At 73.3% G+C, this 108,503-nt stretch carries 95 protein-coding genes, 1 rRNA gene, 1 pseudogene and 1 riboswitch; of the genes and pseudogenes, 36 read left to right on the forward strand and 61 right to left on the reverse strand.

Translation table 11 applies throughout. The annotated features are described in order from the left end of the window. Positions 1-93, reverse strand: a 16S ribosomal RNA gene (locus tag ACIRRH_RS12075); the annotation flags it as partial. 626 nt (positions 94-719) lie between these two features. Next, positions 720-1,988, reverse strand: a complete 1,269-nt coding sequence (tyrS, locus tag ACIRRH_RS12080; protein ID WP_403066253.1) for a tyrosine--tRNA ligase — start codon at positions 1,986-1,988, stop codon at positions 720-722. Between the two features lie 293 nt (positions 1,989-2,281). Here tyrS and ACIRRH_RS12085 point away from each other — a divergent pair, with 293 nt between their 5' ends. Then, entirely contained in the window at positions 2,282-2,812 is a 531-nt protein-coding gene (locus ACIRRH_RS12085; protein WP_224274729.1) for an HNH endonuclease, read from the forward strand. Positions 2,813-2,913: 101 nt separating this feature from the next. On the opposite strand, the gene ACIRRH_RS12090 is transcribed toward ACIRRH_RS12085, so the two are convergent. From ACIRRH_RS12090 to ACIRRH_RS12120, 7 genes are all read right to left on the reverse strand, one after another. Further along, positions 2,914-4,914: a PQQ-binding-like beta-propeller repeat protein gene (locus ACIRRH_RS12090; protein ID WP_403065558.1), complete on the reverse strand. Its 2,001-nt coding sequence runs from the start codon at positions 4,912-4,914 to the stop codon at positions 2,914-2,916. A 118-nt stretch (positions 4,915-5,032) separates the two neighbouring features. Beyond that, complete coding sequence (locus ACIRRH_RS12095; protein WP_403065561.1) at positions 5,033-5,338, reverse strand: 4a-hydroxytetrahydrobiopterin dehydratase; 306 nt, start codon at positions 5,336-5,338, stop codon at positions 5,033-5,035. A 58-nt stretch (positions 5,339-5,396) separates the two neighbouring features. Then, positions 5,397-5,576, reverse strand: a complete 180-nt coding sequence (locus tag ACIRRH_RS12100) for a DUF1272 domain-containing protein (RefSeq protein ID WP_403065564.1) — start codon at positions 5,574-5,576, stop codon at positions 5,397-5,399. Positions 5,577-5,614: 38 nt separating this feature from the next. Then, complete coding sequence (locus tag ACIRRH_RS12105) at positions 5,615-6,373, reverse strand: sulfite exporter TauE/SafE family protein (RefSeq protein ID WP_403065567.1); 759 nt, start codon at positions 6,371-6,373, stop codon at positions 5,615-5,617. Between the two features lie 183 nt (positions 6,374-6,556). Continuing rightward, positions 6,557-7,606 (reverse strand): SPFH domain-containing protein, encoded by a 1,050-nt coding sequence (locus tag ACIRRH_RS12110; protein WP_316526943.1) that lies wholly within the window; start codon positions 7,604-7,606, stop codon positions 6,557-6,559. A 10-nt stretch (positions 7,607-7,616) separates the two neighbouring features. Next, positions 7,617-8,039: an NfeD family protein gene (locus ACIRRH_RS12115; RefSeq protein WP_224274714.1), complete on the reverse strand. Its 423-nt coding sequence runs from the start codon at positions 8,037-8,039 to the stop codon at positions 7,617-7,619. Between the two features lie 120 nt (positions 8,040-8,159). Then, positions 8,160-8,951, reverse strand: coding sequence for an ABC transporter ATP-binding protein (locus ACIRRH_RS12120; protein ID WP_188300480.1), 792 nt, complete (start codon positions 8,949-8,951; stop codon positions 8,160-8,162). 149 nt (positions 8,952-9,100) lie between these two features. On the opposite strand from ACIRRH_RS12120, the gene ACIRRH_RS12125 reads away from it, so the two are divergent. Continuing rightward, a complete protein-coding gene (locus tag ACIRRH_RS12125) occupies positions 9,101-9,904 on the forward strand; it encodes a hypothetical protein (RefSeq protein WP_403065571.1) in 804 nt (267 codons plus the stop codon). Positions 9,905-10,925: 1,021 nt separating this feature from the next. Here the strand turns inward: ACIRRH_RS12125 and ACIRRH_RS12130 are convergent. The 3 genes from ACIRRH_RS12130 to ACIRRH_RS12140 form a co-directional block, all read right to left on the reverse strand. Continuing rightward, on the reverse strand, positions 10,926-11,582 hold the full coding sequence (locus tag ACIRRH_RS12130) for a response regulator (protein WP_403065574.1): 657 nt from the start codon (positions 11,580-11,582) through the stop codon (positions 10,926-10,928). Continuing rightward, a complete protein-coding gene (locus tag ACIRRH_RS12135) occupies positions 11,575-12,672 on the reverse strand; it encodes a GAF domain-containing sensor histidine kinase (protein WP_403066255.1) in 1,098 nt (365 codons plus the stop codon). Before ACIRRH_RS12135 ends, ACIRRH_RS12130 begins: the two co-directional genes overlap by 8 nt. 278 nt (positions 12,673-12,950) lie before the next feature. Next, a complete protein-coding gene (locus tag ACIRRH_RS12140) occupies positions 12,951-15,554 on the reverse strand; it encodes an FHA domain-containing protein (RefSeq protein ID WP_403065577.1) in 2,604 nt (867 codons plus the stop codon). Between the two features lie 222 nt (positions 15,555-15,776). On the opposite strand from ACIRRH_RS12140, the gene serB reads away from it, so the two are divergent. Next, positions 15,777-17,033: a phosphoserine phosphatase SerB gene (serB, locus tag ACIRRH_RS12145; protein ID WP_403065580.1), complete on the forward strand. Its 1,257-nt coding sequence runs from the start codon at positions 15,777-15,779 to the stop codon at positions 17,031-17,033. Between the two features lie 110 nt (positions 17,034-17,143). Here the strand turns inward: serB and ACIRRH_RS12150 are convergent, their stop codons facing one another. The 3 genes from ACIRRH_RS12150 to ACIRRH_RS12160 all read right to left on the reverse strand — a co-directional run bounded on the left by ACIRRH_RS12150 (position 17,144) and on the right by ACIRRH_RS12160 (position 19,350). After that, on the reverse strand, positions 17,144-17,671 hold the full coding sequence (locus ACIRRH_RS12150) for a histidine phosphatase family protein (protein WP_224274702.1): 528 nt from the start codon (positions 17,669-17,671) through the stop codon (positions 17,144-17,146). A gap of 122 nt (positions 17,672-17,793) precedes the next feature. Beyond that, on the reverse strand, positions 17,794-17,916 hold the full coding sequence (locus ACIRRH_RS12155; RefSeq protein WP_263454436.1) for an SGM_5486 family transporter-associated protein: 123 nt from the start codon (positions 17,914-17,916) through the stop codon (positions 17,794-17,796). Between the two features lie 135 nt (positions 17,917-18,051). After that, entirely contained in the window at positions 18,052-19,350 is a 1,299-nt protein-coding gene (locus ACIRRH_RS12160; protein ID WP_403065585.1) for a CynX/NimT family MFS transporter, read from the reverse strand. Between the two features lie 116 nt (positions 19,351-19,466). On the opposite strand from ACIRRH_RS12160, the gene ACIRRH_RS12165 reads away from it, so the two are divergent. Then, positions 19,467-20,141, forward strand: coding sequence for a FadR/GntR family transcriptional regulator (locus ACIRRH_RS12165; RefSeq protein ID WP_363393667.1), 675 nt, complete (start codon positions 19,467-19,469; stop codon positions 20,139-20,141). A gap of 208 nt (positions 20,142-20,349) precedes the next feature. On the opposite strand, the gene fabI is transcribed toward ACIRRH_RS12165, so the two are convergent. Together fabI and fabG are read right to left on the reverse strand one after the other, a co-directional pair. After that, positions 20,350-21,117, reverse strand: a complete 768-nt coding sequence (fabI, locus tag ACIRRH_RS12170; protein WP_224274697.1) for an enoyl-ACP reductase FabI — start codon at positions 21,115-21,117, stop codon at positions 20,350-20,352. A gap of 2 nt (positions 21,118-21,119) precedes the next feature. Then, positions 21,120-21,839, reverse strand: a complete 720-nt coding sequence (gene fabG / locus ACIRRH_RS12175) for a 3-oxoacyl-[acyl-carrier-protein] reductase (RefSeq protein ID WP_403065590.1) — start codon at positions 21,837-21,839, stop codon at positions 21,120-21,122. A gap of 312 nt (positions 21,840-22,151) precedes the next feature. Between fabG and ACIRRH_RS12180 the strand changes: the two genes are divergently transcribed. From ACIRRH_RS12180 to ACIRRH_RS12205, 6 genes are all read left to right on the forward strand, one after another. After that, complete coding sequence (locus ACIRRH_RS12180) at positions 22,152-23,297, forward strand: MBL fold metallo-hydrolase (RefSeq protein WP_403065593.1); 1,146 nt, start codon at positions 22,152-22,154, stop codon at positions 23,295-23,297. A gap of 192 nt (positions 23,298-23,489) precedes the next feature. After that, positions 23,490-25,043: a TldD/PmbA family protein gene (locus tag ACIRRH_RS12185; protein ID WP_403066257.1), complete on the forward strand. Its 1,554-nt coding sequence runs from the start codon at positions 23,490-23,492 to the stop codon at positions 25,041-25,043. Beyond that, positions 25,043-26,440: a metallopeptidase TldD-related protein gene (locus ACIRRH_RS12190; protein ID WP_403065595.1), complete on the forward strand. Its 1,398-nt coding sequence runs from the start codon at positions 25,043-25,045 to the stop codon at positions 26,438-26,440. The genes ACIRRH_RS12185 and ACIRRH_RS12190 overlap by 1 nt, the downstream gene beginning before the upstream one ends. A gap of 31 nt (positions 26,441-26,471) precedes the next feature. Continuing rightward, a complete protein-coding gene (locus ACIRRH_RS12195) occupies positions 26,472-27,020 on the forward strand; it encodes an RNA 2'-phosphotransferase (protein WP_403065598.1) in 549 nt (182 codons plus the stop codon). Between the two features lie 187 nt (positions 27,021-27,207). Continuing rightward, on the forward strand, positions 27,208-27,591 hold the full coding sequence (locus tag ACIRRH_RS12200) for a DUF3099 domain-containing protein (RefSeq protein ID WP_403065601.1): 384 nt from the start codon (positions 27,208-27,210) through the stop codon (positions 27,589-27,591). A gap of 264 nt (positions 27,592-27,855) precedes the next feature. Beyond that, positions 27,856-28,095: a hypothetical protein gene (locus ACIRRH_RS12205; protein WP_403065604.1), complete on the forward strand. Its 240-nt coding sequence runs from the start codon at positions 27,856-27,858 to the stop codon at positions 28,093-28,095. 28 nt (positions 28,096-28,123) lie between these two features. Here the strand turns inward: ACIRRH_RS12205 and moaA are convergent, their stop codons facing one another. From moaA to ACIRRH_RS12225, 4 genes are all read right to left on the reverse strand, one after another. Then, positions 28,124-29,113 carry a GTP 3',8-cyclase MoaA gene (gene moaA, locus ACIRRH_RS12210; RefSeq protein WP_403066259.1) on the reverse strand — a complete coding sequence of 330 codons (990 nt, stop codon included), beginning with the start codon at positions 29,111-29,113 and terminating at the stop codon, positions 28,124-28,126. Positions 29,114-29,189: 76 nt separating this feature from the next. After that, the gene (locus ACIRRH_RS12215) at positions 29,190-30,797 is read right to left on the reverse strand and encodes a cation acetate symporter (RefSeq protein WP_224274686.1); all 1,608 of its coding nucleotides are present in this window, start codon (positions 30,795-30,797) and stop codon (positions 29,190-29,192) included. After that, positions 30,794-31,150: a DUF485 domain-containing protein gene (locus tag ACIRRH_RS12220; protein ID WP_224274684.1), complete on the reverse strand. Its 357-nt coding sequence runs from the start codon at positions 31,148-31,150 to the stop codon at positions 30,794-30,796. The genes ACIRRH_RS12215 and ACIRRH_RS12220 overlap by 4 nt, the downstream gene beginning before the upstream one ends. Before the next feature lie 311 nt (positions 31,151-31,461). Beyond that, positions 31,462-32,505: a zinc-dependent alcohol dehydrogenase family protein gene (locus ACIRRH_RS12225; RefSeq protein ID WP_403065609.1), complete on the reverse strand. Its 1,044-nt coding sequence runs from the start codon at positions 32,503-32,505 to the stop codon at positions 31,462-31,464. A gap of 125 nt (positions 32,506-32,630) precedes the next feature. Between ACIRRH_RS12225 and ACIRRH_RS12230 the strand changes: the two genes are divergently transcribed. Together ACIRRH_RS12230 and ACIRRH_RS12235 are read left to right on the forward strand one after the other, a co-directional pair. Continuing rightward, positions 32,631-33,626 (forward strand): DEDDh family exonuclease, encoded by a 996-nt coding sequence (locus ACIRRH_RS12230; RefSeq protein ID WP_403065612.1) that lies wholly within the window; start codon positions 32,631-32,633, stop codon positions 33,624-33,626. Positions 33,627-33,657: 31 nt separating this feature from the next. Then, positions 33,658-34,455, forward strand: a complete 798-nt coding sequence (locus tag ACIRRH_RS12235; RefSeq protein WP_403065615.1) for an SURF1 family protein — start codon at positions 33,658-33,660, stop codon at positions 34,453-34,455. Here the strand turns inward: ACIRRH_RS12235 and trxA are convergent. Then, positions 34,452-34,784 (reverse strand): thioredoxin, encoded by a 333-nt coding sequence (trxA, locus tag ACIRRH_RS12240; protein WP_403065618.1) that lies wholly within the window; start codon positions 34,782-34,784, stop codon positions 34,452-34,454. The genes ACIRRH_RS12235 and trxA overlap by 4 nt on opposite strands. 3 nt (positions 34,785-34,787) lie before the next feature. Further along, positions 34,788-35,195 carry a MerR family transcriptional regulator gene (locus ACIRRH_RS12245; RefSeq protein WP_224274731.1) on the reverse strand — a complete coding sequence of 136 codons (408 nt, stop codon included), beginning with the start codon at positions 35,193-35,195 and terminating at the stop codon, positions 34,788-34,790. A gap of 204 nt (positions 35,196-35,399) precedes the next feature. Here ACIRRH_RS12245 and ACIRRH_RS12250 point away from each other — a divergent pair, with 204 nt between their 5' ends. Continuing rightward, complete coding sequence (locus ACIRRH_RS12250) at positions 35,400-36,161, forward strand: SDR family oxidoreductase (protein WP_403065621.1); 762 nt, start codon at positions 35,400-35,402, stop codon at positions 36,159-36,161. 70 nt (positions 36,162-36,231) lie between these two features. Here ACIRRH_RS12250 and ACIRRH_RS12255 read toward each other — a convergent pair whose 3' ends face one another. From ACIRRH_RS12255 to ACIRRH_RS12295, 9 genes are all read right to left on the reverse strand, one after another. Further along, positions 36,232-36,885 carry an alkaline shock response membrane anchor protein AmaP gene (locus ACIRRH_RS12255; protein ID WP_403065624.1) on the reverse strand — a complete coding sequence of 218 codons (654 nt, stop codon included), beginning with the start codon at positions 36,883-36,885 and terminating at the stop codon, positions 36,232-36,234. Further along, complete coding sequence (locus ACIRRH_RS12260) at positions 36,882-37,436, reverse strand: DUF6286 domain-containing protein (RefSeq protein ID WP_403065627.1); 555 nt, start codon at positions 37,434-37,436, stop codon at positions 36,882-36,884. The genes ACIRRH_RS12255 and ACIRRH_RS12260 overlap by 4 nt, the downstream gene beginning before the upstream one ends. Before the next feature lie 119 nt (positions 37,437-37,555). After that, the gene (locus ACIRRH_RS12265; protein ID WP_403065630.1) at positions 37,556-37,873 is read right to left on the reverse strand and encodes a hypothetical protein; all 318 of its coding nucleotides are present in this window, start codon (positions 37,871-37,873) and stop codon (positions 37,556-37,558) included. 47 nt (positions 37,874-37,920) lie between these two features. Next, positions 37,921-38,112, reverse strand: a complete 192-nt coding sequence (locus ACIRRH_RS12270) for a hypothetical protein (protein ID WP_403065633.1) — start codon at positions 38,110-38,112, stop codon at positions 37,921-37,923. Positions 38,113-38,216: 104 nt separating this feature from the next. After that, positions 38,217-38,726 carry an Asp23/Gls24 family envelope stress response protein gene (locus tag ACIRRH_RS12275; protein WP_403065636.1) on the reverse strand — a complete coding sequence of 170 codons (510 nt, stop codon included), beginning with the start codon at positions 38,724-38,726 and terminating at the stop codon, positions 38,217-38,219. A gap of 177 nt (positions 38,727-38,903) precedes the next feature. Beyond that, positions 38,904-39,710, reverse strand: coding sequence for an enoyl-CoA hydratase/isomerase family protein (locus ACIRRH_RS12280; protein WP_403065639.1), 807 nt, complete (start codon positions 39,708-39,710; stop codon positions 38,904-38,906). A gap of 309 nt (positions 39,711-40,019) precedes the next feature. Continuing rightward, on the reverse strand, positions 40,020-40,253 hold the full coding sequence (locus tag ACIRRH_RS12285; protein ID WP_030059940.1) for a helix-turn-helix domain-containing protein: 234 nt from the start codon (positions 40,251-40,253) through the stop codon (positions 40,020-40,022). 328 nt (positions 40,254-40,581) lie between these two features. Then, on the reverse strand, positions 40,582-42,180 hold the full coding sequence (gene abc-f, locus ACIRRH_RS12290) for a ribosomal protection-like ABC-F family protein (protein ID WP_403065642.1): 1,599 nt from the start codon (positions 42,178-42,180) through the stop codon (positions 40,582-40,584). Between the two features lie 291 nt (positions 42,181-42,471). Continuing rightward, positions 42,472-43,500: a hypothetical protein gene (locus tag ACIRRH_RS12295; protein WP_403065645.1), complete on the reverse strand. Its 1,029-nt coding sequence runs from the start codon at positions 43,498-43,500 to the stop codon at positions 42,472-42,474. 379 nt (positions 43,501-43,879) lie between these two features. Between ACIRRH_RS12295 and ACIRRH_RS12300 the strand changes: the two genes are divergently transcribed. Further along, positions 43,880-45,139 carry a glycoside hydrolase family 26 protein gene (locus tag ACIRRH_RS12300; RefSeq protein ID WP_403065648.1) on the forward strand — a complete coding sequence of 420 codons (1,260 nt, stop codon included), beginning with the start codon at positions 43,880-43,882 and terminating at the stop codon, positions 45,137-45,139. A 4-nt stretch (positions 45,140-45,143) separates the two neighbouring features. On the opposite strand, the gene ACIRRH_RS12305 is transcribed toward ACIRRH_RS12300, so the two are convergent. The 9 genes from ACIRRH_RS12305 to ACIRRH_RS12345 all read right to left on the reverse strand — a co-directional run bounded on the left by ACIRRH_RS12305 (position 45,144) and on the right by ACIRRH_RS12345 (position 55,883). Beyond that, entirely contained in the window at positions 45,144-46,304 is a 1,161-nt protein-coding gene (locus ACIRRH_RS12305) for a GNAT family N-acetyltransferase (RefSeq protein ID WP_403065651.1), read from the reverse strand. Next, complete coding sequence (locus tag ACIRRH_RS12310; RefSeq protein ID WP_403065654.1) at positions 46,301-47,368, reverse strand: Wzz/FepE/Etk N-terminal domain-containing protein; 1,068 nt, start codon at positions 47,366-47,368, stop codon at positions 46,301-46,303. The genes ACIRRH_RS12305 and ACIRRH_RS12310 overlap by 4 nt, the downstream gene beginning before the upstream one ends. Positions 47,369-47,417: 49 nt before the next feature. After that, the gene (locus tag ACIRRH_RS12315) at positions 47,418-48,533 is read right to left on the reverse strand and encodes a glycosyltransferase (protein WP_403065657.1); all 1,116 of its coding nucleotides are present in this window, start codon (positions 48,531-48,533) and stop codon (positions 47,418-47,420) included. Continuing rightward, complete coding sequence (locus ACIRRH_RS12320) at positions 48,530-48,955, reverse strand: hypothetical protein (protein ID WP_403065660.1); 426 nt, start codon at positions 48,953-48,955, stop codon at positions 48,530-48,532. The genes ACIRRH_RS12315 and ACIRRH_RS12320 overlap by 4 nt, the downstream gene beginning before the upstream one ends. Next, positions 48,945-50,684, reverse strand: a complete 1,740-nt coding sequence (locus tag ACIRRH_RS12325) for a lipid II flippase MurJ (protein WP_403065663.1) — start codon at positions 50,682-50,684, stop codon at positions 48,945-48,947. Before ACIRRH_RS12325 ends, ACIRRH_RS12320 begins: the two co-directional genes overlap by 11 nt. Beyond that, positions 50,681-52,042 (reverse strand): O-antigen ligase family protein, encoded by a 1,362-nt coding sequence (locus tag ACIRRH_RS12330; protein WP_403065665.1) that lies wholly within the window; start codon positions 52,040-52,042, stop codon positions 50,681-50,683. The genes ACIRRH_RS12325 and ACIRRH_RS12330 overlap by 4 nt, the downstream gene beginning before the upstream one ends. A gap of 6 nt (positions 52,043-52,048) precedes the next feature. After that, entirely contained in the window at positions 52,049-53,572 is a 1,524-nt protein-coding gene (locus tag ACIRRH_RS12335; protein ID WP_403065668.1) for a sugar transferase, read from the reverse strand. A gap of 395 nt (positions 53,573-53,967) precedes the next feature. Then, a complete protein-coding gene (locus ACIRRH_RS12340; protein ID WP_403065671.1) occupies positions 53,968-55,122 on the reverse strand; it encodes a glycosyltransferase in 1,155 nt (384 codons plus the stop codon). Between the two features lie 320 nt (positions 55,123-55,442). After that, positions 55,443-55,883, reverse strand: coding sequence for an SRPBCC family protein (locus ACIRRH_RS12345; RefSeq protein WP_224284557.1), 441 nt, complete (start codon positions 55,881-55,883; stop codon positions 55,443-55,445). A 91-nt stretch (positions 55,884-55,974) separates the two neighbouring features. Here ACIRRH_RS12345 and ACIRRH_RS12350 point away from each other — a divergent pair, with 91 nt between their 5' ends. Further along, positions 55,975-56,874 (forward strand): HipA family kinase, encoded by a 900-nt coding sequence (locus ACIRRH_RS12350; protein WP_403065674.1) that lies wholly within the window; start codon positions 55,975-55,977, stop codon positions 56,872-56,874. Between the two features lie 141 nt (positions 56,875-57,015). Here ACIRRH_RS12350 and ACIRRH_RS12355 read toward each other — a convergent pair whose 3' ends face one another. The 4 genes from ACIRRH_RS12355 to ACIRRH_RS12370 form a co-directional block, all read right to left on the reverse strand. Beyond that, a complete protein-coding gene (locus tag ACIRRH_RS12355; protein WP_403065677.1) occupies positions 57,016-58,500 on the reverse strand; it encodes a S8 family peptidase in 1,485 nt (494 codons plus the stop codon). A 252-nt stretch (positions 58,501-58,752) separates the two neighbouring features. Further along, on the reverse strand, positions 58,753-59,877 hold the full coding sequence (locus ACIRRH_RS12360) for an amidohydrolase family protein (protein ID WP_403066261.1): 1,125 nt from the start codon (positions 59,875-59,877) through the stop codon (positions 58,753-58,755). Beyond that, positions 59,874-61,337, reverse strand: a complete 1,464-nt coding sequence (locus ACIRRH_RS12365; RefSeq protein WP_403065680.1) for a glutamine synthetase — start codon at positions 61,335-61,337, stop codon at positions 59,874-59,876. Before ACIRRH_RS12365 ends, ACIRRH_RS12360 begins: the two co-directional genes overlap by 4 nt. A gap of 77 nt (positions 61,338-61,414) precedes the next feature. Then, positions 61,415-64,126, reverse strand: coding sequence for an MXAN_6230/SCO0854 family RING domain-containing protein (locus ACIRRH_RS12370; RefSeq protein ID WP_403065683.1), 2,712 nt, complete (start codon positions 64,124-64,126; stop codon positions 61,415-61,417). Between the two features lie 692 nt (positions 64,127-64,818). Between ACIRRH_RS12370 and ACIRRH_RS12375 the strand changes: the two genes are divergently transcribed. From ACIRRH_RS12375 to ACIRRH_RS12415, 9 genes are all read left to right on the forward strand, one after another. Next, on the forward strand, positions 64,819-66,594 hold the full coding sequence (locus ACIRRH_RS12375; RefSeq protein WP_403065686.1) for a 3-hydroxyacyl-CoA dehydrogenase family protein: 1,776 nt from the start codon (positions 64,819-64,821) through the stop codon (positions 66,592-66,594). A gap of 299 nt (positions 66,595-66,893) precedes the next feature. Beyond that, positions 66,894-67,817 (forward strand): TetR family transcriptional regulator, encoded by a 924-nt coding sequence (locus tag ACIRRH_RS12380; protein ID WP_403065689.1) that lies wholly within the window; start codon positions 66,894-66,896, stop codon positions 67,815-67,817. 369 nt (positions 67,818-68,186) lie between these two features. Next, positions 68,187-69,524: a crotonyl-CoA carboxylase/reductase gene (gene ccrA, locus ACIRRH_RS12385; RefSeq protein ID WP_403065692.1), complete on the forward strand. Its 1,338-nt coding sequence runs from the start codon at positions 68,187-68,189 to the stop codon at positions 69,522-69,524. 10 nt (positions 69,525-69,534) lie between these two features. Beyond that, complete coding sequence (locus tag ACIRRH_RS12390) at positions 69,535-71,571, forward strand: protein meaA (protein WP_403065695.1); 2,037 nt, start codon at positions 69,535-69,537, stop codon at positions 71,569-71,571. A 42-nt stretch (positions 71,572-71,613) separates the two neighbouring features. Beyond that, the gene (locus ACIRRH_RS12395; RefSeq protein ID WP_224280702.1) at positions 71,614-72,576 is read left to right on the forward strand and encodes a CoA ester lyase; all 963 of its coding nucleotides are present in this window, start codon (positions 71,614-71,616) and stop codon (positions 72,574-72,576) included. 11 nt (positions 72,577-72,587) lie between these two features. Beyond that, positions 72,588-73,091, forward strand: a complete 504-nt coding sequence (locus ACIRRH_RS12400) for a MaoC family dehydratase (protein ID WP_045704019.1) — start codon at positions 72,588-72,590, stop codon at positions 73,089-73,091. Between the two features lie 216 nt (positions 73,092-73,307). Further along, on the forward strand, positions 73,308-74,510 hold the full coding sequence (locus ACIRRH_RS12405; RefSeq protein ID WP_403065699.1) for an acyl-CoA dehydrogenase family protein: 1,203 nt from the start codon (positions 73,308-73,310) through the stop codon (positions 74,508-74,510). 487 nt (positions 74,511-74,997) lie between these two features. Further along, positions 74,998-75,690, forward strand: a complete 693-nt coding sequence (locus ACIRRH_RS12410; RefSeq protein ID WP_224280704.1) for a phosphatidylserine decarboxylase — start codon at positions 74,998-75,000, stop codon at positions 75,688-75,690. Beyond that, entirely contained in the window at positions 75,677-76,555 is an 879-nt protein-coding gene (locus ACIRRH_RS12415) for a phosphatidylcholine/phosphatidylserine synthase (protein ID WP_374119977.1), read from the forward strand. Before ACIRRH_RS12410 ends, ACIRRH_RS12415 begins: the two co-directional genes overlap by 14 nt. A 179-nt stretch (positions 76,556-76,734) precedes the next feature. On the opposite strand, the gene ACIRRH_RS12420 is transcribed toward ACIRRH_RS12415, so the two are convergent. Then, a complete protein-coding gene (locus ACIRRH_RS12420) occupies positions 76,735-78,060 on the reverse strand; it encodes a hypothetical protein (protein WP_403065702.1) in 1,326 nt (441 codons plus the stop codon). Between the two features lie 655 nt (positions 78,061-78,715). Further along, positions 78,716-79,822 (reverse strand): alpha/beta hydrolase family protein, encoded by a 1,107-nt coding sequence (locus ACIRRH_RS12425; protein ID WP_403065705.1) that lies wholly within the window; start codon positions 79,820-79,822, stop codon positions 78,716-78,718. Positions 79,823-80,352: 530 nt separating this feature from the next. Further along, a riboswitch (cobalamin riboswitch) is annotated at positions 80,353-80,486 on the forward strand. 107 nt (positions 80,487-80,593) lie between these two features. On the opposite strand from ACIRRH_RS12425, the gene ACIRRH_RS12430 reads away from it, so the two are divergent. The 6 genes and pseudogenes from ACIRRH_RS12430 to cpt form a co-directional block, all read left to right on the forward strand. After that, complete coding sequence (locus tag ACIRRH_RS12430; RefSeq protein ID WP_403065708.1) at positions 80,594-81,586, forward strand: cobalamin biosynthesis protein; 993 nt, start codon at positions 80,594-80,596, stop codon at positions 81,584-81,586. Beyond that, positions 81,583-83,121 carry a cobyric acid synthase gene (locus tag ACIRRH_RS12435; protein WP_403065711.1) on the forward strand — a complete coding sequence of 513 codons (1,539 nt, stop codon included), beginning with the start codon at positions 81,583-81,585 and terminating at the stop codon, positions 83,119-83,121. The genes ACIRRH_RS12430 and ACIRRH_RS12435 overlap by 4 nt, the downstream gene beginning before the upstream one ends. Positions 83,122-83,203: 82 nt before the next feature. Next, the gene (locus ACIRRH_RS12440) at positions 83,204-85,312 is read left to right on the forward strand and encodes a putative cobaltochelatase (RefSeq protein ID WP_403065714.1); all 2,109 of its coding nucleotides are present in this window, start codon (positions 83,204-83,206) and stop codon (positions 85,310-85,312) included. A 3-nt stretch (positions 85,313-85,315) separates the two neighbouring features. After that, complete coding sequence (gene cobO / locus ACIRRH_RS12445; protein ID WP_403065717.1) at positions 85,316-85,921, forward strand: cob(I)yrinic acid a,c-diamide adenosyltransferase; 606 nt, start codon at positions 85,316-85,318, stop codon at positions 85,919-85,921. Positions 85,922-85,931: 10 nt separating this feature from the next. After that, entirely contained in the window at positions 85,932-87,320 is a 1,389-nt protein-coding gene (locus tag ACIRRH_RS12450; protein ID WP_403065720.1) for a cobyrinate a,c-diamide synthase, read from the forward strand. A 141-nt stretch (positions 87,321-87,461) separates the two neighbouring features. Then, a pseudogene (cpt, locus tag ACIRRH_RS12455) lies at positions 87,462-87,989 on the forward strand (chloramphenicol phosphotransferase CPT); the annotation flags it as partial. Between the two features lie 102 nt (positions 87,990-88,091). Here the strand turns inward: cpt and ACIRRH_RS12460 are convergent. Continuing rightward, complete coding sequence (locus tag ACIRRH_RS12460) at positions 88,092-88,691, reverse strand: TetR/AcrR family transcriptional regulator (protein ID WP_403065722.1); 600 nt, start codon at positions 88,689-88,691, stop codon at positions 88,092-88,094. A 131-nt stretch (positions 88,692-88,822) separates the two neighbouring features. Here ACIRRH_RS12460 and ACIRRH_RS12465 point away from each other — a divergent pair, with 131 nt between their 5' ends. Beyond that, the gene (locus tag ACIRRH_RS12465) at positions 88,823-90,016 is read left to right on the forward strand and encodes an FAD-dependent monooxygenase (RefSeq protein WP_403065725.1); all 1,194 of its coding nucleotides are present in this window, start codon (positions 88,823-88,825) and stop codon (positions 90,014-90,016) included. 357 nt (positions 90,017-90,373) lie between these two features. Beyond that, the gene (locus ACIRRH_RS12470) at positions 90,374-91,036 is read left to right on the forward strand and encodes a class I SAM-dependent methyltransferase (protein WP_403065727.1); all 663 of its coding nucleotides are present in this window, start codon (positions 90,374-90,376) and stop codon (positions 91,034-91,036) included. Positions 91,037-91,341: 305 nt separating this feature from the next. On the opposite strand, the gene ACIRRH_RS12475 is transcribed toward ACIRRH_RS12470, so the two are convergent. Both ACIRRH_RS12475 and ACIRRH_RS12480 read right to left on the reverse strand, forming a co-directional pair. Further along, a complete protein-coding gene (locus tag ACIRRH_RS12475; protein ID WP_403065730.1) occupies positions 91,342-93,048 on the reverse strand; it encodes an SMI1/KNR4 family protein in 1,707 nt (568 codons plus the stop codon). A 123-nt stretch (positions 93,049-93,171) separates the two neighbouring features. Beyond that, positions 93,172-93,681 carry a MarR family winged helix-turn-helix transcriptional regulator gene (locus ACIRRH_RS12480; RefSeq protein WP_403065733.1) on the reverse strand — a complete coding sequence of 170 codons (510 nt, stop codon included), beginning with the start codon at positions 93,679-93,681 and terminating at the stop codon, positions 93,172-93,174. A gap of 141 nt (positions 93,682-93,822) precedes the next feature. On the opposite strand from ACIRRH_RS12480, the gene ACIRRH_RS12485 reads away from it, so the two are divergent. Further along, positions 93,823-94,761, forward strand: a complete 939-nt coding sequence (locus ACIRRH_RS12485) for an EamA family transporter (RefSeq protein WP_403065736.1) — start codon at positions 93,823-93,825, stop codon at positions 94,759-94,761. A gap of 189 nt (positions 94,762-94,950) precedes the next feature. Here the strand turns inward: ACIRRH_RS12485 and ACIRRH_RS12490 are convergent, their stop codons facing one another. The 4 genes from ACIRRH_RS12490 to ACIRRH_RS12505 form a co-directional block, all read right to left on the reverse strand. Further along, complete coding sequence (locus ACIRRH_RS12490; protein ID WP_403065739.1) at positions 94,951-95,766, reverse strand: hypothetical protein; 816 nt, start codon at positions 95,764-95,766, stop codon at positions 94,951-94,953. A gap of 122 nt (positions 95,767-95,888) precedes the next feature. Continuing rightward, positions 95,889-96,920, reverse strand: a complete 1,032-nt coding sequence (locus ACIRRH_RS12495; protein ID WP_403065742.1) for a TolB family protein — start codon at positions 96,918-96,920, stop codon at positions 95,889-95,891. Beyond that, the gene (locus ACIRRH_RS12500; protein WP_403065745.1) at positions 96,917-98,275 is read right to left on the reverse strand and encodes an MFS transporter; all 1,359 of its coding nucleotides are present in this window, start codon (positions 98,273-98,275) and stop codon (positions 96,917-96,919) included. The genes ACIRRH_RS12495 and ACIRRH_RS12500 overlap by 4 nt, the downstream gene beginning before the upstream one ends. 5 nt (positions 98,276-98,280) lie before the next feature. Further along, positions 98,281-98,448, reverse strand: coding sequence for a hypothetical protein (locus ACIRRH_RS12505; protein WP_403065748.1), 168 nt, complete (start codon positions 98,446-98,448; stop codon positions 98,281-98,283). A gap of 238 nt (positions 98,449-98,686) precedes the next feature. On the opposite strand from ACIRRH_RS12505, the gene ACIRRH_RS12510 reads away from it, so the two are divergent. After that, positions 98,687-99,424: a cobalamin biosynthesis protein gene (locus ACIRRH_RS12510; protein ID WP_403065751.1), complete on the forward strand. Its 738-nt coding sequence runs from the start codon at positions 98,687-98,689 to the stop codon at positions 99,422-99,424. 30 nt (positions 99,425-99,454) lie between these two features. Further along, positions 99,455-100,501, forward strand: coding sequence for an Rv2231c family pyridoxal phosphate-dependent protein CobC (cobC, locus tag ACIRRH_RS12515; protein WP_403065754.1), 1,047 nt, complete (start codon positions 99,455-99,457; stop codon positions 100,499-100,501). A gap of 31 nt (positions 100,502-100,532) precedes the next feature. Here the strand turns inward: cobC and ACIRRH_RS12520 are convergent, their stop codons facing one another. From ACIRRH_RS12520 to ACIRRH_RS12550, 7 genes are all read right to left on the reverse strand, one after another. Next, positions 100,533-101,324: an MOSC domain-containing protein gene (locus ACIRRH_RS12520; protein WP_403065757.1), complete on the reverse strand. Its 792-nt coding sequence runs from the start codon at positions 101,322-101,324 to the stop codon at positions 100,533-100,535. Between the two features lie 113 nt (positions 101,325-101,437). Next, complete coding sequence (locus ACIRRH_RS12525) at positions 101,438-101,971, reverse strand: hypothetical protein (protein ID WP_403065760.1); 534 nt, start codon at positions 101,969-101,971, stop codon at positions 101,438-101,440. Beyond that, positions 101,968-102,546 (reverse strand): hypothetical protein, encoded by a 579-nt coding sequence (locus ACIRRH_RS12530; protein WP_403065763.1) that lies wholly within the window; start codon positions 102,544-102,546, stop codon positions 101,968-101,970. Before ACIRRH_RS12530 ends, ACIRRH_RS12525 begins: the two co-directional genes overlap by 4 nt. Positions 102,547-102,887: 341 nt before the next feature. Further along, the gene (gene glnII / locus ACIRRH_RS12535) at positions 102,888-103,910 is read right to left on the reverse strand and encodes a glutamine synthetase (RefSeq protein WP_403065766.1); all 1,023 of its coding nucleotides are present in this window, start codon (positions 103,908-103,910) and stop codon (positions 102,888-102,890) included. A gap of 206 nt (positions 103,911-104,116) precedes the next feature. Beyond that, positions 104,117-105,109 (reverse strand): SCO1860 family LAETG-anchored protein, encoded by a 993-nt coding sequence (locus tag ACIRRH_RS12540; protein ID WP_403065769.1) that lies wholly within the window; start codon positions 105,107-105,109, stop codon positions 104,117-104,119. A gap of 126 nt (positions 105,110-105,235) precedes the next feature. After that, entirely contained in the window at positions 105,236-105,913 is a 678-nt protein-coding gene (locus tag ACIRRH_RS12545; protein ID WP_403065772.1) for a uracil-DNA glycosylase, read from the reverse strand. A gap of 196 nt (positions 105,914-106,109) precedes the next feature. Beyond that, positions 106,110-107,201 carry an amidohydrolase family protein gene (locus ACIRRH_RS12550; protein WP_403065775.1) on the reverse strand — a complete coding sequence of 364 codons (1,092 nt, stop codon included), beginning with the start codon at positions 107,199-107,201 and terminating at the stop codon, positions 106,110-106,112. A 93-nt stretch (positions 107,202-107,294) separates the two neighbouring features. On the opposite strand from ACIRRH_RS12550, the gene ACIRRH_RS12555 reads away from it, so the two are divergent. Further along, a complete protein-coding gene (locus ACIRRH_RS12555) occupies positions 107,295-108,380 on the forward strand; it encodes a pyridoxal-phosphate-dependent aminotransferase family protein (protein WP_403065778.1) in 1,086 nt (361 codons plus the stop codon). The last annotated feature ends 123 nt before the right edge of the window (positions 108,381-108,503 follow it).

Genomic DNA, 108,503 nt, shown 5'->3' on the forward strand with positions numbered 1-108,503 from the left:
ACTGATCCACCCCGAAGGGCTTCACCGTTCGACTTGCATGTGTTAAGCACGCCGCCAGCGTTCGTCCTGAGCCAGGATCAAACTCTCCGTGAATGCTTACCCGGCAATGCTCAATTAAAAGCGCCGGTCCACACCCGCGTTGAGCGGCACGGCAACCACCGGAATAAGGCGGCCCCGCGCACTGCGTCCTCGCTAGTGTTATTTCAAAAGGAATCTCCAACCCCGATCAAACGACCGAGGCCGGGGATGTCAACATATCTGGCGTTGACTTTTGGCACGCTGTTGAGTTCTCAAGGAACGGACGCTTCCTTCGGACCGCCTTCCAGCGGACCCTCCGGGCTTCGTTCTTTCGTGTTTCCAGCTTATCAGATGTTTTCCGCTCCGTTTTCCGGAGTTTCATTCATCCAAATTTCCCGAACTGGCCGGGTCCGCTTTTCGCGACATCCACCACGTTAGCGCATTTCGAGTGTTACTCGAAATTCACACTCACCTGATTGGCGGGAACGCCGAAGTGCCCAATTTTCATGGGGATCAGAGTGAGAGTGGATCGCGCTGAGTGAGGTGGCCGCTCCAGCGACTCGTTCAACACTAGGCCACCTGGCCGACATCGTCAAACGTCGAGGGCCGGATCTGTCCAGATCCGGCCCTCGTGGCTCAAAGCCGCAGCTCAGAGCGGGTGCATTTTCAGCCTGGCCTCAGGCCGGCCGGTCCGTAGACCGTCAGCCGACGGCAACCAGCTCCGCCGCCGCCAGGTTCCGCTTGCCGCGCCGCAGCACGAGCCAGCGGCCGTGCAGCAGGTCGGCCTCGGTCGGCACCGCCTCCTCGTCCGTCACCTTGACGTTGTTGAGGTAGGCACCGCCCTCCTTGATCGTCCGGCGGGCGGCCGATCGGCTCGGCGACAGGCCGACGGCGACCAGCAGGTCGACCACCGTCTGGAGTTCGGGCACCTCGGCCTTCGGGACCTCGGCCAGGGCGGCGGCCAGGGTCGCGGCCTCCAGGTCGGCGAGGTCGCCCTGACCGAACAGCGCCTTGGACGCGGCGACCGCGCGCTCGTACTGCTCCACGCCGTGCACCAGAGTGGTGAGCTCCTCGGCGAGGGCACGCTGGGCGAGGCGGGCGGCGGGGCGCTCGGTGGTCTCGCGCTCCAGCTCCTCGATCTCCTCCTTCGAGCGGAAGCTGAAGATCCGCAGGAAGTTGGGGATGTCCCGGTCGTCCGCGTTCAGCCAGAACTGGTAGAAGGCGTACGGGGTGGTCAGCTCGGGGTCGAGCCAGACCGTGCCGGACTCGGTCTTGCCGAACTTGGTGCCGTCGGCCTTGACGATCAGCGGCGTGGCCAGCGCGTGGACGGACTTGCCGTCGGCCTTGCGGATCAGGTCCGTGCCAGCGGTCAGATTGCCCCACTGGTCACTGCCACCGGTCTGCAGGGCGCAGCCGTAGCGGCGGTTCAGCTCCAGGTAGTCCATGCCCTGGAGGATCTGGTAGCTGAACTCGGTGTAGCTGATGCCCGCGTCGGAGTTGAGCCGTCGGGCGACGGCCTCCTTGGCGATCATGTTGTTGACCCGGAAGTACTTGCCCACGTCACGCAGCAGGCTGATCGCCGACATCCCGGACGTCCAGTCCAGGTTGTTGACCATCCGCGCCGCGTACGGCCCCTCGAAGTCGAGGAAGCGCGAGATCTGGCCGCGCAGGCGCTCGACCCAGCCGGCCACCGTCTCGGGATCGTTGAGCACCCGCTCGGCGGTGGGCTTCGGGTCGCCGATCAGGCCTGTGGCACCGCCGACCAGGCCGAGCGGGAGGTTCCCCGCCTGCTGGATGCGGCGCATGGTGAGGATCTGCACCAGGTTGCCCAGGTGCAGGCTGGGGGCCGTCGGGTCGAAGCCGCAATAGAACGTGACCGGGCCATCCGCGAACGCCTTGCGCAGTGCGTCCTCGTCAGTGGACAGGGCGATCAACCCTCGCCACCGCAGCTCGTCGACGATGTCCGTCACGGTCACGCTTCTCCTTCGATCGGGCGTCCGCCCGGTGCCGGCCCGATTCGGTCGGGCCCCGGGTCGGTACGACTCCAGCCTGTTAGAGCCTACGCGGTTCCGGCCAGCGAGTTTTCCCCGAGGCACCCCACCGGGTCGGGCGGCCCGCCCTCCCGGGCCCCTCCCCGATACCGGAAATTCCGTTGTTCGACGGCTGCGGGCCCATTCAGAGTGGTTCCACCGCCGTGCGGCGGCAGTGACGTGTGTGGAGACGGTCGTGCCGCCGTGGCACGCCCGCGGGAAGGGTGTGCCGAGTGCGCAACACGCTGGTTCTGAACGCGAGCTACGAGCCCCTGACGACGGTGTCGCTCCAGCGCGCCGTCGTCCTGGTGCTCCAGGACAAGGCGGTGGTGGAGCAGGCGCATCCGCTGCGCTCGATACGGGGGACGGGCGTGGCCGTCCCGGTGCCGCGGGTGATCAGACTGCAACGGTACGTACGGGTGCCATTCCGACAACAGGCTCCGTGGTCGCGGCGGGGCGTCCTGGCCCGGGACCAGCACCTGTGCGCGTACTGCGGCCGGCGGGCCACCACGGTGGACCACCTCCAGCCCAAGTCGCGCGGTGGTGCCGACAGCTGGATGAACACCGTGGCCGCCTGCCCGGAGGACAACCAGCGCAAGGCGGACCGCACGCCGGAGCAGGCCGGGATGAAGCTACTGCGCCGCCCGTTCGTGCCGACGCCGCAGGCCAGCCTGATGCTGGCGCTCGGTCTGCGCAGCTCGGAGGTCCGGGACCTCGCCGACTGGCTGCCGACCGTACCGGGCCGGCCCGTCTCCGCCGCGTGAGGCGGCTCCCCGGAGCGACGACGCTCTCAACCTGAGGAAACTCTCGGCGTCAGGATGGCGGCGGGTGGGGGCGGCATGAGCGCGGACCGGGGCGGAAGGCCTCAGTCCTTCGCCTTGTACCCCGCCGCCGTGCCGTAGTTGGTCGAGTGCTCGGGTACCACGACCACCTGCCCGCCGCCGATCAGCACCCGTCCGGAGATCAGCAACGAGCCGGTGCCGGGCGGGAAGTTGCCGCCGGTCGCCTCCTGGCCGCCCGCCAGCGGGAACCGGCTGAGGCGGGCGGGCTGGTCTCGGCGTTCGTCGGCGGCGAGCACCAGCGACCCGCCGTCGATGCCGACCGCCCGGACAGCGCCCTTGGCGGCGGTCGGCACCTTCCAGCGCTGCTTGCCAGTGTCCAGGTCGTAGCCGACCGCGGCCACCGGCCCGCCGCCGTTCGGCGGGGCCAGGGTGGTGACCATCGTGCGGCCCTCGAAGTACACGCCGGGAGTGGCCGAAAACGCACCGTGGCCGACGTCCAGCCGGCCGCCGTCGACGGCCACCGGGATCTCGGCGGCCGGGTCGCCGCCCGTGCCCCAGGCGAACACCCGGTCGGCCTCGGGCTTCTCCCCGGTGGTGAGGACCACGGACGGCTCGGCGGACAGCACGGTCACCGTCTTCGGCTGGTTGTTCAGGCCCCGCCACCAGCCGACCTTGCCGTCCGCGATGTTCAGCGCAACGGCCTGGTCGGCGGGAGTCGAGTCGGCGCAGGAGGAGGCGACGAGCACGGTCTTGCCGCTGACGCCGCCGGACAGGGTGCAGAACTTGCCCTGCCCGGTGTACTGCCAGACGTCCTTCCCGTCGGCCGACTCCCAGGCCAGCACCCGGTCGTCGCCGACGGCGACCACCTTGTCCTCGGTGACGCCGACGCGGGCAAAGTAGCCGCCCTTGGTGTCCGAGAGGGTCTTGGTCCACGCGGTCTTGCCGGTCTTGCTGTCCACTGCGGCCACCAGCGTGCAGGGGCTCTTCGGATCGGGCTGCGGACGGAACAGCGCCGCGCCCAGGCCCGCCTGGTTCACCCCCGCCGACAGCCCGCACGGGACGGCCCCGGCGGCCGGCGGCTCCACCGACCAGGTCGGCTTGCCACCCGCCCGGTCGTACGCATGCACCCCGGAGCCATCGGCCCGGACCACCACGTCGGCCAGCAGCCAGCTGCCGATCAGCGTGTCGTCGCCCGCGGAGGAACCGGCCGCGGCGGGCTGCGCGGCCCACGCCCGGGTGTGCGCCACCGCGAAGCCCGGCTCACCGCCGCTGCTCGCCGCCGCGCTGCCACCGCCCTCGGTTCCGACCATCAGCCCGGCCGCCACCAGCACTCCCAGCGCAGCCACCCCGGCGCCGGTCCGCACCAGCAGGGTCTTGCGGCTGGGCACGTGTTCCCCTGTCAGCACCGCGTCGGCGGCCTTCCGGGCCTTGGCGGAGAGCGAGGAATCGGAGCCCGCCCCAGCACCGGAACCGGCACCGCCGCCGGCACCTCGACGGGCGGCGGCCCGCGACGGCGCGGCGGTCCCGGCCCGCGGCCCGGGAGCCTGCTCCGGAGAAGTCTCCGCGGGCTTCTCGGGGACGAGCGCGGGCGCCGGCTCGGCCTCCTCGACGTGCACGTAGCCGTCCGCCGAGTACTCCGCCCCCGCCGGGACGTACAGCCCCTCCTCGGCGGGCTGCTGCGTGGTGGCGTACGTCGCGTACGCCTGGTACTGCTGTGCCTGGTCCGGGTACTGCGGATACGGCTGGTACTGCTCCTGTCCGCCGTACTGGCCCTGGACGTAGCCGCCCTCGCCATAGCCGGCCGGGCCGTACCCGCCCTGGTGGTACCCACTCTGGTCGTAGCCGGTCTGGTCGTAGCCGGTCTGGTCGTAGCCGGTGTGCCCGTGGACGCCCTGGCCGAACTGCGGCTGCTGCTGCCCGTACTCGGCCGAGGCATAGCCCGGCTGCGGCTGCCACTGCGACGGCTGCTGCGGTGTCTGCTGCTGCTCGGTGTACCCGCCGTACCCGTCGTTCTGCCAGTCCGAGTGGCCTGAGGGCGGCCACGGCTGCGGGGAGTGGGCGTCTCCGAAAGGCTCCTGCGCCATCCGTTCCGTCCCTCCCGAGCCGCCTGCCTGCCAATGCGGCAGTCAGCATCTCACGCCCGCCCGGTGACGCGGCCCGGGCCCTCGGTCGTACGGTCCCGGGCTTCTCGGTGGCGTCGCGTCAGGCTGCCGACTCGGCGCGCAAGGCCCCGTCGATCCGGGCGGCGAGGGTGAAGTCCAGCCCGGTGAGGCCGCCGGCGCTGTGGGTGGACAGGACGAAGCGCAGAGTGCGCCAGCGGATGTCGATGTCGGGGTGGTGGTCGAGCGCCTCGGCCTGCTCGGCGACGGCGACGACCACCCGGATCGCCGCCGGGAAGTCCGGGGCGTCGGCGCTGCGGGCGATGCTGTCGCCCTCCCGCGTCCACTGGGGCAGCGCCGCCAAGGCCACCGTGATCTCGTCGTCGTTCAGCCGCGCCCTGCTGGTCATCGCCGCGCTCCTGGTGGGTCGGGGGTGCCGGGCTTCCGGGACGTCCGGGGCTCCGGTGTCAGGCGGCCTTCCGACGCGGACGGGCCACGAGCTCGCCGCCGCAGTTGGGGCAGACGGCGGCCATGGCCTCGGTGCAGTCCGGGCAGAAGGTGCACTCGTAGGAACATATCGAGGCACGGCCGTCCGCGCTCAGCGACACCGCGCAGCGCTCGCAGCTCTCACGCATCTTCAGGGCCATGGCGTACTCCTCCGACCTGCGTACGGTCTGACGTTCGTTCAACTCAGCAACAGCCTGGTGACGGCCACGAGGCCGACCACCACGATGACACCGCGCAGCGCGGTCGGCGGGAGACGGCGGCCGACCTTGGCGCCGAGCAGGCCTCCCACCAGCGAGCCCGCCGCGATCAGGCCGGCGGCGGTCCAGTTCACGGTCGAGGTGAAGAGGAAGAAGAGCGCGGCGACTGCGTTGACGATCATCGCCAGGGCGTTCTTCACCGCGTTGATCCGCTGGAGGTCGTCCTGGAGCAGCATGCCCATCAGCGCCATCAGCAGCACGCCCTGCGCGGCGCCGAAGTAGCCGCCGTAGATGCCTGTCAGGAACACCCCGACCAGCAGCACCAGGTTGCCGTCCGGATCGCCGCCGGGGCGGCGACGGGCGGCGACGGCCTTGGCCACCCGGGGCTGGATCACCACCAGGACGAGCGCGAGCAGGATCAGCGCCGGGACGATCGCGTCGAAGGCCCCGCTCGGCAGCTTGATCAACAGCAGCGCGCCAACCAGCCCGCCGAGCAGCGACGCGATGCCCATGCGCAGCACGCGGCGGCCCTGGCCGACCAGTTCGCGGCGGTACCCGATCACGCCGCTGAGCGAGCCGGGGACCAGACCGAAGGAGTTGGAGACGTTGGCGGTGACCGGAGGGATACCCACGGCGAGCAGAACCGGGAAGGTGATCAGGGTGCCGGAGCCGACGATCACATTGATCATCCCGGCGCCGACGCCGGCCACCAGGACGGCGATCGACTCCCAGAGTGTCATGGGTCACCTCTCCTCTCGGTCCTGTCCGAGGGGATCATGCCGGACGGCCTTGCGGGCCGACCAGACCCGCCCACGATTCGGGACGCACGCCACAGCGCCCGGTACGCACGATTCGGCACCGCGAAAGGCCGAGGGCCCGCCACCTCTTGGCAGCGGGCCCACGGCGAAGCGCGGTTCGACCGATCACTCCGGGTCGATCTTCGGGTACTCCCGCGCCGGGTCCACGCGGGGACGGGCGGCGCCCTTCTCGGTGTCCACCGGCCGCGGGCCGGATGCCGGGTCCAGCGGCACCTGGGTGGCCGCGGGGGCCGCCTGCGGGACACTGGGCGCCGCGACCGCGCCGCCGTTCACCCCGCCGTTGCCGGTCAGGCCGGTGAAGGCGCCGCCAAGGCCCTTGAGCGCGTCGCCTACCTCGCTGGGGATGATCCAGAGCTTGTTGGAGTCGCCCTTGGCCAGCTCGGGCAGGGTCTGGAGGTACTGGTAGGCGAGCAGCTTCTGGTCGGCGTCGCCGTCGTGGATGGCCTCGAAGACCGTCCGGATCGCGGCCGCCTCACCGTCCGCGCGCAGGACCGCGGCCTGCGCCTCACCCTCGGCCTTGAGCACCTCGGCCTGCTTCTCACCCTCGGCCTTGAGGATCTGGGCCTGGCGCTGGCCTTCGGCGGTGAGGATCGCGGCGCGCTTGTCACGGTCGGCGCGCATCTGCTTCTCCATCGAGTCCTGGATGGAGGTCGGCGGCTCGATCGCCTTCAGCTCGACGCGGTTGACCCGGATGCCCCACTTGCCGGTGGCCTCGTCCAGGACGCCGCGCAGGCCGGCGTTGATGACCTCGCGCGAGGTCAGGGTGGACTCCAGGTCCATCGAGCCGATGATGTTGCGCAGCGTGGTGACGGTCAGCTGCTCGATCGCCTGGATGTAGCTGGCGACCTCGTACGTCGCGGCGCGGGGGTCGGTCACCTGGTAGTAGATGACGGTGTCGATGTTGACGACCAGGTTGTCCTGGGTGATCACCGGCTGCGGGGGGAACGGCACGACCTGCTCACGCAGGTCGATCCGGTTGCGGACCCGGTCGATGAACGGGACGACGATGTTCAGCCCTGCGTTGAGCGTCCGGGTGTAGCGGCCGAAGCGCTCCACGATCGCGGCGCTGGCCTGCGGGATGACCTGGATCGTCTTGATCAGCGCGATGAAGGCCACCACGACCAGGACGACCAAAACGATAAGGACGGGTTCCACGGACTCTCCCCTAGACGACCAGGGCGGTCGCGCCCTGGATTTCGACGACGTCGACCTGCTGCCCGGGCTGGTACACCTGGCCCGGGTGGAGCGCACGGGCCGACCAGATCTCGCCGTTCAGCTTGATCCGCCCGCCCTCCCCGTCGACGGTTTCCGCGACGACCGCGGTGGCGCCCTGGAGCGCCTCGATGCCCATCTTGACCTGCGGGCCCTTCTGAAGCTGCCGGTAGGCGATCGGGCGGACGAAGACCACCAGTGCGACCGAGACGACGACGAAGGTCACGGTCTCCAGGACCACTCCCCCGCCCAGCGCGGCCACGCCGGCGGCGGCCAGCGCCCCGACCGCGAACATGGCGAACTCCGGCATCGCGGTGAGCACCAGCGGTATGCCGAGCCCTGCGGCGGCCAGAAGCCACCAGATCCAGCTGTCCACACATCCATCCTAGGGAGCGAAGGCCTTCGAAGCGGACAGTTCCCGCAGGTCGAGGGGCGGAAACCGGTCGCGTGTGCGACCGGTTCCGACGGCCTTCCGGATGAACCAGTGGACGGGGCCTCAGCCCAGCGGCAGACCCTGGGCCGACCAGCGGTCTCCGTGCCGCTCCAGGGTGAGCGGCAGGCCGAAGCACTTGGAGAGGTTACGGGCAGTCAGCTCGGTGTCGATCGGGCCGGCGGTGAGCACCTTCCCCTGGCGGATCATCAGGACATGGGTGAAGCCCGGCGCGATCTCCTCGACGTGGTGGGTGACCATCGCCATTGCCGGAGCGAACTCGTCCTGGGCGAGCGCGCCGAGTCGGCGGACCAGGTCCTCACGGCCACCGAGGTCCAGGCCGGCGGCGGGCTCGTCAAGCAGCAGCAGCTCGGGGTCGGTCATCAGGGCGCGGGCGATCAGGGTGCGCTTGCGTTCGCCCTCGGAGAGGGTGCCGAACTTGCGGTCGGTGAGGTTGGCCATGCCGAGGCGGTCGAGCAGGGCGAGGGCGCGGGCCTCGTCCGACTGCTCGTAGGTCTCCTGCCAGCTGACAGTCATGCCGTACGCGGCGGTGAGCACGGTCTGGAGCACGGTCTGCTCGGCCGGCAGTTTGTCGAACATGGCGGCGCCGGCCAGGCCGATCCGGGAACGCAGCTCGAAGACGTCGATCTCGCCGAGCTTCTCACCCAGCACTGTGACCTTGCCCGAGGTCGGGAACAGGTACGAGGAGGCGATCTGCAACAGCGTGGTCTTGCCGGCGCCGTTCGGGCCCAGGATGACCCAACGCTCGCCCTCGGAGATGGACCACGAGACCTGGTCGACCAGCGCGCGCCCCTCCCGGACCACGGATACGTCCACCAGCTCCAGCACGTCGCTCATGCCTATGCCTTCCCCAAAAACAAGATTCTCGGCCGTCGGTGCGGGCGGCGGGCCTACTCCGGCAGCCGGTGGGCACGGGATGGGTGCGCCGCACACGCATGGGCAAACCTACGCCACGCGGATGACCGCCGATTCCGTAGGCTGGCCGGATGCTCGCGACTCCTGCCGACAATCCGTACGAAGAGCCCCGTTCGGGGCGGCTCACCGCATGGGGCAACGCCCTGCTGGCGGGCCTGGTGCCGCCGGACGACGCCGCTGCGGCTGTCCTGGGTGCGGACGAGATCCACCGGGTTACCGGGCTACCCGGTGACGAACCTGGCGAGCAGCACGGACTGACCTGGGCGCTGGGGCGGCTGCGGATGCTCGGCGTGAAGGGCCTTCGTCTCGCTCTGCCCTCAGCCGGGCACCCGCTCGGATTGACCGGCCCGAAGGCTTTCAACGAGCAGGCCATGAGTGCGGGTGAGGCCGTCCTTGCCGTGGGCGCACCGCTCGGCCTGGTGCCGGAGGTGGAGGTGTACGGCCCGATCGGCGACCGCTCGGCAACCGTGCTGTGGCGCTGTTCCGAGGTCAACGACACACCGCCGGCGGACGTACCCTCGCTGCACGAGGCGGAACGTGAACTGGCGGACGGGCTGCGTGAGGCGACCGTCATGCTCACCCGCCTCGACGTGGCCGGCGCCGGGCCCGAGGCTCTGCGCGCCCTCGATGCCTACCGCCGTCGAGGGCACAGCGAGCTGCTCGCCCCCGGCTACCCACCCCGGGCCGTCCGTGTGCTGGAGTCGGCCCGCCAGGTGTCCGCCTTGCTCACCATCGCCTCCGACAGCCACGGCGCTGCCGTCAGCGCCTCCGAGATGGCGGCCCGCCAGTCCGTCCTGGCCCCGCTGCGGCGCACGACCCGACGTGCCCAGGTGGCCGCCTACAACGCCCTCGTCGACGAGCGAGACGGCCGCTGAAAGGTGCCGACTCCTGGGGTCGACGGCGAGCGCGATTACCTCGGCGCGCTCGTACCTGCCGTCGGGCCCGGCGGCCAGGCCTCCCCGCGCCGTAGCGGCTGCCAGCCGACACCGGGACCACCCCAGGACTTCGGCTGCCTCCTCCACCGAGTAGCTCTCCGCAAGCCGTCGCTCCAGCGCCTCGGCCGCGGCCCGCGCCGTGGCCGCAGCCTTGTGCATACGTTTCCTGACGACCTGCTCCACCGCGGCACGCGGGACGGCGGCCAAGGCCTCCCGGCTGTATGTCGGCCAGCCTCGATATCCGCCGCAGGGGCGCAGCTCCCCTGCGGCGGCAAGCCGCCTGATGTCTTCGGCGATCACCAACAGACCGGTGGTGTGGCCCAGAACCGTGGCCGCTTTGGCCGCCCCCACCGGCGGCACAGCGCCCAGCGCGAGGATGATCTCCTCGGCACGGGCCTTCAGCTGCGCCTCGATGAGGGCCGACCAGGTGCCGTTGTCGAGGTCCGGCTCTGGGATCAGTTCACGTTCCCGTGCCAGGTTGAACTGCCAACGCCGCATCCGAAGCCGGCGCCTCAGCAGCTCCGGCCCGTAGGCCTCCCGCTCTCGGACTGCCTCCCGAACCAAGCTCGCTCCACGCTCGATGGCCTCGGCTGCGCGGACATCCACTCTCGCCGCCCGGCACCCGGACAAGCGTCCACCTGGTTCCCGTCCTCGATTTCCGCCCTCGGCAATCGGTTGCGACCCAGGCCCGGACATCGACGGCTCATCGAACATGCGGCACGTCAACTCAAGTTCATGGGCCAGTACGACAGGCCCGCACTCACTGCGCATCGCGTTCATCCGGCCCTCCCTCGGGATCGGTGTCGGCGATCAGCCTGGCACAGCCAACTGACTACACATCACCCCAATTCGGACTATCCCTGCCGAACAGCACATGCGGGACCGCTGTTTGAAGCCTGACCTGGCCGAAAACCTGCCGATCGGCACGGCGTCCGCACCGACTTCCCGCGCCCCCAGCGCACTACCCCTCGCGGGTCTCTCCGTGGCGAACGGCCCAGAGTGCTGCCTGGGTGCGGTCGGCCAGATCCAGCTTCATGAGGATGTTGGACACATGGGTCTTCACCGTCTTCTCCGAGAGGTGCAGGCTGCGGGCGATCTCCCGGTTGGAGCGGCCATCGGCGATGTGACCGAGCACTTCGCGCTCGCGCTCTGTGAGCGTGCCACCGCGGCCCTGTGGAGCGCGCGGGCCATCGTCGGAAAGGAGAGCCTCGGCCAGTTCGGGCTGGAGCAGAACGTGGCCGGCATGCACCGAACGGATCGCCCCGGCCAGCGCCTCCGGGTCCACGTCCTTGTAGACGTACCCGGCCGCACCGGCCCGCAGCGCGGGCACCATCGTGCGGTGCTCGGTGAAGCTGGTGACGATCAGGATCCGGGCGCGGCTGCCCTCCCCCTTGAGCGTGCGCAGCGCCTCGATGCCGTCGACGCCGGGCATCTTGAGGTCCATCAGGACGACGTCAGGGTCGAGTTCACGGGCCCGCTCGACGCCCTCCGCCCCATCGGCGGCCTCCCCGACCACCTCGATGTCGTCCTGGACTTCCAGGAAGGTGCGCAGCCCGCGTCGAACCACCTGGTGGTCGTCGACCAGCAGGACACGGATCAACGGTGTGCTCTCAGGCACCGGGGACCTCCATCTCGACGAGCGTCCCCCGGCCGGGGGCCGACTCCAGGGTGAGCGTGCCGCCGACGGCGGCCGCGCGGTCGCGCATCGAGGCCAGGCCGAGGTGGCGGCCGGCCCGACGGACGGACTCTGGATCGAAGCCGCGCCCGTCATCGTGCACGCGCAGCACCGCACCGCGCGCAGGCGTCCCGGCCAGGGTGACGGTGACCCGGCGGGCGCCGGAGTGGCGCAGCGCATTGTGCAGCGCTTCCTGGGCGACTCTCAGCAGCGCGGCCTCCTGGGCGGGCGGCAGCGCCCGGACGCCGTCGGCGGCGAAGACGACGTCGGCGGTGTGCGCCCGGTCGAGGACCTGTACCTGGGAGGCGAGGGTGGCGCTCAGCCCGTCCTCCTCCAGGGCGGCGGGACGCAGTTCCACGACGACGGCGCGCAGTTCGTCGGCGGCCTCGGCGGCCAGCCGGGCGACCTCGGCAAGCTCGGCGCGCGCCCGGGCCGGGTCGCGGTCGACGAGCTTGGCGGCCGCCTTGGCGGTGAGCCGGAGCGAGAAGAGCTTCTGCGAGACGGCGTCGTGCAGGTCATGGGCGATCCGGGCACGCTCGCCGGCCAGTGTGAGCTCGCGGCTGCGTTCGTACAGCCGGGCGTTGGAGAGGGCGAGGGCGGCGTGCGCGGCAAGGATCCGCAGCAGTTCCTCGTCGTGGTCGGTGAAGAGGCCCCCGCCGCGCTTGTTGGCGAGGAAGATGACGCCCATCACCTGCGGCTCATCCTCGGCCGCGTCGGTGTCCAGGATCGGCATGCCGAGAAAGGCGTCCATATCGGGGTGGGCCGCGGGCCACCCTTCGAAGGCGGGTGCTTTGCGGACGTCCACGAGCCGGGTGGGGCCGGTCTCGTGCAGCATGGCGGCAAGCACGCCGTGCTGCCGGGGCAGCGGGCCGATCGCCCGCCACTGCTCGTCGGTGACACCGTCGACCACGAACTGGGCGAAGCCCCCGTGGTCGTCGGGCACGCCCAGGGCCGCGTACTCGGCGCCGAGCAGACCCCGGGCGGAGGCGGTGATGCGGCGCAGCACCTCGCGGACCTCCAGGTGCCGGCTCATGGCGAGCAGCGCCTGGCTGACGGCCTCGATCCCGGACAGGCACGGTTCGCAGGCGGACAGCGGGCCCCGGTGGGCACGGTGGTCTCCGGTGGTGCTGGGCATACCGCCAAACTACCGCCGCCGTGACGACCGCCGCGTCCGTCCGCGGCCGCCCCGGGCCCAGGTCCGGGGGCCTAGGCCGCAGGGCCCGCCCGGAGCCTCGGGAGACCGCCCGGAACGCCGAGGGGCGGCCCTCCCCAGTGGGAGAGCCACCCCTCGGCCTGCTGTCGGAGAAGGGGTCAGCCCTTCTGCATGACCTCGGGCTCGTGCCGGCGCTGGAGCCGGGTCACGAGGACGCCGATGACGATCGAGATGGCGATCAGCACGCCCGCGTCGATCGCCCACTGGGCGACGCTGTGCTTCCAGAGCGGGTCGTAGTTGGGGTTCTGGAAGTCCTTGTTCCAGGGGCCCATGAGCGTGGACAGGTCGAGCGTGGTGGACACGATGCCGGTGCCCCAGCGGGCCGGCATCAGCCAGGCGATCTGTTCCAGGCCGGGCTTGCTGAAGATCTGGAAGAGGCAGCCGGTGAAGACGACCTGGACGATGGCGAACATGACCAGCAGCGGCATGGTCTTCTCGGCGGTCTTCACCAGCGCGGAGATCATCAGACCGAACATCATCGCAGCGAAGCTGAGCAGGATCATGCCGATGGTCATCTCGATGATCGGCAGGTTCTTGACGATCAGGCCGTGCTCGGGGAGCTTGCGCGGCAGGAAGCCGACGGCGGAGATGATCGCGCCCTGGATCACGCTGAAGATGCCCAGCACAATGATCTTGGACATCATGTACGCCGAGCGGGACAGGCCGGTGGCCCGTTCCCGTTCGTAGATCGCCCGTTCCTTGATCAACTCACGGACCGAGTTGGCCGCACCGGAGAAGCAGGCGCCGATCGCCAGGATCAGCATGATCGTCGCGGCCCCGCTGTTGAGGTGGAGCTGCGTCTTCGGGTTGGGTGCGAGCCCCGGTTCGTTGGGGATCAACACGCTGACCGCGCCGATGACCGCAGGCAGCAGCACCGACAGCGCCAGGAAGCCGCGGTCCGAGGCGAGCACCGACATGTAGCGGCGCATCAGGGTCCACAGCTGCGAGCCCCAGCTCTGCGGCTTCGGCGGCTTGACGGCCTCCTGGGCGACCTGGGCGTGCTGCACCTCGCCCGCCTCCACGGTGGGTGCGGAGTACTGCTGGTAGTGCACCGAGCCCCGGTAGCGACCGGCCCAGTCGTGGTCCGGGTAGTTCTCGAAGGCCTGGAAGACGTCCGCCCAGGTCTCGTACCCGAAGAAGTGCAGCGCCTCGTCCGGCGGGCCGAAGTAGGCCACCGAACCGCCCGGCGCCATCACGAGCAGCCGGTCGCACAGTGCGAGTTCGGCCACCGAGTGGGTGACGACCAGGATGGTGCGGCCGTCGTCGGCGAGGCCTCGCAGCATCTGCATGACCTCACGGTCCATGCCCGGGTCGAGGCCCGACGTGGGCTCGTCCAGGAAGATCAGCGAGGGCTTGGTGAGCAGCTCCAGGGCGACCGAGACACGCTTCTGCTGGCCGCCGGAAAGCGCGGTGATCTTGTTGTCGGCGCGCTTGTCCAGGCGCAGCTCGTACAGCACCTCGTCGATCCGGGCCTCGCGCTCGCGTGCCTCGGTGTCGCCGGGGAAGCGCAGCCTGGCCGCGTACTTGAGGCCCTTTCGGACGGTGAGCTCGCGGTGCAGGATCTCGGACTGCGGCACCAGGCCGATGCGCGAGCGGAGCTCAGCGAACTGCTTGTAGAGGTTGCGGCCGTCGTACAGGACCTCGCCGCGGTCGGCCGGGCGGTACCCGGTGAGGGCGCGCAGCAGCGTGGACTTGCCGGAACCGGACGGGCCGATGACCGCGACCAGGGACTTCTCCGGGACGCCGAAGCTGACGTCGTTGAGCAGGATCTTCTTGCCGCCCTTGTGCTCGACCTCGACGGTCAGGTGGCGGGCGGAGAAGGAGACCGCGCCGGTGTCGACGAACTCCTGGAGCTGGTCGCCGACCAGCACGAAGCCGGAGTGGCCGACGGTCAGGCGGTCCTGCGGGCCCATCAGCTGACGCTGTACCCGCTGACCATTGAGGAAGATGCCGTTGTGGCTGCCGAGGTCGACGATCTCGTAGCGGCCGTCCGGGAGCTGACGCAGCTCGGCGTGGTGGCGGGAGACCTGGAGATCGGACACCACGATGTCGTTGTCGAGCGCACGACCGATCCGGACGGTGCGCATCGCCGACGTCAGGTTGCGGATGATGGTCGGCTGCGGCCCGTCGCCACCCTGCTGCGGCGGGCCCTGGAAGCCCTGCTGCTGCGGGAAGCCACCGTGCTGGGGCTGGGGCTGCGGGGCCGGCTGGGCCTGCGGCGGCGCGTACTGCTGCTGCGGGAACGGCGGCTGGGCCTGCGGCTGCCCCGGCCAGGCCTGCTGCTGCGGCTGCTGGTACGGGTCGTGCTGCGGCCAGCCCTGCTGCGGAGCGGGCTGCTGGGGAGTGGGCACCGGACCACGGCTGGTGGTGGCCTCGTGCACCGGGGCGGTCTGCGGAGCGGCGGCGGGCGCGGGTGCGGAGAAGCCGAGCCGGGGACCGTTCTCCGGGTTGCCCAGGTTGACCACGGCACCGGGGAACAGCTGGGCCTGCATGGTGCGGGCGCCGGCCACGTACGTTCCGTTGGTACTGCCGTGGTCGTCCAGTTGCCAACCGCTGCCGTTGAAGCTGATGGTCCCGTGCTGCCAGGACACCCTGGCGTCGTCGAACGGGAAGTCGGACTGCGGGTTTCGCCCGATGGTGTAGGACCGCCCCGGTTCCAGAGTCCGCTGCTGTCCGTTGATCTCAATGACGAGTTGCGGCACTGCGCGCCTGCCCCGCTCTCTCGGTTCCCCCGAATTGTGGCCCCCGGCCAGGGGTGCGATGTTCCTGTGATTGACGGGGGGAATCATTCCAGCCCGCCGACCGCTGATGAAAGTCGGCCCGGGTGACTGTGACCAGGCTGCTACCGAGCCGGACCCATGGCGTCCCGCGAGGTGGGACGGGTGCCCCCGGGCCGTCGCGCGCCCGGTAGCGTGGGAGGCACCATGAACGCATCGCCCCTGGCCGCTGAGCCCCTCCCCGCCGCCCAGCACCGGACCGCGGACGAGCGCACCCTGCTCGTCAAGGTGTTCGGCAAGGACCGCCCCGGCATCACCGCCGGCCTCTTCGCGACGCTGGCCGGCTTCGGCGTCGACGTCATCGACATCGAGCAGGTCGTCACCCGTGGCCGCATCACGCTGTGCGCCCTGGTCACCCCGCCTCCCACGCCCGGCGCCGAGGGTGGGCTGCGGGCCACCGTCCACCGCTGGGCCGACGAGCAGAAGCTCCAGGCCGAGATCCTCTCCGGCATCGGTGACAACCGGCCGCGCCGTGAGGGCCGCTCGCACGTCACGGTGCTCGGCAACCCGCTGACGGCCGCTGCCGTCTCCGCGCTCACCTCCCGGATCACCGCCTCGGGCGGCAACATCGACCGTGTCTTCAGGCTCGCCAAGTACCCGGTGACGGCGGTCGAGCTGGCCGTCTCCGGTGTCGCCACCGACGAGCTGCGGGCCGCGCTGGCCCAGGAGGCGGCCACCCAGCGGGTGGACGTCGCGGTGGTCGCGGCAGGGCTGGAACGCCGGGCCAAGCGCCTGGTCGTCATGGACGTCGACTCCACGCTCATCCAGGACGAGGTGATCGAGCTGTTCGCCGCCCACGCGGGTTGCGAGGAGAAGGTCGCCGAGGTGACGGCGGCGGCGATGCGCGGCGAGCTGGACTTCGCCGAGTCGCTGCGGGCCCGGGTGGCGCTGCTGGCCGGACTGGACGCCTCAGTGACGGAGAAGGTCCGCGCCGAGGTCCGCTTCACGCCGGGCGCGCGCACCCTGATCCGTACCCTCCAGCGCCTCGGCTACCAGGTCGCGGTGGTGTCCGGCGGCTTCACCCAGGTCACCGACCACTTGGTGGAGCAGCTGGGGCTGGACTTCGCGGCCGCGAACACCCTGGAGGTGGTGGACGGCAGGTTCACCGGCCGGGTGGTCGGCGAGATCGTGGACCGGGCGGGCAAGGCCCGCTGGCTGGCCCGCTTCGCCGAGCAGGCGAAGGTGCCGCTGGAGCAGACGGTGGCGATCGGCGACGGCGCCAACGACCTGGACATGCTGAACGCGGCCGGCCTCGGGGTGGCGTTCAACGCCAAGCCGGTGGTGCGCGAGGCCGCCGACACCGCGGTGAACGTGCCGTTCCTGGACACCGTGCTGTACCTGCTGGGCATCACCCGCGAGGAGGTCGAGGCTGCCGACGCGCTGCACGGCACCCCGACCGAGTAAGGGCCGGCCGGCCACGGCCGATGGAGTGAGGCCCGCCCGAAGAGGGCCTTCGGATGCACGCGAGGGGCGCGCGGATCAAATCCGCGCGCCCCTCGCGTACGTTCCCGGGATCAGTCCTGCGGCGTGTAGTACGAGACCAGCTGGGCCACGCCCGGCTCGACGCCCTTCCAGGAGCCGCTGAAGCTGAGCACGGCGATCGCCGCCGTCGGGAAGCCCCCGAGCCGAAGCCGCTCCAGCGCGTCCCGGTCGCCCGCGTCCCCGGCCAACACCTGGGTCAGACCCAGCACACCCGGGTTGTGGCCGACCAGAACCAGGTCCGAGAACTCCTCCGGAGTCTCCTGGAGCACGGCGATGATCTCGCCGGGGCTGGCCTCGTAGACCCGGTCCTCGTACACCGTCTTGCGGGCCCGCTTCGGCAGCTCGTGCGCCGCCAGCTTCCAGGTCTCACGGGTGCGCAGCGCGGTGGAGCAGAGCACGTAGTCGGGGTTGATGCCGGAGTCGACCAGCCAGCGGCCGGCGTCCGGAGCCTGGTGTCGGCCCCGGTCGGCCAGCGGCCGCTCGTGGTCGTCCACACCGTTCGGCCAGTCGGCCTTGGCATGACGGAGAACGATGATCCTGCGGGGCGTGTCGGCGCTCATACCCAGCAAGCTTGGCAGAAAAGCGGCCCGGCGGCGCGATGCTCCCGGATGCCACCACTCCGAGGGACGAGAGGCCTCACCAAGCCCCGTTCACCAGGGCATCAGGTGGCGTACGGAATCCCTCAGCCCATCGTGGCCGCGACGGTGGCGATGATCGCCACCAGCACCACGATGGCGCCGAAGGCGAGGGCGATGCGGCCGAGCTGCTTGCGGCCGTCGGTGGGATCAGGATCGAGAACGGGCATGTCCGGAATTCTCCCATCCCGAACACGCCCGCCGTCCGCTGGCCCCACCGCCTTGGCCAGGCCTTGACCTTCCCCGTCGGTCCTCGCCCTTCACCGCCGCGTCCGGTCCCCGGCGTCACACACCTCCGTCGGGCGTCACGCCCCGGCCGGCTCCCCCGGGTGCACCGCCTCGTCCTCGATGTACCGGGCCAGCGCCGCGCGCAGGCCGAACAGCATCTGCGGCACCAGCAGCAGGGCCAGGAAGCCCAGCGGCCAGTACCACTGGCCGGTGACGTCGTAGATCCGGCCGATCAGGATCAGGCCGGGAACGGAGATCAGGTAGCCGATCCCCTGGGCGAATGCGGACAGCTGTGCGACGCCGCCGGCCGTCCGGGCGCGCAGTCCGATCATCGTCAGCACCAGCGGGAAGGCGCAGTTGGACAGGCCCACCAGGACCGCCCAGACCCACGGCGCGCCGGCCGGAGCGAGCGCCAGCCCCGCGTAGCCGGCGATGCCGCACGAGGCCAGCACGACCACGAACGGCCGCTGGTCACCGCGGCGGGCGGCGAGGTTGGGCAGGACGTAGGAGACCGGCACGCCGATCACCATGGTGACCGCGAGCAGCACCCCGGAGGTGCCCTTGTCGATGCCGGCGTCCTGGAAGATCTTCGGCAGCCAGCCCATCACCATGTACGCACCGCTGGCCTGGAGGCCGAAGAAGCCGGCCAGCGCCCAGGCCGTACGGCTGCGGGTGATCGGCAGCTTGGCCGGGACGGCGTTGCCGCCCGCCCGCTCGCCGCGCTCGCGCTTGGCGATCAGCACCGGCAGCCAGAGCAGCAGCGCGAGCGCACCGAGCGCCGCCCAGACGCCCAGGCCGTAGCGCCAGTCGCCGCCGAACGCGCTGGTCAACGGCACGGTGACGGCGGCGGCCAGCGCGGTGCCGGCGGACAGCGCCATGGAGTACAGGCCGATCATCGGACCTACCTTCTCCGGGAAGTAGCGCTTGATCACGACCGGGAGCAGCACGTTGGAGACCGCAACGCCGGCCAGCGCGAGCGCGGTCAGCAGCAGGAAGACCGCGGTGCCACCCGCGAAGGAGCGGGCCAGCACGCCCGCGGCGATCGCGCCCATGCCGGCCGTGATCACCGCGATGGGGCCGATCCGGCGGGCTGCGGCCGGGGCTGCGAAGCCGAACAGTGCGAAGCACAGCGACGGGACGGCGGTGAGCAGCCCGGCGAGGGTCGGGTTCATTCCCAGGTCGGCGCGGACCTGGTCGAGCAGCGGCCCGAGGCTGGTGACCACGGGGCGAAGGTTGAAGGCTGCGGCGGCGATCGCGACGGCGAACAGCCAGCCCAGGTACTTGGCGGAGCCTGAGGCGGCGGGCCGTTCGGCCGGCGGCCGCCGGGTCTCGGTCGGGGTGGAAGCGGTGGTGTCTGCTGCGGGCATGAGCGACATCATAGAATGATGGGATGAATTGATGCACCTCGTAATTGGCATGATGTGCCGACCGTTCATCCACCGGCCACCTCCCACCCAGGCCCCACCCGAGCCGTAGTCGCAAGGAGTCCCCCGTGGCGCTGTCCTCGCCGAGGCGCACCCCGCTGTCCGACCAGGTGATCGCACAGCTGCGTGCCCAGATCACTTCCGGGGAGTGGCCGGTCGGCTCGCGCATCCCCACCGAGGCCGCCCTGGTCGAACAGCTCGGCGTCGCCCGCAACACCGTCCGCGAGGCCGTCCGCGCCCTCGCCCACAACGGGCTGCTCGACATCAGGCAGGGCTCCGGCACGTACGTGCTGGCCACCAGCGAGCTGGCCGGAGTGATGCACCGCCGCTTCGCCGACGCCGAACAGGCCCAGATCGCCGAGCTGCGGGCGGCACTGGAGACCTCGGCGGCGGGCCTCGCCGCCCACCGCCGCACCGCGCGCGACCTGGAGCTGCTGGACGGCGCGCTGGCCCGCCGGGAGGCCGCCTGGCACTCCGGCGAGGCGGAGGACTTCATCCAGGCCGACGCCGCCTTCCACCAGGCCGTGGTGGCCGCCGCCCACAACGACGTCCTGCTCGCCGTCTACGCCGACCTCGGTGAGGTCACCCGCGAGCACCTGCGGCACGACGTCGGCCCCGAGCTGATCGCCGAGCGCTACATCGGCCACCACGGCATCCTGGAGGCCATCCGGGCCGGCGACGCCCAGCGCGCCTCGGTCGAGGCGGGCCGCGCCATCGGCGCCTGCGCCACCGCTGAGGCCTGACCGCCCGCGCGCCGACACCAGGCCCGCCCTCAAGCCCGACGCGCCCGACCCCGGCCCCGACTCCGACCCCGACTCCGACTCCGACTCCGGCCAGGAATCCCGGCCAGCAGCCCAGGCCCGCCCTGGATCCCCGGCCGAAACGAGAACGAAACGCCGCTGCCCGGCACCCCCACGAGGGAGGGCCGGGCAGCGGCGTACGGGCGGAGCGTCAGGCGCCGATGGCGTGCAGACCGCCATCGACGTGGATGATCTCGCCGGTGGTCTTCGGGAACCAGTCCGACAGCAGCGCGACGATGCCGCGGCCGGCCGGCTCCGGGTCGCTCAGGTCCCACTTCAGCGGGGAGCGGTGGTTCCAGGTGTCGGCCAGCTCGCCGAAGCCCGGGATGGACTTGGCGGCCATCGAGCCGATCGGACCGGCCGAGATCAGGTTGCAGCGGATGTCCCGCTCGCCCAGGTAGCGCGCCAGGTAGCGGTTGGTCGACTCCAGGGCGGCCTTGGCCGGGCCCATCCAGTCGTACTGCGGCCAGGCGAACTGGGCGTCGAAGGTCAGACCGACCACCGAACCGCCGTCCTGCATCAGCGGCAGCAGCGCCGTGGTCAGCGACTTCAGCGAGTACGCCGAGACGTGCATCGCGGTGGCCACGGACTCCCACGGGGTGTCCAGGAAGCTGCCGCCCAGAGCGTCCTGCGGAGCGAAGCCGATCGAGTGGACGATGCCGTCCAGGGTCGGCAGGTGCTCGCGGACCTGGTCGGCGATGCCGGCCAGCTGCTCCGCGTTGGAGACGTCCAGCTCCAGCACCTTGACCGGGTGCGGCAGCTTCTTGGCGATCCGCTCGGTCAGGCTCGGACGCGGGAAGGCGGTGAGGATGATCTCCGCACCCTGCTCCTGCGCGAGCTTGGCGGTGTGGAAGGCGATGGAGGACTCCATCAGCACACCGGTGATCAGGATCCGCTTGCCTTCGAGGATTCCGCTCATGATCAGTGACCCATGCCCAATCCGCCGTCGACGGGAATGACGGCTCCAGTGATGTACGCGGCCTCGTCCGAAGCGAGGAACCGCACGGTGGAGGCGACCTCGGCGGGCGCCGCGTAGCGGCCCAGCGGCACGCCCGCGACGATCTCCGCGCGGCGCTCGTCACTGAGCACGGCGGTCATGTCGGTGTCGACGAAGCCGGGGGCGACCACGTTGACGGTGATGTTGCGCGGGCCGAGCTCGCGCGCCAGCGACCGGGCGAAGCCGACCAGGCCGGCCTTGGAGGCGGCGTAGTTGGCCTGGCCCGGGGAGCCGGACAGGCCCACCACGGACGAGATCAGCACGACGCGGCCCTTCTTGGCGCGCATCATCAGCTTGGAGGCGCGCTTGACCACCCGGAAGGTGCCGGTCAGGTTGGTGTCCACGACGGAGGTGAAGTCCTCCTCGGACATGCGCAGCAGCAGGGTGTCGTTGGTGATGCCCGCGTTGGCGACCAGAACCTCGACCGCACCGTGCTTCTGCTCGATCTCGGTGAAGGCGGCGTCGACCTGCGCGGAGTCCGTGATGTCGCAGCGGACCGCGAGGACGTCGTACTTGGCCAGCGCCTCCGGCACCTCGCCCGAGCGGCTGGTGATGGCCACCTTGTCGCCCGCTTCGGCGAAGGCCTGGGCGATCGCGAGGCCGATGCCCCGGTTTCCTCCGGTGACGAGAACCGAGCGGCTCAACGATCCACCTCTCTCCGTGTGTGAGCGCGTACGTCGGAATGCGTACGCACTGTGACGCTATCGGGCGGTCGGCGGCGGCGGCGCATCGGGCTCCCACAGCGCCTCCCCGGCGGATCTGTCGCAATCCGACAATCCGCGCCCGCCCGTTCCGTCCCGGCGGCGGACATCGCCCAGGCCCGGGCGCTGCCCGGATCGGGGCGACTGTACGGGAACAACACGGGCGGGCACACCCGTTGCCCCCGTGGTGCGGGCCGGCCCGGGACCTGCCGTACCGTTTCCCGACCATCCCGGCGAGCGACGAAGGCAGAGCGGATGACCAAGGCACGGCCCGGGAGCACCCACCGAGGCGGACGACTGCTGGCCCTCACCGCGCTGGCGGCCGGCCTGGGCGCGGCCGCCTGGTCGCTGCGCGACCTGCCTGCGGCGTTCGGGCGACGGCCGGACGGCGAGCGCGAGGAGCGGGTGCGCAACTCCCCGCAGTACCGCGACGGTGTCTTCCACAACGCGCCCTCCGCGCTCGCCCGCGCCACCGACGCCCCCGGCTTCGACGGCGCCACCGCCCGCCGGATGCTGTTCGAGCGGGCCGGCCGCGTCCCCGCCCGCCCGGTGCCGACCGTCCGCCCCGCGACCCCGCCCGGACCGGCTGCCGAGGGCGTGGAGGTCACCTGGTACGGCCACGCCTCGGCGCTGGTGGAGATCGAGGGCTTCCGGGTGCTGCTCGACCCGGTCTGGAGCGACCGCTGCTCCCCTGCCGCGCACGTCGGCCCCAAGCGGCTGCACCCGGTGCCGGTCGAGCTGGAGGAGCTGCCGCAGGTCGACGCGGTGCTGATCTCGCACGACCACTACGACCACCTGGACATGGTGACGGTCAAGCGCCTGGTGCGCAGCCAGTCCGCGCCCTTCGCGGTGCCGCTCGGCATCGGCGCCCATCTGCGCCGCTGGGGCGTCCCCGAGCACCGGATCATCGAGCTGGACTGGGACGAGACCTGCACCCTGGGTGACCTGGTGCTCACCCTCACCGCGGCGCACCACTTCTCCGGCCGCGGGCTGACCCGCAACACCACGCTGTGGGGTTCCTGGGTGATCGCCGGCCCGAGCCGCAAGGTCTTCTACACCGGCGACTCCGGCTACTTCGAGGGCTACGCCCGGATCGGCGAGCAGCACGGCCCGTTCGACGCCGCGCTGGTCCAGATCGGCGCCTATGACGCGGCCTGGGCGGACATCCACATGACCCCCGAGGACGCCGTCCTCGCGCACAAGGACCTGACCGCCGGCCTGCTGGTGCCCGTCCACTGGTGCACCTTCAACCTGGGCCTGCACCCGTGGGCCGAGCCGATCGAGCGGCTGGTGAAGGCGGCCAAGAGGCAGGCCGTCCCGCTGGCCGTCCCGCGCCCCGGCGAGCGGGTCGACGTCGACAACCCGCCGGAGCTGGACGGCTGGTGGGAGACCGTCGCCTGACGGTCCGTGCCGACACCCCCGGCAGCGGGGATCGGAAGCGGGAATCGGCGGCCGAACCGTACTGGCCGAAACCGCAGCGCACCGGTCGAAATGCGCTGGCCGGAAACCCGGTGGACGGGAAATGATGCGGTGCGGGCGCCCCTGTGGCGCCGCACCGCCACCCTCCGCGACCTGGGAGCCCGCTTGCCTCCGATCCCTCCGGCCGATCGCTCCGGCGCCCCGCACGGGCGCGCCGTCGACCCGCTGTTCCTCGCCCTGCCGCTGCGCCCCCTCGCCGACGCCGCGCTCACCCGGGCCCGCGAGCTGGGCGTGAGCCACGCCGACTTCCGCCTGGAGCGGATCCGCGGCGCCTCCTGGCGGCTGCGCGACGCGCGTCCGGCCGGCACCTCCGACAGCGTGCAGCTCGGTTTCGCCGTCCGGGTGCTGCTGGACGGCGCCTGGGGCTTCGCCGCCGGCGTCGACCTCACCCCCGACGCTGCGGCCCGGGTCGCCGAGCAGGCCGTCGCGGTGGCCCGCCTCTCCGGCGGGATCAGCCGGGCGGCCGGCTCCACCGAGCGGGTCGAGCTGGCCGACGAGCCGGTGTACCGGGACGTCACCTGGGTCTCCGCGTACGAGATCAACCCCTTCGAGGTGCCGGACGCCGAGAAGACCGCGCTGCTCGCCGAGCGCAGCTCCCGGCTGCTGGCCGCCGAGGGCGTCTCCCACGTCCAGGCGGCCCTGCGGACCGTCCAGGAGAACAAGTTCTACGCGGACACCGCCGGCACGGTGACCACCCAGCAGCGGATCCGGGTGTACTCCGACCTGGAGGCCACCTCGGTCGACGAGCGCACGGGCGCCTTCGACTCGATGCAGACCCTGGCCCCGCCGGTCGGCCGCGGCTACGAGTACCTCACCGGCACCGGCTGGGACTGGGACGCCGAACTCGCCGAGCTGCCCGTCCTGCTGGCCGAGAAGATGAAGGCCCCGAGCGTCGAGGCGGGCCGCTACGACCTGGTCATCGACCCGACCAACCTCTGGCTGACCATCCACGAGTCGATCGGCCACGCCACCGAGCTGGACCGCGCGCTCGGCTACGAGGCCGCCTACGCCGGCACCTCCTTCGCCACCTTCGACCGGCTCGGCTCGCTCAAGTACGGCTCCGAGCTGATGCACGTCACCGGCGACCGCACCGCCGAACACGGCCTGTCCACCATCGGCTACGACGACGAGGGCGTGGCCACCCAGTCCTGGGACCTGGTCAAGGACGGCATCCTGGTCGGCTACCAGCTCGACCGCGGCATGGCCGGGTTGAAGGGTTTCGAGCGCTCCAACGGCTGCGCCTTCGCCGACTCCCCCGCGCACGTCCCGGTGCAGCGGATGGCCAACGTCTCGCTGCAGCCGGCCGCCGACGGCCCGGACACCGAGGGCCTGTTCGCCCAGGTCGAGAACGGCCTCTACATCGTCGGCGACCGCTCCTGGTCGATCGACATGCAGAGGTACAACTTCCAGTTCACTGGGCAACGCGCCTACGCCATCAAGGACGGCGAACTCGCCGGCCAGGTCAAGGACTTCGCCTACCAGGCCACCACCACCGACTTCTGGGGCTCGATGGCGGCGGTCGGCGGCCCGCAGACCTACCTCCTCGGCGGCGCCTTCAACTGCGGCAAGGCGCAGCCCGGTCAGATCGCGGCGGTCAGCCACGGCTGCCCGTCGGCGCTGTTCCGCAACGTCAACGTGCTCAACACCCAGCAGGAGGCGGGTCACTGATGACCGCGAAGCAGCCCCACGAACTCGTCGAGCTGGCGCTCGGCCTCTCCCGCGCCGACGGCTGTGTGGTGATCGCCGACGAGGAGTCCACCGCCAACCTGCGCTGGGCCGGCAACGCGCTGACCACCAACGGCGTCACCCGCAGCCGCCGCCTCACCGTGATCGCCACCGTGGCCGGCGCCGAGGGCACCGCCTCCGGCGTGGTCTCCCGCGAAGCCGTCACCGCGGAGGAGGTGGAGGACCTGGTGCGGGCCGCCGAGGAGGCCGCCCGCGCGGCCGGACCGGCCGAGGACGCCCAGCCGCTGATCGCCGACCAGCCCGCCTCGCCGGGCTTCACCGAGCCGCCCGCGGTGACCTCCATCGAGGTGTTCGACGCCTTCGGCCCGGCCCTCGGCGAGGCCTTCGCCCGCGCCGCCGCCCAGGGCGAACTGCTCTACGGCTTCGCCCGGCACGAGATGACCTCCAGCTACCTGGGCAGCTCCACCGGCCTGCGGCTGCGCCACGACCAGCCCACCGGCATGGTCGAGATCAACGCCAAGACCGCCGACCTGTCCGGCTCGGCCTGGGTGGGCGCCGCCACCCGGGACTTCGCCGACATCGACGTCGCCGCCCTGCACACCGAGCTGACCAGGCGGCTCGGCTGGGGCGCCCGCAAGGTGGACCTGCCGGCCGGGCGGTACGAGGCGCTGCTGCCGCCCTCGGCCGTCGCCGACCTGCTGATCGTCCTCAACTGGTCCTCCGGCGGCCGGGACGCCCAGGAGGGCCGGACGGTCTTCTCCAAGCCCGGCGGGGGCACCCGGCTCGGCGACAAGCTCAGCGGCCTGCCGCTGACGCTGCGCTCCGACCCGCACGAGCCCGGCCTGGAGGCCGCGCCGTTCGTGCTCACCCACTCCACCGGCGGGGACTACTCGGTCTTCGACAACGGCCAGCCGATCGCCGCCACCGAGTGGATCCGCGAGGGCGTGCTGAACGACCTGATCACCAGCCGCCACGCGGCCGCCCTCACCGGCCTGCCGCTGCGCCCGGCGATCGACAACCTCGTGCTGGAGACGGCGGACCAGGAGTCGGCGCCGACCCTGGACGAGATGATCGCCCGCACCGAACGCGGCCTGCTGCTCACCTGCCTCTGGTACATCCGCGAGGTCGACCCGGCGACGCTGCTGCTCACCGGACTCACCCGGGACGGCGTGTACCTGGTGGAGAACGGCGAGGTCGTCGGCGAGGTCAACAACTTCCGGTTCAACGAGTCCCCGGTGGACCTGCTCAACCGGATCACCGAGGTGGGCCGCACCGAACGCTGCCTGCCCCGCGAGTGGAGCGACAACGTCACCCGCACCGCGATGCCACCCGTGCGTGTCACGGACTTCAACATGAGTTCGGTCAGCCAGGCCTCTTAGCCACTGACCAACGGGGGATACGAGAGACATGATGGACGAGAAGCGCCTGGTCAGGTCGAGCAAGATGCTGTCGCGCATCCTGCGGCACGAGCCCGGGCTGGTGGGAGTCACGCTGGACGGGGCCGGCTGGGTCCGGGTCGACGAGCTGCTCGCCGCGCTCGCCGCCCGGGGCCGGCCGCTCACCCGGGCCGAGCTGGACCACGTCGTGGCGACCAACAACAAGCGCCGCTTCGGCTACTCACCGGACGGTCTCTCGATCCGCGCCAACCAGGGCCACACGGTGGCGGTCGACCTCGGTCTGGTCGCCGCCGTGCCGCCGCCCGTGCTCTACCACGGCACCGCCGACCGGCACCTGGCGGCGATCTTCCGCGAGGGCCTGCGCCCGATGGCCCGCCAGGACGTCCACCTCTCGGCGGACACCGAGACGGCGACCAGGGTCGGCGCCCGGCACGGCCGTCCGGTGGTGCTGACCGTGAACGCCGCGGCGATGACGGCGGCCGGCCACGAGTTCCGGCTCAGCGAGAACGGCGTCTGGCTCACCGACGCCGTGCCCCCGCAGTACCTCTCCCGGCGCTCGTAGCCCGCCGGGCCGCACCACCGCGCCGGCGCCCGCCGCCGAAGGGCCTGTCCGCTCCGCCGGACAGGCCCTTCGCGCACCCGGCCGGGTGGGTCCGGCCCACCCGGTCTCGTCGCCGCCCGGGTCCGGGCGTACCGTGAGAATTCCGCGCGGCCACGCGCGCGGGTGCGTGACGAGGGCGGTAGGACACATGGGCAAGAGCGCCGGCGGCGGGCAGGTCTTCCGGATCACGGGAGCGCGCAGCAGCCTCACCGAGGACGTCCGGGGGCGCCAGCGCCGCTACGTCATCTCGATGCTGGTCCGCACGGCCTGCGTGCTGCTCGCCGTGGTGCTGTGGGACGTCCAGCGGGTGCTGGCGTTGGCCGCGCTGGCGGGCGCTGTGCTGCTGCCCTACTTCGCGGTGCTGATCGCCAACGCGGGCCGGGAGCGGGCCCCGGGTCTGCCGAGCACCTTCGATATTCCGCTCGACACCCCGGTGATGATCGGCCCCGGTGGGACGGGTGGGGCTGGTGCGAAAGCCAGTACAGGAGAGGCAAAGGCCGTTCCCACCGATCCTTCACAGGACGTGGACTGACCGTCCGTTTGGCGCTGTTTCGCCCTCGTTCGGCTCAGCGAAAGCTCAAAAGAAGCTCAGATTAATCATGCAAGACCTCCCCATCCGAGGGTCTCGGCGTGACATACTGCGTACGCGCTCCGCATCCCCCGTCGGAGCGACGGACCGACGCCGGGCGGCTCCCCCCGTGGCTGCCCGGCGTCGTCATGCCCGGATCCGGCCGGCCCGAGCGGGCGTGACAGACTGGCGGTGCAGACGTACCCGCCAATCGTTGAGGACGGCCCGATGGACACCCCGCAGACGCCGATCTGCTCCGCCAAGGGCTGCCGGGCGGACGCCGGCTGGGTGCTGGTGTGGAACAACCCCAAGTTGCACACTCCGGACCGCCGCAAGACCTGGCTCGCCTGTGACGAGCACCGCGAGCACCTGTCCCAGTTCCTCGGGGTCCGCGGCTTCCTCAAGGAGGTCGTCGCCTTCGCCGACTGGACCCCCGAGACCGCCGAGGGCTCCGGCAAGACGTCCTAGCCGCCGATCAGCCCCGGGGAGAACCGGCCTAGCCGCCGATCGCGGACATCGGCCGCTCGGGCTGGAGAAACTCCGGGTTGTCGATCCCGGCCCCGGCCTTCTTGCCCCACATCGCCGCCCGCCACAGCTCGGCCAGTTCGGCGTCGTCCGCGCCCGAGCGCAGTGCGGTGCGCAGGTCGGTCTCGCCGGTCGCGAACAGGCAGTTGCGCACCTGGCCGTCGGCGGTCAGCCGGGTGCGGTCGCAGGCCCGGCAGAACGGACGGGTGACCGAGGCGATCACGCCCACCCGACCGGGGCCGCCGTCCACCACCCAGCGCTCGGCGGGTGCCGCGCCCCTACGCTCGGACGGCTCGGGGGTCAGCGTGAAGCGGGCCTGGAGCAGGTCCAGGATCTCCGTCGCGGTGACCATCGACGTGCGGTCCCAGCCGTGCTGGGCGTCCAGCGGCATCTGCTCGATGAAGCGCAGCTCGTAGCCCTTCTCCAGGCACCAGGCCAGCAGGTCGGCCGCCTCGTGGTCGTTGACCCCGCGCATCAGCACCGCGTTCAGCTTCACCGGCGCCAGCCCGGCGGCCTCGGCGGCGGCCAGCCCGTCCAGCACGTCCTGGTGGCGGTTGCGGCGGGTGAGGGTGCGGAACACCTCGGGGTCGAGAGTGTCCAGCGAGACGTTGACCCGGTCGAGGCCAGCCTCGCGCAGTGCCGTCGCGGTGCGGGCCAGCCCGATGCCGTTGGTGGTCAGCGAGAGCTCCGGGCGCGGATCCAGCTCCGAACAGGCGGCGACGACGGCGACCAGTCCGGGACGCAGCAGCGGCTCGCCGCCCGTGAAGCGGACCTCGCGCACGCCCAGGTCGCGCACGGCGATGGTGACCAGCCGGACGATCTCCTCGTCGGTCAGCAGGTCCGGCTTGGCCAGCCACTGCAGGCCCTCCTCCGGCATGCAGTAGGTGCAGCGCAGGTTGCACCGGTCCGTGAGGGAGACCCGCAGGTCGACGGCCTGTCGTCCGAAGGTGTCGAGCAGCACGTGCGTCCTTCCCCGAGATGCGGCCGGCCCGGCCACCGTCACGGCGGGCCGGGCCAGCATAGTCATCGCGGGACGATCAATGGGCGCCCAGCCCGGTCAGCGAGCGAACCTCGAGTTCAGCGTACTTCGCCGGGTCGGCGCGTTCCCTGGACAGCAGCGTGCCGAGCCAGCCTGCCAGGAAGCCGACCGGGATGGAGACCAGGCCGGGGTTCTCCAGCGGGAACCAGTGGAAGTCGGAGTGCGGGAAGAGCGAGGTCTTCGCGCCGGAGACCACCGGGGAGAAGACCACCAGCGCCACCGAGGTGATCAGGCCGGCGTAGACCGAACTGACCGCGCCAACGGTGGTGAAGCGCTTCCAGAACAGTGAGTAGAGCAGGGTGGGCAGGTTGGCGGAGGCGGCGACCGCGAAGGCCAGGGCGACCAGGGCGGCGGTGTTGAGCTTGTCCGCGAAGAGGCTGAGCACGATCGCCACCGCCCCGATCGCGACCGCGGCCCACTTCGCCGACAGCACCTCCTCCTTCTCGCTCGCCTTCCCGCGCCGGATCACGTTGGCGTAGAGGTCGTGCGCGAAGGAGGCCGAGGAGGCCAGCGTGAGCCCGGCGACCACGGCCAGGATGGTGGCGAAGGCGACCGCCGAGATCACCGCGAGCAGGATCGCGCCACCGGTGGTCCCGGCGCCTCCGCCGAGCGCCTCGGCCAGCTGCGGGGCCGCGGTGTTGCCCGCCGCGTTCGCCGTCTTGATCGCCTTGGAGCCGACCAGTGCGGCCGCGCCGAAGCCGAGCGCCAGGGTCATCAGGTAGAAGACGCCGATGATGCCGATCGCCCAGAGCACCGACTTCCGGGCCGCCTTGGCGGTGGGAACGGTGTAGAAGCGGACCAGGATGTGCGGCAGGCCGGCGGTGCCGAGCACCAGCGCGATGCCCAGGCTGATGAAGTCGAGCTTGGCGGTGCTGCTGCCGTACTTCTGTCCTGGCTGGAGGAAGGCCTCGCCCTTGCCGCTCGCGCTCGCCGCCGCGCCGAGCAGTTCGGAGGGGTTGAAGTGGTACTTGGCCAGCACCAGGACGGTCATCAGCGCGGCGCCGGCGATCAGCAGCACCGCCTTGACGATCTGCACCCAGGTGGTGCCCTTCATCCCTCCTATCACCACATAGATGATCATCAGTGCGCCGACCCCGACGATGGTCCAGCGCTTGGCGGCGTTCCCCTCGGCCCCCAGCAGCAGCGCCACCAGGGTGCCGGCGCCGACCATCTGGGCGAGCAGGTAGAAGATCGACACCACGATGGTGGAGACGCCCGCCGCGGTACGCACCGGGCGCTGGCGCATCCGGAACGCGAGCACGTCCGCCATGGTGAACCGGCCGGAGTTGCGCAGTGGTTCGGCGATCAGCAGCAGCGCGACCAGCCAGGCGACCAGGAAGCCGATCGAGTAGAGGAAGCCGTCGTAGCCGCTGAGCGCGATGGTCCCGGCGATGCCGAGGAAGGAGGCGGCGGACATGTAGTCGCCGGAGATGGCCAGGCCGTTCTGGAAGCCGGTGAAGCCGCGGCCGCCGGCGTAGAAGTCGGAGGCGCTCCTGGTCTGCCGTCCGGCCCACACGGTGATGCCGAGAGTGGCCAGGACGAAGACGCCGAACAGGGCCATGGTCAGGCCGCGGTGCTCGGTGGCGGAGCTGGCGAGCGGGATCATTCGGCGGACTCCCGGGGGGCGTGGACGACGGCGCCGTGCGCCTCGCGGATCGCCGCGGCGGACGGATCGATCCGCCGGTCCGCGTAGCGGGCGTACCAGGCGGCGATGGCGAAGGTGGTCGCGAACTGCAGCAGCCCGAGCACCAGGGCCACGTTGACGTGCCCGAGGACCTTGGTGCGCATCAGCCCCGGGGCGTAGCAGGAGAGCAGGACGTAGAGCAGGTACCAGAGCACGAAACCGATGGTGACCGGGAAGGCGAAGCTGCGAAACGAGCGCCGCAGGGTACGGAACTCCTCGCTGTCGTCGACGAGTCGGGCTTCCGTGGCGGCGGTGGTGAGCGGCGGCGAATCCACGCTGTCTCCTCACTCCTTCGGCGTATTTGTCACACGGGGGCGGGAATGATCGAACGTGAGGGGCGTCACATGTCTGGTGCGCGCCGCGCAATGCTAGGAGCGTCCTGCCCACCCCGGAAGGGGTTGACCGCGGCCAGTCGACCGTTCACCCCTTCGCACCATCTGATTGGCCGAAAAGCAGCTCATTTCGGCGACCGCGCCGCACGCGATCGGATCCCGGCCATCACCTTCGACCCCTCTCCGGAGAACGGCACCGGCCCGTGCCGCACCCCACACGGGGCGGCACGGGCCGGTGCCGGGAGGCCGACGCCTCAGAACGCGATCCGCACCTTCAGGGCGGAACGGTCGTCCATCGCGCGGTAGCCGTCCGGAACGCCGTCCAGGTCGACGGTGCGGTCGAAGACCAGACCCGGCTCGATGGCACCCGAGAGCACGTCCGGCAGCAGTTCGGGGATGTACGCCCGGGCCGGGGCGACGCCGCCGTTCAACGAAATGTTTCGGCCGAACATCTGACCGATGTCGACGCCCGCGCTGCCGCCGTGCGGCACCCCGACGTAGCCCACCGCGCCACCGTCCCGGGCGATCGAGATGGCCGTCCGCATCGACTCCTCGGTGCCGACCGCCTCCAGCACCGCGTGCGCGCCCTGACCGCCGGTCAGCTCCTTCACCGCCTCGACCGCGGCCTCGCCGCGCTCCGCCACCACGTCCGTCGCACCGAAGCGACGGGCCAGCTCGGTGCGGGCCTCGTGCCGGCCCAGTGCGATGATCCGGCCCGCGCCCAGCCGGTGCGCCGCCAGTACGCCGCACAGGCCCACCGCGCCGTCGCCGACCACCGCGACCGTCGCGCCGGGCCGCACCCGCGCCGAGACCGCCGCATGATGCCCGGTCGACATCACGTCGGACAGCGCCAGCAGCCCGGGCAGCAGCTTCTCGTCGCCCGCCGCCTCCTTCGGCAGCTTCACCAGCGTCCCGTCCGCGAACGGCACCCGCACCGCCTCGCCCTGGCCGCCGTCCGACCCAACCTGCCCCCAGAACCCGCCGTGCGGGCAGGACGTCTGGAAGCCTTCGAGACAGAAGTCACACGTCCCGTCCGACCAGACGAACGGCGCGACCACCAAGTCGCCCTTGGCGAAGTCGCGCACCTCGGCGCCGACCTCCTCGACCACGCCCAGGAACTCGTGCCCGATCCGCTGTCCGGCCACCCGCTGCGCCACCCCGCGGTAGGCCCACAGGTCGCTGCCGCAGATGCAGGCGTTCACCACGCGGAGCACCACGTCCGTCGGGTGCTGGATCACAGGGTCCGGTACTTCTTCGATCCGGATGTCGTTGGGGCCGTGAATCACGGTGGCACGCATGCGCTGTTCCTTAGCTGAACGATCTCGACCAGGTGTACGACACCCCCGCCGACCACTCTATTCCGGCCGGTCGGTCGGAACATTCCGGCCGGAGCCTCCCGCCCGGCCCCTTATCCTGTTGGACCATGCAACCGATCCAGCCCGAGACGTACGGAGCGCCGCGGACCGCACCGGTCCCCGCGCAGCGCTCCGCCGCCCCCACCGGGGGCTTCGCGGTCGTCGACGTCGAGACGACCGGTCTCGGCCGCTCGGACCGCGTCATCTCGGCGGGTGTCTACCAGCTGGACGCGGACGGCGACGTCGTCGACCACTGGTACACCCTGGTCAACCCCGAGCGGGACCCGGGCCCGGTCTGGATCCACGGCCTCACCGCCGAACTGCTCGCGACCGCCCCGACCTTCCCGCAGATCGCCGACGAGTTCGCCACACGCCTGGAGAACCGCGTCCTGGTCGCGCACAACGCGCTCTTCGACTGGAACATGATCTCCCGCGAGTTCTCCCGGGCCGGCCTGCGCGCCCCGGTCGAACAGCGGCTGTGCACCATGGTCCTCTCCCGCGACCTGCGCCTGCCGCTGCCCAACGGCAAGCTGTCCTCGCTCGCCGCCCACTTCGGCGTCCAGCAGCGCCACGCCCACAACGCCCTCGACGACGCCCGGGTGCTCGCCGAGGCCTTCCGCCCGAGCCTGCACCTCGCCCGCGACGGCGGCGTGCCGCTACCGCTCCAGAACTGCGTCGCGGTCACCGACCTCGGCGAGGAGGAGCCCGCCACGCCCGCCCGCAGCTCCTGGTCCGGCGCCACGTACCGCCAGGCCAAGAAGCGCCCACCCTGCCCGTACCCCAACCCGGGGCGCTGGGAGGACGGCAAGCCGCTGGTCCAGGGCATGCGGGTGGCCATCACCGGCGACACCGCCACCGACCGCGAGGTCCTGGAGGACCGCGCGGTCGAGGCCGGCCTGCACATCGCCACCTCGGTGAGCCGCCTCACCAGCCTGCTGGTCACCAACGAGCCGGACAGCTGGAGCGGCAAGGCCCGCAAGGCCCGCGACGTCGGCACCCCGGTGGTCGGCGAGGACGCCTTCCTCCAGTTGCTGCGCGAGGTCGCCCCGCACCCCGGTGCGTGAGCCGGTTGTGAGGTCGGCGTACCGTTCCCATGTGTACCGTTTTCTGCTGACCCGACAGTGGCTGATCACCATGCTGGTCGCGCTGCTGTTGATCCCCGCGACGATCAAGCTGGGCTTCTGGCAGCTGCACCGCCACGAGGCACGGGTGGCCCGGAACGAGCTGATCGGCCAGGCCCTCACGGCCGCGCCGGTCCCCTTCGACACCCTGTCGCCGACGCCCGGCTTCGCGGTCCCCCAGGACCTCACCTGGCGCGCGGTGACCGCCACCGGACAGTACGACCCGGCACACGAGTTCGTGGTCCGCAAGCGGACCGACTCCAACGGGACCATCGGCTACTTCGTCGTGACCCCCTTCCAGCTCGCCGACGGCAAGGGCACCGTCCTGGTCAACCGCGGCTGGGTCGCCTCCGGCACCGGAGCCACCGAGTACCCGCCCGTCCCGTCCGCCCCCACCGGCGAGGTCTCCCTCGCCGGCCGCCTGCGCGCCGAGGAGACCTACGGCGCCAGCGGCATCAAGGACCGCACCGGCCTGCCCGACCGCCAGTTCAACCTGATCAACACCGACGAGCAGGCCAAGCGGACCGGCGCCCCCCTCCTCGGCGGCTACCTCGAACTCACCGGCACCACCCCGGCCCCGGCCGACCAGCCCGAGCTGATCCCCGAGCCCAACCACTCCGACATCGGCCCGCACATGGCCTACGCCATCCAGTGGTGGCTGTTCACCGCGATGATCCCGGTCGGTGTCTGGGTCCTCGCCCGGCGCGAGGCCAAGGACCGCGCCAAGCAGGCCGCCGAAGCCGAGGTCCCGCTCGACGCCGTCCCCGTCTAGAGAACGTCGTCCAGCTCCCTCAGCAACCGCGCCTTCGCCCGCGCCCCCACCACCGACCGCACCGGCTGCCCGTCCCGGAACACCATCAGCGTCGGCATCGACAGCACCCCGTACGCCGACTGCGTCCGCGGGTTGTGGTCCACGTCCACGCTCACCACCCGCAGCCGGTGCGCCTCCTCCCGTGCGATGTCCGCCAGCACCGGCGCCATCATCCGGCACGGCGGGCACCAGTCCGCCGTGAAGTCCACCAGCACCGGTCCCTCGGCCGCCAGCACCTCCGCGGCGAACGTCTCGTCCGTCACCGCCGGCACACCCGTGATCTCCACCACCGTCTACTCCTTCACCAGTTCACAAAGAGGCGGTTCCTGAACGGCGGCCAACTCGTCCCGGGCCCTCACCGCCCGATCGAACTGCCCCGCCACCTGCGCCCGCACGTCCTGGAGCCGGGCGATGCACTCGTCCAGCTCCCCCAACTTCCGGCGGTACACCTCCAGAGAGGCCGGGCACGAGTCCCCCTCCGGGTGCCCCGCGCGCAGACACTCCACGAACGGCCTGGTCTCCTCCAGCCCGAACCCGAAGTCCTGCAACATCCGGATCTCCCGCAGCAACCGCAGATCCGCCTCGTCGTACGCCCGGTACCCGTTGCCCGCCCGCCGGGCCGGCAACAACCCCAACTGCTCGTAGTACCGCAACGCCCGCGTGGTCGTCCCCGCCCGCTCCGCCAACTCCCCGATCCGCACGCCGAACCACTCCTTCCGTGCTTCCGGCAACGACCGTAAACCTTCCCCCCAACGTCAACGCCAGCCCCAACCCGCCCCAACCCGCCCCACCCCGACGGGCGCGCAGGGCGAAACCCGCGCGCCCGCGCAGAAGCCCACCCACTCCCCCACCCTCCCGAGAGCCCCGGCCCGCAGACCCCGACCCCCACCGGGCACTATGTCCCCATGGATCTCGGACTGAAAGACAAGGCCTACATCGTCACCGGCGCCACCCGGGGCCTCGGCCTCGCCAGCGCCCGCGAACTCGCCGCCGACGGCGCCCGCGTGCTCATCAGCGGCCGCACCCGGCAAGCCGTCGACACCGCCGTCGCCGAACTCGAGACCTTCGGCACCGCCCGTGGCCTCGTCGCCGACAACGCCTCCCCCGACACCCCCGAGCGCCTCATCGCCGAGGCCCGAGAGCACTTCGGCCGTCTCGACGGCATCCTGATCAGTGTCGGCGGCCCCCAAGCCGGCCCCGTCGAGACCACCCCCGAGGACGCCTGGCGCGACGCCTTCGAGTCCGTCTTCCTCGGTGCCCTCCGACTCGCCCGAGCCGCCGCCGCCGCGCTCCCCGACGGCGGTGTGATCGCCTTCGTGCTCTCCAGCTCGGTCCGCCAGCCGATCCCCGGCCTGGGCATCTCCAACGGTCTGCGCCCGGGTCTCGCCATGGCCGCCAAGGCCCTCGCCGACGAGCTCGGCCCCCGCGGCATCCGCGTGCTCGGTCTGCTCCCGGGCAGGATCGACACCGACCGGGTCCGCGAGCTCGACGGCCTCGCCCCCGACCCCGACGCCGCCCGTGCCCAGGCCAACGCCACCATCCCGCTCCGCCGCTACGGCACCCCCGAGGAGTTCGGCAAGGTCGCCGCCTTCCTGCTCTCCCCCGCCGCCTCCTACCTGACCGGCGTCATGGTCCCCGTCGACGGCGGCGCCCTCCGCACCCTCTGACCCCCACCCCGCCCCTCTCGGCTCTTGCCGCTTCACTCTCGGTTGCTCAGCCCTGACCGACCGGTCCCGGCTATTCCACCCTCGGCAGCCTCCGCCGCCGCCCCCGCCGACCCCGCCCATGCCGCGGCTCGGCGGGGGCCCCCTGCAGAACCCGGATCCGCAGATCGGCCGGCAACTCCGCCAGCCTCAGGCTCCCGCACGCATCCGAACGAGGCCCGTCCTCGAAGTGCTCCACCAGCGCGGCCGGATCCCCGCCCGGCCGCAACCGCACCGCCCCGCGCAACCGCGGATGTTTCGGCGCCCGCACCAGCCGCACCCCGGCCCGCTCGACCTCCGGCAGCACCGCCGTCCGGTTCTCCAGCGCCTCCTCCAGCGCCTGCGCACCGACCCGCAGTCGAAGCCCGCAAACCCCCGGTGTCGGCACCGCGATGCTCGACAGCCCACTGCGCCTCAGCTGTGCCACCAGCCACCACGCCGTCCCCACGACCAGCACGGTCAGCCCGCCGATCACCGTGGGCCACCACCACGCCGACGCCACCCACCGCACCCGCGAACTGGCGCTCACCACCGGCTGGTCGGGCGAGGTGAGCGGCCACCACTGCGGCGGATGTACGCCCAGCCGCCGGTACAGGTCGAACCCGCCCGCCAGCACCAGCACCCCGGCCACCAGCAGGACCGCCCCCACCATCCCCAGCATCACCCGGTTGACGACCGTTCTGCTCACCGCGCCACCCCCTCACCGCCGGCCGCCCCAGCCCCCGTCCCAGCACCGGCACCCCCACCCGAGTCCTCCCCCACCACGCCCGCGGCCCCCCGCGCCGCCCGCACGTCCAGCCGTATCGGCCGCCCCAATCCCACCCGTCCCAGCTCGTCCCGCAACTGCCGCTGCACCAACGCCGGATCCGCCACCCCCACCAGCGACACCCGGACCCGCCGCCGCCCGACCCGGATCCGCAGGTGGTCGATCCCGTCCAGCCCCGCCGCCCGGTCCGCCAACAGGTGCCCGACCCCGGCCCGGTCGATGGCCGCGGTCGTCCCGCCGTACGGCCGCAGCACGAGCCACCGTCGCAGCCCGGGCGCGACGGCCAGCCACAGCAGCCACCCGCCGAGCAGGGTCGCCGCTCCGGCCCCCACCAGCACCCCCAGGTCGTCGAGGTGCCGTGTCGCCAGCTCGTCCGCGATCTGTGCCCGCCACTGCCGCGCCGGCTTCCCCAACCGCACGGCGACCACGTCGTACAGCAGCGCCCCCGCCACCACCAGTACCCCCGTCGCCACCAACGCCGCCGCAGCCGTACGAGGCGCCCGCAGCCGCCTCACCTTCCCCGGCCGAGCCCCCGACGCCGGCGCCGGCACGCCTTCGGCCCCGGGAACCTCCGCCCCGGAAACCTCCGCGTTCACGAGGCACCCCCCGTCACCAACTTCTCGACCACGACGACCACTTCCGACACCCTGACCCCGGTCAGCCCCGCCACCCGCTCCCTGATCCGCTGCCGCACCGCCCCGGCCAGCGCCGCGATGTCCGAAGGGAACGGCAGCTCAAGTGCCACCCGGACCTTCACCGTGCTCCCCGGTACGGTCACCGAGACATGCGGCGGCGCCCCCTTCGCCCGTCCGGCGGGCCAGGCCTCGGACAGCACCTCCCGAGTGGCCCGATCCGCGATCCGGGCGTACACCCGGTCGGCGACCCTGAGCCGCCCCCGACGCTCCGGCACGGACCCCGAACCGGAAAGCACAGCCGGAACCGACGCGGGGCCCGCCATCAACGGCGCCGGTCGCGGCCGCGGAGCAGGTCACCGAGATCGCCGAGATCGATGTCACCCTCCAGCAAGCGCCCGATCACGAAACCGACCAGCCCGAGCGCGGCCACCAGCAGGAAGGCCGCGAACCCACCGAAGTACCCGGCGAAGCCGAGGGCCATGCCAACCACCAGGCCGATGATGGCCAGGTTCATCCGCTACTCCCTAGTCTCCCGCTACCTCGACTGGTCCTCGGACCGGACCCCGGCCGACCTCGGCCGGCCCCGGCCCGCCGCCGCCCCGCCCACGCCCGGCCCCGTTACTTGAGCTTCGGCCGTTGCCCGGACACCGCCACCGGCTCCTCTTCCTCCTCGAACTCCAGCTCGTCCGGGAGATGGACGTCGTTGACCGCGATGTTGACCTCGACGACTTCCAGGCCGGTCATCCGTTCGACCGCGTTGATGATGTTCTCCCGCACCTGGCGGGCGAGTTCGGGAATGACCACGCCGTACTCGACCACCAGGGCGATGTCGATCGCGGTCTGCTTCTCACCGACCTCGGCCTTGATGCCCCGCCCGACGCTGGACTTGCCGCCGGGCACCCGGTCCCGCATCGCGCCGAAGGTACGGGCGAGCCCGGAGCCGAGCGCGTGGATCCCGGTGACCTCGCGGGCCGCCATCCCGGCGATCTTCTCCACCACGCCGACGGCCAGCGCGGTGTGGCCGCGCTCCCCCACCGGCCTGGCACCGCCGGCACCCGGCGGCGGACCGGCAGGCGCGGCGCTGCCGGTGTGCTTGTGCATGGTCGCGGGCGTCGGAGTGTCAGGCATGGGTGCTTCTCCCGTCGTGCGGCTCCAGCTATATCGCAAACCCCCCTAACTCTGGCATTTCGCCACGATCCCCGCTCGCCGAGCGCCGACGCCCCACCTCGCCCCGCCCCATGCACGACGCAGGGCCCGACCCCGGGGGGATCCCTCGGGGTCGGGCCCTGCGTCGTTGCCGTGCAGTCAGTCGCCGATCCCGGCGAGCTCCCGCAGCCGGCGGGCCTGCGCCGCCCGTTCGGCCGAACGCTGCTCGTCGAAGGAGCGCCCGGCGGCCCCCTGCAGCAGGGCCTTGGTCTCGATCACCGCGCCGCGCGGGGCGGCCAGCAGGGCCGCCGCGAGGTCGCGGGCGGCGGCGTCCAGCTCCTCGCCCGGCACCACCAGGTTGGCCAGCCCGGTCGCGGCGGCCTCCTCGGCGCCCACCCAGCGGCCGGTCGCGCAGATCTCCAGGGCTCGCGCGTAGCCGACGAGGTCGGTGAGCGGCTTGGTGCCGGCCAGGTCCGGGACGAGGCCCAGCGAGGTCTCCTTCATCGCGAACCGGGCGTCCTCGGCGACCACTCGCAGGTCACAGCCGAGGGCCAGCTGGAAGCCCGCACCGACGGCGTGGCCCTGGACCGCAGCGATGGAGATCAGGTCCGGGCGGCGCCACCAGGTGAAGGCCTCCTGATACGAGGCGATGGCCTCGTCCAGCTCCCGGTCGCCGGAGGCGGCGAGCTGGAGGAAGGTGGGCTCGCCGGGGATGCCCTCGGGGGTGAACATGGCCCGGTCCAGCCCGGCGGAGAAGGAGAGCCCCTCCGCACGCAGCAGCACCACCCGGACGCTGCCGGGCAGCTCACGGCCCGCGTCGGCGAGAGCGCGCCAGAGGGCGGGCGACTGGGCGTTGCGCCGCTTCGGCTGACACAGGGTGATGACGGCGAGTTCGCCTTCGATCTCCAGGCGGACGCCGTCCCGCTCCCAGCTCGGGGCCTGCGGGTCGATGGCGGGAGCGGTCATGCGGGGACCTCCGGTGGCGAGGGACTTGGCTACCGGAGAGTAACAAAACTCGACGCGCGAGGGCAGTGCCCCCGGCCCGGAAAGATCGACGGGCCCACGATGCTCGGCGAAGAGGGAGGCCGAGGGGCGAAATCGAGGAGCGAAAGGAAAACGAACGGAGGCGAGGAATGGGGGACGGGCGGCATCCCGGACATGACGATCGGCGGCCGGTCCACACGACCCGAGGGCGGACGCCCAGCTGGTGGCCAGCCGTCGTCTCCTCGGTCGGCGCCCTGCCGCCGCGTCATCCAGCCAATGGCTGACGAACCGTCAGGAACCGGCCCCGGCAGTTGCCTTGTTCTTGCCCCGCGTGGCACCGCCGCGGCCCCGGAGGATCACTCCGGACTCGCTCAGCATCCGGTGCACGAAGCCGTACGAACGACCGGTCTCCTCCGCGAGAGCGCGAATGCTCGCCCCGGAGTCGTACTTCTTCTTGAGATCGGCCGCGAGCTTCTCACGCGCGGCACCGGTCACCCGGCTGCCCTTTTTCAGAGTCTCGGCCACCCGTGCCTCCTCGTAGCGTTGCTCGGTCAGATTCCCATGATCACCCATCCACCGCGTCCTGGCCACCCATTCGACAAGGTCGGTGTCGGAAATGCGCGGTCCGCCGGTGGTGATCCGAGCGCATCAGGGCGCTCACACAGAGTGCACGCCCCCTGGATTGATACCGCCGCTCACCGCGAAACTGCTGATCAGCAGCGTCGGCCCGACCACGATCGAGTGGCGGGCCGACGGAAAGTCCTTAAACGGAATCCGGGTCTACTTCATTCCCGGACACGCCGAAAGGACTAGATATTCTCATCTGAAAAGCGGATCTCGCGTCTACTTCCGGTCAGGCCAAGGAGACCAGATCGGCGTAGGCCGGGCTCCAGAGGTCCTCCACACCGTCCGGCAGCAGGATGATCCGCTCCGGCTGGAGCGCGTCGACCGCGCCCTCGTCGTGGGTGACCAGGACGACCGCGCCGGCGAACTCGCGCAGCGCGCCCAGGATCTCCTCGCGGCTGGCCGGGTCGAGGTTGTTGGTGGGCTCGTCGAGCAGCAGCACGTTGGCGGAGGAGACCACCAGGGTGGCGAGCGCCAGACGGGTCTTCTCGCCACCGGAGAGCACCCCGGCCGGCTTGTCGACGTCGTCGCCGGAGAACAGGAAGGAGCCCAGGATCTTGCGGATCTGCACCAGGTCGGTGTCCGGCGCGGCCGAGCGCATGTTCTCCAGCACGCTGCGGTCCGCGTCCAGGGTCTCGTGCTCCTGGGCGTAGTAGCCGATCTTCAGACCATGGCCGGGGATCACCTCGCCGGTGTCCGGCTGCTCCACCCCGGCCAGCATCCGCAGCAGGGTGGTCTTGCCCGCACCGTTCAGACCGAGGACGACGACCCGCGAACCGCGGTCGATCGCCAGGTCCACGCCCGCGAAGATCTCCAGCGAGCCGTACGACTTGGACAGGTCGCTCGCGGTCAGCGGGGTCTTGCCGCAGGGGGCGGGCTCGGGGAAGCGCAGCTTGGCGACCTTGTCGCTCTGACGCACCTGCTCCAGCCCGGACAGCAGCTTCTCGGCCCGGCGGGCCATGTTCTGCGCGGCCACCGTCTTGGTCGCCTTGGCGCGCATCTTGTCGGCCTGGGCGTTGAGGGTCGCGGCCTTCTTCTCGGCGTTGGCCCGCTCGCGCTTGCGGCGCTTCTCGTCGTCCTCGCGCTGCTGCTGGTACTGCTTCCAGCCCATGTTGTAGACGTCGATGCAGGAGCGGTTGGCGTCCAGGTAGAAGACCTTGTTGACGACCGTCTCGACCAGGTCGACGTCGTGCGAGATGACGATGAAGCCGCCCTTGTAGGTCTTCAGGAAGTCCCGCAGCCAGGCGATCGAGTCCGCGTCCAGGTGGTTGGTGGGCTCGTCGAGCAGCAGCACGTCGGAGTCCGAGAAGAGGATCCGGGCCAGCTCGACACGGCGGCGCTGGCCGCCGGAGAGGGTGTGCAGCGGCTGGCCGAGGATGCGGTCCGGCAGGCCCAGCGCGGCGGCGATGGTGGCGGCCTCGGCCTCGGCGGCGTACCCGCCCTTGGTGAGGAACTCGGTCTCCAGCCGGGCGTACTTCTTCATCGCGTTGTCCCGGGTGGAGCCCTTGCCGTTGGCCATCCGGTCCTCGTTCTCGCGCATCTTCTTCAGCACGGTGTCGAGGCCGCGGGCGGACAGGATGCGGTCCTTGGCGAGGACGTCCAGGTCACCGGTGCGCGGGTCCTGCGGGAGGTAGCCGACCTCGCCCGAACGGGTGACGGTACCGGCGGCCGGCAGGCCCTCGCCGGCCAGCACCTTGGTGAGAGTGGTCTTGCCGGCGCCGTTGCGGCCGACCAGACCGATCCGGTCACCGGCGGCGACCTTGAAGCTCGCGGACTCGATCAGGATCCGGGCACCGGCACGCAGTTCGAGGGCGTTGGTGGAAATCATGGCTGGGGACTACTCCTGGGACGTGAGCGGGCGGCCGGGTGGGACGGACCCGGGGCCGGGTTTGGCGTGTGGGGGCTTCATCGGCGGTCGGCGCGACCCTCGTGGCGCCGCCGCCCGCTATTGCCCGGAGAAGATAGCCATGGCGGCAAGTCTACCGGGCCCCGCACCACCCCCGGAGAAGTACCGCCCTGGGGTATTCACCGGCTCCCGGCGACTGCCGGCACACACCGAACAGCGGCACACCGACCGCCGGCCCACCGACCGAGGGCCGTCGTCCGCGAGCCCTCCCGGCTACTGCGGCTGCGCGGCCGGCTGGTCCACCGCGGGGGCTCCGGTGGCAGCCTCGGCGTCCGGGGCCGGGGGGTTCGTCTGGGCCGCCGGGTCGCCGGCGGCCGGGTTCGGCGACGGGTCCGCCGCACAGCCGCCCTGCGGGCGGACCGCCGCGAACAGCGCGCCCACGCCGCCGCAGGCCGTCTCGGGCGCGGCCGCCTTGGTGTCGAACACCCTGGGCGGGACGATCGGGCCGTCGGTGATCTCCACCCGGCTGCGGTCCAGCACCTTGACCGTGGCGGCCGGCCCGGTGCTCATGGCCCAGCCGTTGCTGTCCAGCCGGTAGCCGGTGATGCCGCCGGAGACGGCCTGCCCGCTGCTGTTGGTGCAGGTGCGCGGGATGAGCACGGCGTAGTCGGTGTGGACGGTGCGCAGCGGGTCGTAGGCGCAGCCGGCGGAGGGCTTGTCGTTGTAGCGCAGGTCGCCGTCGGCGTCGCGCAGGCCCATGGTCAGGTTCGGCGTGACCAGCGCCAGCCAGGGCGAGCCGTCCCGCTGGACGGTGTGCAGCGCGCCCGCGGCCCGCTGCTTGGCGAGCGCCTTGCGCTGGGCGTCGGTCCGCTTGTCGGCGCCGGGCTCGCCGTCGCCGTGCAGCCAGTCGGCCAGGCCGGGCACCGCACGGTGCCAGCGCACCTCGTGGTCGCCGGGGCGCACCGAGGTGACCATGCCGTCGTCCCAGACCACGATCGCGTTGTCACCGGCCATCGCCAGGTAGAGCGCCTCGGCGCCCTCGCGGCGGTAGGACCAGGCCTGCTCGCCGGTCTGCTTGTGGAAGGCCTCCAGGCCGGGCCCCACCCGCAGGTCGAGGTCGGTCGAGCTGAGCGACTCGGAGTTCACCGGCGTCGCCCCCGCGTCGCCCGGTCCCGCGACCCGGTCACCGAACGGCACCGGCTTGTTCGCGTGCGCCGCCGCTCCGGCCGCAAGGACCAGCACCACCGCCGAGGCAGGCAGGATCGAGCGGGGGGTCAGTACACGCAGAGGCTTCCAGGACACGGGCGGAGCGTACCTTTCAGCAGGCACGCGAGTCAGCCCGGTTGCGCCACCGGCCCGTCGCGTCGGGCGTCCGCCCGGCCGCGCGGGCCCTCCCCGTACGTCCACCCGCCCACCTGCGCCGTCGGCGCTCCGGCCGCTCCGTCGGGCGTGCCGGATCTGTCCGGAAGGGCCCGGCGGGACCGTTACAGAGCTGATACCTGACAGCCGGTCGCCGGCCGTTGCGGCGGACGTTCCGGTGGACGGCATTCAAGTGGCACCCACTTTAGGGTGACATTCGGCTTTTCCCTCCTCCTTTGGGCCTACTGTCGGCGAGCGGGGCGTCACGGTCCGTCCACGCCGAGACCGTGCGCCCCGCCCGCGACGTCCGGAGGAGAGCACCATGCGAATCGGCCGCCTGACGCTGGCCGCCGCCACCCTGCTGCTGATGGCCACGGCCAGCGTCCCGGCCGGGACGCCGTTCAGCCAGACCGAACGGCACAGTCTCTCCCCGGACGCCTCCGAACCGCGTGGCGCGGCTTCCCGCCCGCCGGTCCAGCGGCCGAGTCACGAGCCGCCGTTCGGTGCCTTCGTCGGGTCCTGGGACGACTACATCCCGCAGATCCGCCAGTACGCGCAGTGGCTGGGCGACGCGAACATGCAGGTCGGCCACACCTATCTGGCGGGCAACGGCTGGAGCGACGTCGAGGGCGAGCCGATGGTGCTCGGCCTGTGGTCGCAGTGGCGGCGGGCCGATCCGTCCCGGCTGCTGGTGCTCGGCGTGCCGATGCTGGTGCCCAGCGAGGCGAACGTGCCGGACGGCGAGGTCGCCAAGCTGCTCGCCCAGGGAGCGCGCGGGGACTTCGACGGGCACTTCCTCACGCTCGCGCGCCGGCTGGTCGCGCTGGGCGGCGCGGACACCGTGCTCACTCTCGGCTGGGAGATGAACGGCACCACCTACACCCACCGCTGCAAACCCGACCCGTCCGCGTGGAAGGCGTACTGGCGGCGGATCGTCGGGGTGATGCGCTCGGTGCCCGGGCAGCGCTTCCGCTTCGACTTCGCCCCCAGCCGGGGCCTGGACGCCGTCCCGTGGACCAAGTGCTACCCCGGCGACGACGTGGTCGACATCATCGGCATGGACAACTACGACCAGCCCGCCGGCGGCACCTTCGACGACTACGTGCACGAGCCGTACGGCCTGCAGGACCAGGTGGAGTTCGCCGCCAAGCGCGGCAAGCCGGTCTCCTACCCGGAGTGGGGGCTGTTCCGCAACGGCGACAACCCCGAGTTCGTGCAGCGGATGGTCGACTGGATCCGCACCCACGACACCGCCTACCAGACCGTCACCGACTACTGCCCGCACGGCTTCTTCGAGTGCGACCGCAATCCCCGCTCGGCGGCGACGTTCAAGCAGCTGATGGCCGGTTCGAAGGGGGCGCCGACGTCGGCGGAGGCGCCGGCGGCACCCGTCGTCCCGGCCGCGCCGGACGTGCCTGCGGTGCCGGGCCCGCCCAGCCCGCCGGACTCACCCGCCGTGCCGTCCGCACCCGCCGTGCCCGGGGGCTCCGCCGCGCCCGGTGGGACGGCGAGCCCGTCGGCCCGTCCGACGACCGGTCGGCCGACGGGCAAGCCGGCGGGCGCGACGCACGCCCGGCACTGAGCGGTCAGCTGCGGCGGCGGGCCAGCAGTGCCTCCTTGAGCCGGGGGAAGCGGGTGCGCAGCTGGTGCGCCGCCGCCTGCCGGGCGCACACCGCCCCGGCCCGGACGGCGGCCGCCGGTGCCGCCCCCGCCGGGCCGAGCAGCAGCCGCTGGTTGGACAGCTGGTCCGGCCGCCAGCGCTGCTTGTACGGCTCCTGGCCGCGCAGCAGGCCGAGCACCGGAACGCCCGCGCCGACCGTCTCGTCCAGCGCCGCGCTGAACAGCAGCCCGGCGATGTCCAGCCGCTCGCGCAGCGCCGGGTGCGCGCCGTACATGTACAGCCCGCCGAAGGACGGGCAGAGCAGCAGCAGGTTCACTGCGACCAGCCGGCCGTCCAGGTGGAACTGGTGGACGGCGGCCTTGCCGGCGGCGACCAGTCCGGTGGTGGACTCGCTCAGGTGCCGGGCGAACCGCTCGGTGCGGTGCTCGGGCGTGATGCCGCGCGCCTGCCACTGCAGGAAGTGCAGCCGCAGCAATCCGTCCAGCGCCTGCGGCACCTCGGCCACCGGGGTCGAACGGACCTTCACCCCGGCCTCGGCGATCTTGCGGAGCTTCACCCGGCTGCGCTGGGCGGTCTTGCCGGGCACCCGCTTGAGCAGCTGGTCCATCGGGACGGCCGGCAGGTACTGGCAGAGCGAGTCCTGGTAGCGGCGGCGGCTGCCGCGCCAGTGCTCGTACACCCGCTGCACCGCCGCCTCGGGGTGCACCTCGCGCAGCTCCAGCCACTGCCACGGGCGGGCGAGCGGGAGGGCGGCGGCGAACTCGGCGGCGGCCCGGTCGGCGCACTCGTCGTCGAGCAGGACGTCGGTGTAGTCGACCAGTCCGCCGCCGAGGCCGGTCAGGCCGCCGAGCGGTCCGCCGCGGCGCACGAAGGCGCCCGCGCCGACCAGCCGGCCGTCCCGGCGGACCAGCACCACGAGCAGGCTGCCGGGGCGGCCGTAGTGACGCCACCAGGAGCGCTGCCAGTGGGAGGCCTGGAAGAAGGTGGCCGTCCGGCAGCGGGCGGCCAGGTCGTCCCACTCCTCGGCGAGGGCGTCCAGGGCGTCGTCCTCGCAGCGCACCTCGGTGGTCCAGGCCGGCGCCGTCGACGGGGCGGGCAGGACGCTTCTGCGGGTCTCGGTGCTCATCGGCCGCTCCCGGCCGGGGCCTTCGACCGGGCGGCGGGCCGTTCCGTGACAGGGGGCTGCTCCGCGACGGCGGGCTGTTCCTCGGCCGGGGGCTGCTCCTCGACCCCGGGCTCGACGCCGGTGCTCTTGTCGGTCTTCCCGGCGGTCTTCTTCTCGGCCTTCGCGCCCTTCCCCTTCGAGCCATTGACCTTCGTGTCCTCGACCTTCGCCCCCTCGGCCTTCGAGCCCTCAGCCTTCGTCCCCTCGGTCGCCGCCCCGGTCTCGGACTCGGCTCGGGGGTTGGCCTCCGCCTTGGGCTCGGCCTCGGCCTTGGACTCGGAGGCAGGCTTGGACTCGGTCTTGGCCTTGGCCGGCTCCTCGCTGCGCGGGCGCGGCGTCCTCGGGACCGCCACCGCCACCGGCACGGGAGCAGCAGGGGCCTCCGGTGCCTGCGGTGCCTGCGCGACCTGCGGTGCCTGCGCGGCCTGCGCCGTTCCGGGGCTCCCGGCGGCCTCCGACGTCCCCCTGCCGCCCCGACGGCGGGTCGTCATCACCAGCGCGCCCAACAACAGCCCGGCCGCCCCGCCGACCGCGACGTCCAGCTTCCCGGACGGCGTGGTCGGCCTGTCCGGCGCGGCGGCCGGGGACAGCGTCACCAGTCGGACGTTGGTGTCCTTGCTGCTGGTGTTGGCGAAGGCGACCAGCGCCCGGGCCACCGCGTCGGCGGCCCGGGCGGCCTGCTGGGGGCGCTGCCCGGTGCCGGTGATCTCGATCATCGGGGCGTCCGGGGAGGTCGTCCCGTGCACCAGGGACGCCAGCTCGGACCGGGTGTGGCCGGTCTCGGCGGCGGCCGCCGCGAGCACCTGCGGCCGGCCGGCCAGCCGGCCGTACGCCTGGGCGAAGTTGGTCGCGATCGCGGCCTCCCCGGGGTTCTGCGCGACCACGAGGACGTAGGCGTTGGCGGAGTACGACGGGTGCGAGACGACGGCGTACCCGGCGCCGGCCGCGGCGCCCAGCGGAACCGCGAGCGCCACCGGCCACCAGCGGCGGACCAGGCGGCGGGCGCTTCGGCGCGGAGTGGTCATGGGTGTGGCTCCTTGGGTCTGGTACGGCGGTTCCGGCAGTGGCGGGCGTTCAGTCGCGGGCCAGCCGGTCATAGAGGGCACCCAGGTCTGAGGCGACCCGGGCGATGTCGTAGTGGCCGACGGCCGGGGGGTGCGGCAGCGGGTCGGCGGTGTGCCTGCTGAGCGGCCGCAGGTCGCGCAGCGCGGCGACGTAGGCGGCGGGCTCGGAGGGGATGCGGCGGGCCTGCGGGGCGGCGCTGGGCGGCAGTTCGTCGAGCGCCGGGCAGGCGCTGTGCCGCACCGGCAGCCCGGCCGCGAGGCCCTCCAGGACGCCGAGGCCGAAGGTCTCCGTGGTGGAGGGGGCGGCCAACACGTCCAGGGCGGCCAGCAGTTCGGGCACGTCGTCGCGCTCACCGGTGAGCACCAGCCGCTCCCGCACGCCGAGTTCGTCGGCCCGGCGCTCCAGCGCGGCGCGCTCCGGGCCCTCGCCGACCAGCACCAGCCGGGTGGCCGGGTCGAGGTCGGCGAGCGCCTCGACCAGCACCTCGAAGCGCTTGCCGGGAACCAGCCGGCCCACCCCGCCGACCACCCAACTCCCGTACGGCAGACCGAGCTCGGCGCGCAGCCGGCGGCGGGCGGCGGCCCGTTCGGCGGGCGGGAGACGGTAGCGGGAGGTGTCGATGCCGTTCGGGATCAGCTCGATGCGGGCCGGCGGGACGCCCCAGGAGCACAGTGTCTGGGCGACCTGGCGGGAGACCGCGACGGTGGTGCTGCCGAGCCGCTCGGCCACCAGGTAGAGGCCCTTGACGCCCCGGGTGACCGGACGGCCCTCGATCACCCCGGCATGCAGCGAGTGCTCGGTGGAGACCACCGCGCGCACCCCGGCCAGCCGGGCGGCCAGCCGGCCGTACAGCTGCGCCCGGTAGAGGTGGGTGTGCACCAGGTCGTAGTGGCCGGCCCGGACGAGTCGGACCAGCCGGGGCAGCGCGCCGAGGTCCCGGTTGCCGCGCATGCCGAGGTGGTGGACGGTGACGCCGTCGGCGCGCAGCGCGGCGGCGACCGTGCCGGGGTTGGTCAGGGCGAGCACCTCGCACTGCTGGTGCGCCGGCAGGTGGCCCAGCAGCAGCTGGAGTTGACGCTCGGCGCCGCCGGAGGCCAGGCCGGTGACGATGTGCAGCACCCTCATGGCCGGGGCTCCCGGCGGGACCGGCGCAGCTCGGTGACGGCGGCGCCCAGCCGGTGCCGGCCCTTCTCGGCGCGCAGCCGCCAGGCGCCGTCGCGGTCGCCGGCGTAGCAGCGGGGCAGTGCGAAGCGGCCGGTGACCGGGGAGTGCGCGATGGCGCAGGCGTGGTCGTACCCGGCGTCGCGCACGGCCGGGGCGGTGGGCAGGTCGACGGCGCCGTAGGGGTGGCAGAAGCCGGCGGCCGGGCCGTCGGGGTTCTCCTTCTCGACCGTCACCGAGTGGTACACGAGGATCCACGGCGAGGCGGAGCCGGGGATCGGCGGTCCGCCGACCGGGCGGCGGCTCCTGGGCGGTCGTGCCCGGTGCGGCGGTGTGCTGCTGACGCTCGCCCGGGCCGAACGGACGGTTCCCCGTTCATCGTCCATGGGGGCGCTTCCCTTCTTCGGCGACGGTTCGCGGGTTCCGGACGGGCCCCAGGGCCCGGGCGACGGCGAGGACCGGGCCGCGCACCTCGCGGGCGCCGAGCCCGGTGCCGAGGGCCGCGAAGGCCAGCGCCACGGTGAGGCCTCCGAGGAGGGTCGAGAGCAGGGGGTCGGCGGCCAGTCCTGCGGCGGCGGTGCCGAGCACGGTGGCCCCGGCGGCGGCGACCACCAGCCGGCCGTGGCCGCCGAGCACCCGGCGCAGCCGCAACGGGATGCCGCGGAGCACCAGGCCGTGCAGCAGCAGTGCGGCGGTGGTGGTGATGCCGGCCGCGTTGCCGGCGGCCAGCCCCAGGGCGCCGAAGCCGGGTGTGGTGAGCAGGCCGGTGGTGACGGTGACGCCGAGGCCGAACACCATCGCGGCGGCCGGGTACCAGTCGAGCAGCCGGCGACGGCCGTCCTCGGTGCCCGGGTCGTCGGCCCGGCGGACCACCGGACGCAGCGAGAAGTAGGGGCGGATCATCACGCCGATGAGTGCCTGGGCGGGCAGGCCGAAGCTGTACACCCGGATGACGTCGGCGGTGGCGGCGGTGTCGTGCGGGCCGAAGGCACCGCGTTCGAACAGCAGCGAGACCACCGAGGGGGCGCAGGCCATCAGGAAGGCGGTGCCGAGCAGGACGACGGCCGCGGCCTGGCCGAGGTCCTGCTCCACCCGGTCGCGGGCGGCGGTGAGGTCCCCGGCGGCAAGTGCCCGGGCGACCAGCGGGAAGGTGACGGTGCAGATCAGGAGGCCCGACGTCATGGCGAGCTGGGAGACCTTGGCGGCGTAGTTGAGGTGCGAGATGGTGCCCGGCGGCAGCGCCGAGCCGAGGTAGCGCTCGACGAAGACCTGGGACTGGCGGGTGAGCGTGAAGGCGGCCACCGGCAGCAGCGCGAGCGGCATCAGCACCAGGGCCCGGCGCGAGCGGCGGCCTCGGCCTGCGCCGGGCGGGCCTTGGCGCAGCCTGCGCAGGAAGGGGCCCACCAGCAGGCCGGCCATCAGCAGGCTGCCGGCCGCGACGCCGAGGGCGGCGGAGCGCACGCCGAGGTAGGAGTGGAAGCAGAGCAGGACGGCCAGGATGCCGAGGTTGTAGGCGACGTAGATGCCGGCCGGGGCGGTGAAGCGGTGGTGGGCGCGCAGCGCGGCGACCAGGAAGCCGGCCACGCCGAAGGGCAGCACGGTGATCGCGGTGATCCGGGTACAGGTGACGGCCAGGCCGGGGTCGGTGAGGCCGGGGGCGAGGAGTTCGACCAGTTCCGGGGCGCCCAGGGCGACGGCCAGGGCGAGGCCGCCGAGCGCGATCAGCAGCCAGGGCAGGGTGGCACGGACCAGCTGGCGGACCGGGTCGGGGGCGTCCGGGTCCTCCTCGCGCAGCACCAGGGCGAGGGCGAAGGCCGGCACCATGAGGAAGGACATGGCGTCCTCGATCAGCAGCGGTGCGGCGGTCTCGGGAACGGTCCAGGCGACCAGGAAGGCATCGGTGCCCTGGTTGGCACCGAAGTAGCGGGCCAGCAGGAGGTCGCGCAGCAGGCCGAGGCCGGAGCCGGCGGCGCTGAGGACGACGGTGATGCCGAAGGCCTTGGCGACGAAGCCGCGCCGGGGGGCCGGGTGGTGCTCGGCGGCCGGGTCCTGGCCGGGGGCGCTGCGGGGGGCCGGGAGGGAGGAGGCGAGGGCGGCCGGCTGGTCGGTGGTCACCGGGCCGCCCCGGTGGTCGCCGGGCCGGTGGTCGCCGGCCCGGTGGCGGGACGCTCGGGCCGGTGTGCGGCCGCGCGGGCGGCGAGGCCGAGGACGACGGAGGTCAGCACGGTGGTGGTGCCGCCGATGTCGGCGTACAGGAAGTCGACCAGTACCCAGGTGAGCAGGGCGAGTGCGGCGAGCCCGGGGCCGTGGCGGTGGCGCAGGCAGCCGAGCAGCAGGGCGAGGAGGAGCGCGCCGTAGGCGGTGATGCCGATCAGGCCCTGCTCGCTGAGCACCAGGAGGTACATGTTGTGCGGGGAGAGCAGCGGTTCGCGCTGGAAGCCGATGGTGGCGTCGGCGGCATCGCTGCCGGAGGACAGCCGCAGCGGGGCGCGGCTGTCGCGCAGTTGCTGGAAGGCCTTGGGCCCGGCCCCGTGCACGGGGTGGTCCTGCCAGATCCGTCCGGCGGTGGCCCACAGGTCGTACCGGTCGGAGACGGACTGGTCGGGGGCGGCGGAGATGGAGCCGATCGAGCTGAGCCGTTCGGTGACGCCGGAGGCGCCGAGGCCGAGGCCGCCGACCAGGACGACCGCGGTGGCCAGGCCGAGGACGGCGCTGCGCACCAGCAGCCGGGCGTCGGCGCGCAGCAGCAGCACGGTGGCGGCGAGACCGGTGGCGATCCAGCTGCCGCGGCTGAAGGAGACGGCCAGCGGGAAGGAGAGGAAGGCGGCGGCGGCGAACATCGCGCGGCGCAGCCGGGCGTTGCCGCCGGGCCCGCGCTCGCCGAGGGCCAGCGCGAGGGCGGCGAGCAGCCCGTAGCTGACCACGCTGGACATCGCCATGACGTCGAGTGCGCCGAAGGTGCCGACGGCCCGGATCGGCTGGCCGGTGTAGGAGGCGCCGGTGTGGGTGAGGTACTGCTTCGCGCCGACCACGCCCTGGATCAGCGCGGCGAGCACGAAGGAGCCGAGGACCAGGCGCTGGCCGGTGCGGTCGCGCAGCGAGCAGAGGACGGCGGCGGGGACCAGGACGAACACCTGGGTGAGCCGGACGAAGCCGGTGACGCCGGCGGCCGGGTCGATCGAGCCGATGGTGGAGACCGCGGCGGCGACCACGATCCCGCCGAACAGCGCGCAGGTGGTGCGGCTGATCGCGGGCAGCCGCCCGCGCAGCAGGTTGAGCGCGGTAAGGGCGACCAGGGCCAGCGAGGCGAGGTCGGCGGCGGTGATGTGGACGGCGGCGGCGACGTCCTTCTCCCCGGTGGGCACGCAGACCAGCAGGACGGTGGCCGCGGTCAGCGGGCTGGTGCGCTCCGCGAGCGCGGGCAGCGCCTTCCGTAAGGCCGGGCGAGGGGAAGCGGAGAGGGTCAGGGCCACGCGGGGTCAGCTCCCGTCCGGGTGGAGCATCAGGGCCGCGGTGCGGCACAGGATCTTGACGTCCTGCCAGAGGCTCCAGCTCTCGATGTAGCGGTTGTCGAAGCGGGCCCGGTCCTCGATGGAGGTGTCCCCGCGCAGGCCGTTGACCTGGGCCAGGCCGGTGAGGCCGACCGGGACCCGGTGGCGGTCGGCGTACTCGGGGTAGGCCTGGCCGAACCGCATGGCGAAGTAGGGCCGTTCGGGGCGCGGGCCGACCAGGCTCATGTCGCCGCGCAGGACGTTCCACAGCTGGGGCAGCTCGTCCAGGGAGCTCTTGCGCAGCAGTCGGCCGACGGTGCCCATCCGGTGGTCCTGGGAGATGTTCCAGCGGGTGGCGGACTCGTGCTCGTTGCTCGGGCGCAGGGTGCGGAACTTGAGGACGGTGAAGACCCGGCCGTCCAGGCCGGTGCGCTGCTGGCGGAAGAGCACGCCGGGGCCGGTGTCGAAGCGGACGGCGAGGGCGCAGAGCACCAGGACGGGGGCGAGCAGCAGCAGGCCGACCGCGGCGGCGGTGACGTCCAGGGCGCGTTTGGCGGCCCAGCCGGGGCGGCACCTCGCCGGGCGGCCGACCCGCAGGCAGGGGAAGCCCCACAGGTGGTCACCGCCGGTGATCGGGGTGGCGGGCAGTGAGCCGTACTCGCGCAGCGCGGGCACCAGCCAGACCTGGCAGCCGAGCCGGGCGGCCTCGCGCAGGATGGCGGCGGTCTCGGCCTCGTCCTCGGCACCGGCGGTGGCGATCACGTGCTGGACGCCGTACCGGCGCACCTCGCGCTCCAGTGCCTCGCGGCCGCCGAGCACGGGCAGGTCGGTGTCGCCGGACAGCAGCGGCGGGTCTGCGTCGAGGAAGCCGACCGGACGCATCCCGTACTCGCCGTGCTCGCGGAGGGCGGCGGCGACCCGGTGGCCGAGTCGGCCGGCGCCGAGCACGAGGACGGGGCTGGGGTGGCTGCGGCGGGCCCGCCGGACCAGGTGGTAAAGGATGGCGCGGCCGACGGCGGCAATCAGCAGCTGGGCGCCGAGCAGGATGGTGAGCCGGGCCGGGCCGGCCGGGCCGCAGTCGGGCCAGCGGTCGCCGAGGCAGCCGGACAGGGTGACGCCGAAGGCGGTGGCGACCACGGCCCGGGCGGCCAGCGCGGGCAGTTCGTCCAGGACGGAGAGGGTGAGCCGGGAGCGGTAGAGGCCGCCGGCCAGGTTGAGCAGGAGCAGCAGGGGCAGGACCGCGGGGACGCCGAGCAGCGGGTCGAGCGGGGCGGCCGGGTCGACGGCGCGGTTGGCGATGCCGCCGGCGGAGCACAGCGCGATGATGTCGGCCTGGACCAGCGCGAGCGACAGGGCCAGCCGGGTGCGGACCGTCCTGCGGGGTCGGCGCGGCGGCGGGACCACTCGGGGGTGCGCCACTCCCGTCGGACGGTCGAGCAGCCCGGTACCGGGCCGGCGGGGGCCGGCCAGGGGGCCGCCCGATCGCGGCACACTGTCGTGGTCAATGGTCATCAGCGCACGATCTCCCCTGCTGGGTGCCCGGGGTGACGGTGCCCCGGCACCGGATGGCGCGGGGCGGCCGTCCCGGCCCGGTGGGCGCGGTCCTGACAGCACCTGCTGCCGCTGGCGGCTTTCGGATGTCCGGTGGCGGGGCCGATCGTGAAGGGAACGGTCACGAACGAGTCGGTCACGAGGGGCTCAACCGCGAATTCCCGGCGCGAAATCTGAACGAAGCAGGCGAAATTCGACAATACAGAACCGGGCCGCACAGGGCGGAAGTTGACTTGCCAATTCATTCCAGCCGCCCATTAATAGGTATGTGGGATTTGACTCCTCGCCTCCTATCCGGTCGAGGGCGCGAATACGACAGCGCCGAAAACGGCGGGCATTCACGGCATGTGAAACGATCAGATCCGCTCGGGGACACGGGCCCGGCGTCGCCCCGCCGTCGGGCCGGCGCCCAGCAGGTGGCGGTAGAGGACGTCCACCTGTTCGACCACGGTGCGCACGTCATGCCGACCGACCACGTGGTCACGCAGCCGGGCGCCGCGCCGCTCACATTCGGTCGGATCCGACAGCGCTTCCCCCATCCGGGCGGCGAGGGCCCGCGCGTCCTCGGGCGGGACCACCGCGTGCGCGAGCTCGGACGGCGGCAGGCACTCGCGGGCGCCGGGCACGTCGGTCAGCAGCACCGGACGGGCGGCCGCCATCGCCTCCAGCGGGGCCAGCGCCATCCCCTCCCAGCGCGAGGGCAGCACCACCAGGTCGGCCGCCGCCAGCCACGGGCGCGGGTCCGGCACGTCCCCGACCAGCCGGACCCGGGCGGGCTCGGCGCTCTCCCGCACCAGCTCCGCCATCCGCTGCTCCTCCGGCCCGCCGCCGACCAGCGCCAGCCGGGCCCGCGGCACCCGGCGCAGCACCTCCGGCCAGGCGGCCAGCAGCACGTCCTGGCCCTTCTGCCGGCACAGCCGCCCGACGCACACCGCGAGCGGGGCGTCCAGGTCCAGGCCGAGCGCGATCCGGGCGGCGCGGCGGTCGGCGGGCGCGTAGTGGCGCACGTCCACGCCGTTGGGCACCACCGCCCAGTCGGCGTGCACCCCGGCCGCCACACCGTCGGCCCGCTCCTGGACACTGACGCACAGCAGCCGGTGCGACCAGCGGGTGGCGAAGCGCTCCCAGCGCAGGGTGGCGGCGGCCAGCGCGCCGTCGACGGCGGCGAAGGACCAGGCATGCGGCTGGAAGACGGTCGGCACCGTGCCGCGCACCGCGAGCCGGCCGGCCAACCCGGACTTGGCGCTGTGCAGGTGGACCACGTCGGGCGCGGCCGCCCGGACGATCCGGCGCAGCCGCCAGGCCTCGGCGAGGGTGCCCGGGCCGGGCGAGCGCCGGGCGGGCCAGTCCTGGACCAGCGCGCCCGTCGCGGCGGCCTCCTCGGCCAGCCGCCCGCCGCGAGGACAGGCGACCAGCACCCGGTGGCCGGCCTCCCGCTGGCCTCGCACCAGATCGGCGACGACGCGGGCGACTCCGCCGTCCACCGGTTGGGAAACGTGAAGGATCGTCATATGCACGGCGGCGAGCCTAGGGTGGCTCTCCGGTGCCGGTCGGCGCCCGTCACCCGCAGGTGGTGGTTCGGCCACCCGTACGGCTTTCGGCTCGTACGGGCGACCGAGCCGCTCGAATTCCCGGGCGATTCGATCGCTTTGATGGATCGACATGCGCGAATCGCACGCTTGGCGATTCCGGCGGCTTCGCGGACCCCGGTGGACCGTGAGGTCCTCAGTGGAACTTGAGGCCTTCAGCGGAACGTGAGGCCCTCAGTGAACCCTGCGGTCCCCGGCGGACCTCGGTGGCCTCAGCGGAGCCCGGCGGACCTGCGGAGGCCTCAGCGGACCTCGGCGGCGAGGTTGGCCAGCACCTGGTCGTGGATCCGGTTCAGGCCCTTCGGGGCGAAGGTGCGCTCGAAGAAGCCGCCGATGCCGGTCGCCCCCTGCCAGGTGGCGGTCACGGTGACCTTGGAGCGGCCCTCGCCGACGGCCGAGACGATCCAGGTGATCACCATGCTGGAGTTGGCGTCCTTCTCCACCAGCTGGTCGGGCTTGGGCGCGGAGACGGTGAACAGGCAGTCACGCACCCGCTTCTCGGTCGCCTGGAGCTTCCAGTGCACCTGAGTGCCGGCACCCGCGCCGCCGACCCGCACCTCGTACTCGCTGTACTGCGCGGGCAGCAGCTTCGGGCGGGTCACCTGGTAGTCGGCCAGCGCCTCGTACACCCGCTCGGGGGCCGCGTCGTAGACCCGCTCGGTGGTGGCCTGCACCTGTCCCATGACCTTGCTCTCCTCATGTGGTGGGAACCGCTCTGTCCGGCAAGCCAATCACAGGGTCGCGCCCGCGACGCGGCGGGATAGGGTGGCCGGTGTGCTCGATCTGGTGACTGCTGTGCGCTACGTCGACCCGCTGCGGGCCGGCGGCTCCGTTCCCGGCGTGGTGGAGACCGACGACCTGGGGACGTACGTGGTCAAGTTCACCGGGGCCGCGCAGGGCCGCAAGGCGCTGATCGCCGAGGTGATCGTCGGCGAGCTGGCCCGGCGGCTCGGCCTGCGGGTGCCCGAGCTGCGGCTGGTGGACTTCGACCCGGCCGTCGCCGTGGACGAGCCGGACGCCGAGATCCAGGACATGCTCAAGGCCAGTGCCGGCCTCAACCTCGGGATGGACCTGCTGCCCGGCGCGCGGGACTTCCGGCCGGGGATGATCGCGGTGGACTCCGTCGAGGCCGGCCGGGTGGTCTGGCTGGACGCCCTGACCGGTAACGTCGACCGCACCGTGCACAACCCCAATCTGGTGGTCTGGCACGGGCGGCTCTGGCTGATCGACAACGGCGCCGCACTGATCTTCCATCACCGCTGGACGGGGGCCGAGGCGACGGTCGGCAAGGCGTACGACCTCAGCGCGCACGCGCTCGGCGGCTCGGCCCCGGACGTCCGGCTGGCCGACGAGGAGCTCGGGCCGCTGGTCACCGTGCCGCTGTTGGAGGAGGTGGTGGCGCTGGTCCCGGACGAGTGGCTGGCCGACGAGCCCGGCTTCGACTCGGTGGACGCCGTCCGGCACGCCTACGTCACGCACCTGGCCGCCCGGGTGGTGCTCTCCGAGGAATGGCTGCCGGAGGGCTTCGCCACGCCCGAGCAGCTGCGCGAGGCGGAGCGGCGGCGGGCGGCCCGGACCCGGGCGGGCCGGCCGGCCTGGCTCCAGGAGGTGCCGGACCTGCACGGCAAGCCGTCGGTGGAGACGGTCTGGGAGCACCACTTCGACGAGGACTAGCCGGGCCGGCGGGCCGGGCGCGGGGCGGCCGGAGCGCCGATGGTCGGACGCGACCGGCTGGTGATCGAAAACGACCGGGGAGCGGGACCCAGTGGTCCCGCTCCCCGGCTCTACTGTTCAGAGGTGTCCGCGGTCAGCGCGTCAGCGCCACCACTGGACCGCCTTCTCGGCGTTGACCAGGCCCGCGCCGTAGAAGCCGTTGTCGTCGGCGCCGCCTTCGCAGGTGGCCTTCCACGCACCGGCACCGCCCGGGTTGTACTCGCCGGTCGGGCACGGGATGGACTCGGCGTGGGAGGTCAGCATCTCGGTCAGCTCGTCCGGGCTGGCCCACGGGAAGGTGCTGGCCAGCAGCGCGACCACGCCGGCGACGTGCGGGGTGGCCATCGAGGTGCCCTGCATGTAGCCGTACTTGCCACCGGGGATGGTGGACAGGATGCGGCCGTCCTTGTCCGGGGTGGGCGGGAGCTGGTAGCGACGGTCGCCACCCGGGGCGGTGACGGACACGACGCCCTTGCCGTAGCTGGAGTAGTACGACTTGACGCCGTTGTAGCCCACCGCGGAGACGGCGACGACGCCGGGCAGCTCGGTCGGCAGCGACAGGCAGTCGTTGGTGACCGGGCGGGTGCCGGGGGTGGTGTCGTCCGGGCTGGCCACGTCGACGGTCTTGTGCGCCAGGTCGAGGTTCTCGTTGCCCGCGGCGGCGACGTTCAGGACGCCCTTGCGCTGCGAGAAGGCGACGGCCTTGCGGACGGCCTCCGAGATCGCGGCCTGGTCCTTGTCCGTCTTGCAGTTGAACATCCACGGGTCGACGAAGTAGCTGTTGTTCGTCACCTTGAAGCCGTGCTCGCCGGCCCAGACGAAGCCGCAGACCGCGTTCTCCGGGTAGATGAACCCGCCGTCGTCGACGACCTTGACGGCGGCCAGCTTCACGTTCGGCGCGACGCCGACGACGCCCTTGCCGTTCTTGGCGGCGGCGATGGTGCCGGCCACGTGGGTACCGTGGTCGCTGGTGGTCGGCTGCCAGGCCTTCCAGTCGGTGTTCGTCTTGCCGTCGATGCAGGAGACCGACTGCGAGGCGTCCACGTTGGCGGCCAGGTCCTCGTGGGTGGCGTCGATGCCGGAGTCCAGCACGCCGACGGTGACGTTGCGGCTGCCGAGCGAGATCTTGTGCGCCTTGTCGACGCCGATCTGACGCATGTCCCACTGGTTGGCCTCGTAGGGCTCCTGGCCTGGGGCGGCCGCGGCCGTCGGCTCGGCGGCGACGTCGGCCTTGCCCTGGTCGGCGGCCTGGATGCCCTTGGTGCGGCTGGCACCGACCGAGTCGACGCCCTTGGCCAGGCGCAGCTTCTCGGCGAACTTGGTGTCGTTCGAGCGGGCGACCACGACGCCGACCTGCTCGTACGACTGCACCACCGTGCCGCCGAGGCCGGTGATGGCCTTCTCGACCTTCTGCACCTGGCCGTGGTTGGCCTTGGTGTTGACGACGTAGCTCATCAGCGGACCGGTCGTCGAGTCGGCTGTGGGGGCCGCGACGGCGGTGCCGGCCGGCAGCGCGAGGGCGCCGGCGGTGGCGAGCACGACGCCCACGGCCGCGTACCGGGTACGGCTGATCCGAGGAACACGCATGGGGGTTGGCCTCCCGAGTCGTCAGGCGGCAGCTGCGATGGGCAGGTGCGCTTGGGAATGACCGGGACGCTAATGAATATTTGCTTATAAGCGCAAGAGGTAGTCATCCAATCGTCACATCCGGATCAGGAAGAGGGGTTACGAGCTCCGGAGATCAACAGGGAAACAGAGGTCAAGAGTGTTAAAAAGTGATGGTTCGCCAACGTGCCGCCACACCCGTCACAACGGCGGCCACCAGCACGGATCGCACCCCTACAACGCGTACAACCGGCGCGCGTTGTCGGCCGCGACCAACCGCGCCACCCGCTCGGCGTCGGCCGCGGAGCAGGCGCCGTCGGCCTGCCAGCCAGCGAGCACCGCACCCAGTCCGTACCGGAACTGACAGGTGCCCACCAAATAGAGTTCGGGCAGCCCGTAGGCGTCGGTGGAGAACAACAATTTGCCGAACGGCGCCAGCTCCAGCATCTCGCCCAGCACCGCGGCCACTCGCGGCCCGGCGTAGGAGGCGGTCAGCCCGAGGTCGGTGTACACCGTCGGGAAGGCCTGGGCCAGCCAGGCGGCCTGCCGGTGGTACGGGTAGCCGTGCAGCAGCACCAGCGGGACGCCGCTGGGCTCGGCGGCCCGCACGAAGTCCGTCAGCAGCGACGGGTCGGCCCGGTGCAGGGTGAGGTCCGGATCGCCGAAGCCGGTGTGGAGCTGGAGCGGCAGGCCAAGCTCGGCGCAGACGTCCACAGCCGTCCAGAGCAGGTGGTGCAGCAGCACCGGGTCGGTCAGCCGGCCCCGCCCGCCGCGCAGGTGGGCGCTGGCCGCGGCCACCACCGCCGCGACGGCCGGGCGTTCGGCGGGGGCGGCCAGGCCGTGCCGGTAGGCGAGCACCGACTTGACCGCGACGGCCCCGGCGGCGGCCGATGCGAGCGCCTCAGCGACGGCCCGCGGCCAGGCCTCGGCGCCGCACGTCACCGTCTCGGCGATCGACTCCAGCCGGACCACCTCACGCACCGACGCCCCGGTGGCCTCGGCGAGTTCGGCCGGCGGCAGCAGTGCGTGGCCCGCGGCGGCGGTCAGCCCGGTATCCACCAGGCAGGTGTCGAGCCCGGCCGCCGCCAGCAGCCGTCCGGTGGCCTCGGCCGCGCCCAACTCCCGCCGCCGGGCGAGGTAGTCGGCGGCGGGTGCGTGTGCCGACAGGCCGAGCGCGGGCGGGCACCAGCGCCGCACCGCGAGGCCCAGCGCGCTGTCGAAGGGCGAACAGCCGGGCGCGGGCGGTCGGTCGGACTCGGTGAGCAGCCCGGCCAGGGCGTCGTCGGTGAGCTCGGCCGCCACCACGCTGTGGCAGTGGTGGTCGACCAGCGCGGGCCCCTCCGGCCGGGCCACGCTCAGTACCGCCAGCGGGTGGCCGCGACCAACTCCTCGGGCGTGACGGCCGCGTACTGCTCCTGCTCCGCCCGGCGCACCGCCAGCACCGCCTGGTAGAGCGGCTCGCCGAGCGCCTCGCGCAGCACCGCGGAGCGCTCGTACGCGGCGATCGCCTCGGCCGGGCCCGTCGGCAGCCGGGGCACGGTGCCGGGCTCGGCGGCGGCTGGGTCCCCGGTGAACTCCGGTGGCAGCGCGCGGCGCTGGTCCATCCCGGCGAGGCCGGCCGCGATCACCCCGCCGACCGCCAGGTACGGGTTGGCGCTCGCGTCGAAGCACTTGACCTCGGCGTTCGCCGCGGCGGCCCGCTCCCCGGTGGAGCCGGTCACCAGGCGCAGCGCGGCCTCGCGGTTCTCCAGGCCCCAGCACTGGTAGGCACCGGCCCAGTGCGACGGCACCAGCCGCAGGTACCCGGCCGGGCTGGAGCAGCCCAGCACCAGCAGTTCGGGCAGCGCATCGAGCACCCCGGCGAGGAAGCCCTCGGCCTCCGCCGTCAGGCCGTGCGGGCCGGGGCCGCCGTGGCCGAGGTTGCGTCCGTCCCGCCAGAGGCTGACGTGCAGGTGCCCGCCGTTGCCCACGCCGCCCGCCTCGACCACCGGGGCGAAGGAGGCCCGCAGACCGTGCCGGGCGGAGACGGCCCTGACGGTGTGCCGGACCAGGACGGAGGTGTCGGCGGCGGCGACCGGGCCCTCGGGGGCGACCGAGACCTCGAACTGGCCCGGGGAGTACTCGGGGTGGATCTGCAGGACCCTCAGCCCCTGTCGGCCGAGGGCGCCCAGGACGTCGCGCAGGTAGTCGGAGAGGTCGGTGACCCGGTGCATCCCGTACGCCGGACCGTGCGTCGGGTACTGCGGCTCCTCCTGCGGGGCGCCGGCCAGGGCGACCGTCCACTCGACCTCGATGCCGGCCTTGAGGCTCAGGCCGCGCGCGGCCGCCACGGCCTGGACCCGGCGGGCGAACAGCCGCTGACAGCCGGGGTGCGGGGTCCCGGCCTGGGTGTACCTGTCCCCCGGGGCCCAGGCCCAGCCGGGCTGGGCGGCCAACGAGACGATCCGGTCTAGGTCCGGGTAGAGCCTGAGGTCCCCGGTGGGGCCGCCGATGATCGGGCTGGTGGTGATCGTGTCGTCGGCGAGGAACACGTCGAAGCAGGGCGCGGTGCCGACGCCCCACTGCGCGGCGTGCGCCAGGCCGGCGAGCGGAACGGCCTTGACCCGGGTGACGCCGGCGTTGTCCACCCAGGTGACGGCCACCGCCTCGACGGCCTCCGTGCGCAGCCGGTCGGCGGCCTCCTGCGCGCGCTCGGCCCGCTCGGCGCGCGGCGGCAGCGCGACGGCCGCCGCCGCGGCGGTGGCGAGCTGTTCGGCGGTGGCGGGCGGCTCGGCGGGACCGGGCGCGGTGGGGCCGGCGGTGGCGGTTCCGGTGGTCATGTCACCATGCTGCCCCGCCGGTCAGGGTCGGGTAACTCCCCTATCGGGTGGTCCTATTGGCAGCCCTGTTCACCCGTTCACCCGTTCGGGGCGAATCTGGCGGTCAACTCCCCCGCCGTGATCCGTTCCAGGGTGTCCGGGGCGGCGTCGGTCGGGCCCGGGTAGAGCCGGTAGAGCGTCCCGCGCACCTCGGCCGGGGCGGGCACGTCGGCGTGCACCAGGGCGGCGAACGCCCGGGCTCCGGCGAGGCGTTCGGCGATCAGCCGGGCGGTGTCGTCCGGCGGCTGCTCGGTGCGCCGGTCGCTCGCGTGGCGGGCTCGCAGCCGGTCGGCGAAGGCGCTCACCGGCTCGTCCGCGCCCCGGCGGTAGACGCCGAGCCTGCGGCCGGTCCGGTCGCGGACCAGCACTTCGTCGCTGCCGGCCGCCGCGGTGGCGCAGGCGAGGTCCCACAGGGTGGCCCGGGAGCCGGGCGCGAAGTGCGTCAGGACGTCGGCGGCCAGCGAGCCGACCGCGGCGTGGTGCCGGTAGAGGTTGTGGAACCCGGTGCCGGAGCCCACGTTGAGGTCGGTCCAGGTGTAGCTGCGGGTCTGGAGGTCGACGATCATCGGCACGCAGATCCGGGCGTCCCCGGCGAGGTCCAGCCGCTGGCGGACGCTCCTGGGGTGGAAGCTGCCCGTACGCTGCCGGGCCGCTTCGGAGGGGGTCAGGGTCATGAAGCCGGCGAACGCGTCGGTGAGGTCCTCGAAGGGGATGTTGTTGTAGCTGAACACCACCACCACGGCGTACCGGGCGCGGGCCTCGCCCAGCGCCCGCAGGTCCAGGTCGACGAACTCGGTGGCGCCGTGCGGCGGCGGGGCGCTGGTGTAGTCGCCGGAGTGGACGGCGGCGCGCGGCCCGGTGACCAGCCGGGTGTAGTCGCACAGGCCGGTGAACTGCCATTCCTCGTCGTAGAAGGCGACCGACAGGTCGAGGTCCACCCGCTGGTGCGGGCGCTGCATCCAGTGCACGAACAGTCGCAGGTGCTGCCCGCCCGGGAGCCCCTGCACGCTGCCGCGCGGCACCGCGACCAGGGTCTTGGCACTGGCCCGCTCGGCGAACGGGACCACCAGGTCGGCGAGGGCGGCGTCCAGTACGGCCACCTCGTAGCGCCCCGAAGCGGCAGCCGACCGCTCGGCCCGGCGCAGCAGTTCGGCCTCGATCAGGGCGCAGACCGGCGCGCTCAGCCGGTCCGGGACGGGCGTGCCCCAGTCGGAGCGGGAGTGCGCCGAGGCGACCCGGCCGCGCGGGAAGTACAGCCGTCGCTCGCCGATTCCGCGCGGTGCGCGCAGCCGTCCGTACGCGCCGAGCAGCGGGCCCGGAGCGACCGCGCGCAGCGCCCCCGGCAGTGCTTCGGCGAGGTCGGCGGGCAGCGGCTCGCCGGGGAACCAGGTGGCGTGCACCCGCAACAGGTGGTGCAGTCGGCGCACCAGTTCGCCCGGGCGGCGGGCCAGCAGCCTGACGGCGGCGGGCAGGTCGCCCTGTTCGAGGGTGTGCTCGACCCGGGCGGCGAAGGTCTCCACGGTCAGCCGGGTGTGGCCGCCGGGCGTCTCGCTCACCCGCAGCGGGGCGGGTGCCTCGCGCAGCTGCGGGCCGAGGCCGTGCAGGTCGAGGTCGCTCTGCCGGACCACGGCGAACGCGGCCGCCGCGTACGGGAAGCGGGCGCGGTGCTCGTACGGGTGCAGCAGTTCGCCCGCCCGCAGCCAGGCCTGCCGGTGGCGGCGCAGGTCCTCGGCGAGGGTGCCGACCGGGAACGCGTCCAGGACGGCGAGCAGTTCGCGGCGCAGCGGGCGGGGCAGGCCCCGCAGCCGCAGCGTGCGGGCGGTCTCCGGCAGCAGGTCGGGTTCGGCGCCGGACCACGCCCAGATCAGCCGCAGGACGTCGGTGGCGGTGGTGAGGTGGGCGGCGAGGAGCGTCCGGGCGGCCTCCCGGTCGCGGTGCAGCAGGGCGGCCAGCACGGTGGCACGGGTCTCCCGGACGGGGATCTCGGCAGGCAGCCAGTCGGCCGGGTCGGCCGGGGCGTGGTCGAGCAGCAGGGCGAGGTCCTCGCGGTCCTGCGGGCTCAGCGGCGTCTGCCGACCGAGCAGCGCGGTCAGCGCGGTGGCGGCGAGCGCGGCCACCTCGGCGGGACCGGCCAGGCGCAGCGGCTTGAGCTGCTGTCCGGGCTGCAGCTCGCGGGCCGCCTTGCGGGCGGCCCTGGTGTCGGTGGACAGACGGCGCTTGCGCTCCAGCGGAGTGCGGCAGAGCGGGCAGTGGCGGTCGCCGCCGTCCTCGACCCGCTCCTGGTAGCAGTCGCCGCACAGCAGGTGGGCGCAGGGGGCGAGCGCGCCGATGCCGGCCTCCAGACTGCCGCGCTCGCAGAGCAGGCAGACCTGGCTCGCCTGGCAGAGCAGGTAGCCGCGGATGATCGCGGAGTAGTCGGCGTGCGCGTGCGAGGGCACGCCCTCGGGGAAGCGGCGGAACAGCGGGACGTGGCTGCGGTCGGCGCCGAGCATCGCGTCGATGCCCCACAGCAGCCGGGTGCCGGCCGCGGAGAGGTCGAGCGGGCGCAGCCGGCCGAGGGCGGCCCGCAGCGGCGCGGTGAGCACGTGGCCGCGCCGGGCGAGGTCGGCCTCCAGGGCGACCAGCCCCTGGGCCGTCCACGGCTGCGGTTGGCCGGGCCCGGCTCCGGGCTCGACCAGGACCGTCCCGTGGCGGCGCAGCAGATAGGCGTCCAGGCCGGTCTGGGCCGCGGCGGCGTTCTGCTTCTTCACTGCTCTTCCCCCGGTAGGTATGACAAAGCGGGGGCGGAGAGTGGGCGCACTCGGGTCATTTTGGAGATGAGTGAGAAGGAAGCACGCCGCGGAGCCGCCCCCGCGCCGATCACCCTAGCGAAGGCCGGCCCCGCGTCCGAACGGGTTTCCGCCGACGCCCCCTTCCTACCGGCGAGTAGCTTCGCTACAGTGGCCGGACGCACCACCGCCGGGCTTCGGGAGCCGCACCGGCGGGAGCCTGCGGTCGCCGTGTCTGCGGCGCTCGCGCGGTGCGCTTTCACCGGCCGGTGCCGCGAACCGCGGCGGGCCGGGTTCCTCCTCGTATCAGGGCCACTTCGAGCATCTGAGCATCACGGCACACCTGCAGCCCGTCCGGAGCGGACCGGCGGCCGCATGGCGGACCGAAATCGTGGACCCCAGCCCTGCGGGCAGCACCTGCAACGGCGGCCGCCCCCGGCGTGCGGGGGCGGCAAGAGCGCCTATCGGAGGGCGCGAATCTGTCATGACCAGGAGTCAGGACAGGTGACTCCTCTCCAACGGCCGGAGCCGTGGGGCTTCAAGCCGACCTGACGGCCGGCCCCGGACAAGCCCTGCCCGCTGCGCAATCGCAGGTCTCGATCGTACAAGAAGGCTGCGGCCCCCCGCGCCGATTCGACTTCCCCGCCGGTTCGGGCGGGCCCTAAGGAGTTCTGATGGAGCGTCCCTTCCCCACCGTCGCGGTCGTCGGCCTCGGCACGATGGGTGCCGGCGTCGCGGTGGCGGTCGCCAAGAGCGGCCGCCGGGTGATCGGCATCGAGGCCACCGAGGACTCGGCCGCCCGGGCACTGGCCCGGATCGAGGAGGCCACCGCGCACGCGGTGGACCGGAAGCGGCTGACCGCCGAGGAGCGCACCGGGCTGCTGGCCCGGATCTCGGTCGGTCACGAGCTGGCGGCCGCCGCCGGGGCGGACCTGGTGATCGAGGAGGTGCCCGAGCAGCTGGAACTGAAGCGGGAGGTCTTCGCCGAGCTGGACCGGATCTGCCCGGAGGGCACCGTGCTGGCCACCGGCACCACCGCGCTGTCGGTGACCCGGATCGCCGCCGCGACCGCCCGTCCGGAGCGGGTCCTCGGCCTGCACTTCTTCAACCCGGTGCACGGCATGAAGCTGGTCGAGGTGGTCCGCACCGTGCTGACCTCCCCGCAGACCGCCGAGGACGCCGCCGCCTTCGCCCGCGACCTCGGCAAGGAGCCGGTGGCGGCCGGCGACCGGGCCGGCTTCGTGGTGAACGGCCTGCTGTTCGCCTACTTGAACCAGGCCGCCGCGATGTTCGAGTCCAAGTACGCCTCGCGGGAGGACATCGACGCCGCGATGCGGCTCGGCTGCGGCCTGCCGATGGGCCCGCTGGCACTGCTCGACCTGATCGGCATCGACACCGCGCGCACCGTGCTGGAGGCGATGTACGAGCAGTCCCGGGACCGCCTGCACGCGCCCGCCCCGATCCTCGGCCAGCTGGTCGCGGCCGGGCTGCTGGGCCGCAAGACCGGGCGCGGCTTCTACACCTACGAGGCGCCGGGCTCGTCCCGGGCCGTGGACGCGGCCACCGGGCCGGCCCTGCCCGGGGTGCCGGGCCGGGAGGTGCGCACCGTCGGCGTCTGCGGCTCGGGGACGATGGCCACCGGCATCGCCGAGGTGTTCGCCAAGGCCGGGCACCCGGTGCTGCTGGCCGCCCGGAGCCAGGAGAAGGCCGAGGCGGCCAAGGCGCAGCTGGCGAAGTCGCTGGAGCGCTCGGTGGCCAAGGGCCGGCTGTCCGCCGAGGCACGGGACGCCGCGCTGGCGCTGGTCACCCCGGTCGGCCAGTACGCCGAGCTGGCCGAGGTGGACCTGGTGGTCGAGGCGGTCGCCGAGGACCTGGCGGTCAAGCGGGAGCTGTTCGCGACCCTGGACAAGATCGTCAGGCCGGGCGCGGTGCTCGCCACCACCACCTCCTCGCTGCCGGTGATCAGCTGCGCGACCGCCACCACGCGGCCGCAGGACGTGATCGGCATGCACTTCTTCAACCCGGCCCCGGCGATGAAGCTGGTCGAGGTGGTCTCCACCGTGCTGACCGCGCCGGACGTCACCGCGACCGTGCTGGAGCTGACCGCCAAGGTCCGCAAGCACCCGGTGGAGTGCGGCGACCGGGCCGGCTTCATCGTCAACGCGCTGCTCTTCCCCTACCTGAACGACGCGGTGCGGATGCTCCAGGAGCACTACGCGACGGTGGACGACATCGACACCGCGATGAAGCTCGGCTGCGGTTACCCGATGGGCCCGTTCGAGCTGCTGGACGTGGTCGGCCTGGACGTCTCGCTGACGATCGAGCGGGTGCTGCACCAGGAGTTCCGCGAGCCGGGCCTGGCCGCCGCACCGCTGCTTGAGCACCTGGTCGCGGCGGGCTGCCTGGGCCGCAAGACCGGCCGCGGCTTCCGCGACCACGCGCGCCGGTGACCACGCCGCAGGCCGGGGGCGGCCCGTACGAGACGCCGTACGGGCCCCCGCCGGCCGGACCGCACGCCGCCCAGCCGTACGGGGCCCAGCCGTACGGGGCCCAGCCGCACGGCGGCGCGGCTCCCGGGAACGGCGCCCCGTCGTACGGCTCCGCGCCCTCAGCGCCTTCCGCACGCCCCGGTTGGAGCCCCGGGACGGTGTCCTCCCGCTGGCCCCGCCCGGCCGTGACCGGCCCGGTCGCACCGGTGCGTCGGGGAAGGGCCGCGGCCGCACCGTCCGGGCCGTGTAGCGTTCCGGACATGGATCGGGTTCAGTCAACCTCCCCGCAGCACCCCGCCGGGCCGCACCGCGGCGCCGACCGGACCGCCCCCTCCACCGGGGGCACCGGCCCGGACGGCGGGCCGGGAAGCCGCCGGGCGGCGGCGCAGCGCCAGCAGATGCGCCAGGACCTGGCCACGGCCGCGATGGAGCTGTTCGCCTCGCAGGGCTACGAGGAGACCACGGTCGACCAGATCGCGGCCGCCGCCGGGGTGGCCCGGCGCACCTTCTTCCGGTACTTCCGGTCCAAGGAGGAGGCGATCTTCCCGGACCACGACGACACCCTGGTGCGGGTGGCTGACCTGCTGGCCAGCGCCGAGCCGGAGGAGCACCCGCTGGACGTGGTCTGCCGCGGCATCAAGGAGGTGCTGCGGATGTACGCCTCCACCCCGGGGGTGTCGGTGGCGCGGTACCAGCTGATCCGTCAGGTCCCGGCGCTGCGCGAGCGGGAGATCGCCGTGGTGGCCCGCTACGAGCGGCTGTTCACCCGCTACCTGCTGGGACGCTTCGACACCGGCGAGTCCATCCCGTCCGGCTGGCAGCGCGGCGGCGAGGACGACTCGATGCTGGCCGAGGTCTCGGCGGCGGCGGTGGTCGCGGCGCACAACCACGTGCTGCGGCGCTGGCTGCGGGCCGGCGGCCGGGGCGACGTGGAGGCGCAGCTGGACCACTCCTTCGAGGTGATCCGGCGGACCTTCTGGGCCTCCAGCGCGCCGGGTGCCAGACGCCGGGGATCGGTGGTGGCACCGGGTGCCAATGGGACCCCGGGGGACACCGGGGCGGAGAGCGCACTGAGTGCCAGCCCCGGAGGTGAGGTGCTCATCACAGTCGCCCGGACGGACGCTCCGCTGGATGTCGTGGTGGACAGCATCAGGGCCGCGCTGAGTGGCGTTCGGGAGTCGTAAGCGCAGTATTCACGCAGGTCAGAGCAGTATCGAGGGCCCGCGCCGACATGGCGGCGCGGGCCCTTCGCATGTCCGCGCAACGCGCGTCGCACGGCCTCGGAAGCCGTCGGAATTCCTGACACCCGGTGTCTTTACGAGTGGCACAGGGTGCCACTACCTTGTTACCCACCAGTCGCGGCGCCGCGGCTCCCCACCTCGGCGCGCCGTCGTCCGGCGTTCCCACACCCCGGGAGCAGAGCCAGAACGGCCCGGTCCACACCGGGCGCACAGTCTGACCCGCCCACCACCCACCTCAGCGAAGCCGGTGTCCGCTCCCGGCTCCCCCAGACGCCCTGTGACCCTCACACAGGTACGCCTTCGGAGGCAGCCATGCAGGAAATCCTCGACGCGATCCTCAGCACCGACACCACGTCGGCGGACTTCGCGGCGATCAAGCTCCCCGAGTCCTACCGCGCGGTGACGCTCCACAAGGACGAGGAGCAGATGTTCGCGGGCCTCGACAGCCGCGACAAGGACCCCCGCAAGTCCCTTCACCTCGACGAGGTCGCCCTGCCCGAGCTGGGCCCCGGCGAGGCCCTGGTCGCCGTCATGGCCAGCGCGGTGAACTACAACACCGTCTGGAGCTCGATCTTCGAGCCGGTCTCCACCTTCGGCTTCCTGGAGCGCTACGGCCGGCTGTCGCCGCTCACCAAGCGCCACGACCTGCCGTACCACGTGGTCGGCTCCGACCTGGCCGGCGTGGTGCTGCGCACCGGCGCCGGGGTCAACGCCTGGAAGCCGGGCGACGAGGTCGTCGCGCACTGCCTCTCGGTCGAGCTGGAGTCCCCGGACGGCCACAACGACACGATGATGGACCCGGAGCAGCGCATCTGGGGCTTCGAGACCAACTTCGGCGGCCTGGCCCAGCTGGCCCTGGTGAAGACCAACCAGCTGCTGCCCAAGCCCAAGCACCTCACCTGGGAGGAGGCCGCCTCCCCCGGCCTGGTCAACTCCACCGCCTACCGCCAGCTGGTCTCGCGCAACGGCGCCGGCATGAAGCAGGGCGACAACGTGCTGATCTGGGGCGCCAGCGGCGGTCTCGGCTCGTACGCCACCCAGTACGCGCTGGCCGGCGGCGCCACCCCGATCTGCGTGGTCTCCAACGACCAGAAGGCCGAGATCTGCCGCGCCATGGGCGCCGAGGCGATCATCGACCGCTCGGCCGAGGGCTACCGGTTCTGGAAGGACGAGAACACCCAGGACCCGCGCGAGTGGAAGCGCCTGGGCGCGAAGATCCGCGAGTTCACCGGCGGCGAGGACGTGGACATCGTCTTCGAGCACCCGGGCCGGGAGACCTTCGGCGCCTCGGTGTACGTCACCCGCAAGGGCGGCACCATCGTCACCTGCGCCTCCACCTCCGGCTACATGCACCAGTACGACAACCGGTACCTGTGGATGTCGCTCAAGCGGATCGTCGGCTCGCACTTCGCCAACTACCGCGAGGCCTTCGAGGCCAACCGCCTGATCTCCAAGGGCAAGATCCACCCGACCCTGTCCAAGGTCTACTCCCTGGAGGAGACCGGCCAGGCCGCCCTGGACGTGCACCACAACAAGCACCAGGGCAAGGTCGGCGTGCTCTGCCTGGCCCCCGAGGAGGGCCTGGGCGTGCGCGACGCGGAGTTCCGTGCCCAGCACATCGACGCCATCAACCGCTTCCGGAACGTGTGAGACGGGTCCGATGACTGAGCCTCAGCGCGTCCAGCGCGACCGTCCCTGGCTGATGCGCACCTACGCCGGCCACTCCACCGCGAGCGACTCCAACGCGCTCTACCGGCGGAACCTGGCGAAGGGCCAGACCGGTCTGTCCGTCGCCTTCGACCTGCCGACCCAGACCGGCTACGACTCCGACCACGTCCTCGCCCGCGGCGAGGTCGGCCGGGTCGGCGTCCCGGTCGGGCACGTCGGCGACATGCGCACCCTGTTCGACGGCATCCCGCTCGAACGGACCAACACCTCCATGACGATCAACGCCACCGCGATGTGGCTGCTGGCGCTCTACCAGGTGGTCGCCGAGGAGCAGGGCGCGGACATCGCCAAGCTCACCGGCACCACCCAGAACGACATCGTCAAGGAGTACCTGTCGCGCGGGACGCACGTCTTCCCGCCCGGCCCGTCGGTGCGGCTGATCACCGACATGATCGCCTACACGGTCGGCAACATCCCCAAGTGGAACCCGATCAACATCTGCAGCTACCACCTGCAGGAGGCCGGGGCCACGCCCGTCCAGGAGATCGCCTACGCGATGTGCACCGCCATCTCGGTGCTCGACGCCGTACGCGACTCCGGCCAGGTGCCGGCCGAGCGGATGGGCGAGGTGGTCGCCCGGATCTCCTTCTTCGTGAACGCCGGCGTGCGCTTCGTCGAGGAGATGTGCAAGATGCGCGCCTTCGCCCAACTGTGGGAGAAGGTCACCCTGGAGCGCTACGGCGTCACCGACCCCAAGCAGCGCCGCTTCCGGTACGGAGTCCAGGTCAACTCGCTGGGCCTGACCGAGGCCCAGCCGGAGAACAACGTCCAGCGGATCGTCCTGGAGATGCTGGCCGTCACCCTCTCCAAGGACGCCCGTGCGCGTGCCGTCCAGCTGCCCGCCTGGAACGAGGCGCTCGGCCTGCCCCGGCCCTGGGACCAGCAGTGGTCGCTGCGCATCCAGCAGGTGCTGGCGTACGAGTCGGACCTGCTGGAGTACGGCGACATCTTCAACGGCTCCGAGGTGATCGAGGCCAAGACCGCCGAGCTGCTGGCCGGCGCCGAGGCGGAGATCGCCAAGGTGCTGGAGATGGGTGGGGTGATTCCGGCCGTCGAGTCCGGCTACCTGAAGTCCAACCTGGTCGCCTCGCACGCCGCCCGCCGGGCCCGGATCGAGTCCGGCGAGGACAAGATCATCGGGGTGAACTGCTTCGACACCACCGAGCCGAGCCCGCTCACCGCCGACCTCGACACCGCGATCATGGTGGTCGACCCGGCCTCCGAGCAGTCCGTGCTCGCCGCCCTGGAGGCCTGGCGCGCCGAGCGCGACGAGGCCGCCGTCCAGGCGTCGCTGGCCGAGCTCAAGGCCGTCGCCGCCACCGAGGCCAACCTGATGCTGGCCACGCTCGCCTGCGCCCGGGCCGGCGTCACCACCGGGGAGTGGGCCTTCGCCCTGCGCGAGGTCTTCGGCGAGTACCGCGCGCCCACCGGCGTCGGCGGCGCCCCCGTCGCGGTGGCCGCCGAGCCCGGCGGCGAGCTGGAGCAGGTCCGTGCCGCGGTCGCCGCGACCGCCGAGGAGCTGGGCGCCGGCAAGCTGCGCCTGCTGGTCGGCAAGCCCGGCCTGGACGGGCACTCCAACGGCGCCGAGCAGATCGCCGTCCGGGCCCGCGACGCCGGGTTCGAGGTGGTCTACCAGGGCATCCGGCTGACCCCGGAACAGATCGTCTCCGCCGCCGTCGCGGAGGACGTGCACTGCGTGGGCCTGTCCATCCTCTCCGGCGCGCACAGCGAGCTGGTGCCCGACGTCCTGAAGCGGCTGCGCCGCGCCGGGGTGGAGGATGTCCCGGTGATCGTGGGTGGCATCATCCCGGCAGCGGACGGCGAGGCCCTCAAGGCCGCCGGCGTCGCCGCCGTGTTCACCCCGAAGGACTTCGGCATCACGACCATCATCGGCCGGATCGTGGACGAGATCCGGCTGGCCAACAGGCTTCAGCCGTGGACGTCCGCACCGACCGCGGCCACGAACTGACCAGCTGACCAGCTGACCACTGGGAAGGAACCCTCGATTCTTATGACTGCTGTCAACCGTCTGCGCCCGCGCCGCTCCTGTCTCGCCGTGCCGGGCAGCAACCCGCGCTTCCTGGAGAAGGCCCAGGGCCTGCCGGCCGACCAGGTCTTCCTCGACCTGGAGGACGCCTGCGCCCCGCTGGTCAAGGAGAGCGCGCGCCACACCATCGTCGACGCGCTCAACAACGGCGACTGGGGCGGCAAGACCCGCGTCGTGCGCGTCAACGACTGGACCACGCACTGGACCTACCGCGACGTGATCACCGTGGTCGAGGGCGCCGGCCCCAACCTCGACTGCATCATGCTGCCCAAGGTGCAGGACGCCGGGCAGGTCAAGGCGCTCGACCTGCTGCTCACCCAGATCGAGAAGACCATGGGCTTCGAGGTCGGCCGGATCGGCATCGAGGCGCAGATCGAGAACGCCAAGGGCCTGATCAACGTCGACGCCATCGCCGAGGCCTCGCCCCGGCTGGAGACCATCATCTTCGGCCCCGCCGACTTCATGGCCTCCATCAACATGAAGTCGCTGGTCGTCGGCGAGCAGCCGCCCGGCTACGGCGCCGACGCCTACCACTACATCCTGATGCGCATCCTGATGGCCGCCCGCGCCAACGACCTCCAGGCGATCGACGGCCCGTACCTCCAGATCCGCAACCAGGAGGGCTACCGCGAGGTCGCCCGCCGCTCGGCCGCCCTCGGCTTCGACGGCAAGTGGGTGCTCCACCCGGACCAGGTCGCCGCCGCGAACGAGATCTACTCGCCCTCGCAGGAGGACTACGACCACGCCGAGCTGATCCTCGACGCGTACGACTACTGCACCTCGGAGGCGGGCGGCGCCAAGGGCTCCGCGATGCTCGGCGACGAGATGATCGACGAGGCCAGCCGCAAGATGGCGCTGGTCATCTCCGGCAAGGGCCGGGCCGCGGGCATGCAGCGCACCACCAAGTTCGAGATCCCGGAAAGCTGAGGACCCACGGCATGCAGTTCGGACGCACCTACGAGGAGTTCGAGGTCGGCGCGGTCTACAAGCACTGGCCCGGCAAGACGGTCACCGAGTACGACGACCACCTCTTCTGCCTGCTCACCATGAACCACCACCCGCTCCACATGGACACCAACTATGCGGAGAAGACGACGGACTTCGGCAAGAACGTCGTGGTGGGCAACTACATCTACTCGCTGCTGCTCGGCATGTCCGTCCCGGACGTCTCCGGCAAGGCGATCGCCAACCTGGAGATCGAGTCGCTGCGGCACGTCGCGCCGACCTTCCACGGCGACACCATCTACGGCGAGACCACCGTGCTCGACAAGTGGCCGTCCAAGTCCAAGGACGACCGCGGCATCGTGTACGTCGAGACCAAGGGGTACAAGCAGGACGGCACGGTCGTCTGCATCTTCCGCCGCAAGGTGATGGTGCCGACCGAGACGTACATCAAGGAGCGCGGCGGCGAGCAGCCCGGCCGTCCGACCCCGCTCTCCTGAGCCTCTCCCCCTTACCTCTCCCCTTTATATATGGGGCCCTCCGTCCGCGGCGGGCCCCTCGAGAGACCCCGGACGGGCAGGCCGCCGTCATCGGCCGCGCCCCACCCGGCACGGGGGCCCTGCTGCCGCAGCCACGCCGGCAGGGCCCCCACAATCCCCCCCCCGGGGGGACTCCCCGACTTTTCCGCAGACCCTCAAACCTTTCGGAGCCGCACGATGGGACGCCTCGCACAGACCGACGGCCTCACCGAGATCCAGCGGGACATCCTCGCCACCGTGCGGGATTTCGTCGACAAGGAGATCATTCCGGTCGCGACCGAGCTGGAGCACAAGGACGAGTACCCGACCGCCATCGTCGAGGGCATGAAGCAGCTCGGCCTGTTCGGCCTGACCATCCCCGAGGAGTACGGCGGCCTCGGCGAGTCGCTGCTCACCTACGCCCTGGTGGTCGAGGAGATCGCCCGCGGCTGGATGTCCGTCTCCGGCATCGTGAACACCCACTTCATCGTGGCGCACATGATCAACGCCCACGGCACCCAGGAGCAGAAGGACTACTTCCTGCCGAAGATGGCGGCCGGCGAGATCCGCGGCGCCTTCTCGATGTCCGAGCCGGGCCTCGGCTCCGACGTTTCGGCCATCTCCACCAAGGGCGTCAAGGACGGGGAGTTCTACGTCCTCAACGGCCAGAAGATGTGGCTCACCAACGGCGGCACCTCCACCCTGGTCGCGGTCCTCTGCAAGACCGACGAGGGCGCCAGCACCCCGTACAAGAACATGACCACCTTCCTGATCGAGAAGGAGGCCGGTTTCGGCCCGAACCCCAAGGTTCCCGGCCTGACCGTGCCCGGCAAGATCGAGAAGATGGGCTACAAGGGCGTCGACACCACCGAGCTGGTCCTCCAGGACGTCCGCATCCCGGCCGACCGCATCCTCGGCGGCGTCCCGGGCCGCGGCTTCTACCAGATGATGGACGGCGTCGAGGTCGGCCGCGTCAACGTCGCCGCCCGCGGCTGCGGCGTCGCCCGCCGCGCCTTCGAGCTCGGCATCTCCTACGCCCAGCAGCGCTCCACCTTCGGCAAGAAGATCGCCGAGCACCAGGCGATCCAGTTCAAGCTCGCCGAGATGGCCACCAAGGTCGAGGCCGCCCACCAGATGATGGTCATGGCCGCCCGCAAGAAGGACAGCGGCGAGCGCAACGACCTCGAGGCCGGCATGGCCAAGTACCTCGCCTCCGAGTACTGCAAGGAGGTGGTCGAGGACGCCTTCCGCATCCACGGCGGCTACGGCTTCTCCAAGGAGTACGAGATCGAGCGCCTCTACCGCGAGGCTCCGATGCTGCTCATCGGTGAAGGTACTGCGGAGATCCAGAAGATGATCGTCGGGCGCCGGCTCCTGGAGGAGTACCGGATCGCCGACTGATCCCCGGGCCGCCTGCCGACGGACACGTCGCCGGGCGGCCCCCTCGAACCGCCGGTCGACGGGCGTGCGGGCCCGTCCCGGCGGAGTGCCGTGCCCCGTCACGGGCCCGGCCTGGTCCGCCTGGGTCCGGCACGGCCCTCCGGAAGCGGCCGTAGGGCGTACAGCTGCAACGACGCGCCCTGCGGCCGCTTCCGCACACCCGCTTCCGGCCGCTACGGCCGTTTCGCCCGCCGGGTTCCGTCGGCGCACCCGCTGAGACATGAGTCACCAGCCCGGTCCGGTCCCTTGGGAACCGGACCGGGTCGAGCTACGGTCGTAGCGGTGGACGCGCACACGCGCCGCCACCGGACACCTGAACGAGCAGGCGGGTTGCCCACCCACCGTGTGCTCCCGATAGCATCCACCGGGACAGCAAGCCGTCCCTCTATTACCGATCCCGCGGTGGCCCCCGTCCAGCGGCCATGATCCCCCGCGACAAAGGTCTTCGATGCCCATCAGCCCGTCCCCTCACACCTCCGTCACGGACCGCGATGCCCTCGCAGCCCCGACGGCCGGTCGGCGACCCCGCGTGACCATCGCGCGCGGAGCCACCCCCTGGTTCGTCCCCACCCTCGCCACGGCCGCCGTGACCACCGCCCTCACCCGGCGCAGCGGCAAGTGGGCCCTGGCGGCGGTACCCGCCTGTGCGCTCAGCGCGGGCATGCTGTGGTTCTTCCGCGACCCCGAGCGTGAGATCGGCACGGGCAGAGTGATCTCCCCCGCCGACGGCGTGGTGCAGAGCATCGACGCCTGGCCGGACGGCCGCACCCGGGTCGCGATCTTCATGAGCCCGCTGAACGTCCACGTCAACCGCGCGCCCCTGCCGGGCACGGTGACGTCGGTCGAGCACGTCGCGGGCGGCTTCGTCCCCGCGTTCAACAAGGACAGCGACCAGAACGAGCGGGTCGTCTGGCACTTCGACACCGAGCTCGGCGACATCGAGATGGTCCAGATCGCGGGGGCCGTGGCCCGCCGCATCGTGCCGTACGTGGACGCCGGAACCAAGGTCGAGCAGGGCGACCGGATCGGTCTGATCCGGTTCGGGTCCCGGGTCGACACCTACCTGCCGGCCGGCGTCGAGGTCGGCGTCGAGGTCGGCCAGAAGACCACAGCCGGGGTGACGCGCCTTGACCGTGACTGATCCTGAGACAATCGTCGGCCTGGACGACGAGGAGACGGCCCTGCGCCGCCGCCGCTGGGCGCGCGACCGCGAGCTGCGCGCCCCGCGCTCTCCCCAGCACCTGTCCACCGCCGACTTCCTGACCCTGGGGAACGCCGTCTGCGGCTTCCTGGCGATCTACTCGATCACCACCGGGGTCCTGGTCCCGCACATCACCAACCCGGACGCCGCTCCGGACCGGCACAGCGCCGCCACCGCGGTCACGCTGCTGCTGATCGGCTCGATGTGCGACCTCTTCGACGGCCTGGTGGCGCGCAAGCTGCGCTCCTCGGCCCTCGGAGCGGAACTGGACAACCTGGCGGACCTGATCAGCTTCGGCATCGCGCCGGCCTACTTCGTCGCGGTCTGGGGCATGGTCTCCCAGGGCTCCAACAGCAAGCTGTCGGCGCTCATCGCCATCACGGTGCTGCTCGCGGTGGTGCTGCGGCTGGCCCGCTTCTCGGCCGTCAAGATGCGGCCCGGGGTGTTCCAGGGCATGCCCTGCCCGATGGGTGCGATGACGGTGATCGCCATCGTGCTGCTCGACCCGCCGTTCCTGCCCGGTCTGCTCGCCATCTTCGGCGCCGCGTACCTGATGGTCAGCCGGATCGAGTACCCGAAGCCGCAGGGGCTGCTGGCCACCGCCACGCTCTGCTGGGTCGTCGTGGCCATCGGCTGCCTGGCCGCCTGGGCCACCGGGCTGCCCGGCGGCGACACCCTGATGCACGTCGGCGCCTTCGCCCAGATCACGCTCGCCGCTATGGCGCCGCTGCTGGTCATCCGCCGCAAGGTGGGGCAGAAGGTCGGCGACGTCCGCGCCCGGCGGGCGGAGTCGCGGCTCGGCTGAGTCCCGCAATTGTCATAAGAGTCAGGGCCCGGAACCTGTTGGTTCCGGGCCCTTCCTCATGTGTCACAACAGTCGAGCACCTCGGGTGCGGGCTCAGGGACCGTCAATGCGGACGCCGATACGGACGCCGGATCCGCCGTCGCTGCGGACTCCGAGCTCTTCCGCAATTGTCATAAAAGTCAGGCACCACCGGTGTGCACGCTGAACGCCGAGCGGCGGGCCGCCCGGGCCACGCCCGGGTCCGGGTGCACGCCCGAGACCGCCGTCAGCACCGAGGCCGCCCGCGGGTGCCCGGACTGCCGGGCCCGGGCGAACAGCCGGACCGGGTCGCCCGCCGAGGCGCCCTCGACGTGGCCCACCAGCAGCTCGGTCTCGCCGTGGTCGAGCACCGCGGCCGCGGTGTCCACCCAGAGCCAGGCCGCGTCCTCCGCGCCCAGCACGTCCGCCGGGGAGACGCCCTCGTCCGCGCGCTCCGCCAGCCACAGCAGTGCGTAGGGGCGCAGCACCGGCTCGTCCACCGCCGCGCGCACCGCCTGCTCGGCCGGACCGCCGGCCACCCGCAGCGCCTCGAAGGCCAGCCCGCGCACCAGCGCGTCGTCGCCCTGCGCGGCATCCAGCAGCTCGCCCACCGCCCGGTCCGCCGGTCGGGCCGCGACCCAGGCCCGGAACTCGGCACGGGCCGGGCCCGGCGAGTAGTCCGCACAGGCGTTCAGCAGCTCGAAGGCGCTCTGCTCGATGTGCCCGGCCGCGGTCTGCGCGACCGTGCAGATCTCCTCCAGCTTCGCCCGCACCGCCCAGTGGCCGAGCGGCGACAGCTCCGCGGCATCGTTCCTGCGCACCAGGGCGCCGACGGCCGCCAGGCCGTCCAGCATCCAGTCCAGGACGGCGGCCACGTCCGAGGGCGCGGCCGGGGTGTCGATCTGCGGCGCGCGGCAGGTGCCCCGGACGGCGGAAACGGCCGAGGCCGCGTGCGGCACCGGCGACAGGCCCGGTCCGCCGAGGCCTGCGCCGACCCGGCGCTCGTCCAGGCCACGGCGCAGCAGTTCCAGCAGCTCGCTCTCGGCGACCGGACCGTCCACCAGGTGCAGGAAGGAGAGCAGCTGCGGTGCCTGGTCCACGGCCTGCCCGGCCAGTACGGCGAACACACCGCGCAGCGCGGCGGGCGGCACCGGGGCGAGCAGGGTCCAGGCGTCGAACAGCGCCGACCAGCCGCGCACCACGGCCTCGTCGTCGTGCTCCCAGGCGTGCAGCCGCCAGCCGGGGCCGGCTCCGCCGTCACGGGCCTCCACCAGGCCCACCAGCAACGCCTGCCCCCACGCCTTGGCGGCGGCGCCGACCGTCATGGCCAGTGCCCGGCCCGCCGCGCGGGCGTCCTCCGGGAGCAGCTCACCGCGCTTGTCGACCTCGGCCAGCTCGCCGGCCCAGCGGGCGACCCGGACGGCGTCCACCAGCATCCGTCGGGCCAGCGGCGCCAGCTCGGCGGGTGCCGGGAAGCCCTCCGGCACGGGAACCCGGCCCCGCCCGGGAGCCGGAGCGGGCCCTCGTCGCCGGGGTACTCCGTTACGGGGGACACCCGCCCCGCCCGGCCTGCCACCGGCGGGCCGGTGGGCCGTTCCGGGGAGACGGGTCACCGTCGCACCGGTACCGATCGTCGGCGGGAGCGGGGCATCACGGTCGCGCGGGTTCCGAGACGTCACGTCGAGCAGTCTTCCCCTTGTACCGGCCTTCTGTCACATCCGGTTGTCCGTACGACCGGGCGACCGGTGGCGGCACCTCCGCAAGACCGGGCAACAGCGGCAAACCGCCTGGCCGGAAACGTGTGACCTGACCATGCCACCGGCGCCACCCCGGTCGCCGGGAATGCTCGCCCGATCACCGTGCGTACGGGCGGGGGTAAGGGGTCGGTCCAATTGTTGCCCCTGACGGCAGGGGGCTTTTCACGCGGGGAATCCGCTCCGCCGACTTCCAGCGGGACTGTCCAGCCCGAATCCGGACGGATGGCGGGCAGGGTGGCGGGGTCGTGCTGCATGAGAAGTCGGACCGGCCGACTTCTCGCGCATGCCCGGAGGAATGGCAGAAACGTTCATTCGTGGACGGCGGATTCCCCGCAGGAAAACCGGATGGGGCCCGGCCGAAACCGCCCGCACGGTCAGGGGGGGCCTAGAGCAGCGGCGTGAGCCAGCGGCGGAGGATCTCGGTGTAGTGGTCGGGGGCGGTGTTCCAGAGGGTGGCGTGGTCGGCGCCGGGGAACGCCTGCAGGCTGACCACGTCGCGGCGGGCGGCAGCCAGCTTCTCCGCGCTGCCGAAGGGGGATATCCGGTCCTCGGGGCTGTGCAGCAGGAGGGTGGGCACGCGCAGGTCGGTGCCCTCGGCTATGCGGCCGAAGTCGGCGAGGTCGACGCCGGTGCGGCCCTCGGCGGCGAGGGCGCCGAGTTCGGCGGCGACACCCTGGAAGCCGGCCCGGGCGGCGTCCCGGCGGGCAGAGGCCGGGAGGTCGAGCACGGGCGAGTCGAGGATCAGCCCGCGGACGGCGTGCGACCAGGCAGAGCGGGCCGCCGTCCGGAGGACCATGGTCGCCCCGAGGGACCAGCCGTAGAGGATCACCGCGCCCGCACCGCTGTCGAACGCCAGCCCTACCGCCGACTCGACGTCTCGCCACTCGGTCTCGCCGAAGTGGCTGAGCCCGTCGGGGGAGGCGGGGGCACCCTGGTCGCCGCGGTACGTGACGGCGAGGGCGGGCAGGCCGAGCCGGTCGAGCACGGGGAGCACCGGGAGGGTCTGCCGGCGGTCGGCTTCGGGGCCGTGCACCAGGATCACCCAGGTGCCGCGTTTGCCGTCGAGATGCCAGGCGGGCAGCGCGCCGAGTTCGCCCTCGACGACGGTGTCGGCGAAGGCGAGGCCGAGCGCCTCGGTGGGGTCGCCGAGGTGGACCCGGGGAGTGAGGCGGACCTCGGTGCCGGCGGTGAGGGTGCCCCGGTCGGCGCGGACCAGGCGGCGGGTGACGCCCCGTTCGTCGCTGTGCAGGACCTCCTCGACGACCGCGTGCCCGCCGTCCGCCCACTCGACCGCCCAGCGGCCGGGGCGCAGGCTCTCGGGGCCGCGGGTGAAGGTGACCCGGCCGGGGGCGAGGCTGTGGACCAGGAGCGGACCGGACTCCTGGACGACGGTCGCCGGACGGACCATCCGCTCGGAGGCCCGACGGCCGATCACCAGCACGGCGGCCCCGACCGCTGCGGCCGCCACGACGGCGGCGGTTCCCCATCGCATTTCGCTCCCCGCTCTGTTGGTCACGGACCGGACGGTGTTCGAGCACCAGTCCACCGGCGCCCCGCCCGCCCGGCCACCGGGCTAGGCCGTCCGGGTGACCTCGGCAGCGACCCGACGGTGCCGAGGATGAGGCCGGAAGCGGGCGGTGAAGGAGTCGACGGTGGGGCGGACGGATGGCTTCTGCGGAGCGTGCCACCGAACGGTCGGCGTGGCGTGCGATGCGGCCCCAGCCGCCGAACGCACGAAGCGGCCCGGGTCCTGTCTCTCGGATTCTGTCGGATCGGACCGCGGCGTCGGGGTGGGGCATCGCCAGGCGGAGGTGGGGGCGCCTCCCGGCCGACGACGGCCGGGGGCGCGTCGCGGGCCCGGCAAGGATCCAAGGGACAGGCCCCGTCCCCGGGCCGGTGCAGCACCGGGCGATCCCACAAGGTGTCAGTCGGCGGCGCCCGCGTGTGACCAACCCCTCCGTGACCTCGGTTGACTCCCGGTTCGGGCCCGTGATGGGATCCTGGGGCCAAACGGAGGCATGGAGAGGAAGCCGGTGGAAGTCCGGCGCGGTCCCGCCACTGTCACCGGGGAGCACGCTCGGAACATCGCCACGGCGGGCCGTCGACGGCCGCTGGAAGGCTCCGGGGGTGCGTTCGACCCGGAAGCCAGGAGACTCTCGCCCCCGTCACGTCGATCCAGGGCGCGGACCCTGAGTGAGGACACGCACGCGATGCAGGCTGCCCCGCCCCGCCGGACTCCGAGCTGCCTTCCGCCGTGCCGCCGATGACCCCGCCCGCACCTTCTCCTCCTCCGCGCCCGCTGACCCGCGCCGCCGCGTTCGCGCTCGGCGCCGTCGCGGGCTACGCCGCCGACGCCCGCTTCGCCGACCCCCGCCGGGGCCACCCGGTCGCCGTCTTCGGCAGCGTCGCGACCCGGCTGGAGCGGCGGCTGTGGCGCGACGACCGCGGCGCCGGGGCCGGGTACACGGCACTGTGTGTGGGCGCGGTGGCGGCGGGCGCGCTCGCCCTGGACCGTACGGTGGGCCGACGCCCGCTGGGCCGGGCGGCGCTGGCGGCGGCCGCGACCTGGACGGTGCTCGGCGGCACCTCGCTGACCCGGGAGGCGCGCACCATCGGCCGCTCGCTGGCCGCGGGCGACCTCGCGGCCGCCCGGGAGCGGCTGCCGCACCTGTGCGGGCGGGATCCGAGCGCGCTGGACGGGCAGCAGATCGCCCGGGCGGTGGTCGAGTCGGTGGCCGAGAACACCGCCGACGCCGTGGTGAACGCGCTGACCTGGGGCGCCCTGGCCGGCACCCCCGGTCTGCTGGCCTTCCGCGCCGTGAACACCCTGGACGCCATGGTGGGCCACCGCTCGCCGCGCCACGCCCGGTTCGGCTGGGCCTCGGCCCGGCTGGACGACCTGGCGGGCTGGCCGGGCGCCCGGCTGACGGCGCTGCTGACGGTGGCCGCCGCGCCCGAGCCCCGGACGGCCTGGCGGGTCTGGCGGCGCGACGGCTCCGCGCACCCGAGCCCGAACGCGGGCCAGGCGGAGGCGGCGTTCGCCGGCGCGGTCGGCGTACGGCTGGGCGGGACGCTGCGGTACGGCGAGCGGATCGAGCACCGGCCGGTCCTGGGCGCGGAGCTGCGGCCGGTGACGGTGGACGACATCGAGCGGGCCTGCGCGCTCTCCCGGCGGGTGGGCGCACTGGCGCTGGGTACGACGGTCGCGGGGCACGTCCTGCTGCGGACGTTCCTGGGGAAGAGGGGATGGGCATGACGAACGCGCTGCTGGTCGCGGGGACGACCTCGGACGCGGGCAAGAGCGTGGTGACGGCCGGGATCTGCCGTTGGCTCGCCCGCCAGGGCGTACGGGTCGCGCCGTTCAAGGCGCAGAACATGTCGCTGAACTCCTTCGTCACCGCCGACGGCGCCGAGATCGGCCGCGCCCAGGCGATGCAGGCGCAGGCCGCCCGGGTGGAGCCGGAGGCGGCGATGAACCCGGTGCTGCTCAAGCCCGGCGCGGACGGCCGCAGCCAGGTGGTGCTGCTCGGCCGGCCGGTGGCCGAGGTGGGCGCGCTGGACTACCGCGAGCGCAAGCCCGTTCTGCTGGAGCGCGCCCTGGAGTGCCTGGCCGACCTGCGCCGCCGCTACGACGTGGTGGTCTGCGAGGGCGCGGGCTCGCCCGCCGAGATCAACCTGCGCGACCGCGACATCGCCAACATGGGCCTGGCCACGGCCGCCGGACTGCCCGTGGTGGTGGTCGGGGACATCGACCGCGGCGGAGTCTTCGCGGCGATGTACGGGACGCTGGCGCTGCTGTCGGCGGAGGACCAGCGGCACGTGGCGGGCTGGTTCGTCAACAAGTTCCGTGGCGACGCGCGGCTGCTGGCACCCGGGCTGGAGATGCTGCACGAGCTGACCGGCCGTCCGGTGCTGGGCACACTGCCGATGCTGCCCGGGCTCTGGCTGGACGCCGAGGACTCGCTGGACCTGTCCACGGTGGTGGACCGGGCGGACGGGCCCGGGCCGCTCGGCGCGGACGTGCTGCGGGTGGCCGTGGTGCGCTTCCCGCGGCTGTCCAACTTCACCGACGTGGACGCGCTCGCGCAGGAGCCGGGCGTGCTGGTGCGCTGGGCGACCAGGCCGGAGGAGCTGGCCGACGCCGACCTGGTGGTGCTGCCCGGCACCCGGGCCACCGTCGCGGACCTCGCCTGGCTGCGCGAGCGCGGCCTGGAGCCGGCCCTGAAGGCGCGGGCGGCGGCCGGGCTGCCGGTCCTCGGGGTCTGCGGCGGCTACCAGATGCTGGCGCACTCGATCGTGGACGAGGTCGAGTCCAAGTCGGGTGCCGTGGAGGGCCTCGGCCTGTTGCCGACGCACGTGCGGTTCGGCATCGAGAAGGTGCTGGCACGGCCGGTCGGCGAGGCGTACGGGCAGCGGGTGGAGGGTTACGAGATCCACCACGGGGTGGTGGCGGTCGAAGGCGGCGACACGTTCGTCTCCGACGGCCACGGGCGGAGTCTGGACGGCTGCCGGGTGGGCTCGGTCTGGGGGACGACCTGGCACGGCGTGCTGGAGAACGACGGGTTCCGCCGCGAACTCCTGCGCGAGGTCGCCGAGTTGTCCGGCCGGGCGTTCGTCCCGGCGCCGGACACCTCCTTCGCCGCGGCGCGCGAGGCCCGGCTGGACCGGCTGGGCGACCTGATCGAGGAGCACGCGGACACCGACGCGCTGTGGAAGCTGATCGAGGGCGGAGTGCCGGCGGCCGGATCGCTGCCGTTCGTCCCGCCCGGGGCCCCTGGGAGTGACGCATGAACCGGGTACGGCAGCAGAGCCGGACGGGACCGCAGGGCCAAGCAGGGCCGCAGAGCCGGGCACGACAGGAGTGGGGTACGGCATGAGTGACGTCCGCTATCCGTTCACCGCGATCGTCGGCATGGCCGACCTGCGGCTGGGACTGCTGCTGAACGCGGTCTCCCCGGCCGTGGGCGGCGTGCTGGTGCGCGGCGAGAAGGGCACCGCGAAGTCGACCATGGTGCGCGCGCTGGCCGGCCTGCTGCCGGTCATCGCCGCCGTGGACGACTGCCGCTTCGCCTGCGACCCGGCCGCGCCCGACCCGCAGTGCCCGGACGGGCCGCACGTCTCCCCGTCCTTCGCCGAACGGCCTTCCCAGCTGGTCGAGTTGCCGGTCGGCGTGGCCGAGGACCGGATCGTCGGCTCGCTCGACCTGGAGCGGGCGCTGGCCGAGGGCGTCAAGGCGTACGAGCCCGGGCTGCTCGCCAGGGCGCACCGCGGCGTGCTCTACATCGACGAGGTGAACCTGCTCCAGGACCACGTGGTGGACCTGCTGCTGGACGCCGCCGCGATGGGCCGCTCCTACGTCGAGCGGGAGGGCGTGTCGGTGCGGCACGCGGCCCGGTTCCTGCTGGTCGGCACGATGAACCCGGAGGAGGGCGAGCTGCGGCCGCAGCTGCTCGACCGGTTCGGTCTGACCGTCGAGATCGCCGCCACCCGGGACCCGGCCGAGCGCGCCGAGGTGGTCCGCCGCCGCCTCGCGTACGACGCGGACCCGGCCGGCTTCGCCGCACGGTTCGCCGAGGAGGAGCGGGCGCTCGCCGAACACATCACCACGGCCCGGGAGTTGCTGCCCAGGGTCGAGCTGACCGATGTGGCACTGCGTCAGATCACCGCCGTGTGCGCCGCGTTCGAGGTGGACGGGCTGCGCGCGGACATCGTGATGGCCCGCACCGCCGTCGCACTGGCCGCCTGGGACGGGCGCACCGAGGTCCTGGAGGAGGACGTCCGCAAGGCCGCCCAGCTGGCGCTGCCGCACCGGCGCCGCCGCAACCCCTTCGACGCGCCGGGGCTGGACGAGGAGCAGCTGGACCGGACGCTGGAGGAGCACGCCCAGCAGGAGGCCCCGGAGCCCGAGGGCGACGGACCCGGCCCGGACGGCGACGGCGGCCCGGACGGGGGCCCGGAGGACGGCGGTCCGGACGGGCGCGGCCCCGACGGCGGTGGCCCCGACGGCGGTGGCGCGCCCGAACCGTCCGACGGCGGCCCCGAGGTGTCCGCCGGCGAGAGTGCCGGGGAGCCCGCCCAGCCGCCCGTACCGGCCCAACATCCCTCCCCCGCACGGGAGTCGGCGCCGGTCGCGGCCGGGGACCCGTACCGGACCCGGCTGTTCACCGTGCGGGGCACCGGGCACGGCGCCCAGGGCCGCCGCTCCCCCGCCGAGACCACCGGCGGGCACACCATCCGCGCGCGCCGCCCGCAGGGCGCGCTCGGCCGGCTGCACCTGACCGCAACCCTCCAGGCCGCCGCGCCGCACCAGGCCGCGCGCGGGCGCAGCGGCCGGGCGCTGGTGCTGAACAAGGACGACTTCCGCGAACAGGTCCGCCAGGGGCGGGAGTCCAACCTGGTGCTGTTCGTGGTGGACGCCTCCGGCTCGATGGCCGCCCGGCAGCGGATGACCGCCGTCAAGGGTGCGGTGCTGTCGCTGCTGATGGACGCCTACCAGCGCCGCGACAAGATCGGCATGATCACTTTCCGGGGCGCGGGCGCCGAGCTGGCGCTGCCGCCCACCTCCTCGGTGGAGGTCGGCGCGGCCCGGCTGGAGTCGCTGCCCACCGGCGGGCGGACCCCGCTGGCCGCCGGCCTGCTGCGCGCGCACGAGGTGCTGCGGGTGGAGCGGCTGCGTGACCCGAACCGGCGCCCGCTGCTGGTCGTGGTGACCGACGGCCGGGCCACCGGCGGGCGGGACGCGCTCGCCCGGTCGCAGCGCGCGGCCGCCCTGTTCGCGGCGCAGGGCACGGCGAGCGTGGTGCTGGACTGCGAGTCCGGCCCGGTCCGCCTGGGCCTGGCCCGTACGCTGGCCGGGCTGCTCGGCGGCACCGCCGTCAGCCTGGACGAGCTGCGCGCCGAGGGCGTCGCCTCGCTCGTCCGCGAGAACCGTCCCACGACCGTCCGCGAGAACCGTGCGACCACCATGCGAAAGGCGGCCTGACCCATGCCCAAGGGTGTCCCCGAGAGCGTTCCCGACGACGGCCTGACGACCCGCCAGCGCCGTACGCTGCCGATCACCGCCGTGCACACCGGCCCGGGCAAGGGCAAGTCCACGGCCGCGTTCGGCATGGCGCTGCGGGCCTGGAACCAGGGCTGGCCGGTCGGGGTGTTCCAGTTCGTGAAGTCCGCCAAGTGGAAGGTCGGCGAGGAGAACGCGCTGCGCGTGCTCGGCGCCTCCGGCGAGGGCGGCACCGTCGACTGGCACAAGATGGGCTCCGGCTGGTCCTGGATCCAGCGCTCCGCCGAGCAGGAGATGTCCAGCGAGGAGGCGGCCAAGGAGGGCTGGGAGCAGGTCAAGCGGGACCTCGCGGCCGAGACCTACCGCTTCTACGTGTTGGACGAGTTCACCTACCCGATGCACTGGGGGTGGGTCGACCCGGACGAGGTGGTGGCCGTGCTCAGGGACCGCCCGGGCAGCCAGCACGTCGTCATCACCGGCCGGTACGCGCCCGAGGCGCTGGCCGGATTCGCCGACCTGGTCACCGAGATGACCAAGGTCAAGCACCCCATGGACGCCGGCCGCAAGGGCCAGCGCGGTATCGAGTGGTGAGCCTGCGCACGTGAACATCCCCCGCCTCGTCGTCGCCGCGCCCTCCTCGGGCGCCGGCAAGACCACCGTCGCCACCGGCCTGATCGCGGCGCTCGCCGCCCGCGGGCTGGCGGTGTCGCCGCACAAGGTCGGCCCGGACTACATCGACCCGGGCTACCACGCGCTCGCCGCCGGACGCCCGGGCCGCAACCTGGACGCCTTCATGTGCGGTCCGGAGCGGATCGCACCGCTGTTCCTGCACGGCGCGGCGGGGGCGGACGTCGCGGTGGTCGAGGGCGTCATGGGGCTGTTCGACGGGGCTTCCGGGCGCGGGGAGCTGGCGTCCACGGCGCACGTCGCCAAGCTGTTGCGGGCGCCGGTGGTGCTGGTGGTGGACGGCTCCTCGCAGTCCCGCTCGGTGGCCGCGCTGGTGCACGGCTTCGCCTCCTGGGACCCGCAGGTGCGGCTCGCCGGGGTGATCCTCAACCGGGTCGCCTCCGACCGGCACGAGCAGCTCCTGCGCGAGGCACTGGAGGAGGGCTCCGGCGTACCGGTGCTGGGCGCACTGCGCCGCTCCGCGGCGGTCGCCACACCGTCCCGCCACCTCGGGCTGATCCCGGCGGTGGAGCGCTCGGCGGAGGCTCTCAAGGCGGTCGCCGACATGGGTGAACTGGTGGCCTCCTCGGTCGACCTGGACGCCCTGCTCGAACTCGCCCGGACGGCACCGGCGTTGGATGCCGAGGCGTGGGACCCGTCGGCCGAGGTCACCCCGGTGGCCGGCCGGCCGCGGATCGCGATGGCGGGCGGCGCGGCCTTCTCGTTCTCGTACGCCGAGAACGCCGAACTGCTCGGCGCAGCGGGCGCGGAGGTGGTCCCGTTCGACCCGCTGCACGCCTCGGCGCTGCCCGAGGGCGCGGCCGGTCTGGTGATCGGCGGCGGCTTCCCGGAGCTGTACGTCCGCGAGCTGAGCGGCAACGCCCCGCTGCGCGCCGCCATCGCCGCGTTCGCCGCCGCGGGCGGGCCGATCGCCGCCGAGTGCGCCGGGCTGCTCTACCTGGGCCGGGAGCTGGACGGCCTGCCGATGTGCGGCGTGCTGGCCACCGACGCCCGGATGACCGAACGGCTCACCCTCGGCTACCGGGAGGCGGTCGCCCTGCACGACTCCCCGCTGGCCCCGGCCGGCACCAGGCTGCGCGGCCACGAGTTCCACCGCACGGTCTGCGACCCCGGCGCGAGCGAACTCCCCGCCTGGGGCTGGCGCCTCCCGACCGGTCCCCGCACCGAGGGCTTCGCGGGCGGCAACGTGCACGCCTCCTACCTGCACCTGCACTGGGCGGGCGCGCCGACGCTGGCGTCCTCCTTCACGGCCGCGGCGGCGAACTTCGCGGCGGGGGCGACGGGGACGGCGGGGGCCGCGTAGTTCACGGCTCCGGCCTCGGCGCTCTCGGCGCCGGCCCTGAGGCTCTCGGCTCTCAGCTCTCAGCTCTCAGCTCCGGCCTCGGCGGCGGCCCTCCCGGGAAACACCGCGACGCCGCCGGGTGTCCGGCTCTATGCTCCGCGCATGCATGTGATCGTCCTCAACGGCGGGTCCAGCTCCGGCAAGTCGAGCATCGCCCGGTGCCTGCAGGAGCTGCTGCCGGAGCCGTGGCTGCACATCGGGGCCGACACCATGGTCGACGCGCTGCCGCCGTCGCTGCGCGGTGGCGGCGAGGGGATCGGCGGGCTGGAGGACGGGGACGGCACGGTCGAGGTCGGCCCGGTCTTCGCCGCGCTGGACGCCGCCTGGACGATCGGGGTGGCGGCGATGGCCCGGGCCGGGGCCCGGATCGTGGTGGACGAGGTGTTCCTCGGCGGCGCCGCTTCGCAGGCCCGGTGGCGGGCGGCGCTGGAGGGCCTGGACGTGCTCTGGGTCGGGGTGCGCTGCGATCCGGCGGTGGCCGCGGAGCGGGAGGCCGCGCGCGGCGACCGGGTGGCCGGGATGGCCGCCGCGCAGGCGGAGGCGGTGCACCAGGGGGTCACGTACGACCTGGTGGTGGACAGCTCACGGGCGTCCGCGGCGGTCTGCGCCCGGGCCGTGACCGCGCGGGTGCCGGCCGGCGGCTCGTCGGGCGCGCAGGTGGGCGTCCAGGCGGGCGTCCAGACCGACGTACAGGCCCACGTGCGGGCCGACGCGGCCTCGTAGCCCCGCGGGCTACTCGCGGTCGAGCAGCGCGGCGAGGTAGCGCGCCACCTCGTCGCGCAGTTCCTCGGGCGCCGGGACGTGCCAGTGCCCGCTGCCCGCCGTCGCGTTGAACAGCACTCCGTCGCACCAGCGGATCAGACGGCGGGCGTCGGCCGTCGGGTCCGCCGAGCCGCACTGCGCGAGCAGCACGGCGGCGATGTCGGCGAAGCGCCCGCCCAGACGGTCGTAGACGGCGCGCAGTTCGGGCCGCCGGGTGGCCTCCAGGGCGAGTTCCAGGCGGGCCAGGGTGAGCCGGCGGCCGCTGGTGAGCGCCTGGTGCAGCAGGGCGGCGCCGACCCGGACGAGGATGTCCCGCGCGGAGGAGGGGCTGGGCGGCGCCGCGGCGGGAGGCTCCACGGTGAGGAACGGGTAGTCCTCGGTCTCCCGCCGGACGATCCGGGTGAGCGCGAGTTCGAGCAGGGCGGCCCTGGTTCGGGCGAGGTTGGAGGTCGAACCGGCGGGCAGGCCGGCCTCCTCGTCCACGGCGCGGTGGGTCAGCCCGCGCAGGCCGCGCTCGGCGATCAGGGCGATGGCGGCGTCGGCGATCAGGGTCGGGCGCGGGGGCGTCATGGGTCCGATCATGGCCTTTCCCCTCGGGCGATCCCAATTTACTACAGCAGTAGTGTCCAGCGAACTACATCTGTAGTACGGTGCCGAACAGGCGCACACTACGGATGTAGTGCGAGGAGAGGAGCCCCCTCATGGACAGCCCACAGGGCAGGCAGCAAGCGATCGTCATCGGCGGCGGCATCGGCGGACTCACCGCCGCCCTCGCCCTCCACCGGCAGGGCGTCCCGGTACGCGTCCACGAGCGCGCCGACTCCCTCGAACCCGTCGGCGCCGGGCTCGCTCTGGCCCCCAACGCCCTGCGCTCCCTCGACCGGCTCGGCGTCGGCGAGCGCCTGCGCGCCCTCGCCACCCCGCACCCCGCAGTCGGCCTGCGCCACCCCTCCGGCCGCTGGCTCGCCCGCACCAGCACCTCGGTCTTCGAGGCCTACTTCGGCGACACCATCGCCGCCGTCGCCCGCGCCGACGTCATCGCCGCCCTGGTCGACGCGCTCCCGGAGGGCACCGTCAGCACCGGCTCGCCCGCGACCGTCGTCACCCCCGGCAGCGCCACCGAGCCCGCCGTCGTCCGCACCACCGACGGGGAGCAGACGGCCGGCCTGGTCGTCGCCGCCGACGGCATCCGCTCCGCGACCCGGGGCCTGCTCTTCCCCCGGCACCCCGGCCCCCGCTACAGCGGTTTCACCACCTGGCGCGCCGTCGTCACCCCCGACCGCCGCCCGGCCGCCGTCGGCGAGGTGTGGGGCCGCGGGCAGCTCGCCGGAATCGTCCCGCTCGCCGACGGCCGGGTCTACGTCTACGGCGCCGCCCTCGCCCCGGCCGGTGAGCGGGCCGCCGACGGGGACGAGCGGGCCGAACTCCTGCGCCGGTACGGCGACTGGTGCGCCCCCGTACCGCAGCTGTTCGCCCTGGCCGAGCCCGAGCGCGTCCTGCGCCACGACGTCTGGGACCTCGCCGACCCGCTGCCCGCCCACCACCACGGCCGGGTCGCCCTCCTCGGCGACGCCGCCCACGCGATGTGCCCCTTCCAGGGCCAGGGCGCCTGCCAGGCCATCGAGGACGCCCTCGTCCTCGGTTCCCTGCTCACCCCCGGCACCGACCCGGCCGCCGCCCTGCCCGCCTACACCGCCGCCCGGCTCCCCCGCACCACCGCCGTCGTCGCCGGCTCCCGCCGCATCGGCGACCTCGTCGCCCTCCGCTCCCCCGTCGCCACCGGCCTGCGCACCGCCGCGCTCACCCTCGCCGGCCTCCTCCCCGCCCGCGCCCTGCTGAGCCGCTCGGCCCCGACGTACAACTGGCGGCCGCCGGCCCTGGGCGGGGTGGGGTGAGGGGACCTGCCGTCCGCCGAGCAGGCGCACCACGGCAGTCCGGCCGCGGGGGCTACGCGTCGGCGTCGTTCGGATGCCGACGCGAGGCGTGGATGAAGTGAACGGTGCGGGCCGCCTCATCCACCCCGTACCGCACCCTGCCGCCGGCGGTCACCTCGTACTCCCACTGCGGCAGCTCGGCCCCCCGAAGAACCGGGTCGCGAGGCGCCCCCGGAGTCGGTGCCGGCCGTCGGGGTTCCGCCCCGCCAACGGCTTCGCCCGGAGCGCCTCGACGGCAGTTCGGAACACGTTCCGCACGTCAATCGCCGTTCGGCCACCGGGCTGCCGGTGTCGGTGGGGATTGCGATGATGCGCGCCATGAGTGACGCCGGCCGTCGGGCCATCACCGAGTACTGGGACGCGGCCGCTGCGGCCTTCGACGAGGAGCCCGACCACGGGTTGCGGGAGGAACCGGTGCGGGCGGCGTGGCTGCGGCGGGTGCGGGGCTGGGTGCCGGGCGGAGCGGCGGATGTGCTGGACGTCGGGTGCGGCACCGGGTCGCTGTCGCTGCTGCTCGCGGCGGACGGGCACCGGGTGACGGGGCTGGACCTGGCGCCGCGGATGGTCGGGCGGGCCAGGGCGAAGCTGGTCGCGGCGGGCCTGACGGCGCGGTTCCTGGTGGGAGACGCGAGCGCACCGCCGGTCGGGGACGGGAGCTTCGACGTGCTGCTGTCGCGCCACCTGCTCTGGACGCTCCCCGAGCCCGAGCGGGCGCTGCGCGCCTGGGTGCGGCTGCTGCGGCCCGGCGGCCGGCTCGTCCTGGTCGAGGGCCGCTGGCGCGAGGCCGGGCAGGCCGCCGCCTCGCCGTACGCGACCGGGGCGGGGCGGCTGCCGTGGGGCGGCGGGGTCGGGGCGGAGGAACTCGCGGCAGCCGTCCGTCCGCTGGTGTCCGAGCTTCGGGTCGAGCCGCTCGGCGGGGAGGCCGAGCTGTGGGGCGGATCGGTGGACGACGAGCGGTACGCGCTGGTCGCCCGCCGTTGAGCGGCCTGCCGGGCGTCCGCGTCGGGCGCGCCTGCCGAAGGCGCCGTCGAGCGGGTCGGACCGGTGGCAGGCGGCGCAGCGCAGCCGTGTGGAGATCGCCACCGCGCCCATGGAAACGTCCTCACGCCCGTCGGCCGGGGCCGGGAGGAGGCCGGCTCCCCGCAGTCCAGGCAGACGCGGCGGGGCGGGCGGCGATGTCCCTCGGGGCCTTCTCTTTCATCGGGCCCTCTCCCCCCCCGCTGGGCTTCCGCAGGGAACAACGCGGCCGGGACACCGCCGGGCACGCGGCCCGCCGCACCGCCCCGTCAGCGCAGCCGCAGGCGAAGGGCGCCCCCGGTGTCGAGGCCGAACCCGGCGGCCCAGGCCAGCGCCTGGGCCATCGGGGCCTCGCGCTCGGCGAGGCGGACGGCGGCGAGGCCCGCCGGGATCTTGCCGGCCGCCGAGAGCTCCGCCCACTGGCGGCCGTTGAGCGCGAGGTAGCGCAGTTCGGGGAGGTCCGCCAGGACGGTCAGGTCGCGGACGGCGGCGCCGGAGACGTCCAGGCCGCGCACGTTCGGCACCGCCCGCAGCACGGAGAGGTCGACCGCCGCCGGGCCCTCCGCCGCCGGTGTCGCCAACTCCAGTGTCCGGAGCGTGCGGTGACCCGCCAACGCGGTCAGGTCGCCGCCCGCCAGGGTGACCCGCAGGGACTCCACCGGCAGCTCGCGCAGCGGCGACAGGTCGGCCGTCACCGAGCGGTTGAGGTGCAACCGCCGCAGCCGGTGCGCGGCCGCGAGGGGCGAGAGGTCCACGGGGCCCGTCGCGTCGTTGACGTGCAGCGCCTGGAGGCCGGACGGGACGGTGGCGGGGATCGCGCCGATGATCTCCCGTCGGCCGGGCGCCCCCGCGCCGAACGCCCCGCCCGTCAGCCCGATCCACTCCTCCTCGGCCTCGTAGGCGCCTGCCGCCAGCTGGTCCGCGTAGCGGCCGAACAGCGCCGTGACGGACTCGGCGACGTACTGCGGACCCGCGTCGTGGTCGCGGCCGATCCGGATCACCTGGCCGGGGCGGCCGTCGCGGGCCGGGGCGAGGTCGACGGCGAGGTAGTTGCCGTCCCTGCCCGTGGCGAACGGCAGCCAGGCCGGGTGTCCGCCGCAGCGGCGCACCGTCTCCGGCGGGTCCGCGTCGAGGACGACCCCGTTCCAGCCGAGGTCCCAGCCGAACCAGGCGGGGACGCTCAGGTGCTCGTGGACGGCGGCCATGCCCGCCAGGGACAGCCAGCCGTAGCCGCCGACGAGGTGCCCTTGCCGGCCGTCGACCTCGTCGCCGTCGGCGATCCGGTAGAGCGCCCGCAGGTCGGCGGGCAGGGCGTGGCCGAGGCGGCGTTCGACCGCCTCGATCGCGCTGTGGGAGGCGGGCGGCGGCAGCCGGTCCGGGCGGCCGAGGATGGCGGCGCGGCGCTCCAGCTGGGCACGGAAGTGCGCGACGGCGAGGGCCGGGTCTCCGGCCGGGGCGGCGGTGCCGGGCTCCTGGTCGGCGCCGGGCTCGGGCAGCCGGTAGTCGTCGTCCAGAACGGCGAGGAAGCCGTCCCCGGAGGAGCGCAGGCTGCTGAGCGAGTCGTCGGACACGATCAGTTCGTGCTCCCCGGACGGGCGGCAGCGCAGTTCCAGGGTCATCCGCTGCCAGCTGCGGGCCTGCCGGACGCCCTCGGACAGCAGGTAGAGCTCCCCGAAGGGCGCCTGCACCGGAATGCCCCGACCGGCGGCACCGGGAACGAGGTAGTCGCCGGAGTACGAGAGGCCGCCCGGGCCCGCCGACGCGGCGAGCACGGCCTCCGTCCAGCCCTCGGGCGCCGCGGCGACGATGCCCTCGGCGATCTGCCGCGCCGCCGCAACGATCACCGGCTCTTCGACCCCTTCGACCCCTTCGACCCCTTCGACCCCTTCGACCCCTTCGACCCCTTCGACCCCTTCGACCCCTTCGACCCCTTCGACCCTTTCGACCTCTTCGGCCTGTCCGACTGGTTCGGTCATCGCCCCGCCCCTCCTGTGCCGTGCTGCGCGACAGCCTGCCGGGAGGCACCGACAACGACCGCGGGCGCGGGGCCGGCCCCGGTTCCGGGGAGCCGCGCCGAGCCCAGGGGCGCCGGCCCCGGGTCAGAGGAGCGGCTCGGTGTCCCCGTGCGCGACGAGGAGCTTGCGCAGCAGGGCGTCGAGCTGCGTGCGCTCGTCCGCGTCGAGGGCCGAGAGGATGCGCTCCTCGTTGTGGACGTGACCGGCCAGGGCGCCGTCGATCAGCTCCTTGCCGGCCGGGGTGAGGCGGACCAGGACGGCCCGGCGGTCGGTCGGGCAGGGGTTGCGCTCGACCAGGCCCTTGGCGGACAGCCGGTCGACCCGGTTGGTGATGGCGCCCGAGGTGACCATCGCGGACTTGAGCAGCGCGCGGGCGTTGAGCTCGTACGGCTCGCCGGAGCGGCGCAGGGTGGCCAGCACGTCGAACTCGGAGGAGTCCAGGCCGCGGGTGGTGAAGTACTCGCGCAGGGCGTTGTCGACCCGGACGTTGAGCCGTCGCAGCCGGCCGATCAGCGCCATGGGTCCGGCGTCCAGGTCGGGGCGGGCCCGGGCCCACTGCTCGACGATGTCGTCCACGGTGTCGCGCTGCTGCATGCCCGCCGCCCTCCCGGAGCCGTCTGTCCGAAGCCGTTTTCATCCAACGCAGATATCTTAACATTCACATACTTGACGTTCTCCGATCCCGGGCGTAGAAAGTATCTCAACGTTCACATAATCAACGTTCAGGGGGACGTCATGGACCGCAAGCGCGCAGCGATCGCCGCCACCGCCGCACTCGCCCCGGCCGCGTGGGGCACCACCTACCTCGTCACCACCCAGCTGCTGCCCGAGGGCCGCCCGCTGCTGCTCGCCGCGCTCCGCGCGCTCCCCGCCGGGCTGCTCCTGCTGCTGATCGGCCGCCGACTTCCCAAGGGGCGCTGGTGGGGGCGCGCGGCCGTCCTCGGGATGCTCAACATCGGGCTGTTCTTCCCGCTGATGTTCGTCGGCGCCTACCGCCTGCCCGGCGGCGTCGCCGCCACCATCGGGGCGATCCAGCCGCTGCTCGTCGCCGGGTTCTCGATCGGCGTGCTGCGGGTGCTGCCCGGACGGCGGGCGGTGATCGCCGGCCTGGTCGGGGTCGGCGGAGTGGCCCTGCTGGTGCTCAAGAGCGGCGCGCGACTGGACGGCATCGGGATCGCCGCGATGGTCGCCGGGGTCGCACTGATGGCCATGGGCACCGTCCTCACCCGCCGCTGGGGCCGCCCCGAGGGCGCCACCCTGCTCGACCTCACCGCCTGGCAGCTCCTGGCCGGCTCGGTCTTCCTCGTCCCGCTCGCCGCCGTGGTCGAGGGCGCGCCGCCCGCCCTGAGCGCCGCCAACCTGGCCGGCTTCGCCTACCTCGGCCTGATCGGCACCGCCCTCGGCTACTTCCTCTGGTTCCGCGGCATCGAACACCTCGGCGCCGGCCCGGCCTCGTTCCTGGGCCTGATCAACCCGGTCGTCGCCACCCTCGGCGGCCTCATCGTCCTCGGCCAGACCCTCACCCCCTGGCAGCTCCTCGGCCTCCTCCTCGCCCTCGCCGCCATGCTCGCCGGCCAGGCCCCCGCCCGCCGCACCCAGGCTCAGGCTCCGGCGCCTGCTCCCGCCGCCGCCCCGACCCCCGTCCCCCGCCCCGAACCGGCCGCCACGCGCTGACCAGCGCCCCCGGACACCCGCGCCCCGCCGACTCCGTCTCGGCGGGGCGCAGACGTGCACGGCGGTCGACCACGGGAGACCGGACGGGCCACGGCGACGGCGGAACCGGGCGGGGGCGCAGCCACTCCGCACACCGCCGGGACTCACGGCCACGCCGACACCGACCGCAGCCGGCCACCGGCCGGCGGGTCAGCCGGTGGCGCGGATGTAGATGTCGGCGGCGCCGGGGAGGCCGCCGGGGATGGTGGCGACGTAGATGCGGCGGGCGGTGGGGACGTGGGTGGGGAGGTCGGTGGGGCTCGGGCCGGGGATCCAGGTCGGCGTGGGGGTCCGGGTCGGGGTGGGCTCGTCGGGGGCGGGCTCGTCCGGCGCGGCGGCGACGGCGGGGGCCGGGGCCGGGTCGGCGGCGGGGTCCGCGGGGTCCGCGGGGTCGGCAGCGGGGTAGCTGGGTTCCGGGGTGGGGGTGGAGGGGAGGGTGGGGTCGGCCTCCGCGGACGGGCTCTCGGTGGGGGTGGCAGCGACGGTGGGGGTGGCGCCCGGCGGCAGCGGGGACTCGGGGAGTTCCGGGGCCTCGGCCGGCTCGTCGCCGCCGAGGGCAGCGAGCAGGTCGGCCGGGAGGGGGGCGGCCGGGCCGGGCGAGGGGAGATCGTAGGCGCTGAGGAAGTCGCCGAGGCCGGGGGCCCTGCCGCCGCCGAGACGGTAGTGCAGGTAGGCGACCGGGGCGCCGTCGGAGGTGTGGGCGTAGACGGCGCCGACCGGGATGTAGAAGCGGCCGACCCCGGGGTGCTGGGAGGGGTGGAAGCCGGCCAGGCGTTCGGCGCGGTCGCGATCGGTCTCGCGGCCGGTGCGGCCGGCGGTGAGCGCGTTGACGCCGCGCACCACCAGGGCGGCGGCGACGGACACGCAGAGCACCAGCCCGACGGCGACGGTGCGTCGCAGGACCGGGCGGCCGTGCAGGGCGGGCCAGGAGTCGGCCACCATGCGCTCGGGTGGGATGCCGTCCACGGTTGTCTTGCTCCCCCGTTCGGTCGGAACGCTCGATCAGGACGTCTGATCAGGACATTCGTTCGGAACGCCTGATCAGGACGTCACACTTTGCTCGACGTGGGACCGTAGCCGAGAGTTCCTCAGCCCAGGTAGGCGGGGGCGACCGCGGCCCTGGTGACCGGCTGCGCACGGCCCGAACCGTCCGCCGGGACGGTCCACAGGTCGGCGCCGTAGTCGCCGGGCAGGGCGTAGAGCAGGGTGCCGTCGCCGGACCAGAGCGCCTGGTCGTCGATGTTGCGCTGCTCAGCGGTGGCGGTCTCCGTCATGGTGGCGAGGTCGAGCACGTACAGCCGCCACGGGGCGTCGGCGGGCAGGCCGGGGACGCGCTTCTTGTACGCGACGCGGGTGCCGTCCGGGGAGAGCGAGGGGCACTCGACGTTGTCGTGCAGGGTGGTGAGGGTGCGGGCGGCGAGGTCGCCGCGGACGAGGTGGGTCTGCCCGGCACTGGCGAGGGTGGCGTAGAAGGTGTTGTCGTCGGCAAAGGTGACGCCCCAGATGTTGATGTCGTGCGCCTGGTACGGGTGACCGTCCAGGACGACCGCGAAGTCCTCCAGGTTCTCCCGCAGGTTCCAGTCCCGGACGTCCACGATCGAGGTGCGGGTGGAGAAGTCGCTGCCCGCGTACGAGTCGCCGCTGACGAAGACCGTCCAGGCGGCGAGGTGCCCGGACGGCGAGACCCGGGAGCGGGTGGGGATGCCGGCCGCCGGGAACGAGCGGAGTTCGCGCAGGTGGCCGTCCAGGACGACGGCGCGGTAGGTGTCCTCCAGCGCGCCGTGCTGGGCCTGGAGGCAGATGCCGGTGCCGGCGGCGGCGTGGAAGCGCAGGCACCGGACGCCGGAGGCGGTGCGCGGGCCGTCGGGGCGGTCGGCGGCGACGGTGGTGATCTCGTCCCGGTGCGGACCCCAGGCCATGTTGCGGAACAGCAGCTGCCGGCCGTGGCCGGACGCCTGGAGCGAGACGGTGCCGGAGGCGACCTCCGGCCCGCCGGGCTGGACCTCGTCCCGACGGGCGGTGCGGTCGGCGGCGTAGAGCACGGCTCCGGTGCCGACGGCGCCGAGCAGCACGACGGCGACCAGCAGCACGATCACCCTGGTCCGGTTCTGCGGGTTCACGGGTTCTCCTCGGCGGCGGGGACGGGTTCGGACTTCCCGGCAGCAGCAGCGGCAGCCGGTTCGGACGGGCGCAGCACCGCCGCCGCGCCGAGCACGCACAGCGCCAGCGCCCCCGCCGACCAGCCCAGCGCCGCCGGGCCGCCGACCGCGCCCCACAGCGCGCCGAACAGCAGCGAGCAGGCGAACCGGGCCAGCGCCTGCCCGGTTCCGACCAGGGCGAGCCCGGCGCCGCGCTGCCCGGCGGGTACGGCGTCGGCGGCCGCGGCGGCGAGCACGCCGTCGGTGGCCGCGTAGAAGGTGCCGTGCAGCACCAGCACGCAGAGCACCGCCGGCAGCCCGCGCAGCGGCGAGAGCAGCAGTCCGTACCCGAGCAGCAGCACCCCGTGCCCGGCGAGGAAGAGCCGGTGGCGGCCGATCCGGTCGGCGAGCGCGCCGAGCGGGACGGCGAGCAGCAGGAAGGCTGCGGCGGTGCCCAGCGGCAGCAGCGGGAACAGGCCGACGGGCAGGTCCAGGCGGCGCTGGACGAGCAGGTAGAGGAAGGAGTCGCTGACGGTGGTGAGGCCGAGCAGGACGGCGCAGAGCGTCAACCGGCGCAGCCCCGGCAGCCGCAGCAGGGTGAGGCTGTCGCGCAGCGAGGGGGCGGAAGTCGACAAGTCGTCACCCTGCTGCCGGTTCGGCACGAACAGCAGCAGGATCAGCACGCCGAGCGCGGCGACGCACGAGCTGACCGTGAACACCGCGTCGTAGCCGTGCCGTTCACCGCCGTCGGCGAGCAGCGGGCCGCCGGCCAGCCGTAGCACCAGGAAGGCGGTGAGCGGGCCGAGCAGGGCGCCGGCCGTGTCCATCGCCCGGTGCACGCCGAACGCCCGGCCGCGGTGGGCGGGGTCGGTGGCGAGCGAGATCATCGCGTCCCGGGGCGCGGTGCGCAGGCCCTTGCCGGTGCGGTCGACGGCGATCACGGCGCCGATCAGCGGCACGGTGTGGACGAACAGCAGCAGCGGGCGGCACAGCGCGGACAGCCCGTACCCGACGGCCGCGACGGCCTTGTGGCGGGCGGCTCCGTCGCGGCCGCGTCGGTCGGAGAGGTGGCCGCCGGCCAGCCGGACCAGCGCGCTGAAGCCGTTCTGGATGCCGTCGAGCAGGCCGAAGCCGAGCGGGGAGAGGCCGAGGCCGGTGAGCAGGTAGAGGGGGAGGACGGCGGTGACCATCTCGGAGGAGATGTCGGTGACCAGGCTGACGGTGCCGAGGGCGACGACCGCCCCGGGCACGGCGCCCCGCCGCATCGGGCCGGCGGCCGGCGCAGCGGCAGCCGGCCCAGCGGGGGCCTTCGAGCTGCGGGAGTCCGCGACGTACACGGGCGTCAGTTCCGGATTCCGGCGTTGTCGGCGGCGCCGGCGGAGTTGCCCGCGTGGGCGTTGACTCCGGCCGGGCCCTCCGGGGGGTGCCGCACGAGGGCCGCGGACGCGGAAGCGGAAGCGGGGGTGCCGGGGGTGAGGGTCCCGGGGGTGCGCAGTCGTGCGAAGACCATGGGGGTCCTCCGGATGTCGGGGCTTCCTGGGCGGGAGCGCCGAAAACAGTAGGAGCACCGTGGTGTCGTGTACCGCACAACACGGGTGAAGAACAGGCGAACAGCTGCCGCGCACGGACGCGCCGACGGCGACAGGAACAGCGTCGGGAACGGCGTCGGATGTCACACCCGCCGCGATTGACCCGTTCCGGCCGGGCGTGGTGGGATCACCGGAGCTCGGGACGAAAGGGTGCGGTACGTGAGCGGACTGGTCACCATCGTCCCGCGCACCCTGGTGGTCGGCATCGGAGCGAGCAGCGGCGCCGAACGGACCGAGGTGCTGCGCCTGCTGACGGACACCCTCCAGGAGGCCGGACTGGCCCGCTCCGCGGTCGCCCGGCTGGCCACCGTGGCGGGCAAGGCGGACCACCCGGCGGTGCGCTGGGCGGCGGACCGCCTCACCGGGGTGCCGGTGGACGAGCACCCGGCCGAGGTCCTGGCGGACGTGCCGGTCCCGAACCCCTCCAGCACGGTCGGTACGGCCGTCGGCACCGCGAGCGTGGCCGAGGCGGCGGCGCTGGCGAGCGCTCCGGGCGGCCGGCTCGTGGTCACCAAGCGCAGGTCGGCGCGGGCCACGGTCGCGATCGCCCGGGCGGCGGTGCGCGGACGGCTCGTGCTGATCGACCTCGACGCGGGCCCACCGGCACCGCGGGTACGGGCGGAGCTGCGGCGCGCCTCGGCGGTCGTGGGCGCGCCCGCGGCCGTCGACGCGGTGGCCGGCGCACTCCGGCCGGGCACCCCGCGGATCGCGGTGACGGACGGCGGGCCCCGACCACCGCTGGACGCCTTCGGCGGAGCGTTCGACCGCATCGGGGCGGCCGTCGCCCTCGCCTCCCACGGCCACACCGTCGCGCTGGTCACCTTCGGCGACGACCCGGGAGCAACCGTGCCACCCGGCCCGTACGAGCTTCGTCGCGTCCACCACCACCGGCCCTGACCACCCGAACCGCCCGCAAGGAGACCCCGCGTGACCGCCCCCGAACCCGACCTGCGCCACCACGGCGACGCCGAGGTGCGCGCCGACGGGCTCGGCCTGGTCGACCTCGCCGTCAACGTCCGCACCGGCACTCCCCCGGCCTGGCTGCGCGAGCACCTCGCAGCCACCCTCGGCGACCTCGCCGCCTACCCCGACCAGAGCGCCGCGCGCGCCGCGGTGGCCGCCCGGCACGCCCGCCCGGTCGGGGAGGTGCTGCTCACCTCGGGCGCGGCGGAGGCCTTCGTGCTGCTGGCGCGCGTACTGACGTCCAGTCACATTGTCGTGGTTCACCCGCAGTTCACCGAGCCGGAGGCGGCCCTGCGGGACGCCGGACACCGGGTGCACCGGGTGCTGCTCTCGCCCGAGGACGGGTTCCGGCTGGGTGCCGTCCCCGAGGAGGCGGACCTGGTCGTCCTCGGCAACCCGACCAACCCGACCTCCGTGCTGCACCCCGCCGAGGCCGTCGCCGCACTGGCCCGGCCGGGGCGCACCCTGGTGGTGGACGAGGCGTTCATGGACACCGTCCCGGGCGAGCGGGAGTCCCTCGCCGCCGTCCGGGACCTGCCCGGCCGGGTCGTCGTCCTGCGCAGCCTCACCAAGACCTGGGGCCTGGCCGGACTGCGGATCGGCTATGTGCTCGGGCCTGCGCCGCTGATCGCCGACCTCGGTGCCGCCCAGCCGCTCTGGCCGGTCTCCACCCCGGCACTGGCCGCCGCCGAGGCGTGCAGCGGCCCGGCGGCACTCGCCGAGGCGGAGCAGGCCGCGGCCGAACTGGCGCTCCGGCGCGAACACTTGGTGAAGGGCCTGGCCGCCTTCCCGTCGGTGCGGCAGTACGGCGAACCGGCCGCCTCCTTCGTCCTGGTACGGCTGCCGGACGCGGCGGCCGTCCGGCAGCGGCTGCGCGAGCACGGCTTCGCCGTCCGGCGCGGGGACACCTTCCCGGGCCTGGGCGAGGAGTGGCTGCGGATCGCCGTCCGGGACGAGGCGACGACCGACCGCTTCCTCAACGCCCTTGAGACCGTGCTCGGCTCGGCGTGAGAGCGGGCTCGGCCGGACGAAGGGCCGGCGCTCAGTCCACCGTGAACCGGTCTCCGGTCCGGATCACGCCGGGTACCACCACCTGGGCGTACACCCCCGCGCAGGGCAGCGCCGGCATGCCCTCCAGCGGCACCACCCGGTTCTGCTCGGCCGGGATGCGCAGTGCCTCGGGGCGGCGGGGCAGCGCCCCGTGCCGCAGGGTGGGGACGGCGCAGCGCGGGGTGGGCGCGAGGACCCGCAGGCGCAGCGTCGGTCCGATCGCCAACTCCCGCCCCACCCAGGCGTTCTCGGCGTACCCCTCGCCCTCGGTGCGGACCACCAGGTTGGGCCGGTAGCGCTCGGCCGCGCTGCCGGTGGCGCGCAGCGTCGCGGTGGTGATCAGGTGCAGCGGCGCGAAGTCGAAGAAGCCGCCGTCCGGTGCGGCGCGGCCCAACTCGTTGACGGTGAAGTCCGTTTCGGCCGCGATGCCGCGGGCCAGCACCTCCTCCGGCACGGCCCGCTCGACGGTCGCGCCGGGCGGGCGCTCGGCGATCAGTGCGACCTCGCGGCCGAGCGCCGCGGACAGCTCCTGCGCGTCCGTGCCGCGTCCGTCCGGGCCGGTGATCGCCACGCCGCCGTCCGCCGTGGTCCTGGCCGTGTACCCCAGCAGGCCGGACCACAGCCGGGGCCGCTTGGCGCTGGCCACCCGGCCGGTGGCCAGGTCGAGCAGCGCCCGTTCCCGATCGCCGGCCAGGCCCCGGCCGGTCACCTCGGCCCGGTCCAGCTCCTCGCCGAGCAGCCCCTTCACCGGGTAGCGCCGCAGTCTTTCGACCGTGCCGGCCACCTGTCCTCCGCCTGCTCCCACCTCGGCCTCGCCGGCCATTCGTCCTCCGCTCGTTCCGGCTGTGACCTCGCCGGCCATTCGTCCTCCGCTCGTTCCGGCTGTGACCTCGCCGGTCATTCGTCCTCCGCCCATTCCCGCAGGGCCGCGAAGTGCAGCTCACGCAGCCCGATCCGGGGGTCGACCCAGAGCGCCAGGCCCGGGCCCGGGTGGTTCGCCTCGATCCACGCGATGTCCTGCAGGCCGAGTTCGTCGTCCGCCCAGACGAACGGCCGTCCGTCGGCCCAGGCGACCACGTCCCTGGTCTTCCAGTGCAGCCCGTCCGGGTCCTCGCCGAACAGGTTGGTCCAGCGGATGTACGGCAGTTCGGGCAGGCCGATGCGCGGGCCGATGAAGGTGTTCGCCTCCTCCATCCAGGTGGTCGCCCACACCAGTTCGTACGGCAGCGCCAGCAGTTCCTCGCCGTGCGACGGGTTCAGCCAGACCCGCAGCGGCTCCACCTCCTCGCGCGGCAGCGGCGCGTTGCGCACCACCCAGCCCTCCGGCAGCAGCCGGTGGGTCAGGTACCCCTCCGGGCGGCGGGCCCCGGGCGCGGCGTAGGGGTTGAGCGGCCCGTCGACGTCGAGCAGGAGCAGCGGCCGCCCGGTCATGCGGCCGCCGCCCACTCCCGCAGCTTGGCGAAGTCCTCGGCCAGCAGGCCGATCCGGGGGTTGACGTGCAGGGCGAGCGCCGGTCCGGGGTGGTGGGCGGCGATCCACTCATGGTCCTGCGGGCCGAGTTCGTCGTCCACCCAGACGAACGGGCGCCCGTCGGCCCAGGCGACCACGTCCCTGGTCTTCCAGTGCAGCCCGTCCGGGTCCTCGCCGAACAGGTCGGTCCAGCGGATGTACGGGAGTTCGGGCAGGCCGATGTGCGGGCCTATGTGGGTGTTCGCCTCACCCATCCACCCGGTGGCCCACACCAGTTCGTACGGCAGCGCCAGCAACTCCTCGCCGTGCGACGGGTTGAGCCAGACCCGCAGCGGCTTGACCCGGACGGCGGGCGGCTTGGCGTGCTTGGCCCGCGTGGCCTGCCGTGCCTGGACCGCCGCCAGGTGCTCCTGCTTCGCCACCCACCAGGCGGGGCTCAGACGGTGGGTGTCGTAGCCCTCGGGCCTCCGCTTCGGCGCGGCGTAGGGGTTGAGCGGTCCGTCCACGTCGAGGAGGAGCAGGGGCTGCTGGGTCATGCCATGAATTCTCGGTCCGGCGGGGGCGCTTGACCAGCGATTTGCAGGTCACGATCGGGCTCCCGCAGCAGCCCGATGCCGGTCGGCTCCAGCGGATCTTCTCCCCACCCGGGGCGGGCGGTTCGCCCCGGGTGGGGTGGACGTCCGCGTACCGGGCGTCCGTGTCCGGGAAGTCCCGTAGGCGCGCTGCCCGGCAAACTCCCCGCCGGTCACCACGTCGGGCAACAGCCGGTCAGCGCAGAGGCCGGGGCAGAGGCCCGGGAGTGCCGGAACGCCCGCAGGCCCTCTCCCGGTGCAAGGGGGCCTGCGGGCGTCGTGCGTGTGCCGGATGCGGCGGTGGATCAGACCTGGCCGGCCTTCTCCAGGGCCTCGCAGCAGGTGTTGATCAGGAGTCGGGTGACGACGTAGGGGTCGACGTTGGCGTTCGGGCGGCGGTCCTCGATGTAGCCCTTCTTGTCCACCTCGACCTGCCACGGGATGCGCACGGAGGCACCGCGGTCGGAGACGCCGTAGCTGTAGGCGTTCCACGGGGCGGTCTCGTGCTTGCCGGTGAGGCGGGACTGGATGTCGTCACCGTACTGGTTGACGTGCTCCAGCACCTTCTCCTGGGAGGCGCCGAGCGACTCGCAGGCGGTGATGATGGCGTCGTAGCCCTCGCGCATCGCCTTGGTGGAGAAGTTGGTGTGGGCACCCGCGCCGTTCCAGTCGCCGCGGGCCGGCTTGGCGTCGAGGGTGGCGTCGATGCCGAACTCCTCGGCGGTGCGGTAGAGCAGGTAGCGGGCGATCCACATGTCGTCCGAGACGGTCAGCGCGTCGACCGGGCCGATCTGGAACTCCCACTGGCCGGGCATGACCTCGGCGTTGATGCCGCAGATGGCCAGGCCGGCGTCGATGCAACGGTCCAGGTGCAGCTCGACGATCTCGCGGCCGAAGACCTCCTCGGCGCCGACGCCGCAGTAGTAGCCGCCCTGCGGGGCCGGGTAGCCGCCCTCCGGGAAGCCGAGCGGGCGGGAGCCCTTGAAGAAGGTGTACTCCTGCTCGATGCCGAAGATGGACTCCTGCGCGGCGTACTTCTCCGCGACCTCACGCAGCAGGGCGCGGGTGTTGGAGACGTGCGGGGTGCCGTCCGTCTCCAGGACCTCGCAGAGGACCAGGATGTGGTCGCCACCGCGGATCGGGTCCGGCGTGACCCGCACCGGGTCCAGCACGCGGTCCGAGGCGTGGCCCTCGGCCTGGCTGGTCGAGGAACCGTCGAAGCCCCAGGTGGGGATCTTGTCGGCGTTGGGCAGGACGCGAGTCTTGGAACGGAGCTTCGCGGTCGGCTTGGTGCCGTCGATCCAGATGTACTCGGCCTTGATTGCCACGGCTTGTCCCTCGCGTTGCTGGGTGGTGGGTGCCCGCGTAGCGTTGCAAGCCGCCGTTTCCCGGTTGTTCCTCTCGTGTAACGCGCATGTGAACCAACCGTCCGCATTGGCACGGTCACGGTGCGGGAGTGCCGGGGGCGGCACTCCCGCCGTTCCGGGTGCCGTCGGTGACGGCACCCGTGCGGTCAGTGACGGCACCCGTGTGGTCAGTGACGACGCGCGTGCGCGGCGCGACGGCGGCGGGTGGCCCACAGGGCGGCCGCCCCGCCCGCGACCAGGGCGGCGGCCCCCGCGGCGAGCGGGCCGGTGGCGCTGCTGCCGCCGGTGGCGGCCAGCTTCTCCGGCTTGTCCACCGCGGCCTGCGGGGCGGCGGCGCGCGAGGTGGTGGTGTCAGCGACCGGCTGGGCGGCGGGCGCGCTGGTGGGCGCGGTGCCCGGGGTGGCCGGGCCGGACGGGGTGGCCGACGACGCGGAGGGCTTCTCGCAGCTCACCGAGGCGACGGTGATCTTCCCGGTGACCTTGGCGACGTTCAGGTTGAGCGGGTTCACCTCCACCTGCACCTCCAGCGCCGAGGCGGCGGCGGTGGTCGTGGTGACGGTCTTCTTGGAGAACTCCACCGAGACGTTGCCGATCAGCGGCACGTCCACCTTGGTCGCCCCGTACAGACCGACGGTGACCGGCTTGCCGAGCACGCTGAGCTTGGCCGGCGCGACCACGTCGGCGGTCGGCTGCCCGTCCACCGGGCAGGTCGCCTCGGCGCTCATCGCCTCCAGGCCGAGCAGCACGGTGGCGGGCAGGCCGGGGGCGTGCACGTCGGCGTTGACCAGCTTGACGGAGGCGGTGGCGCCCTTGGCGTCGACGCGGGTCACCGACGTGCCGACGTCCGCCTTGACCAGGGTGACCGGGCCCTGCTGGTCGACCCCGTCCACCTTGGCGGCCAGAACGGAACCTCCCCCGGCCTCCGGCTGGGAGGACCCCCCTCGCTGTGCCGGTGACTCCACCTTGTTCAGCGCGATGTTCACCGGGACGTCCACGGCCTTGTTCAACAGGCTGACATCCAGGTCAAGTTCGGCGGTGACGGCGCGCGCCTTGCCGGGCGACGGGGCGGGCTCGGCCGCCTGGACGGGTGCGACGGTGAGCAGCGTGCTCGCCACCACGGCGGTGGCTGCGGCAGCGGAAACGATTCGGCGAGAAGACATGGCGGTACCCCCACACAGATGAAACGATGAGCCGCCAGTCTTCTCGAACAATCCGTCACATGAGCAACACAGAAAGTCATTTCACTCTTTGGGGTGAGATTGGCGTTCTGTGTCGACCCGGCTCTGCTACGGCAGCCGCCAGTCCACCGGCTGCGCCCCCTGCCGCACCAGCAGCTCGTTGGCCCGGCTGAACGGCCGCGAACCGAAGAAGCCGCGGTCGGCCGACATCGGGCTGGGGTGGACGGACTCGACCGACGGGACGCTGCCCAGCAGCGGGCGCAGGTTGCGGGCGTCGCTCCCCCACAGGATCGCCACCAGCGGGCCGCCGCGCGCCACCAGCGCCCGGATCGCCTGCTCGGTGACCGCCTCCCAGCCCTTGCCCCGGTGCTGGCCGCTCTTGCGCGGCTGGACGGTCAGCACCCGGTTGAGCAGCAGCACGCCCTGCTTCGTCCACGGGGTGAGGTCCCCGTTGGACGGCTGCGGCAGGCCCAGGTCGGTGCCGTACTCGCGGTAGATGTTGATCAGGCTCGCCGGGATCGGCCGCACCTCCGGCGCCACCGAGAAGCTCAGCCCGACGGCGTGGCCGGGGGTCGGGTACGGGTCCTGCCCGACGATCAGCACCCGCACGTCCGCGAAGGGCTGCTGGAACGCCCGCAGCACGTTCGGACCGGAGGGCAGGTAGGTACGGCCTGCGGCCAGTTCGGCGCGCAGGAAGTCGCCCATCGCGGCGACCCGTCCGGCGACGGGTTCCAGGGCGGTGGCCCAGCCGGGCTCGACGATCTCGTTCAGTGGACGCGGTGCCATGGTCGCCACCCTATCGGCCTACACCGACAGGACGTTCAGCGGATGATCATGGGATCGGGAGCCCCCTCCCGCGGCCCTCCCGGGGCCCTCTCCAGGACAGTCCCGGCCACCCCCGACGCCACACGGCCCGGCGCCCGCCCGACCGCCCCGGCCCCGACCGCGACCCCGACCCTGCCCCGCCACCGAGTCCACGCGACTACCCGACCGGCCGCCCCCGCAGCACCACCAGCCGCGGGTCCGCGAGCACCCGGACGTCCGCCCGCGGGTCCTGCTCGTACACCACGAAGTCCGCCGGCGCGCCCTCCTCCAGCCCCGGCCGCCCCAGCCACTCGCGCGCTCCCCAGCTCGCCGCCGACAGCGCCTCGGCCGGGCTCAGCCCCGCCCTGACCAGCTCCGCCACCTCGTCCGCGACCAGCCCGTGCGCCAGCGAGCCGCCCGCGTCCGTCCCGACGAACACGGGGATGCCGGCGTCGTGCGCGGCGCCCACGGTGTCGTACCGGCGCTCGTGCAGCCGCCGCATGTGCGCCGCCCACGCCGGGAACTTGGCCTCGCCGCCGGCCGCGAGGTCCGGGAAGGTGCCGATGTTGACCAGGGTCGGCACGATGGCCACCCCGCGCTCGGCGAAGACCGGGATCAGCTCCTCGGTCAGCCCGGTGGCGTGCTCGACGCAGTCGATCCCGGCCGCCAGCAGGTCCGGCAGCGACTCGGCGGAGAAGCAGTGCGCGGTGACCCGGGCACCTTCCTCGTGCGCCGCCGCGATCGCCTCGGCCAGTGCGTCGCCGGGCCAGCAGGCGGCGAGGTCGCCGCGCTCGCGGTCGATCCAGTCGCCGACCAGCTTCACCCAGCCGTCCCCGCGCCGGGCCTCGGCCCGGACGTAGGCGGCCAGGTCGCCGGGCTCGATCTCGTGCGCGTAGTTGCGGATGTAGCGGCGGGTGCGGGCAATGTGCCGCCCGGCACGGATGATCCGGGGCAGGTCCTCGCGCTCGTCGATCCACCGGGTGTCGGCGGCCGAGCCGGCGTCGCGGATCAGCAGGGTGCCGGCGTCCCGGTCGGTGAGCGCCTGCTTCTCGCTGGTCTCGGCGTCCACCGCGCCGTGCGCGTCCAGGCCGACGTGGCAGTGCGCGTCCACCAGGCCGGGCAGCACCCAGCCGGTCACCGTCCGCACGTCCCCGGCGGTCGGCGGGCGGGTGAAGCTCACCCGGCCGTCCACCACCCAGAGTTCGTCCCGGACGTCCTGCGGGCCGACCAGCACCCGACCCCGCACGTGCAGCACCGCGCCATCGTTCATGGCCGCACTCTACCGACGGGAGGGTTGCGTGTAAGCAGTCACGATGCGGCAGACTCGTTTCCGGCACCCCACCCCGCGAAAGGCGATAAAGACGTGAGTCCCTTCCTCGACCTGCCCCCGCTCAGCGCCGCCGAGTTCGCGGCGATCGAGGACCAGGTGGCCGCGCTGCTGCACACCGAGGCCGACGTGATCGTCACCCAGGGCGAGGCGCTCCTCCCCCTGGAGGCCGCGATCCGCGGCGCCGCGCACCCCGGCTCGACCGCCCTCAACGTCGTCACCGGCCCGTACGGGCAGACCTTCGGCAACTGGCTGCGCTCCTGCGGGACGAAGGTCGTCGACCTGGCCGTGCCCTTCGACAGCGCGGTGAGCGCCGAGCAGGTCGCCGAGGCCCTGGACGCCAACCCGGAGATCGACTTCGTCTCCCTGGTGCACGCCGAGGCCGCCACCGGCAACACCAACCCGGTCGCCGGGATCGGGGCCGTGGTCCGCGAGCACGGCGCGCTGCTGATGCTCGACGCGGTCGCCTCCGTCGCCGCCGAGCCGCTGCTCACCGACGAGTGGGGCGTCGACCTGTGCGTCATCGGCGGCCAGAAGGCGATGGGCGGCCCGGCCGGGGTCTCCGCCGTGTCCGTCTCCGAACGGGCCTGGGAGCGGATCGCCGCCAACCCGGCCGCCCCGCGCCGCTCCTACCTCTCGCTGCTCGACTGGAAGGAGCGCTGGACCGACGCCGGCCGCGCCGTCCTGCCGCACGCCCCGGCCCAGCTGGAGATGCTCGCGCTCGGCGCCTGCCTGGACCGGATCGCCGCCGACGGCCTGCCCGCGGTGATCGCCCGCCACCGCGCCGCCTCCGCCGCCACCCGGGCCGGCGTCCGCGCGCTCGGCACCCTGGCCCCGTACGTCGTCGAGGACGCCCACGCGGCCCCGGTCGCCACCACCCTGCGCACCCCGGAGGGCGTCGACGCGACCGCCCTCGCCGCCCGCCTCGACCCGGCCCTGCCGGTCCAGCCGGGCGGCGGCGCCCTGGCCGGCTCGATGCTGCGGGTCAACCACTACGGGCAGGCGGCCGCGCTGGACACCGTCCGCGCCTGCCTCACCGGCCTCGCCGCCGCCACCTCGGCCGACCCGGCACCCGCCCTGGCCGCCGCCGAGACCGCCTGGAGCGCGACCGTCCGGGCCTGAGCGGGTACGTGACAGGGCTGCGGCCCCCGGGGACCGCCACCCGGGCCCCCGCCCCCGCCCCCCACCCCCGCCCGCTCCCCACACCCCACCCCGCACCCGGCCCCGAGGCGGACACCACCACCA

Source organism: Kitasatospora sp. NPDC101235 (assembly GCF_044767505.1).
In the GTDB taxonomy this organism is placed as follows: domain Bacteria; phylum Actinomycetota; class Actinomycetes; order Streptomycetales; family Streptomycetaceae; genus Kitasatospora.

Coding starts and splice junctions, on each gene's coding strand:
- ACIRRH_RS12280 (WP_403065639.1), bottom strand. CDS start 39,710: ATGACCGCTCCCGCCATCGACCCGCAGGCCCCGAGCTGGGAGCGGGAC.
- ACIRRH_RS12545 (WP_403065772.1), bottom strand. CDS start 105,913: ATGGCACCGCGTCCACTGAACGAGATCGTCGAGCCCGGCTGGGCCACC.
- ACIRRH_RS12460 (WP_403065722.1), bottom strand. CDS start 88,691: ATGACGCCCCCGCGCCCGACCCTGATCGCCGACGCCGCCATCGCCCTG.
- ACIRRH_RS12305 (WP_403065651.1), bottom strand. CDS start 46,304: ATGAGCACCGAGACCCGCAGAAGCGTCCTGCCCGCCCCGTCGACGGCG.
- ACIRRH_RS12375 (WP_403065686.1), top strand. CDS start 64,819: ATGGAGCGTCCCTTCCCCACCGTCGCGGTCGTCGGCCTCGGCACGATG.
- ACIRRH_RS12125 (WP_403065571.1), top strand. CDS start 9,101: ATGCTCGCGACTCCTGCCGACAATCCGTACGAAGAGCCCCGTTCGGGG.
- ACIRRH_RS12190 (WP_403065595.1), top strand. CDS start 25,043: ATGACCGCGAAGCAGCCCCACGAACTCGTCGAGCTGGCGCTCGGCCTC.
- ACIRRH_RS12160 (WP_403065585.1), bottom strand. CDS start 19,350: ATGTCGCTCATGCCCGCAGCAGACACCACCGCTTCCACCCCGACCGAG.
- ACIRRH_RS12195 (WP_403065598.1), top strand. CDS start 26,472: ATGGACGAGAAGCGCCTGGTCAGGTCGAGCAAGATGCTGTCGCGCATC.
- ACIRRH_RS12105 (WP_403065567.1), bottom strand. CDS start 6,373: ATGACACTCTGGGAGTCGATCGCCGTCCTGGTGGCCGGCGTCGGCGCC.
- ACIRRH_RS12475 (WP_403065730.1), bottom strand. CDS start 93,048: ATGACCGAACCAGTCGGACAGGCCGAAGAGGTCGAAAGGGTCGAAGGG.
- ACIRRH_RS12525 (WP_403065760.1), bottom strand. CDS start 101,971: ATGACCGGGCGGCCGCTGCTCCTGCTCGACGTCGACGGGCCGCTCAAC.
- ACIRRH_RS12440 (WP_403065714.1), top strand. CDS start 83,204: ATGAGTGACGTCCGCTATCCGTTCACCGCGATCGTCGGCATGGCCGAC.
- ACIRRH_RS12355 (WP_403065677.1), bottom strand. CDS start 58,500: ATGCGTGTTCCTCGGATCAGCCGTACCCGGTACGCGGCCGTGGGCGTC.
- ACIRRH_RS12410 (WP_224280704.1), top strand. CDS start 74,998: ATGCCCATCAGCCCGTCCCCTCACACCTCCGTCACGGACCGCGATGCC.
- ACIRRH_RS12345 (WP_224284557.1), bottom strand. CDS start 55,883: ATGGGACAGGTGCAGGCCACCACCGAGCGGGTCTACGACGCGGCCCCC.
- ACIRRH_RS12470 (WP_403065727.1), top strand. CDS start 90,374: ATGAGTGACGCCGGCCGTCGGGCCATCACCGAGTACTGGGACGCGGCC.
- ACIRRH_RS12380 (WP_403065689.1), top strand. CDS start 66,894: ATGGATCGGGTTCAGTCAACCTCCCCGCAGCACCCCGCCGGGCCGCAC.
- ACIRRH_RS12340 (WP_403065671.1), bottom strand. CDS start 55,122: ATGACGATCCTTCACGTTTCCCAACCGGTGGACGGCGGAGTCGCCCGC.
- ACIRRH_RS12310 (WP_403065654.1), bottom strand. CDS start 47,368: ATGACCACTCCGCGCCGAAGCGCCCGCCGCCTGGTCCGCCGCTGGTGG.
- ACIRRH_RS12395 (WP_224280702.1), top strand. CDS start 71,614: ATGACTGCTGTCAACCGTCTGCGCCCGCGCCGCTCCTGTCTCGCCGTG.
- ACIRRH_RS12540 (WP_403065769.1), bottom strand. CDS start 105,109: ATGTCTTCTCGCCGAATCGTTTCCGCTGCCGCAGCCACCGCCGTGGTG.
- ACIRRH_RS12100 (WP_403065564.1), bottom strand. CDS start 5,576: ATGGCCCTGAAGATGCGTGAGAGCTGCGAGCGCTGCGCGGTGTCGCTG.
- ACIRRH_RS12550 (WP_403065775.1), bottom strand. CDS start 107,201: ATGAACGATGGCGCGGTGCTGCACGTGCGGGGTCGGGTGCTGGTCGGC.
- ACIRRH_RS12320 (WP_403065660.1), bottom strand. CDS start 48,955: ATGGACGATGAACGGGGAACCGTCCGTTCGGCCCGGGCGAGCGTCAGC.
- ccrA (WP_403065692.1), top strand. CDS start 68,187: ATGCAGGAAATCCTCGACGCGATCCTCAGCACCGACACCACGTCGGCG.
- serB (WP_403065580.1), top strand. CDS start 15,777: ATGAACGCATCGCCCCTGGCCGCTGAGCCCCTCCCCGCCGCCCAGCAC.
- ACIRRH_RS12120 (WP_188300480.1), bottom strand. CDS start 8,951: ATGAGCGACGTGCTGGAGCTGGTGGACGTATCCGTGGTCCGGGAGGGG.
- ACIRRH_RS12250 (WP_403065621.1), top strand. CDS start 35,400: ATGGATCTCGGACTGAAAGACAAGGCCTACATCGTCACCGGCGCCACC.
- ACIRRH_RS12465 (WP_403065725.1), top strand. CDS start 88,823: ATGGACAGCCCACAGGGCAGGCAGCAAGCGATCGTCATCGGCGGCGGC.
- ACIRRH_RS12300 (WP_403065648.1), top strand. CDS start 43,880: ATGCGAATCGGCCGCCTGACGCTGGCCGCCGCCACCCTGCTGCTGATG.
- ACIRRH_RS12430 (WP_403065708.1), top strand. CDS start 80,594: ATGACCCCGCCCGCACCTTCTCCTCCTCCGCGCCCGCTGACCCGCGCC.
- ACIRRH_RS12405 (WP_403065699.1), top strand. CDS start 73,308: ATGGGACGCCTCGCACAGACCGACGGCCTCACCGAGATCCAGCGGGAC.
- cobO (WP_403065717.1), top strand. CDS start 85,316: ATGCCCAAGGGTGTCCCCGAGAGCGTTCCCGACGACGGCCTGACGACC.
- ACIRRH_RS12275 (WP_403065636.1), bottom strand. CDS start 38,726: ATGCCTGACACTCCGACGCCCGCGACCATGCACAAGCACACCGGCAGC.
- ACIRRH_RS12270 (WP_403065633.1), bottom strand. CDS start 38,112: ATGAACCTGGCCATCATCGGCCTGGTGGTTGGCATGGCCCTCGGCTTC.
- ACIRRH_RS12150 (WP_224274702.1), bottom strand. CDS start 17,671: ATGAGCGCCGACACGCCCCGCAGGATCATCGTTCTCCGTCATGCCAAG.
- ACIRRH_RS12505 (WP_403065748.1), bottom strand. CDS start 98,448: ATGGTCTTCGCACGACTGCGCACCCCCGGGACCCTCACCCCCGGCACC.
- ACIRRH_RS12200 (WP_403065601.1), top strand. CDS start 27,208: ATGGGCAAGAGCGCCGGCGGCGGGCAGGTCTTCCGGATCACGGGAGCG.
- ACIRRH_RS12435 (WP_403065711.1), top strand. CDS start 81,583: ATGACGAACGCGCTGCTGGTCGCGGGGACGACCTCGGACGCGGGCAAG.
- ACIRRH_RS12225 (WP_403065609.1), bottom strand. CDS start 32,505: ATGCGTGCCACCGTGATTCACGGCCCCAACGACATCCGGATCGAAGAA.
- ACIRRH_RS12425 (WP_403065705.1), bottom strand. CDS start 79,822: ATGCGATGGGGAACCGCCGCCGTCGTGGCGGCCGCAGCGGTCGGGGCC.
- ACIRRH_RS12480 (WP_403065733.1), bottom strand. CDS start 93,681: ATGCAGCAGCGCGACACCGTGGACGACATCGTCGAGCAGTGGGCCCGG.
- ACIRRH_RS12180 (WP_403065593.1), top strand. CDS start 22,152: ATGACCAAGGCACGGCCCGGGAGCACCCACCGAGGCGGACGACTGCTG.
- ACIRRH_RS12485 (WP_403065736.1), top strand. CDS start 93,823: ATGGACCGCAAGCGCGCAGCGATCGCCGCCACCGCCGCACTCGCCCCG.
- ACIRRH_RS12205 (WP_403065604.1), top strand. CDS start 27,856: ATGGACACCCCGCAGACGCCGATCTGCTCCGCCAAGGGCTGCCGGGCG.
- ACIRRH_RS12400 (WP_045704019.1), top strand. CDS start 72,588: ATGCAGTTCGGACGCACCTACGAGGAGTTCGAGGTCGGCGCGGTCTAC.
- ACIRRH_RS12365 (WP_403065680.1), bottom strand. CDS start 61,337: ATGACCACCGGAACCGCCACCGCCGGCCCCACCGCGCCCGGTCCCGCC.
- ACIRRH_RS12095 (WP_403065561.1), bottom strand. CDS start 5,338: ATGACCAGCAGGGCGCGGCTGAACGACGACGAGATCACGGTGGCCTTG.
- ACIRRH_RS12230 (WP_403065612.1), top strand. CDS start 32,631: ATGCAACCGATCCAGCCCGAGACGTACGGAGCGCCGCGGACCGCACCG.
- ACIRRH_RS12155 (WP_263454436.1), bottom strand. CDS start 17,916: ATGCCCGTTCTCGATCCTGATCCCACCGACGGCCGCAAGCAGCTCGGC.
- ACIRRH_RS12315 (WP_403065657.1), bottom strand. CDS start 48,533: ATGAGGGTGCTGCACATCGTCACCGGCCTGGCCTCCGGCGGCGCCGAG.
- ACIRRH_RS12135 (WP_403066255.1), bottom strand. CDS start 12,672: ATGAGCCGGCACCTGGAGGTCCGCGAGGTGCTGCGCCGCATCACCGCC.
- abc-f (WP_403065642.1), bottom strand. CDS start 42,180: ATGATTTCCACCAACGCCCTCGAACTGCGTGCCGGTGCCCGGATCCTG.
- fabI (WP_224274697.1), bottom strand. CDS start 21,117: ATGAGCGGAATCCTCGAAGGCAAGCGGATCCTGATCACCGGTGTGCTG.
- ACIRRH_RS12335 (WP_403065668.1), bottom strand. CDS start 53,572: ATGACCATTGACCACGACAGTGTGCCGCGATCGGGCGGCCCCCTGGCC.
- ACIRRH_RS12215 (WP_224274686.1), bottom strand. CDS start 30,797: ATGATCCCGCTCGCCAGCTCCGCCACCGAGCACCGCGGCCTGACCATG.
- ACIRRH_RS12090 (WP_403065558.1), bottom strand. CDS start 4,914: ATGGCGCAGGAGCCTTTCGGAGACGCCCACTCCCCGCAGCCGTGGCCG.
- ACIRRH_RS12530 (WP_403065763.1), bottom strand. CDS start 102,546: ATGACCCAGCAGCCCCTGCTCCTCCTCGACGTGGACGGACCGCTCAAC.
- ACIRRH_RS12390 (WP_403065695.1), top strand. CDS start 69,535: ATGACTGAGCCTCAGCGCGTCCAGCGCGACCGTCCCTGGCTGATGCGC.